The 112,588-nt window shown below is 72.4% G+C and carries 106 protein-coding genes, 1 pseudogene and 1 riboswitch (2 of these 108 running past the window's edge); of the genes and pseudogenes, 49 read left to right on the top strand and 58 right to left on the bottom strand.

Annotation, left to right across the window (positions count from 1 at the left end; translation table 11 throughout):
- The 3 genes in view from ACFE7W_RS09355 to ACFE7W_RS09365 are tightly spaced (each overlapping or abutting the next) and all read left to right on the top strand, a layout consistent with a single transcriptional unit that may run on beyond the window.
- On the top strand, window positions 1-833 hold the 3' portion of the coding sequence (locus tag ACFE7W_RS09355; RefSeq protein ID WP_375424493.1) for a pentapeptide repeat-containing protein. Its footprint begins 4 nt before the window's first position; the window shows 833 of its 837 coding nt (coding positions 5-837); its start codon lies off the left edge, out of view; its stop codon occupies window positions 831-833.
- On the top strand, window positions 830-1,636 hold the full coding sequence (locus ACFE7W_RS09360) for an ABC transporter ATP-binding protein (protein WP_375424494.1): 807 nt from the start codon (window positions 830-832) through the stop codon (window positions 1,634-1,636). Before ACFE7W_RS09355 ends, ACFE7W_RS09360 begins: the two co-directional genes overlap by 4 nt.
- Entirely contained in the window at window positions 1,633-2,397 is a 765-nt protein-coding gene (locus tag ACFE7W_RS09365; RefSeq protein ID WP_375424495.1) for an ABC transporter permease, read from the top strand. Before ACFE7W_RS09360 ends, ACFE7W_RS09365 begins: the two co-directional genes overlap by 4 nt.
- On the opposite strand, the gene ACFE7W_RS09370 is transcribed toward ACFE7W_RS09365, so the two are convergent.
- The 3 genes from ACFE7W_RS09370 to hisD are packed head-to-tail and all read right to left on the bottom strand — an operon-like array spanning window position 2,387 to window position 5,257.
- Window positions 2,387-3,157, bottom strand: coding sequence for an HpcH/HpaI aldolase/citrate lyase family protein (locus tag ACFE7W_RS09370; RefSeq protein ID WP_375424496.1), 771 nt, complete (start codon window positions 3,155-3,157; stop codon window positions 2,387-2,389). The two genes, ACFE7W_RS09365 and ACFE7W_RS09370, sit on opposite strands and share 11 nt — an antisense overlap.
- The gene (locus ACFE7W_RS09375; RefSeq protein WP_375424497.1) at window positions 3,157-3,915 is read right to left on the bottom strand and encodes an SDR family NAD(P)-dependent oxidoreductase; all 759 of its coding nucleotides are present in this window, start codon (window positions 3,913-3,915) and stop codon (window positions 3,157-3,159) included. The genes ACFE7W_RS09370 and ACFE7W_RS09375 overlap by 1 nt, the downstream gene beginning before the upstream one ends.
- 10 nt (window positions 3,916-3,925) lie before the next feature.
- Window positions 3,926-5,257, bottom strand: coding sequence for a histidinol dehydrogenase (hisD, locus tag ACFE7W_RS09380; protein ID WP_375424498.1), 1,332 nt, complete (start codon window positions 5,255-5,257; stop codon window positions 3,926-3,928).
- Window positions 5,258-5,405: 148 nt separating this feature from the next.
- Here hisD and ACFE7W_RS09385 point away from each other — a divergent pair, with 148 nt between their 5' ends.
- From ACFE7W_RS09385 to ACFE7W_RS09425, 9 genes are all read left to right on the top strand, one after another.
- Window positions 5,406-6,401, top strand: a complete 996-nt coding sequence (locus tag ACFE7W_RS09385) for a LacI family DNA-binding transcriptional regulator (RefSeq protein ID WP_375424499.1) — start codon at window positions 5,406-5,408, stop codon at window positions 6,399-6,401.
- Window positions 6,402-6,490: 89 nt separating this feature from the next.
- Window positions 6,491-7,150 carry a hypothetical protein gene (locus ACFE7W_RS09390; protein ID WP_375424500.1) on the top strand — a complete coding sequence of 220 codons (660 nt, stop codon included), beginning with the start codon at window positions 6,491-6,493 and terminating at the stop codon, window positions 7,148-7,150.
- A 15-nt stretch (window positions 7,151-7,165) separates the two neighbouring features.
- Window positions 7,166-7,471 (top strand): ester cyclase, encoded by a 306-nt coding sequence (locus tag ACFE7W_RS09395; protein ID WP_375424501.1) that lies wholly within the window; start codon window positions 7,166-7,168, stop codon window positions 7,469-7,471.
- A 36-nt stretch (window positions 7,472-7,507) separates the two neighbouring features.
- A complete protein-coding gene (locus tag ACFE7W_RS09400; RefSeq protein ID WP_375424502.1) occupies window positions 7,508-8,686 on the top strand; it encodes a hypothetical protein in 1,179 nt (392 codons plus the stop codon).
- Between the two features lie 4 nt (window positions 8,687-8,690).
- Window positions 8,691-9,497 carry a nitrilase-related carbon-nitrogen hydrolase gene (locus ACFE7W_RS09405; protein ID WP_375424503.1) on the top strand — a complete coding sequence of 269 codons (807 nt, stop codon included), beginning with the start codon at window positions 8,691-8,693 and terminating at the stop codon, window positions 9,495-9,497.
- Between the two features lie 63 nt (window positions 9,498-9,560).
- Window positions 9,561-9,842, top strand: a complete 282-nt coding sequence (locus ACFE7W_RS09410) for a DUF4287 domain-containing protein (protein ID WP_375424504.1) — start codon at window positions 9,561-9,563, stop codon at window positions 9,840-9,842.
- 78 nt (window positions 9,843-9,920) lie between these two features.
- A complete protein-coding gene (locus ACFE7W_RS09415) occupies window positions 9,921-10,484 on the top strand; it encodes an rRNA adenine N-6-methyltransferase family protein (protein ID WP_375424505.1) in 564 nt (187 codons plus the stop codon).
- Window positions 10,481-11,302 carry a nitrilase-related carbon-nitrogen hydrolase gene (locus tag ACFE7W_RS09420; RefSeq protein WP_375424506.1) on the top strand — a complete coding sequence of 274 codons (822 nt, stop codon included), beginning with the start codon at window positions 10,481-10,483 and terminating at the stop codon, window positions 11,300-11,302. The genes ACFE7W_RS09415 and ACFE7W_RS09420 overlap by 4 nt, the downstream gene beginning before the upstream one ends.
- A gap of 548 nt (window positions 11,303-11,850) precedes the next feature.
- Entirely contained in the window at window positions 11,851-12,249 is a 399-nt protein-coding gene (locus ACFE7W_RS09425) for an endonuclease domain-containing protein (protein ID WP_375424861.1), read from the top strand.
- A 49-nt stretch (window positions 12,250-12,298) separates the two neighbouring features.
- On the opposite strand, the gene ACFE7W_RS09430 is transcribed toward ACFE7W_RS09425, so the two are convergent.
- From ACFE7W_RS09430 to ACFE7W_RS09440, 3 genes are read right to left on the bottom strand one after another with little or no spacing between them, the layout of a single operon-like run.
- Window positions 12,299-14,335, bottom strand: a complete 2,037-nt coding sequence (locus ACFE7W_RS09430; protein ID WP_375424507.1) for an ABC transporter ATP-binding protein — start codon at window positions 14,333-14,335, stop codon at window positions 12,299-12,301.
- A complete protein-coding gene (locus tag ACFE7W_RS09435) occupies window positions 14,332-16,068 on the bottom strand; it encodes an ABC transporter ATP-binding protein (RefSeq protein ID WP_375424508.1) in 1,737 nt (578 codons plus the stop codon). Before ACFE7W_RS09435 ends, ACFE7W_RS09430 begins: the two co-directional genes overlap by 4 nt.
- Window positions 16,062-16,673: a TetR/AcrR family transcriptional regulator gene (locus ACFE7W_RS09440; RefSeq protein ID WP_375424509.1), complete on the bottom strand. Its 612-nt coding sequence runs from the start codon at window positions 16,671-16,673 to the stop codon at window positions 16,062-16,064. Before ACFE7W_RS09440 ends, ACFE7W_RS09435 begins: the two co-directional genes overlap by 7 nt.
- Before the next feature lie 117 nt (window positions 16,674-16,790).
- Here ACFE7W_RS09440 and ACFE7W_RS09445 point away from each other — a divergent pair, with 117 nt between their 5' ends.
- On the top strand, window positions 16,791-17,450 hold the full coding sequence (locus ACFE7W_RS09445) for an HAD-IA family hydrolase (RefSeq protein WP_375424510.1): 660 nt from the start codon (window positions 16,791-16,793) through the stop codon (window positions 17,448-17,450).
- On the opposite strand, the gene ACFE7W_RS09450 is transcribed toward ACFE7W_RS09445, so the two are convergent.
- Window positions 17,447-18,499 (bottom strand): LacI family DNA-binding transcriptional regulator, encoded by a 1,053-nt coding sequence (locus ACFE7W_RS09450; protein ID WP_375424511.1) that lies wholly within the window; start codon window positions 18,497-18,499, stop codon window positions 17,447-17,449. The two genes, ACFE7W_RS09445 and ACFE7W_RS09450, sit on opposite strands and share 4 nt — an antisense overlap.
- Before the next feature lie 311 nt (window positions 18,500-18,810).
- Here ACFE7W_RS09450 and ACFE7W_RS09455 point away from each other — a divergent pair, with 311 nt between their 5' ends.
- From ACFE7W_RS09455 to ACFE7W_RS09470, 4 genes are all read left to right on the top strand, one after another.
- Window positions 18,811-20,202, top strand: coding sequence for an extracellular solute-binding protein (locus ACFE7W_RS09455; RefSeq protein WP_375424512.1), 1,392 nt, complete (start codon window positions 18,811-18,813; stop codon window positions 20,200-20,202).
- A 2-nt stretch (window positions 20,203-20,204) separates the two neighbouring features.
- Window positions 20,205-21,116, top strand: a complete 912-nt coding sequence (locus ACFE7W_RS09460) for a carbohydrate ABC transporter permease (RefSeq protein WP_375424513.1) — start codon at window positions 20,205-20,207, stop codon at window positions 21,114-21,116.
- Window positions 21,113-22,012: a carbohydrate ABC transporter permease gene (locus ACFE7W_RS09465; protein WP_375424514.1), complete on the top strand. Its 900-nt coding sequence runs from the start codon at window positions 21,113-21,115 to the stop codon at window positions 22,010-22,012. Before ACFE7W_RS09460 ends, ACFE7W_RS09465 begins: the two co-directional genes overlap by 4 nt.
- 92 nt (window positions 22,013-22,104) lie before the next feature.
- Window positions 22,105-25,134, top strand: a complete 3,030-nt coding sequence (locus ACFE7W_RS09470) for an alpha-mannosidase (RefSeq protein ID WP_375424515.1) — start codon at window positions 22,105-22,107, stop codon at window positions 25,132-25,134.
- An 81-nt stretch (window positions 25,135-25,215) separates the two neighbouring features.
- Here the strand turns inward: ACFE7W_RS09470 and ACFE7W_RS09475 are convergent, their stop codons facing one another.
- From ACFE7W_RS09475 to ACFE7W_RS09500, 6 genes are all read right to left on the bottom strand, one after another.
- Window positions 25,216-25,395: a DUF5302 domain-containing protein gene (locus tag ACFE7W_RS09475; protein ID WP_375424516.1), complete on the bottom strand. Its 180-nt coding sequence runs from the start codon at window positions 25,393-25,395 to the stop codon at window positions 25,216-25,218.
- Window positions 25,396-25,408: 13 nt separating this feature from the next.
- Complete coding sequence (locus ACFE7W_RS09480) at window positions 25,409-25,960, bottom strand: heavy metal-binding domain-containing protein (protein ID WP_375424517.1); 552 nt, start codon at window positions 25,958-25,960, stop codon at window positions 25,409-25,411.
- A gap of 39 nt (window positions 25,961-25,999) precedes the next feature.
- Window positions 26,000-26,851, bottom strand: a complete 852-nt coding sequence (locus ACFE7W_RS09485; RefSeq protein ID WP_375424518.1) for a transglutaminase N-terminal domain-containing protein — start codon at window positions 26,849-26,851, stop codon at window positions 26,000-26,002.
- Window position 26,852: 1 nt separating this feature from the next.
- Complete coding sequence (locus tag ACFE7W_RS09490) at window positions 26,853-27,779, bottom strand: alpha-E domain-containing protein (protein ID WP_375424519.1); 927 nt, start codon at window positions 27,777-27,779, stop codon at window positions 26,853-26,855.
- On the bottom strand, window positions 27,773-29,380 hold the full coding sequence (locus ACFE7W_RS09495; protein WP_375424520.1) for a circularly permuted type 2 ATP-grasp protein: 1,608 nt from the start codon (window positions 29,378-29,380) through the stop codon (window positions 27,773-27,775). Before ACFE7W_RS09495 ends, ACFE7W_RS09490 begins: the two co-directional genes overlap by 7 nt.
- Before the next feature lie 63 nt (window positions 29,381-29,443).
- Entirely contained in the window at window positions 29,444-29,845 is a 402-nt protein-coding gene (locus tag ACFE7W_RS09500; RefSeq protein WP_375424521.1) for a hypothetical protein, read from the bottom strand.
- Window positions 29,846-29,955: 110 nt separating this feature from the next.
- Between ACFE7W_RS09500 and lysS the strand changes: the two genes are divergently transcribed.
- Window positions 29,956-31,434: a lysine--tRNA ligase gene (gene lysS / locus ACFE7W_RS09505; protein ID WP_375424862.1), complete on the top strand. Its 1,479-nt coding sequence runs from the start codon at window positions 29,956-29,958 to the stop codon at window positions 31,432-31,434.
- 37 nt (window positions 31,435-31,471) lie between these two features.
- Here the strand turns inward: lysS and ACFE7W_RS09510 are convergent, their stop codons facing one another.
- The 3 genes from ACFE7W_RS09510 to ACFE7W_RS09520 form a co-directional block, all read right to left on the bottom strand.
- On the bottom strand, window positions 31,472-32,446 hold the full coding sequence (locus ACFE7W_RS09510; RefSeq protein WP_375424522.1) for a type IV toxin-antitoxin system AbiEi family antitoxin domain-containing protein: 975 nt from the start codon (window positions 32,444-32,446) through the stop codon (window positions 31,472-31,474).
- A gap of 105 nt (window positions 32,447-32,551) precedes the next feature.
- On the bottom strand, window positions 32,552-33,598 hold the full coding sequence (locus ACFE7W_RS09515; protein WP_375424523.1) for a zinc-dependent alcohol dehydrogenase family protein: 1,047 nt from the start codon (window positions 33,596-33,598) through the stop codon (window positions 32,552-32,554).
- Entirely contained in the window at window positions 33,595-35,061 is a 1,467-nt protein-coding gene (locus ACFE7W_RS09520; RefSeq protein WP_375424524.1) for a YibE/F family protein, read from the bottom strand. The genes ACFE7W_RS09515 and ACFE7W_RS09520 overlap by 4 nt, the downstream gene beginning before the upstream one ends.
- 26 nt (window positions 35,062-35,087) lie before the next feature.
- On the opposite strand from ACFE7W_RS09520, the gene ACFE7W_RS09525 reads away from it, so the two are divergent.
- The 3 genes from ACFE7W_RS09525 to ACFE7W_RS09535 are packed head-to-tail and all read left to right on the top strand — an operon-like array spanning window position 35,088 to window position 37,389.
- Complete coding sequence (locus ACFE7W_RS09525) at window positions 35,088-35,957, top strand: DUF3152 domain-containing protein (protein ID WP_375424525.1); 870 nt, start codon at window positions 35,088-35,090, stop codon at window positions 35,955-35,957.
- On the top strand, window positions 35,954-36,430 hold the full coding sequence (locus tag ACFE7W_RS09530) for a GNAT family N-acetyltransferase (RefSeq protein ID WP_375424526.1): 477 nt from the start codon (window positions 35,954-35,956) through the stop codon (window positions 36,428-36,430). Before ACFE7W_RS09525 ends, ACFE7W_RS09530 begins: the two co-directional genes overlap by 4 nt.
- Window positions 36,427-37,389, top strand: coding sequence for a DNA-3-methyladenine glycosylase family protein (locus ACFE7W_RS09535; protein ID WP_375424527.1), 963 nt, complete (start codon window positions 36,427-36,429; stop codon window positions 37,387-37,389). The genes ACFE7W_RS09530 and ACFE7W_RS09535 overlap by 4 nt, the downstream gene beginning before the upstream one ends.
- Window positions 37,390-37,398: 9 nt before the next feature.
- On the opposite strand, the gene ACFE7W_RS09540 is transcribed toward ACFE7W_RS09535, so the two are convergent.
- The 7 genes from ACFE7W_RS09540 to ACFE7W_RS09570 form a co-directional block, all read right to left on the bottom strand.
- Window positions 37,399-38,622: an Nramp family divalent metal transporter gene (locus ACFE7W_RS09540; RefSeq protein ID WP_375424528.1), complete on the bottom strand. Its 1,224-nt coding sequence runs from the start codon at window positions 38,620-38,622 to the stop codon at window positions 37,399-37,401.
- A gap of 166 nt (window positions 38,623-38,788) precedes the next feature.
- The gene (locus tag ACFE7W_RS09545; protein WP_375424529.1) at window positions 38,789-39,703 is read right to left on the bottom strand and encodes a ferritin-like domain-containing protein; all 915 of its coding nucleotides are present in this window, start codon (window positions 39,701-39,703) and stop codon (window positions 38,789-38,791) included.
- Between the two features lie 316 nt (window positions 39,704-40,019).
- A complete protein-coding gene (locus ACFE7W_RS09550) occupies window positions 40,020-41,462 on the bottom strand; it encodes an ATP-binding protein (RefSeq protein ID WP_375424530.1) in 1,443 nt (480 codons plus the stop codon).
- Window positions 41,463-41,511: 49 nt separating this feature from the next.
- The gene (locus ACFE7W_RS09555) at window positions 41,512-42,207 is read right to left on the bottom strand and encodes a response regulator transcription factor (protein WP_375424531.1); all 696 of its coding nucleotides are present in this window, start codon (window positions 42,205-42,207) and stop codon (window positions 41,512-41,514) included.
- Window positions 42,208-42,303: 96 nt separating this feature from the next.
- Window positions 42,304-43,368, bottom strand: coding sequence for a hypothetical protein (locus ACFE7W_RS09560; protein ID WP_375424532.1), 1,065 nt, complete (start codon window positions 43,366-43,368; stop codon window positions 42,304-42,306).
- The gene (locus ACFE7W_RS09565) at window positions 43,358-43,885 is read right to left on the bottom strand and encodes a SigE family RNA polymerase sigma factor (protein WP_375424533.1); all 528 of its coding nucleotides are present in this window, start codon (window positions 43,883-43,885) and stop codon (window positions 43,358-43,360) included. Before ACFE7W_RS09565 ends, ACFE7W_RS09560 begins: the two co-directional genes overlap by 11 nt.
- A 122-nt stretch (window positions 43,886-44,007) precedes the next feature.
- On the bottom strand, window positions 44,008-44,592 hold the full coding sequence (locus ACFE7W_RS09570; RefSeq protein ID WP_375424863.1) for a TetR/AcrR family transcriptional regulator: 585 nt from the start codon (window positions 44,590-44,592) through the stop codon (window positions 44,008-44,010).
- A 189-nt stretch (window positions 44,593-44,781) separates the two neighbouring features.
- Between ACFE7W_RS09570 and ACFE7W_RS09575 the strand changes: the two genes are divergently transcribed.
- On the top strand, window positions 44,782-47,499 hold the full coding sequence (locus ACFE7W_RS09575) for an MMPL family transporter (RefSeq protein WP_375424534.1): 2,718 nt from the start codon (window positions 44,782-44,784) through the stop codon (window positions 47,497-47,499).
- Window positions 47,500-47,532: 33 nt separating this feature from the next.
- Window positions 47,533-49,650 (top strand): YhgE/Pip family protein, encoded by a 2,118-nt coding sequence (locus ACFE7W_RS09580; RefSeq protein ID WP_375424535.1) that lies wholly within the window; start codon window positions 47,533-47,535, stop codon window positions 49,648-49,650.
- 14 nt (window positions 49,651-49,664) lie between these two features.
- Here ACFE7W_RS09580 and ACFE7W_RS09585 read toward each other — a convergent pair whose 3' ends face one another.
- The 3 genes from ACFE7W_RS09585 to ACFE7W_RS09595 are packed head-to-tail and all read right to left on the bottom strand — an operon-like array spanning window position 49,665 to window position 51,315.
- Window positions 49,665-50,198: a low molecular weight protein-tyrosine-phosphatase gene (locus ACFE7W_RS09585; protein ID WP_375424536.1), complete on the bottom strand. Its 534-nt coding sequence runs from the start codon at window positions 50,196-50,198 to the stop codon at window positions 49,665-49,667.
- Complete coding sequence (locus ACFE7W_RS09590; protein ID WP_375424537.1) at window positions 50,179-50,571, bottom strand: phage holin family protein; 393 nt, start codon at window positions 50,569-50,571, stop codon at window positions 50,179-50,181. Before ACFE7W_RS09590 ends, ACFE7W_RS09585 begins: the two co-directional genes overlap by 20 nt.
- Before the next feature lie 33 nt (window positions 50,572-50,604).
- Window positions 50,605-51,315 (bottom strand): VC0807 family protein, encoded by a 711-nt coding sequence (locus tag ACFE7W_RS09595; protein ID WP_375424538.1) that lies wholly within the window; start codon window positions 51,313-51,315, stop codon window positions 50,605-50,607.
- A 38-nt stretch (window positions 51,316-51,353) separates the two neighbouring features.
- Here ACFE7W_RS09595 and ACFE7W_RS09600 point away from each other — a divergent pair, with 38 nt between their 5' ends.
- Window positions 51,354-52,238: a PaaX family transcriptional regulator C-terminal domain-containing protein gene (locus ACFE7W_RS09600; protein ID WP_375424539.1), complete on the top strand. Its 885-nt coding sequence runs from the start codon at window positions 51,354-51,356 to the stop codon at window positions 52,236-52,238.
- 22 nt (window positions 52,239-52,260) lie between these two features.
- Here ACFE7W_RS09600 and ACFE7W_RS09605 read toward each other — a convergent pair whose 3' ends face one another.
- The 4 genes from ACFE7W_RS09605 to ACFE7W_RS09620 all read right to left on the bottom strand — a co-directional run bounded on the left by ACFE7W_RS09605 (window position 52,261) and on the right by ACFE7W_RS09620 (window position 55,511).
- Window positions 52,261-52,743, bottom strand: a complete 483-nt coding sequence (locus ACFE7W_RS09605; protein WP_375424540.1) for a glutathione peroxidase — start codon at window positions 52,741-52,743, stop codon at window positions 52,261-52,263.
- A gap of 167 nt (window positions 52,744-52,910) precedes the next feature.
- The gene (locus tag ACFE7W_RS09610) at window positions 52,911-53,525 is read right to left on the bottom strand and encodes an MBL fold metallo-hydrolase (RefSeq protein WP_375424541.1); all 615 of its coding nucleotides are present in this window, start codon (window positions 53,523-53,525) and stop codon (window positions 52,911-52,913) included.
- Entirely contained in the window at window positions 53,522-54,640 is a 1,119-nt protein-coding gene (locus tag ACFE7W_RS09615) for an S-(hydroxymethyl)mycothiol dehydrogenase (protein WP_375424542.1), read from the bottom strand. The genes ACFE7W_RS09610 and ACFE7W_RS09615 overlap by 4 nt, the downstream gene beginning before the upstream one ends.
- 64 nt (window positions 54,641-54,704) lie before the next feature.
- Window positions 54,705-55,511, bottom strand: a complete 807-nt coding sequence (locus tag ACFE7W_RS09620; RefSeq protein WP_375424543.1) for a class I SAM-dependent methyltransferase — start codon at window positions 55,509-55,511, stop codon at window positions 54,705-54,707.
- 375 nt (window positions 55,512-55,886) lie between these two features.
- Here ACFE7W_RS09620 and ACFE7W_RS09625 point away from each other — a divergent pair, with 375 nt between their 5' ends.
- Both ACFE7W_RS09625 and ACFE7W_RS09630 read left to right on the top strand, forming a co-directional pair.
- Window positions 55,887-57,815: an ABC transporter ATP-binding protein gene (locus ACFE7W_RS09625; protein WP_375424544.1), complete on the top strand. Its 1,929-nt coding sequence runs from the start codon at window positions 55,887-55,889 to the stop codon at window positions 57,813-57,815.
- Window positions 57,812-59,674, top strand: coding sequence for an ABC transporter ATP-binding protein (locus tag ACFE7W_RS09630; protein WP_375424545.1), 1,863 nt, complete (start codon window positions 57,812-57,814; stop codon window positions 59,672-59,674). The genes ACFE7W_RS09625 and ACFE7W_RS09630 overlap by 4 nt, the downstream gene beginning before the upstream one ends.
- Window positions 59,675-59,687: 13 nt before the next feature.
- Here ACFE7W_RS09630 and ACFE7W_RS09635 read toward each other — a convergent pair whose 3' ends face one another.
- Window positions 59,688-60,416, bottom strand: coding sequence for a cobalt-precorrin-6A reductase (locus ACFE7W_RS09635; RefSeq protein WP_375424546.1), 729 nt, complete (start codon window positions 60,414-60,416; stop codon window positions 59,688-59,690).
- Window positions 60,413-61,336: a cobalamin biosynthesis protein gene (locus tag ACFE7W_RS09640; protein WP_375424547.1), complete on the bottom strand. Its 924-nt coding sequence runs from the start codon at window positions 61,334-61,336 to the stop codon at window positions 60,413-60,415. Before ACFE7W_RS09640 ends, ACFE7W_RS09635 begins: the two co-directional genes overlap by 4 nt.
- Before the next feature lie 2 nt (window positions 61,337-61,338).
- Between ACFE7W_RS09640 and cobU the strand changes: the two genes are divergently transcribed.
- Entirely contained in the window at window positions 61,339-61,911 is a 573-nt protein-coding gene (gene cobU / locus ACFE7W_RS09645; protein ID WP_375424548.1) for a bifunctional adenosylcobinamide kinase/adenosylcobinamide-phosphate guanylyltransferase, read from the top strand.
- A 50-nt stretch (window positions 61,912-61,961) separates the two neighbouring features.
- Here the strand turns inward: cobU and ACFE7W_RS09650 are convergent, their stop codons facing one another.
- Genes ACFE7W_RS09650 through ACFE7W_RS09665 form a run of 4 tightly spaced genes read right to left on the bottom strand, consistent with a single transcriptional unit; the run spans window position 61,962 to window position 64,843 of the window.
- Entirely contained in the window at window positions 61,962-62,741 is a 780-nt protein-coding gene (locus ACFE7W_RS09650) for an adenosylcobinamide-GDP ribazoletransferase (RefSeq protein ID WP_375424549.1), read from the bottom strand.
- A gap of 25 nt (window positions 62,742-62,766) precedes the next feature.
- Entirely contained in the window at window positions 62,767-63,801 is a 1,035-nt protein-coding gene (gene cobT / locus ACFE7W_RS09655) for a nicotinate-nucleotide--dimethylbenzimidazole phosphoribosyltransferase (RefSeq protein ID WP_375424550.1), read from the bottom strand.
- A gap of 2 nt (window positions 63,802-63,803) precedes the next feature.
- Entirely contained in the window at window positions 63,804-64,622 is an 819-nt protein-coding gene (locus ACFE7W_RS09660) for a CbtA family protein (protein ID WP_375424551.1), read from the bottom strand.
- On the bottom strand, window positions 64,613-64,843 hold the full coding sequence (locus tag ACFE7W_RS09665; protein ID WP_375424552.1) for a CbtB-domain containing protein: 231 nt from the start codon (window positions 64,841-64,843) through the stop codon (window positions 64,613-64,615). The genes ACFE7W_RS09660 and ACFE7W_RS09665 overlap by 10 nt, the downstream gene beginning before the upstream one ends.
- A 387-nt stretch (window positions 64,844-65,230) precedes the next feature.
- On the opposite strand from ACFE7W_RS09665, the gene ACFE7W_RS09670 reads away from it, so the two are divergent.
- The 6 genes from ACFE7W_RS09670 (at window position 65,231) to ACFE7W_RS09695 (ending at window position 71,082) form a co-directional block, all read left to right on the top strand.
- Complete coding sequence (locus ACFE7W_RS09670; RefSeq protein ID WP_375424553.1) at window positions 65,231-66,649, top strand: endonuclease/exonuclease/phosphatase family protein; 1,419 nt, start codon at window positions 65,231-65,233, stop codon at window positions 66,647-66,649.
- Between the two features lie 318 nt (window positions 66,650-66,967).
- A complete protein-coding gene (locus tag ACFE7W_RS09675; protein WP_375424554.1) occupies window positions 66,968-67,237 on the top strand; it encodes a hypothetical protein in 270 nt (89 codons plus the stop codon).
- Window positions 67,238-67,355: 118 nt separating this feature from the next.
- A complete protein-coding gene (locus ACFE7W_RS09680) occupies window positions 67,356-69,095 on the top strand; it encodes a GAF domain-containing sensor histidine kinase (RefSeq protein WP_375424555.1) in 1,740 nt (579 codons plus the stop codon).
- Complete coding sequence (locus tag ACFE7W_RS09685; RefSeq protein ID WP_375424556.1) at window positions 69,092-69,796, top strand: response regulator; 705 nt, start codon at window positions 69,092-69,094, stop codon at window positions 69,794-69,796. The genes ACFE7W_RS09680 and ACFE7W_RS09685 overlap by 4 nt, the downstream gene beginning before the upstream one ends.
- A 21-nt stretch (window positions 69,797-69,817) precedes the next feature.
- Window positions 69,818-70,516, top strand: a complete 699-nt coding sequence (locus ACFE7W_RS09690) for an ion channel (protein WP_375424557.1) — start codon at window positions 69,818-69,820, stop codon at window positions 70,514-70,516.
- A complete protein-coding gene (locus tag ACFE7W_RS09695; RefSeq protein ID WP_375424558.1) occupies window positions 70,513-71,082 on the top strand; it encodes a histidine phosphatase family protein in 570 nt (189 codons plus the stop codon). Before ACFE7W_RS09690 ends, ACFE7W_RS09695 begins: the two co-directional genes overlap by 4 nt.
- 17 nt (window positions 71,083-71,099) lie before the next feature.
- Here ACFE7W_RS09695 and cobA read toward each other — a convergent pair whose 3' ends face one another.
- The 5 genes and pseudogenes from cobA to ACFE7W_RS09720 form a co-directional block, all read right to left on the bottom strand.
- Window positions 71,100-71,834, bottom strand: coding sequence for a uroporphyrinogen-III C-methyltransferase (cobA, locus tag ACFE7W_RS09700; protein WP_375424864.1), 735 nt, complete (start codon window positions 71,832-71,834; stop codon window positions 71,100-71,102).
- A gap of 39 nt (window positions 71,835-71,873) precedes the next feature.
- A pseudogene (locus ACFE7W_RS09705) lies at window positions 71,874-72,158 on the bottom strand (NAD(P)-dependent oxidoreductase); the annotation flags it as partial.
- A complete protein-coding gene (locus ACFE7W_RS09710) occupies window positions 72,155-74,611 on the bottom strand; it encodes a cobyrinate a,c-diamide synthase (protein WP_375424559.1) in 2,457 nt (818 codons plus the stop codon). The gene ACFE7W_RS09710 and the pseudogene ACFE7W_RS09705, both read right to left, overlap by 4 nt.
- Window positions 74,605-75,219 carry a cob(I)yrinic acid a,c-diamide adenosyltransferase gene (cobO, locus tag ACFE7W_RS09715; RefSeq protein ID WP_375424560.1) on the bottom strand — a complete coding sequence of 205 codons (615 nt, stop codon included), beginning with the start codon at window positions 75,217-75,219 and terminating at the stop codon, window positions 74,605-74,607. The genes ACFE7W_RS09710 and cobO overlap by 7 nt, the downstream gene beginning before the upstream one ends.
- Window positions 75,219-77,246 (bottom strand): VWA domain-containing protein, encoded by a 2,028-nt coding sequence (locus ACFE7W_RS09720; RefSeq protein ID WP_375424561.1) that lies wholly within the window; start codon window positions 77,244-77,246, stop codon window positions 75,219-75,221. Before ACFE7W_RS09720 ends, cobO begins: the two co-directional genes overlap by 1 nt.
- Window positions 77,247-77,316: 70 nt before the next feature.
- Window positions 77,317-77,406, bottom strand: a riboswitch (adenosylcobalamin (AdoCbl) riboswitch).
- A gap of 56 nt (window positions 77,407-77,462) precedes the next feature.
- Here ACFE7W_RS09720 and cbiE point away from each other — a divergent pair.
- Complete coding sequence (gene cbiE / locus ACFE7W_RS09725; RefSeq protein WP_375424562.1) at window positions 77,463-78,659, top strand: precorrin-6y C5,15-methyltransferase (decarboxylating) subunit CbiE; 1,197 nt, start codon at window positions 77,463-77,465, stop codon at window positions 78,657-78,659.
- Window positions 78,656-79,399 carry a precorrin-4 C(11)-methyltransferase gene (cobM, locus tag ACFE7W_RS09730; RefSeq protein WP_375424563.1) on the top strand — a complete coding sequence of 248 codons (744 nt, stop codon included), beginning with the start codon at window positions 78,656-78,658 and terminating at the stop codon, window positions 79,397-79,399. The genes cbiE and cobM overlap by 4 nt, the downstream gene beginning before the upstream one ends.
- 154 nt (window positions 79,400-79,553) lie before the next feature.
- Here cobM and ACFE7W_RS09735 read toward each other — a convergent pair whose 3' ends face one another.
- From ACFE7W_RS09735 to ACFE7W_RS09755, 5 genes are read right to left on the bottom strand one after another with little or no spacing between them, the layout of a single operon-like run.
- Window positions 79,554-79,895: a type II toxin-antitoxin system PemK/MazF family toxin gene (locus tag ACFE7W_RS09735; RefSeq protein ID WP_375424564.1), complete on the bottom strand. Its 342-nt coding sequence runs from the start codon at window positions 79,893-79,895 to the stop codon at window positions 79,554-79,556.
- Window positions 79,892-80,137 (bottom strand): CopG family transcriptional regulator, encoded by a 246-nt coding sequence (locus ACFE7W_RS09740; protein WP_375424565.1) that lies wholly within the window; start codon window positions 80,135-80,137, stop codon window positions 79,892-79,894. Before ACFE7W_RS09740 ends, ACFE7W_RS09735 begins: the two co-directional genes overlap by 4 nt.
- A gap of 29 nt (window positions 80,138-80,166) precedes the next feature.
- Window positions 80,167-81,675 carry a precorrin-2 C(20)-methyltransferase gene (locus ACFE7W_RS09745; RefSeq protein ID WP_375424566.1) on the bottom strand — a complete coding sequence of 503 codons (1,509 nt, stop codon included), beginning with the start codon at window positions 81,673-81,675 and terminating at the stop codon, window positions 80,167-80,169.
- The gene (locus ACFE7W_RS09750; RefSeq protein ID WP_375424567.1) at window positions 81,672-82,325 is read right to left on the bottom strand and encodes a precorrin-8X methylmutase; all 654 of its coding nucleotides are present in this window, start codon (window positions 82,323-82,325) and stop codon (window positions 81,672-81,674) included. The genes ACFE7W_RS09745 and ACFE7W_RS09750 overlap by 4 nt, the downstream gene beginning before the upstream one ends.
- Entirely contained in the window at window positions 82,318-83,421 is a 1,104-nt protein-coding gene (locus tag ACFE7W_RS09755; RefSeq protein ID WP_375424568.1) for a precorrin-3B synthase, read from the bottom strand. The genes ACFE7W_RS09750 and ACFE7W_RS09755 overlap by 8 nt, the downstream gene beginning before the upstream one ends.
- Before the next feature lie 66 nt (window positions 83,422-83,487).
- On the opposite strand from ACFE7W_RS09755, the gene ACFE7W_RS09760 reads away from it, so the two are divergent.
- From ACFE7W_RS09760 to ACFE7W_RS09775, 4 genes are read left to right on the top strand one after another with little or no spacing between them, the layout of a single operon-like run.
- Window positions 83,488-84,324: a PhzF family phenazine biosynthesis protein gene (locus ACFE7W_RS09760; RefSeq protein ID WP_375424569.1), complete on the top strand. Its 837-nt coding sequence runs from the start codon at window positions 83,488-83,490 to the stop codon at window positions 84,322-84,324.
- A gap of 46 nt (window positions 84,325-84,370) precedes the next feature.
- Complete coding sequence (locus ACFE7W_RS09765; RefSeq protein WP_375424570.1) at window positions 84,371-84,865, top strand: pyridoxamine 5'-phosphate oxidase family protein; 495 nt, start codon at window positions 84,371-84,373, stop codon at window positions 84,863-84,865.
- A 46-nt stretch (window positions 84,866-84,911) separates the two neighbouring features.
- The gene (gene cobN, locus ACFE7W_RS09770) at window positions 84,912-88,601 is read left to right on the top strand and encodes a cobaltochelatase subunit CobN (protein WP_375424571.1); all 3,690 of its coding nucleotides are present in this window, start codon (window positions 84,912-84,914) and stop codon (window positions 88,599-88,601) included.
- Window positions 88,598-88,990, top strand: a complete 393-nt coding sequence (locus ACFE7W_RS09775) for a pyridoxamine 5'-phosphate oxidase family protein (RefSeq protein WP_375424572.1) — start codon at window positions 88,598-88,600, stop codon at window positions 88,988-88,990. The genes cobN and ACFE7W_RS09775 overlap by 4 nt, the downstream gene beginning before the upstream one ends.
- A 3-nt stretch (window positions 88,991-88,993) precedes the next feature.
- Here the strand turns inward: ACFE7W_RS09775 and ACFE7W_RS09780 are convergent, their stop codons facing one another.
- The gene (locus ACFE7W_RS09780; RefSeq protein ID WP_375424573.1) at window positions 88,994-89,404 is read right to left on the bottom strand and encodes a VOC family protein; all 411 of its coding nucleotides are present in this window, start codon (window positions 89,402-89,404) and stop codon (window positions 88,994-88,996) included.
- 97 nt (window positions 89,405-89,501) lie between these two features.
- Between ACFE7W_RS09780 and ACFE7W_RS09785 the strand changes: the two genes are divergently transcribed.
- Entirely contained in the window at window positions 89,502-89,984 is a 483-nt protein-coding gene (locus ACFE7W_RS09785; protein WP_375424574.1) for a MarR family winged helix-turn-helix transcriptional regulator, read from the top strand.
- Window positions 89,985-89,986: 2 nt separating this feature from the next.
- On the opposite strand, the gene ACFE7W_RS09790 is transcribed toward ACFE7W_RS09785, so the two are convergent.
- The 7 genes from ACFE7W_RS09790 to ACFE7W_RS09820 all read right to left on the bottom strand — a co-directional run bounded on the left by ACFE7W_RS09790 (window position 89,987) and on the right by ACFE7W_RS09820 (window position 99,449).
- Window positions 89,987-91,816: an FUSC family protein gene (locus tag ACFE7W_RS09790; RefSeq protein ID WP_375424575.1), complete on the bottom strand. Its 1,830-nt coding sequence runs from the start codon at window positions 91,814-91,816 to the stop codon at window positions 89,987-89,989.
- A complete protein-coding gene (locus tag ACFE7W_RS09795; RefSeq protein ID WP_375424576.1) occupies window positions 91,816-93,573 on the bottom strand; it encodes an ATP-binding protein in 1,758 nt (585 codons plus the stop codon). The genes ACFE7W_RS09790 and ACFE7W_RS09795 overlap by 1 nt, the downstream gene beginning before the upstream one ends.
- A 49-nt stretch (window positions 93,574-93,622) precedes the next feature.
- Window positions 93,623-94,417 carry a precorrin-6A synthase (deacetylating) gene (gene cobF / locus ACFE7W_RS09800; RefSeq protein ID WP_375424577.1) on the bottom strand — a complete coding sequence of 265 codons (795 nt, stop codon included), beginning with the start codon at window positions 94,415-94,417 and terminating at the stop codon, window positions 93,623-93,625.
- Window positions 94,414-95,883 (bottom strand): cobyric acid synthase, encoded by a 1,470-nt coding sequence (locus ACFE7W_RS09805; protein WP_375424578.1) that lies wholly within the window; start codon window positions 95,881-95,883, stop codon window positions 94,414-94,416. The genes cobF and ACFE7W_RS09805 overlap by 4 nt, the downstream gene beginning before the upstream one ends.
- Window positions 95,884-95,958: 75 nt before the next feature.
- Window positions 95,959-97,710: a thiamine pyrophosphate-dependent enzyme gene (locus tag ACFE7W_RS09810; protein ID WP_375424579.1), complete on the bottom strand. Its 1,752-nt coding sequence runs from the start codon at window positions 97,708-97,710 to the stop codon at window positions 95,959-95,961.
- On the bottom strand, window positions 97,707-98,450 hold the full coding sequence (locus tag ACFE7W_RS09815; protein WP_375424580.1) for a class I SAM-dependent methyltransferase: 744 nt from the start codon (window positions 98,448-98,450) through the stop codon (window positions 97,707-97,709). The genes ACFE7W_RS09810 and ACFE7W_RS09815 overlap by 4 nt, the downstream gene beginning before the upstream one ends.
- Window positions 98,451-98,459: 9 nt before the next feature.
- Window positions 98,460-99,449 carry a methylenetetrahydrofolate reductase C-terminal domain-containing protein gene (locus ACFE7W_RS09820; RefSeq protein ID WP_375424581.1) on the bottom strand — a complete coding sequence of 330 codons (990 nt, stop codon included), beginning with the start codon at window positions 99,447-99,449 and terminating at the stop codon, window positions 98,460-98,462.
- 20 nt (window positions 99,450-99,469) lie between these two features.
- On the opposite strand from ACFE7W_RS09820, the gene ACFE7W_RS09825 reads away from it, so the two are divergent.
- A complete protein-coding gene (locus ACFE7W_RS09825) occupies window positions 99,470-100,078 on the top strand; it encodes a YdeI family protein (RefSeq protein WP_375424582.1) in 609 nt (202 codons plus the stop codon).
- Here the strand turns inward: ACFE7W_RS09825 and ACFE7W_RS09830 are convergent.
- Window positions 100,075-101,076: a DMT family transporter gene (locus ACFE7W_RS09830; RefSeq protein ID WP_375424583.1), complete on the bottom strand. Its 1,002-nt coding sequence runs from the start codon at window positions 101,074-101,076 to the stop codon at window positions 100,075-100,077. The genes ACFE7W_RS09825 and ACFE7W_RS09830 overlap by 4 nt on opposite strands.
- Window positions 101,077-101,183: 107 nt before the next feature.
- Here ACFE7W_RS09830 and ACFE7W_RS09835 point away from each other — a divergent pair, with 107 nt between their 5' ends.
- From ACFE7W_RS09835 to ACFE7W_RS09845, 3 genes are all read left to right on the top strand, one after another.
- Entirely contained in the window at window positions 101,184-101,732 is a 549-nt protein-coding gene (locus ACFE7W_RS09835) for a CGNR zinc finger domain-containing protein (protein WP_375424584.1), read from the top strand.
- Window positions 101,729-102,907, top strand: a complete 1,179-nt coding sequence (locus ACFE7W_RS09840; RefSeq protein WP_375424585.1) for a pyridoxal phosphate-dependent aminotransferase — start codon at window positions 101,729-101,731, stop codon at window positions 102,905-102,907. The genes ACFE7W_RS09835 and ACFE7W_RS09840 overlap by 4 nt, the downstream gene beginning before the upstream one ends.
- Window positions 102,908-103,042: 135 nt before the next feature.
- Window positions 103,043-103,465 (top strand): PPOX class F420-dependent oxidoreductase, encoded by a 423-nt coding sequence (locus tag ACFE7W_RS09845; protein WP_375424586.1) that lies wholly within the window; start codon window positions 103,043-103,045, stop codon window positions 103,463-103,465.
- On the opposite strand, the gene ACFE7W_RS09850 is transcribed toward ACFE7W_RS09845, so the two are convergent.
- Window positions 103,453-104,313 carry a serine protein kinase RIO gene (locus ACFE7W_RS09850; RefSeq protein ID WP_375424587.1) on the bottom strand — a complete coding sequence of 287 codons (861 nt, stop codon included), beginning with the start codon at window positions 104,311-104,313 and terminating at the stop codon, window positions 103,453-103,455. The two genes, ACFE7W_RS09845 and ACFE7W_RS09850, sit on opposite strands and share 13 nt — an antisense overlap.
- 229 nt (window positions 104,314-104,542) lie before the next feature.
- Here ACFE7W_RS09850 and pdhA point away from each other — a divergent pair, with 229 nt between their 5' ends.
- The 3 genes from pdhA to ACFE7W_RS09865 are packed head-to-tail and all read left to right on the top strand — an operon-like array spanning window position 104,543 to window position 108,108.
- Window positions 104,543-105,667 carry a pyruvate dehydrogenase (acetyl-transferring) E1 component subunit alpha gene (gene pdhA, locus ACFE7W_RS09855; protein WP_375424588.1) on the top strand — a complete coding sequence of 375 codons (1,125 nt, stop codon included), beginning with the start codon at window positions 104,543-104,545 and terminating at the stop codon, window positions 105,665-105,667.
- A complete protein-coding gene (locus ACFE7W_RS09860) occupies window positions 105,664-106,638 on the top strand; it encodes an alpha-ketoacid dehydrogenase subunit beta (protein ID WP_375424589.1) in 975 nt (324 codons plus the stop codon). The genes pdhA and ACFE7W_RS09860 overlap by 4 nt, the downstream gene beginning before the upstream one ends.
- A gap of 12 nt (window positions 106,639-106,650) precedes the next feature.
- The gene (locus tag ACFE7W_RS09865) at window positions 106,651-108,108 is read left to right on the top strand and encodes a dihydrolipoamide acetyltransferase family protein (protein WP_375424590.1); all 1,458 of its coding nucleotides are present in this window, start codon (window positions 106,651-106,653) and stop codon (window positions 108,106-108,108) included.
- Window positions 108,109-108,114: 6 nt separating this feature from the next.
- Here ACFE7W_RS09865 and ACFE7W_RS09870 read toward each other — a convergent pair whose 3' ends face one another.
- A complete protein-coding gene (locus ACFE7W_RS09870) occupies window positions 108,115-109,713 on the bottom strand; it encodes a GAF domain-containing sensor histidine kinase (RefSeq protein ID WP_375424591.1) in 1,599 nt (532 codons plus the stop codon).
- A gap of 216 nt (window positions 109,714-109,929) precedes the next feature.
- Here ACFE7W_RS09870 and ACFE7W_RS09875 point away from each other — a divergent pair, with 216 nt between their 5' ends.
- Window positions 109,930-110,904: an SGNH/GDSL hydrolase family protein gene (locus ACFE7W_RS09875; protein ID WP_375424592.1), complete on the top strand. Its 975-nt coding sequence runs from the start codon at window positions 109,930-109,932 to the stop codon at window positions 110,902-110,904.
- 3 nt (window positions 110,905-110,907) lie between these two features.
- On the opposite strand, the gene ACFE7W_RS09880 is transcribed toward ACFE7W_RS09875, so the two are convergent.
- A complete protein-coding gene (locus ACFE7W_RS09880) occupies window positions 110,908-111,558 on the bottom strand; it encodes an NADPH-dependent F420 reductase (protein WP_375424593.1) in 651 nt (216 codons plus the stop codon).
- Between the two features lie 112 nt (window positions 111,559-111,670).
- Here ACFE7W_RS09880 and ACFE7W_RS09885 point away from each other — a divergent pair, with 112 nt between their 5' ends.
- Window positions 111,671-112,588 carry the 5' portion of a hypothetical protein gene (locus tag ACFE7W_RS09885; RefSeq protein ID WP_375424594.1) on the top strand. 225 nt of this gene lie beyond the right edge of the window, so only the first 918 of its 1,143 coding nucleotides appear in the window; the start codon lies at window positions 111,671-111,673; its stop codon lies beyond the right edge, outside the window.

The raw sequence follows: 112,588 nt of genomic DNA on the forward strand, positions 1-112,588 counted from the left end.
CCGACAGACTGGAGCGTTACGTCGACCGCGTCTTCGCGTCCTACGAGAGCGTGACGAGCGCCCAGGACCTGAAGGCCGACCTGCTCGCGGACCTCCAGGATCGCTTCCGCGACCTCCAGGCCCAGGGCAAGGACGACGAGACCGCGTACCTGGCGACCGTGGACAGCATCGGTGACATCGAGCGGACCGTGCGCGAGGTCGCCAGCCTCGGCCAGTCCCTCGAGCGGCTCGTGCTCAAGGTCCACGACAGCGACCTGAGGGGTGGTGACTTTGCCGGCACCTCGGTCCGCGAGCAGCGCTTCACGGGCAGCGCCTTGCGCGGGGCGAGCTTCGCCGGCGCCGACCTCACGGGCAGCTCGTTCGCCGGCAGTGACGTGTCCGACGCCGTGTTCGACGGCGCGGACGTGACCGGCGTGAGCTTCAAGGGCGTCCACCTGGCGCGCGCCAGCTTCGTCCGGTCCGTCGTGGCCGGCACCGACTTCAGCGAGTCCTCGCTCGCCGGGGTCCGCTTCGTCGACGTCGCGCTCACCGACGTCCGGTTCCGCGGCACCGACGTGAGGCACGTCAGCTTCGAGCGGTGCAGCTTCACCGGGGTGGACTTCTCCGGCTCGGACCTGCGGGCGATGGCGTGGGAGGACGCGACCTTCACCGGCGTCCGCTTCGACGACGCGGCGCTCAATGGGGCCGCCTTCCGTGGGTCGACCCTGCGCGACGTCTCGTTCAGCGCCCCGGTCCGCAAGGTCGTCTTCGACGGAGCCCGGATGGACCGGCGGACCTCCATGCTGCTGCGCGCCCTCGGCGCCGACCTGTCGCGGGTGCAGGAGGAGCGATGACCGCCACGCTCGACGAGGTGGCCATCCGGGTCACCGCCCTGCACAAGTCCTACGCCGAGCACGCCGTGCTGAGCGGCGTCGACCTCGAGGTGGCCCGCGGCAGCATCGTGGCCCTGCTGGGCTCGAACGGCGCCGGCAAGACCACGCTCGTCCGCATCCTGTCCACGCTGCTCAGCGCCGATCGGGGGACCGCGATCGTCAACGGCTTCGACGTCAGCTCCCAGCCCGCGCAGGTCCGGGGCTCGATCAGTCTCACCGGCCAGTTCGCGGCGGTGGACGAGATCCTCACCGGCCGGGAGAACCTCGTGATGATCGGCCGGCTGCGGCGGGTCCCCGAACCCCGCCGGTCGGCCGGGGAGCTGCTGGCACGGTTCGGCCTCATCGAGGCGGCCGACCGCCGGGTGTCGACGTACTCGGGCGGGATGCGCCGGCGGCTGGACCTTGCCATGAGCCTGCTCGGCGACCCGCCGGTCGTGTTCCTGGACGAGCCCTCCACCGGGCTCGACCCCGAGGCCCGGCTCGAGGTGTGGCAGTCGGTCCGCGACCTCGCCCACCGCGGCACCACCGTGCTGCTCACCACCCAGTACCTCGACGAGGCCGAGCACCTCGCCGACCGGATCGCGATCCTGCACCAGGGCCGGATCATCGTCTCGGACACGCTGGCGGGGCTGCGGCGGCTGCTCCCCGCGGCGACCGTCGAGTACGTGGAACGCCAACCCAGCCTGGAGGAGATCTTCCTGGCCCTGGTGGGCCACGACCGAGACACCGGCCAGAAGACCGGGAACCGCGAGGAGACGCGATGAGTGCGCAGGTGCTCGGCGACACCAGGATCATGCTCGGCCGCTCGGTCCGCCACGTCACCCGCAGCGTGGACACGATCATCACGGTCCTGGTCATGCCGATCGCGTTCCTGCTGCTGTTCGTCTTCGTCTTCGGCGGGGCGATCCAGGCGGGCACCGACCGCTACGTCAACTACCTGCTGCCCGGCATCCTGCTCATCGCGATCGCCAGCGGCATCTCCTACACCGCCTACCGGCTCTACCAGGACCTCCAGAACGGCATCTTCGAGCGGTTCCACTCGATGGCGATCGCCCGGTCGTCGGTGCTCTGGGGTCACGTGCTGACCTCCCTGGTGTCCAACGCGATCTCCGTGGTGGCGATCATCGGCGTCGGGCTGGTCGTCGGCTTCCGCTCCTCGGCCGGACCGCTGGCCTGGCTGGCGGTCGCCGGGATCCTGGCCCTGGTCACCCTCGCCCTGACCTGGGTCGCCGTGATCGCCGGCCTGTCCGCGTCCTCCACCGACGGCGCGACGGCCTTCTCCTACCCGATCGTCTTCCTGCCGTTCGTGAGCTCGGCGTTTGTGCCCACCGACACCATGCCGGGTCCGGTGCGGTGGTTCGCGGAGCACCAGCCGGTCACCTCGATCGTGAACTCGATCCGGGCCCTGCTGGACCGCCAGCCGGTCGGCAGCGAGATCGGGGTCGCCCTGGCCTGGTGCGTCGGGATGCTGGTCCTCGGCTACGCGTTCGCCATGGTGGCCTACCGCCGCCGGATCAGGCGCTGACGTCCCGCTCCGCCGCCGACAGGTCGGTGAGGTGGGCCATCACCGTGGCGGTGAGGTTGTAGACCACCAGCTGCGCGCCGGCGGCGAACGAGGCCTGGGCCTGGCCGCGGTCGAGGACGATGTCCATCCGCAGGCAGCCGGTCGCGGCGAGCGTCCGGTGCACGCTGGCCAGGGCGTCAGCGGGGTCGGGGTCGTCGACCGTGCTGGACGCCCGCAGGTCGGCGGTGCCCACCATGATCCCGTCCAGACCGGGCGTGCGGGCGATGGCGTCGGCGGCGGTCACCCCGGCGGGCGACTCGATCATCCCGAAGACCAACGTCTGGTCGGCGGCGGCACGGGCGTGCTCGGCCGGGTCGACCAGGCCGAAGCGTCCGGCCCGGCCGTAGGTGGCGAAGCCCCGCAGCCCGGAGGGCGGGTAGTGGGCCGAGGCCACCAGCGCGGCTGCCTGCTCGGGAGTGTCGATGTGCGGGGCGACGACGCCCTCGGCACCGGCGTCCAGGACGCGCAGCACCAGAGCCGGTTCGTGGCCACCGACCCGGACCAGCACCGGGACGCTGTGCACCTGCGCCAGCACCAGGTGCCGGCGCAGCTCGCCGACGTCGGCCGGCCCGTGCTCGGCGTCCAGCAGCACGAAGTCGAAACCGCTGACTGCGACCATCTCGACGAGCTCCTCGTTGCCCAGCCGCAGCAGGCCGCCGAGCAGCCGTTCGCCGGCGGCCAGCCGAGCCTTGAGGGGTGGACGGGCCGGGGAGCTTCGCATCAGGCCACCATGCCCGCCGAGAGGTCGATGTCGGCCCCGCACAGGCCGGGCATCGCCAACATGGCCACCACGGCGGCACCCACCTCGTCCTCGGTGACCATCCGGCCCAACGCCGCCCGGGAGACGAACGCCTCCTCGGCCGCGGCCTCGGTGACACCGGTGCGCTCGGCTTCCAGCCGGAAGTTCCGTTCCATCCGCGGTCCGGCGACCGGCCCGGGGGAGAGGGTGTTGACGTTGACGCCGGCAGGACCCACCTCGAAGGCCAGCGTCGAGGTCAGCCCGATCACGGCCATCTTGGACGCCACGTACGGGGTCCGCCGGACCAGCGGCCGCTTGCCGGAGACGGACGCGAGGTTGATGACGTCGCCATGGCCGCGCGCCACCATGGCGGGCAGGAACGCCCGGCAGACCAGGAAGACGCCGCGGACGTTGACGTCGAAGACCTCGTTCCACTCCTCGACGCCGATCTCGGTGAGCGGGGCCACCGGCCCGGCCACCCCGGCGTTGTTGACCAGCACGTCGACCTCGACGTCAGCCAGGGCCTCGGCCAGCGCCGCCACGGACGCCGGGTCGGCCACGTCGCAGACCCGCCAACCGGCCCGTTCACCGAGCTCGGCGCAGACCTGCTGCAGCGGCTGGGGCCGGCGGCCGGCCAGGAACACCGACGCACCCTGCGCGTGCAGGGCGCGGGCGATGGCCGCGCCCAGCCCGTTGCCGCCGCCGGTGACCAGGGCGGTCCGGCCGACCAGACCGCTCACGCCTGGCCCGTCACGCCTGGCCGGCGGGCTCGGTCTCAAGGGCGGCGTCGATCCAGTCGAACCGGTCGCCCAGGTGCCGGGCGGCGCGGGCGTCACCGGAGCGGGCGTGGCCCTCGAACAGCTCGACGCGGGAGGCGCGACCGCAGACCCGGCCGAGCTCGCCGCTGGAGTCGGTGTTCCGGATCTCCTGGTACGTCGCCGTCCGCAGGTACTTCCCGACCCAGAGGCCACCGGTGTAGCGCGCGGCACCGAGCGTCGGCAGCACGTGGTTGGTGCCGATCACCTTGTCGCCGTAGGAGACGCAGGTGTTCTCGCCCAGGAAGAGCGCGCCGTAGTGCACCATCTTCTCCAGCGCCTGCCGGGGCTCGGCGGTGAAGATCTGGACGTGCTCGGAGGCGAAGGAGTCCGCGACCGCGTAGGCCTCGTCGAGGTCGTCGGTGACGATCACCTGGCCGTAGTCACGCCAGGCCGGGCCGGCGTAGTCGGCGGTGGGCATCCCGGGCAGGATCCGCTCGACGTGCGCCATCGCCTCGCGGGCCACGCGCTCGCTGTTCGTGACCAGGACGGCGGGCGACTCGGGTCCGTGCTCGGCCTGGGAGAGCAGGTCGACGGCGACGAGGAATGGGTCGGCCTCGTCGTCGGCGACCACCAGGATCTCCGTCGGCCCGGCGAACAGGTCGATCCCGACCTCGCCGAACAGCTGCCGCTTGGCCTCGGCGACGTAGGCGTTGCCGGGGCCGGCGATCAGGTCGACGCGAGCCATCGACTCGGTGCCGACGGCCATCGCGGCCACGGCCTGCACCCCGCCGAGGATCCAGATCTCGTCGGCGCCGGCCAGGTGCATGGCCGCGACGGTGGCGGCGGGGATCTCGCCGCGGATGGGGGGCGTGCAGGCCACGACGCGGGGAACGCCGGCGACCTTGGCGGTGACGATGGTCATGTGCGCGGAGGCCGTCAGCGGGTACTTGCCGCCCGGGATGTACGCGCCCGCGGCCTGCACCGGGACGTGCCGGTGGCCGAGGAAGACCCCGGGCAGCGTCTCGACCTCGACGTCGGTCATGGAGGCGCGCTGCACCTCGGCGAAGTGCCGGACCTGGGACTGGACAAGTGAGATGTCGTCGATCACCTGCTGCGGCAGGGTGGCGATGATCTCCTGGACCCGCTCGGGCGACAGCCGGAAGTCGGCGTCGGTCCAGCGGTCGAAGGTCTCCGCGTACTCGCGGACGGCGACGTCGCCCCGGGTGCGGATGTCGGCGATGATGCCCTGCACCCGCTCGCGGACGTCGTCCTGGCTGGTGTCGGCGAACGACTTCGCCCGTCCGGTCTTCAGCTGGGTGGGCAACTCGTGGCTCCTCGGCTCGACGACGACGGCACCCGGAAGTCCCGCCTACATACGTATGCCAACAGTTAAGCCCGAAGCTGGGTGCCAGGTCAAGGGCGGCCGGACCGGCGGCGGCTATGCTGCCCCCCAGCCGTCGGAAGGAGTGGCCGTGGTGGTCACGAGTCACGACGTCGCGCGCCTGGCCGGGGTCAGCCAGCCGACGGTGTCGCGGGCGCTGCGGGACAACCCGAAGGTCTCCGAGGAGACCAAGCGCCGCGTCCGGGAGGCCGCCTCCGCGCTGGGCTATGTCCCCAGCGAGACCGGCCGGGCGCTCTCCAGCGGCCGCACCCGGCGGATCGGGCTGCTGCTGACCGACCTGGAGAACCAGTTCTACCCCCACATCATCGCCCCGATGCACCGCGAGCTCGAGGCCCTGGACTACCAGCTGGTGCTGCAGACGGAGTCCTCCGACAGCGGCCGGGTGGCCGAACGGCTGCTGGCCCTGGGCCTGGACGGGGTGCTGCTGGCCACCACGACGGTGGACTCGGTGCTGCCGGTCCGGCTACGCGACCGCGGGGTCCCGTTCGTCTACTTCAACCGCGTCGCGGAGTCGGTGGAGGCCGACTCCGCCGAGGTCGACGCCGGGATCGGTCTGAGCCAGCTCGCGGAACGCATCCTCGCTCTGGGCCATCGGCGGGTCGGTGCCGTCTTCGGCCCACGCAACACCAGCACGGCGGAGCAGCGGGAGACCGCGCTGCGCGAGGCGCTCGCCGTCGGTGGGGTGGCCATCGGCGCTGCGCTCAGCTACCGCGGGCCGTTCGACTTCGAGACCGGGTACGCCGGGGCCCGGCACCTGCTGCAGCGCGACGACCCGCCCACCGTCGTGGTCTGCGGCAACGACGTGGTGGCCTACGGCGTGCTGAACGCGGCCCGCGAGCTGGGCCTCGCCGTCCCCGGTGCCGTCTCGGTGGTCGGCTTCGACGACCTGCCGGAGGCGCGCTGGCCGTTGCTGCAGCTGACCACCGTGGCCTTCGACCTGGACGCGATGGCCCGGCGGGCCGCCAGCCTGCTGGTCGACCGGATCGAGGAGCCCGAGGCGCCGTTCACCCACGTCCGCTTCGCCAGCCGGCTCGTCGAGCGCGGCACGCTGGCCACCGCCCCCTGAGGTCTCACTCCGGGGACGGTGGCCTTGAGGTCCATGAATGCATACGCATACACTGCAAGCGCACGCCCGACCCCGAGCCAGGAGGACCCATGCCGTTGGACCCGGTCGCGTACCAGCCGTACGCGGACCCGGACGACTTCATCCGCGAGGTGACCGACCTCATCTGGGTGAACCGTTCGATCGGCTTCATCTACGAGAACTACGAGCCGGACTCGATCGTGCACGGGGCGTACGGCACCTCCGTCGGCGTCGACGAGGTCGTCGCCGGCTCGCTGATGCGGATCGCGGCGGGGCCCGACCGGGTGGGCCAGGCCGACGACGTCGTGTGGGAGGCGCGCGGGGACGACGCCTTCTTGAGCTCGCACCTGATCCGCTCGGTGGACGCCGCGACCGGGGTGGTCAACCGGACCATCGCCAACTGCCTCTACCGGCGCGGCCGGATGGTGGAGGAGTGGGTGATCCGGGACTCCCTAGCCATCGCCCTGCAGCTGGGCCAGGACCCCGACGACGTGGCGCGGCAGAAGGGCTACCTCGGCTTCTCCGGCAGCATGACCGAGGCCCCACCGGCCGATGTGCTGGCCGTGGGCGACTCCGGGCCCCGCCCCGACGACGCCCGGCCGGAGATCAGCCGCGTGCTGGAGATGATCGAGCGCGTGTGGAACGGCCGTGACCTCAGCGTGGTCGAGGAGTACGTCGTCCGCGACCTCACACTGCACACGGTCGGCTACCGCACCCACATCCGCCCCTAGAACTACCGCCGCGCCTTGCTCACCATGCTCCGGCCGTTCCCGACCGGGCACTTCGAGATCCGTGACGTGGCGGCCAACGACAACCCGCGGTACGCCGGCCTCCGGATCGCCGTCACCTGGGTGTTCAAGGGCCTCTACAACGGCGTCGCCGACTTCGGCCCACTGACCGGCACGCCGGTGGAGATCCTCGGCGTCTCGCAGTTCCACGTCCAGGACGGCCGGATCGTCCGCGAGGTCCGGCTCTACGACGAGATCGCCGTCCGCACCCAGATCGCCGTCCAGCGCGGCGACACCCCGTACGACAGCACCAACATCTACTGACGTCCCTCTTCCCGACGTGCTCGAAAGGAACCGCTCATGACCGATCTGGTCGTCCCCTCCACCGAGGTGACCCGACGGACCATCCGGCGCTCGGACTGGGTGGCCGAGAACGCCGCCTTCATCGACTGCCGTACGCCCGGCTCGGACCGCAAGTCCAACTACGCCTTCATCGGCCCGGGCGTCTCCCAGAACGCCAAACAGTTCATCAACCTCAGCGAGCCGCACGGCTACAACGTGGGGGCTGCGGGGATGCCGAACGGCGTCAACAACAACCTGCACCTGCACTTCACCGCCGAGGTGTTCATCAACTTCGGCGGCACCTTCCGGGTCCGCTGGGGCGTGGACGGCCAGCAGGGCGAGTACGTCAGCACCGACGGCGACATCATCTCGGTGCCGGCGTGGATCTTCCGTGGCTTCACCAATGAGGGCCCGGACGAGGGTCTGCTGCTCACCGTGCTCGGCCAGGACGTGACCGGCGGCATCATCTGGGGTCCGTCGGTGCTCAAGGAGGCCGAGTCCTACGGCCTGCACCTGACCGCGGACAACCGGCTGATCGACACCGTCGCGGGCGACGAGCTGCCCACGGACGTGCCGCTGATCAAGCCGATGAAGCAGGCCTCCATCGACGAGCTCACCCCCTACAGCGTCGAGGAGATGCGCGGACGGGTCACCCAGGCGGGGGACCGTCGCTACAGCGCGCGCGCGACGCTGGGGCACGCGCTGCCCGGCGGCGGCGGAGAGCTGGCCCTGGTGATCGGCTACGGGATGAGCGAGGACCGGCGGCAGGTGCCGCGGCTGCACGAGCCGCACAGCTTCAACATGGCCTGGCTGAGGGCGACGCCGGGCGAGGGGCTGCTCCGGCACCGGCACGACGCCACCCAGACGCTGCTCGTCAAGGCGGGCCGCTGGCGGGTCACCCTGAACGCTGGCGCCGAGGAGGAGACCGTCGTCCTCGAAGCCCAGGACATGCTGTCGGTGCTGCCGGGCAGCTGGCGGCGCTTCGAGCTGCTCGAGGCCGGTACCGCTGAGAACGGCGGGGCCGCGGCCGAGCCGGGCACCGGAGAGCTGCTGGTGGTCAACGCCGGCGACGGCCGGATCCGGCTGGAGTGGGCACCCGAGGTCGTGGAGGCGGCGTTCGACGCCGGCTGGATGCTCGACCCGAACGGCTACCTCGCCCCGGTCGCGGTGATGGTCACGGCCACCGAGGACGACTGAGCCGGTGGCGCTGGTCGTGGCCGCCTGCCAGGTCCCGGTCGACATCGACGACGTGGACCGCACGCGGGCGGCGGTCGTGGCCGCGGTGGCCGAGGCGGCTGACCGCGGGGCCCAGCTGGTGGTGCTGCCCGAGCTGACGCTGTGCGGTGCGGTCTTCCGTGACGCCGCCGAGGCGGCCGCTCGGGCCGAGCCGGTGTCCGGGCCGTCGGTCGAGCTGTTCCGCGACCTGTCGCGCCGGCACGGTCTGGTGCTGGTGGCCGGCTTCTGCGAGATGTCCGAGCGCGACCTGCCGTACAACAGCGCGGTGGTGGTGGACGGCGGTGAGGTGCTCGCGGTCTACCGCAAGACCCACCTCTGGAACTCCGAGAAGGTGCACTTCACCCCCGGGGACGCGTTGCCGCCCGTGGTGGCCACCCGGGTCGGGGTCGTGGCCCCGCTGATCTGCTACGACCTGACGTTCCCGGAGGTGGTCCGCAGCGTCGCCCTGCGGGGAGCTCAGCTGGTGGCCTCGCCGGCCAACTGGCCGGCCGCCGACGTGGCGAACACGCGTCCGCCGGAGGTGAGCACGGCGATGTCCAGCGCGGCGACGAACCACCTCGTCGTGGTGGTCGCGGACCGGGTCGGGCCCGAGCGCGGCGTCGGCTGGGTCGGCGGCAGCGTCGTCTGCGACGTGGACGGCTTCCGACTGGCCGGGCCGCAGTGGGGCGCCGCCTGCCTGCTGGTCGCCGAGGTCGACCTCGACGCCGCCCTGAACAAGCAGATCAGCCTCCGCAACCACGTCTTCGACGACCGGCGGACCGACCTCTACTGAGCGGGCGATGAGTTCGGCCCCCGGAGCCGGTCTCAGCTGGCGACACCCACCCCAGGAGGCACCATGTCATTCCAGGCCTACCTCGACTCGCTCGAGGACAAGACGGGGCAGACTCCCGACCAGCTGCTGGCTCTCGCTCACGCGCGCGGCTTCGGCGCGGACACCAAGGCCGGTGAGGTCGTGAGCTGGCTCGCGGACGGCTGGGGGGTCGGTCGTGGCCACGCGATGGCGTTCGTCCACGTGCTGAAGAACGGCGCGACCATCAGCGACCGGCACGTGGGGACGACCGGCACGCACCGCGACGCCTCCACGGCGCTGCGGCTGGACGGTAGGGCCCGCCGCTGAGCCGGCGAAAAGCAGGTGACCGGCCGCCGCCTCCCGGGCTAGTGTTCGCGACCATGATCATGTTCTGGATGGTCGCGCGTGTCCGGGGCCACGCGGCCCGACCGGCGCTGGGGGTGGCACCGGCTGCTGGCTGAACCGGCTGCTCGGCTCGTCGTGGCGGCGCGGGTGCGACCGGGCGACCTTGTCCTGGACCTCGGGGCCGGCGAGGGCGCCCTGACCGAGCCGCTCCGGGCGGCGGGGGCCCGGGTGCTGGCGGTCGAGCTGCACTCCGGCCGGGCAGACCGCCTCCGGTCCCGCTTCGCCGCGGCGGCGGGACGGGAGCCGGGCACCGTCACGGTGGTCGAGGCCGACCTGGCGGACTTCCGCTGGCCGTCCCGGCCGTTCCGGGTGGTGGCCAACCCGCCCTGGTCCCTGGGCGTCCTCCTGCTGCGTTCCCTGACCGCGTCGGACAGCGCTCTGCTCTCGGCACACCTCGTACTGCCGCGGGGTCTGGTGCAGCAGGCGGCCGGAGCTCGACGGCGCGGACTGGGGCCGCAGTACGCCGCGGACGCGCTGCGCCCGTTCCCCCGGGAGGCGTTCGTGCCGCCGCCGCCCGGACCGGCAGGTGTCCTGGAGGTGCGGCGGGCAGGATGGCGGCCATGAGTTCTCCGAGCCTGACGACCGTCGCCGCCTGCCAGCTGACGATCGACGTCGACGACCCCGACGGCAACCGCGCCCGCGTCGTCGCCGCCGTGGAGGTCGCCGCCGCCCGGGGTGCCCGCCTGGTGGTGCTGCCCGAGCTGGTCATCTCGGGCTATGTCTTCGCCGACCTCGCCGAGGCGGTCGAGCGCTCGGAGCCGGTGGACGGGCCGACGGTCACCTTGCTGAGCGACCTCTCGGCCCAGCACGGGATCGTCCTGGTCGGCGGCTTCTGCGAGCGCGGTGAGGGCGAGCGTCCGTACAACAGCCTGGTCGTGGTGGACGGCGGCCGGCTGCTGGCCGTGTACCGCAAGACCCACCTGTGGGGAACGGAGAAGAACGTGTTCGCCGCCGGCGACGCACTGGCGCCGGTGGTGCGGACCAGCGTCGGGGTGGTCGCAGCGATGATCTGCTACGACCTCGAGTTCCCCGAGATGGTCCGCGACGTGGCCCTGCGCGGAGCCCAGATCGTGGTGGCGCCGTCGAACTGGCCGAGCATCCCCACGGTGAGGGGCGAGCGTGCACCCGAGATGGTCAAGGCCCAGGCCGGCGCCGCGGTGAACCGGGTCTTCGTCGTCGTGTGCGACCGGGTCGGGGCCGAGCGCGGCGTGGAATGGATCGGAGGCAGCGTCATCTGCGACGTCGAGGGCTATCCCGTCGCCGGTCCGGCCCAGGGCGACGCGACGACGCTGTTCGCCGAGTTCGACCTGAGCCGGGCCCTGGCCAAGGAGATCGGGCCGTACAACCATGCCTTCGCCGACCGCCGGCCCGACCTCTACTGAATCAGGTGTGGGTCAACAGGTGAGATTCTGCGCCTCGGTCGTTAACATCGGCTCGAATCTACGGGCCCTCCCCAGGTATGAGGGCTTCCGAGAACGACATCCGCCAAATCCTGGACCAGCAGGGCCTGCTGGTGCGACGCCAGCATCCAGAACTGGCCGCAGCGGTCGCCTGGCGGTTGCGCCAGGGCCAGCTGCGGCAGGTCCTACCCGGGGTGTACGCGCCGCCCTCGAGCGCTGAAGATCTTTCTGTACGAATTCAGGCACTGAGTCACGCCGACCCGGACGCGGTCCTGCTCGGAACCGCCGCGGCCCGGGTCTCCTTCTGGCCGAGCATCCGGTGCGAGGTCGTCGAGTGCGCCAGCCGGAGGCAGCACCCGCCCCGCGAAGGCTTCGTCTTCCGCCGTTCTCTGGTCCCGGCCGAGCTGGTTCAGGAACGCGCTGGTCTGCGCTTCACGGCTCCGGCTCTCACCGCACTCGACTTGTGCGACGTGGTCGGCGGCGACGGGATCGACCAGGTGTTGCGCACGGGAAACGCGACCCTGCGCGAGATGTGGCAGGCCTTCGAGCTCACACCGGAGCGGCCGGGCAACCAGCTGCGCCGTGAGCTGCTGGTCGACTCACGCGACGAACCCTGGTCCGCGGCCGAGCGGCGGGGCCACCGGCTGCTGAGAGCCGCCGGGATCGATGGCTGGGAGTCCAACCACCCTGTCGTCATCGACGGCCACCTCTATCGCCTCGACATCGGGTTCCCGAAGCTCAGGCTGGTGATCGAGATCGACGGCCGTCTGCACGAGGACGACCCGGAGATCTTCGAGAACGACCGACGCCGGCAGAACGCCGTGGTGCTCGACGGCTGGACAGTTCTGCGCTTCACGTGGCGGATGCTGGAGGACGAGCCGGACGCGTGCGTGGCGGCGGTGTTGAGGGCGATCGACATGCTCCAGTGAACGCCCTCATTTGCTCACATCAGTCGACCGAGGGCCCATCGGTCCACGCTCAGCCGGAGACCGGGCCGCCGACTGGTGTGAGCAAATGAGGGGCGTTCGCCTCGTCCTCGTCGGTGGGGGCGGCGAACTGGGAGTTGTAGAGGTCGAAGTAGGCGCCGCGGGCCTCGAGCAGGGCGTCGTGGGTGCCCTGCTCCACGATCTGGCCGTCCTGCATCACCAGGATGAGGTCCGCGTCCCGGATCGTGGAGAGCCGGTGGGCGATCACGAAGCTGGTCCGGTCGGTGCGTAGCGCAGCCATGGCGCGCTGCACCAGCACCTCGGTCCGGGTGTCGACCGAGCTGGTGGCTTCGTCCAGGATCAGCAGCGCCGGGTTGGCCAGGAAGGCGCGGGCGATGGTGATCAGCTGCTTCTCACCCGCGCTGATGTTGCTGCCCTCCTCGTCGATCACCGTCTCGTACCCCTCGGGCAGCGCGTGCACGAAGCGGTCCACGTAGGTGGCCGCCGCCGCGACGAGGATCTCCGCCTCGGTCGCGTCCGGCCGGCCGTAGGCGATGTTGTCCCGGATGGTGCCGTGGAAGAGCCAGGTGTCCTGCAGCACCATCCCGATCTTCGACCGCAGCTCGGCGCGGGAGAGGGCGGCCACATCCACCCCGTCGAGGGTGATGCGCCCGCCGTCCAGCTCGTAGAACCGCATGATCAGGTTCACCAGCGTCGTCTTGCCCGCGCCGGTCGGACCGACGATGGCCACGGTGCTGCCCGGCTCGGCCACCAGCGAGAGGTCCGTGATCAGCGGTCGCTCCTCCTCGTAGGAGAACGCGATGTGCTCGAACTCCACCCGTCCCCGGGTGGCGACGGCCGCACCGCCGCGGGCCGCCGGCTCGGCCGACTGCTCCTCGGCGTCCAGCACCTCGAACACGCGCTCGGCCGAGGCGATGCCGGACTGCAGCAGGTTGGCCATCGAGGCCACCTGGGTCAGCGGCTGGGTGAACTGACGGCTGTACTGGATGAACGCCTGGACGTCGCCGAGGTTCAGGGTGCCGCTGGCCACCCGCAGCCCGCCGACCACCGCGATGACCACGTAGTTCAGGTTCCCGATGAACATCATCGACGGCATGATGATGCCGGACACGAACTGGGCGCCGAAGCTGGCGCCGAACAGCCGGGAGTTCCGCTCGGCGAAGACCGCCGAGACCTCGGCCTGCCGGCCGAACACCTTGACCAGGCCGTGGCCGGTGAACGCCTCCTCGATGTGGGAGTTCAGCTCACCGGTGGACTTCCACTGCTGGATGAACAGCTTCTGGGACCGCTTCCCGATCAGCGAGGTGATCAGCACCGACACCGGGATGGTGATCAGGGCGATCAGGGCCAGGGTCGGTGAGACGACGAACATCATCACTCCCACCCCGATCACGGTCAGCAGCGACGTCAGCAGCTGGCTGAGCGTCTGCTGCAGCGACTGCGCGACGTTGTCGATGTCGTTGGTGACCCGGCTGAGCAGCTCGCCGCGGGTCTGCCGGTCGAAGTAGCTGAGCGGCAGCCGGTTGATCTTGGCCTCGACCTCGTTGCGCAGCGCGTAGATCGAGCGTTGCACCGCCCCGTTGAGCAGGTAGCCCTGCAGCCACAGGAACAGGGCCGACACGAGGTACAGCCCGAGCGCGAGCAGCAGCCAGCGACCCAGCTGACCGAAGTCGATGCCCTGGCCCGGCACCACGTCCAGCCGCTGCACCAGGTTGGCGTAGGTGTCGTTGCCCTGGGCCCGCAGCGCTGCCACCGCCTGCTCCTTGGTCGCGCCCGCCGGAAGATTCTTGCCGACCAGCCCGGTGAAGATCACGTCGGTCGCGAAGCCCAGCAGCCGGGGCCCGTAGACGGTGGCCACGATGCCCGCCACAGCCAGCGCGATCACCGCGAGCAGGATCAGCCGCTCGGGCGCGAGGTGGCTGAGCAGCCGGCGCAGCGACGGCCAGAAGTTGGCCGACTTCTCCACCGGTGCTGCTTGGTTCCACGGCCCCCCGCCGCGCCGGGTGGGCGCGTACTGGGGCCGCTCCGGGGCCTTGACCGGCGTCCTGGCCGGGGTGTTGGTGCTCATGCGGCCACCTCCGCGGCGCTCATCTGGGAACTGACGATCTCGGCGTAGGTAGGGCAGTCGGCGAGCAGCTCCTCATGGGTGCCGGTACCCACAATCGCTCCGTGCTCGAGGACGACGATCTGGTCGGCGTCGGCGATGGTGGCGACACGCTGGCCGACGATGATCACGCAGGAGGACGCGGTTTCGCGTCTGAGCGCGGCGCGCAGCCGGGCGTCAGTGGTCACGTCCAGGGCGGAGAAGGAGTCGTCGAAGACATAGATCTCGGGTCGTTTCACCAGGGCGCGCGCGATCGAGAGCCGCTGCCGCTGGCCGCCGGAGACGTTGCTGCCGCTCTGGCTGATGTCGGCCTCCAGCTGGCCCGGCATGGCGCGGACGAAGTCCTCGGCCTGGGCGACCCGCAGTGCGTGCCAGAGCTCGTCGTCCGTCGCGTCCGGCTTGCCGTAGCGCAGGTTGCTCGCCACGGTGCCGGAGAAGAGGAACGGCTTCTGGGGCACCAGGCCGATCCGGCTCCAGAGCAGGTCGGGGTCGAGCTCACGCACCTCGACGCCGTCCACCTCGACGGAGCCGCCCGTGAGGTCGATCAGCCGTGGGATCAATGAGACCAGGGTGGATTTGCCCGCACCGGTGGACCCGATGATCGCGGTCGTCTGGCCGGGTCGGGCCACCAGGTCGATGCCGTGCAGCACGGGGGAGTCTGCCCCGGGGTAGGTGAACTCCGCGTCGCGGAAGGCGACGGTGGCGTGCGCGACCAGCTGGGTCACCGGTCGCTCGGGCAGTACGACGGAGGACTCGGTGCGCAGCACCTCCTGGATGCGCTCGGCACAAACCATGGCCCGCGGCGCGATCATCAGCAGGAAGGTGGCCATCATCACCGACATCAGGATCTGGACGAGGTAGGTGAGGAACGCGGTCAGCGAGCCGATCTGCATCTGACCGGACTCGATCCGCCGCGCCCCGAACCACAGCACCGCGACACTGGACACGTTGAGGATCAGCATCACGATCGGGAAGATCGTGGCCTGCAACCGGCCGACCGAGGTGGCGGTGGCGGTCAGCTCGGCGTTGGCGGTGTCGAAGCGGGCGGTCTCGTACGGCTCGCGGACAAAGGCCCGCACCACCCGGATGCCGGTGATCTGCTCCCGCAGCACGCGGTTGAGGTTGTCGATCCGGGTCTGCATGACCCGGAACAGCGGCCCCATCTTGCGAATCACCGCATAGATCGCGCCCACCAGCAGCGGTACCGAGACCACGACCAGCCAGGACAGGCCCACGTCCTGCCGCATCGCCATCACGATGCCGCCGACCATGGTGATCGGCGCGGCCACGAACACCGTGGCCGACAGCAGCACCAGCATCTGCACCTGCTGGACGTCGTTGGTGTTCCGGGTGATCAGGGAGGGGGCGCCGAACGTGTTCAGCTCGCGGGAGGAGAACGCGAGCACCCGGTCGAAGATCGCCGCACGGACATCGCGGCCGAAGCTCATCGCCGTCCGGGCGCCCAGGTAGGTGGCCACGATGGTGCAGACGATCTGCACCAGGCTCACCCCGAGCATGATCCCGCCGGTGTGCCAGATGAAGCCGGTGTCCCCGGTGGCCACGCCGCGATCGATGATCGAGGCGTTCAGGCTGGGCAGGTAGAGCGCGGCCACCGTGCCCAGCAGCTGCAGCACGACGACCCCGAGCAGGAGCCGACGGTAGGGCGCCAGGTGACGACGCAGCAGGGAGATCAGCACAGCGGCTCCTCGAAGGGCGATGGTGTCGTGCGGGAGACCCCGTGCAGCACCAGGTCGGTGATCTGCTCGGGAGTGCTGACGCGGCCCTCGCTCAGCATCGGGTGGCTGAAGGCGAAGGTCATGGTGCGGAGGGCGGCGGCCACCTCCTCCGGGGAATGGCGCAGCTGGCTGGCGTGCGGCGTCAGCACCGCGACCAGGGCGAGGGTCAGCTGCTCGGTCTGCTCAGCCTGGCGGGCGCGGAAGTGGTCGACCTGCTCGGCGGAGGGCGCGTGCAGCCGGCGGGCGTGGAAGAGGGCGATGACGCGCCGCAGCCGCGCCTGCACGATGGTGACTGCGGCCAGGACCGCCGAGCCGACGTCCAACCAGGGCTCGATGGCCAGCAGCTGGTCACAGGTGTGCCTGACGTCGAAGGACTCCTCCAGGCAGGCGTCGATCAGCGCGTCCTTGCTGGCGAAGACGCGGAAGATCGTGCCCTCGGCCACGCCGGCGGCTTCGGCGATCTGCCGGGTCGAGACGTCGCGCCCGTGCCGTTCCAGCAGCGGCTCGGTCGCGGCCAGCAGGGCGGCTCGTCGTTCGTCGGGCGGCAGTGGGGTAGCGCGGGGCACGGTGCCCAGCGTAGTGAGTGAGCACTCACTCAGCAAGGGCATTTCGGGATGGGGTCGGACGGGCGGCGCCTGTTCGGGGAGGATGGGTCGTCCGGACGGGCACAGGAGGAGCATGCGGTGGGGCTGAACGACTTGGCGGGCGCGGTCTTCGAGGGCGTCCTCTTCGACATGGACGGGACTCTGATCGACTCCACGCCGGCGGTGGTGCGGGCCTGGACCACCTGGATGGGTGAGTTCGGGCTCGATCCCGACCAGGTCGGTCGACACCACGGGATGCCGTCGGCCCAGGTGGTGCGGGCGCTGCTGCCGCAGGAGCGGCAGGCCGAGGCGATCCGGCGGATCGACGAGCTGGAGCTGGCCGACGTGCACGACATCGTGGTGCTGCCGGGTGCGGCCGAGGCCCTGGCCAGCCTGAGCCACGCCAAGAGCGCCATCGCCACCTCGTGCAACGGGCCGCTGGCGCGGGCGCGGATCGCCGCCGCCCAGCTGGTCCCCCCGTCGGTCCTGATCACCGTGGACGACGTGTCCCGTGGGAAGCCCGCCCCCGACCCGTTCCTCGAGGCCGCGCGCCGGCTGGGGGTGGACCCCCGCCGCTGCCTGGTGGTCGAGGACGCGCCCAAGGGCCTGGAGTCCGCGCGCGCAGCCGGCTGCGCCACCCTCGCCGTGGTCACCACCACCGCCCGCGAGGACCTCGACGCCGACGCCGTGGTGGACGACCTGTCCGAGGTCGAGTTCCTGCCCGGGCCCGACGGCATCCGGGTCCGGCTGCGTCCTTAGGACACGGCCAGGGTGCGCGCGGGCCTGCCCATCGGGATCCGCTGCGGGTGGGGCACGGTGGCGGGTGGGCAGCCGCAGGTCTCGCGGACCCGGAACTCCGGCGCGACGCGCTCGGTGACGTAGGGCCGGTAGGGGTCCTTGATCCGGGCCAGCAGCAGCTCGACACTGCGCCTGCCCATCCGGTCGATCTGCTGCCGCATCGCCGTCGGGCCGGGCGTGACGAGGTCGGCCCAGTCGAAGTCGTCGTAGCAGGCCAGGGCCACGTCGTGCGGCGCGGAGAGGCCGAGCTCGCGGAGCGCCCGCAGCACCCCGAAGGTCATCGCGTTGTTGGCGCTGATCAGGGCGGTCGGTGGGTCGTCGGCGGCGAACAGGGCGTGCGAGGCCCGTCGAGCCGGCTCGGTCTGGGAGTCGCCGTGCACCACCAGGGCCGGGTCGGCGTCCAGACCCCGCTCGGCGACGACCCGGCGGTAGCCGGCGATCCGCTCCGCGGTGGTGCTCCAGCCGTCCAGTCCGGCGACGAGGGCGATCCTGCGGTGGCCGTGGTCGGCCAGGTGGGCGGTCAGGGTAGCCATCGCCTCGAGGTTCTCCGGGCCGATCTGGTCGTGCGGCTCGTCGCGCAGCCGGTCCACCAGCACGGTCGCGACCGCGGGGCCGACGGCGTCCGCCGGTGACCCGCTCGAGGCCCAGATCATGCCGTCGATCCGCTGCGACAGGAACTGGGTGAGCACCAGCTGTTCGGTGCCGGCCTCGTCGTGGGTGTCGGCGTAGGTGAGCGTGTAGCCGGCCTGCCGGGCGCTGGTCTCGATCGAGTGCGCGAACTCGGCGAAGTAGTTGTCCCGGCCCAGCATCGACATGGCCAGACCGATCGTGCGGCTGCTCGAGGTGGCCAGCGACCGGGCGACGTGGTTGGGCCGGTAGCCGGTGGCCCGGATGGCCTGCTCCACCCGGGCGCGGGTCCGCGGGTCGACCGCCCGCGTCCGGTTCAGGACGTGGGAGACCGTCGAGGTCGAGACGCCGGCCAGCGCGGCGACCTCCGCCATCGTGGCCATCGATCACCTCTTCGTGTCTCTGGGTCTCCGGTCTCGGGGGCCCTGGTGTCCACCGCATCGACGCGTCCTACGCGCAAACGCTTGCGGGGAGTGTATCGGGCTGTTACGTTCGCGGGGAAGCCATCGCGCAAGCGGTTGCGTCCGCTAGGGGAGAGTGAGCATGGGCGATGTCGCCCGCTGGTCGCCGGTCCCGTCCGGCATGCCCTCCGGGGCCCGGACGGCCGTCTCCTGCGTGAGCGTCCTGCTCCCCCTGCCGAGGGGTCCTCGGCACCAGCGCGTCCTCAGCAGCCACCAGCATTCAAGGGAGAATCATGCGTAGGAGAGAGTTCCTCTGGGCCACGGCCGGTCTCGGTGCCACGGCGGGCCTCGCAGCCTGCGGCAAGAGCGGCAGCGGTACGGCCCCCGGCAGTGGGTCGAGCGCCTCGGCCGGAGCCATCACCGGTGAGGTGAAGGTGACCTACCAGCAGTTCGGCAACTCCAAGATCCAGGCCAACTTCCTGGGCGACATCGCCAAGCAGTTCAGCGCCGCCAACCCGGGGGCGACGGTCAAGCTCCAGCCGATCACCGCGTCGGAGAACGACTACTACACCAAGCTGCAGCTGGCCATGCGTTCCCCGCGGACGGCGCCCGACCTGGCGTACGAGGACACCTTCTTGATCAACTCTGACATCGCCGCCGGCTACCTCAGCCCGCTGGACGACCACATCAGCGGCTGGGCCGACTGGAGCCAGTTCAAGGACACCGCGAAGACCGCGGCCCAGGGTCTGGACGGCAAGACCTACGGCATCCCTGACGGCACCGATGTCCGGGCGATCTGGTTCAACAAGACGCTGCTCAAGCAGGCCGGGCTGTCGGCGGACTGGGCGCCCAAGACGTGGCAGGACATCCTCGACGCGGCGCAGGCCGTCAAGGACAAGGTGCCCGGCGTCATCCCGCTGAACGTCTACGCCGGTACGGGGACCGGCGAGGGTGCCACCATGCAGGGCTTCGAGATGCTGCTCTACGGGACCGACGGCGGCACGCTCTACGACAAGGCCAGCCAGAAGTGGGTGGTCGGGTCGCAGAACTTCGTCGACGCCCTGACCTTCCTGCAGAAGATCTACTCGACCGGGCTGGCCCCGACGCCGCAGCAGGCGCTCAACCCGACCTGGGCGAACACCGTCGGGCAGGACCTGCTGCCCAAGGGCAAGCTGGCCATCGCGGTCGACGGCAGCTGGCTGTCGGGCAACTGGGGTTCTGGCGGAGCGGCCCCCTGGCCCGAGTGGAACAAGGTCATGGGCAACGTCGCGATGCCGACGCAGAACGGCCAGGGCAACGGCAAGGTGACGCTGTCCGGCGGCTGGACCTGGGCCATCCCCAAGAACTCTCAGAACCCGGCCACCGCCTGGGAGCTGATCAAGCTGCTGACGGCCAAGCAGGGCGAGCTGGACTGGGCGATCAAGAACGTCCAGATCCCCGTCCGGACCGACGTGGCCAAGGACCCGACCTACACCAAGGCCAACCCGACCAACGCCTTCTTCTCCGACCTCGTCGAGTCGACGATCTACCGTCCGGCCTACGCCGAGTACGCCAAGATCAGCCTGCTCATCCAGCAGGCCGGTGAGAAGGTGATCACCGGCAGCGCCGATCCCGCCGCGGCCGCGCAGTTCTACACCGACGGCGTCACCAAGATTGTCGGTGCGGACAAGGTCCTGACCAAGTGAGCGTGTCGGCGCCCGCGCGGCTGCCGACCGCACCACCCCGAAGCCGGCACCAGGGCCGCACCCTGGTGCGAGGGGTGCCGCTGGGCCCTGCCGTCCTGCTGCTGGTGGTGTTCCTGGCCGGCCCGATCGCCTACTGCGTCTACGCCGCCTTCACCAACATGGCCCTCACCGGCCAGACCGGCACGCAGTTCATCGGCATCGCCAACTTCACCCGCGCCCTCGGCGACCCGGCGTTCCGTTCCTCGCTGGGCCTGACGTTGATCTTCACCTTCCTCTCCGCGATCATCGGCCAGAACATCCTCGGGATGATCTTGGCCCTGCTCAACCGCTCCAGCTTCCTGCTGGTACGGGCTTTCTGCTCCGCGGTGGTGATCGGGGCGTGGGTGCTGCCCGAGGTCGTGGTGGCCTACCTGTGGCAGGCCGTGCTCGGCGACGGCGGCTCGTGGAACTCGATCACGGGCTTCCTGCACCTGCCGCCCCAGCAGTGGCTCTACGACAACCCGATCCTCGCGGTCTCGATCGCCAACGTCTGGCGGGGTACGGCGTTCTCGATGCTGGTCTACTCCGCCGCCCTCTCGGAGGTTCCGAAGGACATCGAGGAGTCGGCGCTGGTCGACGGGGCGAACGGGCTGCGGATGCTGACCGCCATCACCATCCCGATGGTCCGTCGCAGCATCGGCACCAACCTGATGTTGATCACCCTGCAGACGCTGTCGGTCTTCGGGCTGATCTACACCATGACCAAGGGCGGACCGAGCGACAAGAGCATGACCCTGCCGCTGTTCGCCTACAACCAGGCCTTCATCGCCTCCGACCTCGGCTACGGCACCGCGATCGCGCTGCTGCTGCTGGTGATCGGCGCAGTCTTCTCCCTGATCTACCTGCGCACCCTCAACCGGTCGGAGACGCTGTGACCACCGACACCGCCGCCACCGCTGAGCAGACCGCGACGGCCACCGTCGCCAAGCCGCCGCCGCACCGGCGCAAGCGGCTGTCGGGCCGGATGATCGGCAGCATCGGCCTGTTGATCATCGCCGCTGCGTTCATCGTCCCGTTGCTGTGGGTGCTGTTCGCCGCGTTCAACGGCGATCCCGCCCAAGGCGTCAGCATCACCTGGCCGAAGCCCTTCAGCCTGGGCAACTTCCGCGCGGTGATGAACTCCGAGACCACCTACCGGCCGCTGCTGAACGGCGCGATCCTCTGCATCGGCGGCACGATCATCACCATGGTCTGCGCCACCCTGGCCGCGTACCCGCTGTCGCGCTACCGCTCCCGGCTCAAGCGGCCGTTCATGCTGACGATCCTCTTCGCCACCGGGTTGCCGATCACCGCGATCATGGTCCCGGTGTACGGGCTGTTCGTGCAGCTGGCGCTCGACGACTCGATGGTCGCCACCATGGTCTTCATGGCCACCACGGCCCTGCCCATCTCGATCTGGCTGACCAAGAACTTCATGGACGGCGTCCCGATCGAGCTGGAGGAGGCCGCCTGGACCGACGGCGCCACCCCGCTGCAGGGGCTGCGCCGGATCATCATGCCGCTGATGGCGCCCGGGCTGTCGGTGGTGGGGATCTACACCTTCATCGGCCTCTGGGGGAACTTCTTCGTCCCCTTCATCCTGCTGCTCAGCCCCGAGAAGCAGCCGATGTCGGTGACCATCTACACCTTCTTCGGCCAGTACGGGCAGATCGTCTACGGCCAGCTGGCCGCGTACGCACTGCTCTACTCACTGCCCTCGGTCCTGCTGTACCTGGTGCTCAGCCGACGCCTCGGCGGCGCGTTCGCCTTCGGCGGCGGCGTCAAGGGCTGAGCAACCCGTTCCCTTCCTCACCCAACGACCCCGTTCCCTGAGCCCGTCGAAGGGCTCAGCCGCGACCCAACCTCTTTCAGGAGCGATTCCCCATGCATGACCAGAAGACCCTGCTCGAGAACCGGCTCACGCGCTTCGTCGCCGAGTACGTCGAGCCCGCGCTCTACCGGGCCACCGCCCCGCTCGGCCTCTCGTGGTGGCAGGCGCCGGGGGAGCCGGTGGGCGTCGAGGAGGCGCTGGCGCAGGAGTACGTGCCGGTGCAGGAGGGGATGGCGTGGGGTCGGCCCTGGAGCACCACCTGGATCCACGTCACGGGCGCGGTGCCCGAGGAATGGCAGGCGGTGGCCGACACGAGCGTCGAGCTGGTCGTCGACCTGGGCTTCAATGGCGAGCACTCGGGCTTCCAGGCCGAGGGCCTGGCCTGGACGCCGCGAGGGAGCACGATCAAGGCGATCTCGCCGATGAACAACCACGTGCCGCTGGACGCCACCGCGCCGGTCGACCTGTACGTGGAGGCCGCGGCCAACCCGAACGTCGCGCACACCCGGCACGTCAAGGGGATGGACCTGCAGCAGCCGACCCCCTACGGCGACCCCGACACCGCCGGAGACGAGGAGCTGTACGAGCTGCGGCAGTGCCGGCTGGGTCTACTGGACGGCCAGGTCTGGCGGCTGCTGGGCGAGATCGGCAGCCTCGACGGGCTGATGCGCGAGCTGCCGGAGACGCTGCCCCGGCGCGCGGAGATCCTGCAGGCCCTGCAGCGGATGCTCGACGTCCTCGACCCGGACGACATCGCCGGCACCGCCGCCGCCGCGCGCGCCGAGCTGGTCGACGTGCTCAGCCGGCCCGCGTACGCCAGCGCCCACCACCTGACCGCGGTCGGGCACGCCCACATCGACTCCGCCTGGCTGTGGCCGGTGCGCGAGACCATCCGCAAGTGCGCGCGCACCTTCTCCAACGTCGTCGCGCTCGCCGACGCCGACCCGGACTTCGTCTTCGCCTGCTCCTCGGCCCAGCAGTACGCGTGGGTCAAGGAGTTCTACCCCGAGCTGTTCGAGCGCATCAAGGACTGCGTGACACGGGGCCAGTTCGTGCCCGTCGGCGGGATGTGGGTCGAGGCCGACACCAACATGCCGGGCGGGGAGGCGATGGCGCGCCAGTTCGTCGCGGGCAAGCGCTTCTTCCTGGAGAACTTCGGGGTGGAGACGGAGGAAGCGTGGCTGCCCGACTCGTTCGGCTACTCCGCAGCCATGCCGGGTATCGTCCGCGCGTCCGGGTCGAAGTACTTCCTGACCCAGAAGATGTCGTGGAACCAGACCAACAAGATGCCGCACCACACCTTCTGGTGGGAGGGCATCGACGGCTCCCGGGTCCTGACCCACTTCCCACCGGTCGACACCTACAACTCCGACCTGTCCGGCCGCGAGCTCGCGCTGGCCGAGCACCAGTACCGGGAGAAGGGCCTGGCGACCATGTCGCTGGTGCCCTTCGGCTACGGCGACGGCGGCGGCGGCCCGAACCGGGAGATGGTGGCCACCGCCCACCGGATGGCCTCGGTCGAGGGTTCGCCCACGGTGACCATGCAGTCGCCGCGGGCCTTCTTCGACGCGGCCGCGGCCGAGTACGCGAACCCGCCGGTGTGGACCGGGGAGATGTACCTGGAGCTGCACAGCGGCACCTACACCACCCAGGCCCGCACCAAGCGCGGCAACCGGCGCAGCGAGCACCTGCTGCGCGAGGCCGAGCTGTGGGCGTCCACCGCGGCCGTCCGGCTGGGGGCGGAGTACCCGTACGCCGAGCTGGAGGAGCTGTGGCACCTCGTGCTGCTGCAGCAGTTCCACGACATCCTGCCGGGCAGCGGCATCGCCTGGGTGGCCCACGACGCTGAGCGCAACTACGCCGCGATCGAGCGCCGCGCCGAGGCGCTGATCGCGGCGGCCACGACGGCGCTGGCCGGCGAGGGCGACCGTTACCTGGTCTTCAACGCGGCGCCGCACGGCCGGCGCGGGGTGCCGGCCCTGGGTGCGTCCGAGGTCCGAACGGCCCAGCCGGTGACCCTGGCCCGGGACGGCGGCGACGTCGTGCTGGACAACGGCATCCTCCGGGTGGTGGTCGACGAGCGCGGCCAGATCGGCTCGCTCATCGACGCCGCCTCGGGTCGGGAGGCGATCGCGCCCGACGAGACGGCGCTGCGGCTGCAGCTGCACCGCGACCTGCCGAACAACTGGGACGCCTGGGACGTCGACGTGCACTACCGGCGCAGCCTGACCGAGATCGACGGCGTGGACGCCATCGAGACCGAGGAGGGCGCGGACGCCGCGACCGTGGTGGTGCGCCGCAGCTTCGGCTCCTCCACGGTGTCGCAGCGGATACTCCTGGCCGCGGGCTCGCCGTCGGTCGAGGTGCTCACCGAGCTGGACTGGCACGAGAAGCACAAGCTGCTCAAGCTCGGCTTCCCGCTGGACGTGCACGCCGCTACGGCGAGCGCGGAGACCCAGTTCGGGCACGTGCAGCGGCCGACGCACGCGAACACCTCGTGGGAGTACGCCCGCTACGAGACCTGCGCCCAGCGCTGGATGCACGTGGAGGAGCCGGGCTACGGCGTGGTGGTCAGCAACGACTGCCTCTACGGCCACGACGTGAACCGCACGGCGCGGGCGGACGGCGGCAGCACCACCACGGTCCGGCTGTCCCTGGTCCGGGGGCCGGAGTTCCCCGACCCCGGCGCCGACCAGGGCCGGCACCTGAGCCGGGTGACCATCCGGCCGGCGGCTGCGATCGCCGACGCGGTCGAGGAGGGCTACCGGACCAACCTGCCCGAGCGGGTGGTCACCGGTGCGGCCGACGTCGCGCCGCTGCTCACCGTCTCGAACCCGGCCGTCGTCGTCGAGGCCGTGAAGCTGGCCGAGGACCAGAGCGGCGACGTGGTCGTCCGGCTGTACGAGTCCCGCGGCGGTCGGGCGGCCGGAGAGCTGGTGGCCGGCTTCGACGTCGCCTCGGTGGCGTTCACCGACCTGCTGGAGCGGCCTCTCGGCCACGGGCGCTGTCGCGCAACCGCGACCGGCGCCACCTTGGCCCTGCGCCCGTTCGAGATCCTGACGGTACGGCTGAAGCGGGCCTGAGCCGGCTCGACGAGCTCGGGGCGCGTAGAAACCGCGCCCTGAGCTGGTCGAAGACCTCGCAGAGGTTTCGCTCTCGAACCCCTAGCCGGTCTTGCGGCGGAAGGTGCGCTTGGTCTCGATCCGGCCGTGGGCGTGGCCGGGCTGCTGACCGCCGTCGATGTGGTCCTCGCCCTGCCGGCCCTTCTTGGCGTCGAGGGCCTCGCGGAACTTGCGCTTGGTGTCCTCAGCCGGGTCGGTCGTCTCCGGTTGCTCGTCGCTCATGCCGTCCATACTGTCAGGCCGGTGTCGCGGGCTCGCTCGCGAGCCTGACCGCCGTGCCGTACGCGGCGACCTCGCTCAGGGACTGGGTGATCTCGCTGCAGTCGTAGCGCAGGCCGACGACGGCGTGCGCGCCCGCGGCCACCGCCATCTCGACCAGCCGGGCGACCGCGTCCTGGCGGGACTCGGTCAGCATCGTCACGTAGCCGTCGATCGGGTTGCCCTGGCGCAGGTCGGCGCGCAGCTCACGGGTGCGGACCACCACGCCCAGCACGTCGCCCAGCACCTCGGTGATCTCCTGCCCGACCAGCTTGTCCATGGTGGTCACCGGCAGCGCGTGCTTGACCAGGGTGGGCTTGCGGGCGACCGGCGGCTGCGGCGTCCACTGGCCCGGAGCACCCTGCGGGCCGTATCCCTGCTGCCCGTAGCCCGGCTGGCCGTACCCCGGTTGCGGCTGACCGTACGGCTGCTGCGGCTGACCGTAGGGCTGCTGGCCCGGTCGGGCGGGCTGCCCGTACGGCTGGCCGGGCTGGGCGTAGGGGTTCGGCTGCTGCCCGTAGTTGCTCATGGCGACACGATAGTGCGGCGGAGGGCGCGCGGCAGGGGGTCAGCCGAGCTCGGTCAGCGAGACCGTGACGAACATCGAGGACGCGCCACCGGAGTAGGTCCCCCGCAGTGGCGCGACGTCACCGTAGTCACGGCCGTGGCCCACCCGGACGTAGGAGTCGGTCAGCCGCCGGCCCAGCGTCGGGTCGTACGCCACCCAGGTGCCGCACCACCACTCGATCCAGGAGTGGCTCTCCCCGGTCACGGTCGTGTTGGGCTCGCGCGGGCCCGGGTGCAGGTAGCCCGAGACGTAGCGGGCCGGCAGCCCGATCGAGCGCAGCGCACCCAGAGCGACGTGGCTGAAGTCCTGGCACACGCCCCGGCCGAGGTCCCAGACGTCGGCGGCCGCGCTGGTGACCTCCGTCGAGCCCCGCTCGTAGGTCAGGTGCCGGCCGACCAGCGCGCAGACGTCCAGCCCGGCCAGCCGCGGCGGCTGGGACGCCACCTCGGCGGCCAGCGCGCGCAGCTCGTCCGAGGGTGAGGTCCGGCGGTTGACGGTGAGGTACTCGGCCATCTTGTCGATCACCCCGCGGTCGTGCAGCGCCGCCCAGCCGAGGTCGCTCGGCGCCACCCGGCGGTCGGTGTCCCAGGACAGCTCGTCGCCACGGGTGTCCACCACGGCCTGGGCGTGCACGGTCAGCCGCTCGTGGGGCTCGTGCAGCTCGAAGGTGGTGACCCGGGTGCCCCAGTAGTCGTTGTAGGTGAAGCTCCAGGCCGCCGGCTCGATGCTGACCCGGCTGCTCCAGATGGTCTGGTGCTCGGTCGCCGCCGGGGTCATCCGGGCTTCGTTGTAGGAGGACAGCACCGGGGTGGCGTAGCGGAAACCGGTCGAGTGGTCGATGCTCAGTCGCACGTCAGCGCGTCCCCTCGGTGATCCACGCCGTCGGGTCCTCGGCGGCGAAGTAGTTGTTGGCGACCGCCGCCGTCACCTGGGCGGCGACGTCCTGGACCCAGGTCATCTCCGCGTTCAGGTTCTCCAGCAGCTCGCCGATGTCGGCGTACTCCAGGCGGGCCCGCAGCTGGCCGAGGGCCCGGGCCGGGAACTCCGACTGCCGGGCGGTCTGGCCGCTGGCGGTGGTGAGCCGGCGCAGGCAGTCCGAGGCGGCGGCCAGCCCGTGCATCACCGAGCGTGGGAAGCGGGCGTCCAGGATCAGGAACTGCGCCGCCTCCTGGTCGGTGTGCAGTCCGCGGTAGGTGCGCAGGAAGGCGTCGTGACCGCCGCAGCCGCGCAGCACCGAGGGCCAGTTCGTGCTGCCGGTGGTGAGCGAGGCCGACGCGACCAGCCGGGAGGTCATGTCGACCTGCTCCAGCGAGCGGCCGAGCATCATGAACTCCCAGCCGTCGTCGCGGACCATCGTGCCGCGGGCGATGCCGTTGAACAGCGCGCTCCGTTCCTGGGCCCAGTCGAGGAAGGTGTGGGCCCGGGCCGTCCGGAAGCGACCGGACGGCAGCTGGTGCCAGGTGGTGTTGATGCCCTCCCACAGCGCCAGCGGGATCACCTCGCGGGCCCGCCGGGCGTTGTCCCGGGCCGCGGCCCAGCAGGCGAAGATCGAGGTCGGCTCCTTGGCGTCGTAGCCGAGCACCCGCAACAGGTCCTCGTGCGTGGGGTGCTCGACGTGGCTGACGCTCATCAGCGCGAGCAGGTTGGCGCAGGACTCGACCTCGGACGAGGTGTCCTCCACCAGTAACCGCAGGTGGGTCTGCAGCAGCCGAGAGGTGTCCTCGGCCCGCTCCACGTAGCGGCCGATCCAGAACATCGACTCCGCGATCCGGCTCAGCACGACTGCTCCTGTTGCTGCTGCTCCTCCTGGGCGCGCTGGGCACCCTGGCGGATGGCGGACGGGCTGATCAGCACGCTCGGCCGGCGGCCCAGGGGTGGTGGTGAGGGCGGTCGGGGTGCGACGCGTTCCTCCTCGGCCTCGGGCTCGTCGTCGACCGGTGCCCGGTGCGCCGGCGGGCTCAGCACCCACGTGTCCTTGCTGCCGCCACCCTGGCTGGAGTTGACCACCAGCTCGCCCTCGGGCAGCGCGACCCGGGTCAGCCCCCCCGGCAGCACCCAGACCTCGTCGCCGCTGTTGACCGCGAACGGACGCAGGTCCACGTGCCGGGGCTTCAGCTCGTCGTCGATCAGCGTCGGGACCGTGGACAGCTGGACCACCGGCTGCGCGATCCAGCCCCGCGGGTCCGCCGTCACCCGGGCGCGCAGGGCGTCGAGCTCCTCCTTCGTCGCCTGCGGTCCGATGACGATGCCCTTGCCCCCCGACCCGTCGACGGGCTTGACCACCAGCTCGTCCAGCCGGTCGAGGACCTCCTGCCTCGCCGTGTCGTCCTCGAGCCGCCAGGTGTCCACGTTGGCGATGATCGGCGCCTCGGCGAGGTAGTAGCGGATCAGGTCGGGCACGTAGGTGTAGATCAGCTTGTCGTCCGCCACACCGTTGCCGATCGCGTTGGCCAGCACCACGCCCCCGGTCCGGACGGCGTTGACCAGGCCGGGGACGCCGAGCATCGAGTCGCTGCGGAAGTGGACCGGGTCGATGAAGTCGTCGTCGATCCGGCGGTAGATGACGTCGACGCGCTGCAGGCCGGCCGTGGTCCGCATGAAGACCTTGCCCCGGCGGCACTCCAGGTCGCGGCCCTCGACCAGCTCGACGCCCATCGTCCGGGCCAGCAGGGTGTGCTCGAAGTACGCCGAGTTGTAGACCCCGGGGGTCAGCACCACCACGGTCGGGTTGTCGGTGGTGGCCGAGCCCGCCTTGCGCAGGGCCGCCAGCAGCCGCTGCGGGTAGCCGGCGACCGGGCGGATCCGTTGGTTGGAGAAGGCGTCGGGCAGGGCGGTGATCATGGCGCTGCGGTTGGTCATCACGTACGAGACGCCGCTGGGCACCCGGACGTTGTCCTCCAGCACCCGGACGTCGCCTTGCGGGGTGCGGATCAGATCGACGCCGGAGACGTGGATCCGGACGCCGTTGCCGGGCTGGATGCCCCAGACGGCGCGGTGGTAGTGGTTGGAGGAGGTGACCAGCTGGCTGGGGATGACCCCGTCGGCGATCACCCGGGCGTCGGAGTAGACGTCGGCCAGAAAGGCCTCGAGGGCGCGGACGCGCTGGGCGACGCCGGCCTCGATCGTCTCCCACTCGGGCGAGGCGATCACCCGGGGCACCAGGTCCAGCGGGAAGGGCCGCTCGACGCCGCCGATGTCGAAGGTGACGCCGGCCTGGACGTAGTTGCGGGCCAGCGACTCCGCGATCTGCTTGAGCTCGGCGGGGGTGGAGCGGTCGAGCGTGGTGTGGATGGCCTTGTACGAGGGTCGGACGTTGCCCTCGGTGTCCATCATCTCGTCGAAGGCCGCGCCGGGGGAGTAGCTCGAGAGGACGTCCGCCATAGTCGGCACCCTACTCAGGCCCGCGTTACCCCCGTGTGACCGCGGTCGGCTGCCCGCCTCGGGTCAGGAGCCCATCGAGGCGCCCACGATCGACAGCACCACGAGCAGCACCACGACGACGAGCATCACCCCCACGAGGACGGCACCCCGTCGCGGCTGCGGGGTGGGGCCGATCCGGCCCGACACGAAGGTGAGCCAGGGCGGGGTGTAGTGCACCACGGCGGTCTGGCCGGGGTAGACGTCCACGTCGGTCTCGGCGGCGCCGTACTCCCACAGGTAGCGGGTGCTGACCCGGACGTGGCGGCGCCCGACCGGCGCGGGGTAGAAGTTCGGGCCCCAGACGGCTTGCGCGGGGTAGCCGTCGATGGCGACTACGGGATTGATCAAACCGATCCCGCCGAACGGCTTGCGGAGGTCCAGCACCAGGCCGGTCTGGGGGGAGGGCTGCTGGGGAAAGGCGGTCACGGGCAGCATGGTGCCAGCCCGAGGGGCCGATCCGGCGCTGATCGGCCGGCCGGGGCGCTGGATAGGCTGTCGCGGTGCCCGACAGCCCCGAGTCCGACGATCCCGAGCAGATCCGCGTCCGCAAGGGGAAGCGGGCGCGCCTGCTGGCCGAGGGCCGCGAACCGTACCCGGTCGGCGTGCCTCGCAGCCACGAGCTGCGCGAGGTGCGGCAGCAGTGGGGGCACCTGGCGACGGGTGAGGAGACCGAGGACGTCGTGGCCGTCACCGGCCGGGTGGTCTTCGTGCGCAACACCGGCAAGCTCTGCTTCGCCACGCTGCAGGAGGGTTTGTCCCCGACGGACAACGGCACCCGGCTGCAGATGATGCTCTCGCTGACCGAGGTGGGGGAGGACGCGCTGGCCGCGTGGAAGGCCGACGTCGACCTCGGCGACTTCGTCTGGGTCCGGGGCCGGGTGATCTCCTCCCGACGGGGTGAGCTGTCCGTGCTGGCCGGTGAGTGGGGGATGGCGGCCAAGGCGCTGCGGCCGATGCCGTCGGGTCTGCACGACCTCAACCGGGAGCTCTCCGACGAGACCCGGGTCCGGCAGCGCTACGCCGACCTCACCGTCCGGGAGGCCGCGCGGCAGATGGTGCGCACCCGCGCGGCGGTCACCCGCAGCATCCGCGAGACGCTGCACCGTGCGGGGTACCTCGAGATCGAGACGCCGGTGCTGCAGCTGGTGCACGGCGGCGCGCAGGCCCGACCCTTCTCGACGCACCTGAACGCGTTCGACACCGACATGACGCTGCGGATCGCGCTGGAGCTGTTCCTCAAGCGCGCGGTGGTGGGCGGGGTGGACCAGGTCTACGAGCTGGGTCGGATCTTCCGCAACGAGGGCATCGACTCCACCCACTCGGCCGAGTTCACCATGCTCGAGTTCTACGAGGCCTGGGGCGACCAGCGCACGGTCGCCGCCCTCACCCAGCAGATCATCGTCGACGTCGCCGACCTGCTGGGCTCCCGTCAGGTCGAGACCGCGGCGGGGATGGTCGACCTGGACGGGGAGTGGCCGTGGCTGGGCGTCTACCCCGGGCTGTCCGCCGTGCTCGGCACGGAGGTGACGCCGGCGACGTCGGCCGCCGAGCTGCGGACGGTCGCCGAGCGGCACGGTGTGGCGGTCGAACCCGGCTGGGACGCGGAGAAGCTGGTGATCGAGCTGTTCGGTGAGCTGGTCGAGCCCACGCTGCTGCAGCCCACGTTCGTCTGCGACTACCCCCCGCGCGCTCAGCCGCTGGCGCGGCCGCACCGTAGCGACCCGCACCTGATCGAGGCCTGGGACCTGATCATCGGCGGGATGGAGCGCGGCACCGGCTTCTCCGAGCTCGTCGACCCGGTGATCCAGCGAGAGCGGCTGACCGAGCAGTCGCTGGCCGCCGCCGACGGCGACGCGGAGGCGATGCAGCTGGACGAGGAGTTCCTGGCCGCGCTGGAGTTCGGGGCGCCGCCGATGGGCGGCGTGGGCCTCGGGATCGACCGGCTGGTGATGCTATTCACCGACGTCGGCATCCGCGAGACCATCCTGTTCCCGCTGCTGAAGCCGGCCGACTGAGCCTCCGCCACGGTCTGGGTGAACGAATGCCGCGTAGTCACGGCATCCACTCACCCAGAACCTGAGGCGGCAGTGACCGGCAGTGACGACAGCGTTCGGCCACGCCCCGCCAGCCCCGGTGGTTCAAGACCATGCCGAGCTGGTGGGCGGTGAGACAGGCGCGACCGTTCACGTCGAACCAGCCGTAGCGCAGCGTCTGCTCACCGTTGACGGCCGCAGCGTTGTCGCGCGCCATGTCGCGGAAGCGACCCATGCCCTCGTGACCGAGCCGGCCGTCCAGCTCGACCACCGTGGCGTACTCCTCGTAGACCACGTCGCGCACGTGGTGTGCGGAGGTCGACCTCTGCTGGCGGACCCCCCGCGGCAGGCCGTGCGCCCGCTCGACGTCGCGGAGATAGGCGATCTCCAGGGGCGTCTCGGCACCCTGCGAGACGTCGGTCAGCACCTCCTCGAGCAGCTGCCGGTGACGCATCTTGCTCCGGCCCAGCAGGGCGCGGCGCAGCCGGGGCACGGTGGTTCGGCGGTTCTGCAGCGCCGCGGTCACCCAGCCGAGAGCCTCATCGGTCGTCGAGCAGCTGACCAGGTCGAGCACGGTGTCCTCGACGGTCGTGCGAGGCGGTGAACCAGGTGAGCGGCCTTCCCTGACCCCGGAGCGCTCGCGGCGGAAGACCCAGGGGGCGCGACTTCGCAGCACCCGGCTGTGCGGGACCAGGACCTCGATCTCGCGCGGTTCGGGTCCGAACCGGTGGAGGTGCGCGGCCGCGGTGCCGGCGAGGCGAGCGTCCGGCCCGCCGAGCAGGACCCCGCCCCAGGCCCAGCCCAGCCAGTCGGGCTCACCCTCGCCCACGCGATACAGGCCGCGGTCGAGCCGCTGCCACTGGTCCGAGGCGAGCAGCCGGGCTAGCGGGTGCCGTCCCAGGCCGAGGCCGGCCAGCTGTTCGGCGTTGACGACTCCGGCCTGCAGCCGGCTGAGCTCGATCAGCGAGGGGCTGGGGTTCTGGCGAGGGTGCACCGGTCAACTCTGAGCCCGTCGCGCCCTACCGAGCCGGTATTTCTGGCTCACCTGTGGACAACTCGGCTCTTGGGTGAGTGAGTGCCGCGACTACGCGGTAGCCACTCACCCAGAAGACGCGAGGGCGAGGTCGACAACCGTCATGCCCGCCGTAGCCGCGGACGGGGCGTCCATCGCGGCGAGGGCGGCGGGAACCTCGTCGAGGGAGATGACCCGGCCGACCAGCCGGTCCAGCCGGACCGCCCCGGAGGCGACCAACGCGAGCATCGGCGGGTAGTCGGCGGCGGCCATCCCGTGCGAGCCGTAGAGCTCCAGCTCGCGGCTGACCACGGCGTCCATCGGCAGCGACGTCCCGGCGGGGTCGAGCAGCAGGCCGACCTGGAGGTGGCGGCCACGGCGACGCAGGCTGCGGACGGACGCGGCCGCCGTGCCGGGTGAGCCGTACGCGTCCACCGAGGCGTGGGCGCCGCCGCCCGTGACCTGGTGCACCTCGGCCACGGGGTCGCGTCCCTGGACGGTCGCCTCCGCGCCCAGCTCACGGGCCAGACCGAGCGCTGCCGGGGACAGGTCGACGGCGACGACCCGGGCACCCAGGGCGGCCCCGATGGCCACCGCCGACAGCCCGACGCCACCGCAGCCGTGCACGGCCAGCCACTGTCCGGGTCCCAGCCGGGCGTGCGCGGTCAGCGCGCGGTAGGCGGTGGCGAACCGGCAGCCGAGCGCCGCCGCCGGGACGTCGCCAAGAGCGTCGGGCAGCCGGACCAGGTTCACCTCAGCCGCGTGCAGGGCCACCAGGTCGGCGAAGGATCCGGGTCCGGTGAAGCCCGGCTGGGTCTGGTCGGGGCAGACCTGCGGGTTGCCGGCGGCGCAGACGGCACACCGGCCGCAGCCGTTCACGAACGGGGTGGTCACCCGGTCCCCGACGGCGAAGCCGCGTACCTCAGGCCCCACGGCCGCCACCGTCCCGGCCAGCTCGTGCCCGCCGACGTGGGGCAGCACGACCGGGTCGTGGCCGCGCCAGGCGTGCCAGTCCGAACGGCAGACCCCGGTGGCCGCCACGGCCACCAGCACCCCGTCGGCCGGACACGCCGGTTCCGGCACCTGCCGGACCTCCGGCGCTGCACCGACGGCGTCGTAGACCAGAGCCCTCATCGCGGCCGAGGTCCTGTTCCCTTCTCGTCGGGTTCCCGCAGGTCGGAGAAGCCGAAGTCGTCCTCGGTCTTCGGGCGACGCCAGCGGCGCCGGCTCTCCGCCGTCTCGGCGGCGGGAGCGGCCGCTTCCAAAGGCTGGTCCCCCGACGCGTCCGGCTCGCCCTCGGGCCCGGGCTCACCCTCTGGCTCGGGTCGGGGCTCGGGTCGCGGTCGGCCCCCGGTGTTGCTGGCCCGGACGACGGCGACGCCGATCGCGGTGGTCAGGGGGACGGCCAGCACCAGGCCAATCGAGCCGACCAGCGTCCGCACGATCTCACCGGCGAACTGCTCGGTCTGCAGCACCTGCAGCAGCGGCCGGTCGTAGACCGCGATCAGCAGCAGCACCGAGAGCGAGGCGCCGGCGGTGGCGAAGGCGATGGTGTAGACGGTAGAGGCGATGTGGTCGCGGCCGATCCGCATCGCGCGGGTGAAGAGCCGGCGGCCGGCGCGCGGCCCCGACCGGTCGCCGCTGTCGGCCAGCTCCCAGACCGCCGACGCCTGGGTGATCGTGACGTCGTTCAGCACGCCGAGCCCGGCGACGATGATGCCGCACATCACCACCGACGTGAGGTGCAGGTTGGGCGCGGCCGCGGACAGCACGTAGTCGTCCTCGGCGGCGACGCCGGTCAGGTGGGCCCACCGCGTGGCGCCCCAGCCCAGCAGGGCGATCAGGACCAGGCCGAAGAGCGTGCCCACCAGGGCCGTGGTGGTCCGGGCGCTGAAGCCGTGGGCGGCGTAGAGGACGACGAACATGATCGCCGACGAACCGAACAAGCCGACCAGGATCGGGTTCGAGCCGGCCACCAGGGCCGGGAACATGAACTTGACCAGGATGACGCCGGCGAAGCCCAGCCCCAGCAGGGACGCGAAACCGCGCCAGCGCGCGACCGCGACCACCACCGCCGCGAAGACCAGCGCGAGCAGCAGCAACGGGGTGCCGCGAGCGAAGTCGGAGAACTGGTACTGGGCGGGCTGGCCGTCGGCCGGCGGCACCCGGATCAGCTTCACCTCCTGGCCCACCTTCGTGCCCGAGTTGAACAGCGCGTCGGTCAGCGGCACGGTCACCGACAGGCCCTTGTCGTCGCCCTCGGTCAGGGTGGCGGTGATGTTCGCGCAGCGGGTGTCGGTGACGCCGGGGGTCGAGCCGGACAGGCCGTCGCAGGAGATCTCCGAGATCGCGGTGATTTTCGCGCTCGGATAGCTGACGCCTGCCACGCTGTAGCCGGCGACGTCGGGGTTGACCACCTGGGAGATGTCGCCCGGCCACAGGCTGACCAGCCCGACCACCGTCCAGATGGCCAACGGGATCAGCACCACGACCAGCATCCGCAGGGCCCGGCGGTGCCGGCGCAGCTCGTCGGCGTCCACCACCGCGAGGGCCGACGCGCCGTGGGGGCGCGCCGGTCGGGAATGGGAGTGGGCCACGATCTTCCGCCTAGAGTTTGCTGGTCATGAGTTCTTCGCCGCCGGCCGTCCCCGATCCCGGCTCGAACGGCTCACAATCTAGCCGAGGAGCCCACCGCCGGGTTCCGCCGACGGTGCTGGGCGTCGTCGGTGTCGTGGTCGTCGCGCTGGTCGTTCTGGGGGTGCGGTCGGCCCCGGACGCGGGCGGCGCTGCGGTGACCCCGGCTGCCGGCACGGTCTCGGCCCGTCCGGGCGCCCCCGCGGCCTCACCCTCGACCGTGGCCCAGCCGGGCCTGGGCGCCGCACCCAGACCCGAGGCGAAGCGGACGGACGCGCAGCGCGCCACCGGGCTGCGGGCGGACGGCACCGCGGCGAAGGTGCCTGCTCACGGCTCGGGCCACTTCACTGCCGCGCACCGGAGCCACCCCACCTCGGCCACGCGGGGCCGGCTGATCCGCTTCGACGTCTCCGTGGAGTACGGGCTGGCCGTCGACGCCGACCAGGCGGCGCTGCTGATCGCCCGGGTGCTGGACGACGACCGGAGCTGGCGCGGCCTGGGCACCGGACGCTTCACCCTCGTGCCCGCCGGCCAGACCGCCGACGTGCACGCCTTCCTGGCCACCCCGGGCACGACCGACCAGCTCTGCGCGCCGCTGCTGACCCGGGGCAAGGTCTCCTGCCAGAACGGGTCGCGGGTGGTCCTCAACGCGGAGCGCTGGGTGAACGGGGCCGCGGCGTTCGGCGACGATACGACCGGCTACCGGCGCTACCTGGTCAACCACGAGTTCGGGCACGCGCTGGGCCACGGCCACGTCGGCTGCCCCGGACGCGGTGAGCTCGCGCCGGTGATGATGCAGCAGACGAAGGGTCTGCGGGGCTGCCGGCCGAACTCCTGGCCGACGAGGACCGGGGGGTGAGTACGGTCGTCCTGCGGCCCTGGCCCTGGGACGCGGCCCGGGCGCTGCTCGCAGGGCGGCCCGTCCGGGCGAACGACTGGCACGAGGAGTATCCGACGCCTGACACTGTGGACGCCTTGGCGATGGTGCTGGCTGCGTACGAGGTCGACGGTCCGTTGACCGGCGCGCCGCCCTGGTGGGTCTTCCAGGTGCGCGACGCCGGCCAGGTGGTCGGCGACGCCGGCTTCCACGGTCCGCCCGCCGCCGATGGTCCGGTGGAGGTGGAGATCGGCTACGGCGTCGTGCCGGCGGTCCGCGGACGCGGGATCGCCACCGCCGCCTGCGGGCAGCTGCTCGAGCTGGCCTGGCACCTCGGTGCCGACACCGTGCTCGCGGGCGCCGACGCGGACAACCTCGCCTCCCGACGGGTGCTGCAGCGTGCGGGCTTCGGCGAGCGTCCGGACGGGATGTTCACGATCGGCCGGCCGGGATGAGCGCTCCCGCCGGCCTGACCCGGCAGCTCCGGCTGGACCGGCCGGCGATGCTGCGCACCGTCTTCGCCCTGCACCGCCGCGGCGCCGGCGACCCGACCCACCGCCGGATCGGCGACATCTACCTGCGGGCCACCCGGACCCCGGCGGGCCCGGCGCTGACCAAGGTCGTCGCCGTGGGTGCCGACGTCTCGGCCCGGGCCTGGGGCGAGGGGGCGGCGTGGGCGCTGGACCAGCTGCCGCGGCTGCTCGGCGAGGTCGACGACATCGCCGACTTCGCTCCGCGGCCCGAGCACACGCTGCTCGTCGAGGCGACCAGGCGCCACGGCCACTACCGGGTGGGACGGACCGAGGCGGTCTATGAGGCGCTGGCCCCGGCGTGCATCGAGCAGGTGGTGACCGGCGTCGAGGCGTTCCGGGCCTGGCGGCTGCTGGTCACCGAGTTCGGCGAGCCGGCCCCGGGCCCGACCGACGACCCGTCCTCGGCGGCGTACGGGATGCGGCTCCCGCCGACCCCCGAGGCCTGGGCGCGGGTACCCAGCTGGACCTTCCTCGCCGCCGGCGTCGAGCAGCGGCGCAGCCGGACGCTGGTCAGTACGGCCAAGCGTGCCACCGCCCTCGAGCGGACCCTGGCCGGTTCCCACGAGGACGCCGACCGCGCCCTGCGCAGCCTGCCCGGGGTGGGTGCGTGGACCTCCGCGGAGGTGCGGCAGCGCGCGCACGGTGACCCGGACGCCTGGAGCGTCGGGGACTACCACGTGGGTAAGAACATCAGCTACGCCCTCACCGGGGAGGTGCTCGACGACGACGCGTGTACCGAGCTGCTCGAGCCCTACCGCGGCCACCGGTTCCGGGTGCAGACCCTGCTCGCGATGATGGGCGACGCCGCCCGCCGTCCCCGCCACGGCCCCCGGATGACGCTGCCCACCCACACCCCGTACGCCACCCGCGGCCACTCCTGACCAGTCGGCTCAGCGGGCGAGCAGGACGACCAGCACGACGTTCAGGGCCACGATGACGGCGGCGACCGCCCAGGTGAGTGCCAGCGTGGCCGGCCGGGTCGGGACCAGGGCCATCAACCGACGGTCGGAGGCGATCCGGACCAGCGGCACCAGGGCGAAAGGGATGCCGAAGCTCAGCACCACCTGGGAGAGGATCAACAGCCGGGTCGGGTCGAGACCGGCGCCGAGCAGCGCCAGCGCGGGCACGGTGGTGGCGAGCCGTCGCCACAGCAGCGGGATCCGGCGGTGCAGCAGGCCGTCCATGATCACCGCCCCGGCGTAGCCGCCCACGGACGTGGAGGCCAGTCCCGAGGCCAGCAGCGCGAGGGCGAAGCAGATCGCGACGGCGGGCCCCAGCTGCGCCCCGAGTGCGGCGTGCACGGCTGGGAGCCCGTCCAGCGAGAGGCCGAAGAGCGCACTGCCCGAGAGCAGCAGCATGCCGATGTTGACGCTGCCGGCGACCAGCATGGCCAGCACCACGTCGGCCTTGACCGAGCCCAGCACCGACCGGGCGTTGCCGGGGGTGGCGCGGCCGTGCCGGTCCCGGACCAGAGCGGAGTGCAGGTAGACCGCGTGCGGCATCACGGTGGCGCCGAGCATGCCCACGGCGAGCAGCGCGCTTTCGGTGCCGGCGAGCCGGGGCACCAGTCCGGCCGCCGCCGCGCCGGGGTCCGGCGGGGCGACGACGAGGCCGGCGAGGAAGCCGACCGTGACGATGGCGAGCAGCCCGACGATCACCCGCTCGAAGCTGACCTGACCGTGGCGCTGGACGTAGAGCAGAGCGGTGGAGACGACGGCGGTGATGACGGCCCCCAGCATCAGCGGCAGTCCGAAGAGCAGCTGCAGGGCCAGCGCGCCGCCGACGATCTCGGCGATGTCGGTGGCCACCGCCACCAGCTCGGCCTGACCCCAGTAGGCCAGCCGGACGCGGCGCGACGTCCGCTGCCCGACCAGGGACGGCAGCGACTCGCCCGTGAGCCAGCCGACCTTGGCCGACAGGTACTGGATCAGCCCGGCCATCAGCGTGGCCCCTACGAGCACCCACAGCAGCAGGTAGCGGTAGGAGGCCCCGGCGGCGGTGTTGGTGGCGACGTTGCCCGGGTCGACGTAGGCGACGGCGGCGACGAAGGCCGGTCCGAGCAGCCGCGTCCGCTGGAGCAGGGCCGGCCGGCTGGGCGCGGTCAGCAGAGCCATGGCCGTGCCTCCCGCCTCGTCGCGCTCATCGGTCGCCTCTCGTCTCTGGTCCCCGGGTCATCTTGTCACCGGCCGGTGACGGTTCGGGTGGATAGGGAACCGGCCGGGAGGCTGCAGCCTCCCGGCCGGACCGGTCCTACGGTGGTGCGGTCCTACGGGGTGGAGATCAGCTGGTCGGGCCAGCGCTGGTGTTCACCTCGCCGTTGACACCGTTCGGGTAGAACCCGCCCTTGGTCACCGACTTGGGGTTGAGGTACACGATGTTCAAGACGGCGCCCGGCGTACGGCTGTACGCGATGCTGTTGCGGTCCGTCGGGACGAGGTTGCCCCGCCTCTTGTTGCCGATGCCCTGGTCGTCGTTCGACGGCCCGTCCAGGCTGTCGCGCGCGTTCGAGAGCTTCTGCACCTGAGCCTGCAGCCCCTTGGCGTACAGCGAGGTGCGGACGATGCCGGCGTGGTACGCCTCCACCGCCAAGATCCCCGCCGCGGCCTCCAGGTAGTCGGGGTTGTCGATCAGCGGCGCCGCCCCCTTGTACGCGGTGACGCCGACGTCCTCGAAGAGGAAGGCGGCGAGCAGGAAGTTGTTCTCGTTGGCGAACGGGTCGAACGTCTGGCTGGCGCTGATCAGACCGGCGGCCCGGGCGGCAGCGGTGAAGCTGTCCCGGAGGTCGATCCTCGGACGAGAGACCGCAGCCGAGCTCAGCGCCGTACGCAGGAACGTGACGTGGTTGAGCTCGTCCTCGGCGATCTCACGGGCGTACTGCGAGATCGCCTTGCTCTTGAAGTGGACCTTGCGACCGCCGGTCACCTTGCCGCGGGTGCCCTTGCCCTCGGTGAGGCTGGTCGGGATGCCCCAGCCGTAGTAGGCGTGCAGGTAGAACTCCGCCTCGAGGTACTCCAGGTTGAGCGCGAAGTTCAGGATCGCGCTGTCGCTGGGTCCCCCGGCGCGGGGTGCGGCGGTGGCCTTCTGGCTGACCACTCCGCTGAGGGCCGTCGCGCCGACGACCCCGAGGCCGGCCAGACCGGCGTTGCGGAGGAAGACCCGACGGTCCGCCTCGTTCTCTGCACTGCGGTTGATCATGTCAACCACAACTTTCTTTCCGAACATGCTGCTCCTCGTCATGAGGGTGATGCTCCGGGGACCCGCCACCAGCAGCGCCCTCGGTGTGCGGAGCACACAAGGAGGGCAGGAGAGCACGTCAGGACGGCCACCAAACGTCGTCGTCCTGGCATGAACCGCTGATCGCGCGGAGAGCCGCGGGAAAGGGCTGACGCGGGTACCACGGCCCCCCGATTCCTCGCACTCCACGACTCGTTCGGAGCGGGAGCGGGGGCCGGATGGGCCGTACCTTGAGAAACCTTGAGAACGACCACAGGGTCGCTTGGGGAACGGCCGCTCAGGTCGGCAGCGACGGCTCGAGGTGGCGGGCCGGCTCAGGCCCGTACAGCTGAGCCAGCCCCTCCGGCGTGGTGGCGCCCGGGAGCTGGATGGTGAACTCGGCGCCGCCCTGGGCGGACCGGCTGGCCCGCACCCACCCGCCGTGCCGGGTCACCGCCTGGGCCACGATCGACAGTCCCAGACCTGTCCCGGGGGTGTTGCGGGCGGTCTCGGCCCGGAAGAAGCGGTCGAACACGTGCGGCAGGTCGGCGTCGGCGATGCCCGGTCCCTGGTCGGCCACCCGCAGCCGGCCGCCCTCGAGCTGCACCCGGACGGTGCCCCCCGGCGGGCTCCACTTGACGGCGTTGTCGAGCAGGTTGGTGACGGCGCGTTCCAGGGTCTCGGCCTCCCCGACCAGCCAGAACGGGTTCAGCTCGACGTCGAAGGTGATGCCCGGTCCTCGTCGGCGGACCCGCTGCAGCGCCGACGTGATCACGGTCCGGAAGTCGATCGGCTCGGGTGAGGGGGCTACCGCGTCCTCGCGCGCCAGCTGCACGAGGTCGCCGACGAGGGAGCCGAACTCGGCCAGCTGGGCGTTCACGTCGGCCAGGATCTCGACCCGGTCCGCCTGCTTGAGCATCCCGGTGGACGCGTCCACGGACAGCAGCTCGAGGTTGGTCCGCATGCTCGTCAGCGGTGTCCGGAGCTCGTGCCCGGCGTCGGCGATCAGCTGGCGGGACCGATCGCGCGAGGTGCGCAGTGAGGTCAGCATCCGGTTGAACGCGTCCGCGAGCAGGGCCAGGTCGCCGCTGGCACTGATCACGATCGGCTCCAGGTCGTCGGTCTCGGTGACGTGCTCGACGGCCGCTGAGAGGGCCCGCACGGGCCGCAGGCTGGACCGGGCGATGGTGGCGCCGGCGAAGGCCGCCAGCAGGATCCCCGAGCCGCCGAAGATCACCAGGATCAGCCCGACCGAGCCGAGGGTGTCGTTGGTGGGAGCGAGCGGCCGGCCCAGCACCAGGGCGTAGTTGCCCAGCTGGGTCATCGGGACCGAGACGATCCGGTACTGCTCGCCCTCGACCGAGGCGCCGTTGCGAGCGGAGGCGCCCCGCTGCAGCTTGGCGATCGCCAGCTCGCGGGACCCGATCACCAGGTGGTCGCGCTCGTCGGGGACGTAGAAGATCGTGCCGTCGGAGCGGATGGCGGCCACGCTCACGTCACCGGCCCGCAGCGCCCGTTCGGTCAGGCCGCCGAGGTTGCGGATGTCGGTGGCCACGGGTACCGCGAGGGTGCTGGCGACGCCGATCAGCTCGTCGTCCAACGCCCGGTAGAGCGAGACCCGGAGCGTGATGTAGGCGGCGACACCAGTGGCCGCGACCGCGAGGGCGACGGCCACCGTGGTGAGCAGGAAGACCCGGCGCTGCAGCGGGAAGCCGCGGAGCCAGGCCCTCAGCCGCTCCACCGCTCACCGCTCCCTGAGCCCGCTCCTGCTCCCTGAGCCTGTCGAAGGGTCACGGCGGGGTCTCGCGCAGCACGTAGCCGACGCCACGCACGGTGTGGATCAGCCGCGGCTCGTCGCCGACCTCGGTCTTGCGCCGCAGGTAGCCGATGTAGACCTCGAGCGAGTTCGCGGTGGTGGGGAAGTCGAACCCCCATACCTCGTTCAGCAGCCAGCTCCGTTCGAGCACCCGGCGCGGGTGGTGCAGGAAAGCCTCGAGCAGCGCGAACTCGGTCCGGGTCAGGCTGATTGAACGGGTGCCGCGCAGCACCTCCCGGGTCTGGGTGTTCAGCACGAGGTCGGCGAAGGACAGGCTGGAGGTCGAGGGGTCCGTCGACTCGGCCACGGTCCCGGCACGCCTGACCAGAGCCCGCAACCGGGCCAGCAGCTCGTCCAGCGCGAACGGCTTGACCATGTAGTCGTCACTGCCCGCGTCAAGGCCGTCCACCCGGTCTCCGACCGCGTCCCGCGCCGTCAGCACGAGGATCGGCACGTCGTTGCCCGCGGAGCGGAGCATCCGGGTGGTCTCCAGGCCGTCGAGCCGGGGCATCATCACGTCCATGATCACCGCGTCCGGACGGACCGCCGCCAGCCGGGCCAGCGCCTGCACACCGTCCTCGGCGGTGCTCACCTCGTACCCGCTGTACTCCAACGACCGCTTGAGGGAGTCCCGGACGGCTTGGTCGTCGTCGACGACGAGGATGTGCATGGCGCCCAGCGTAACGGCGAGGGCGCGTCGGACCCGCACACGAAGTAGCCAGTCGTGGTCGTTCGGGCTCCTCGACCGGGGCTGGCTACTTCGTGGTCAGCGGGGCAGCGCCACGTTGGCGTCGGGCCAGCGGCTCGGGTCGTCGAGGTGCTTGGTCACCCTCAGGTGCGAGGCGACCTCCAGCAGCAGCTCGCGACGGCCGGCCGGCCACAGGGACACGTTCAGATCGGCGGGCTCACCGCGGTCGGTCACGATGCAGGCGGCGTACCCGCGGTCGTCCATGCAGAGGCTGCCCTCGGTGGCGCTCAGCACCGCCGGCCTCCCGTCGAGGGTGGTCGTCTCCTGGCCGGGGATGCCGGGCTTCACCTCGGTGGTGCCGGGGTTCACGCTGATGTACATCGGGGGCAGGTTCGCGGACTTGTCCGTCGGGTAGAGGGAGATGCCCTGACCCGGATGCCCGACGTCGTCGGCGTCCACCACGTCGTGGATCGCGTAGCCGGCCGGCAGGGCGTCCAGCTGGAACGGCAGCCGGAGGGGAGTCGGCTCGAAGACCACCCGCCGCGCGAAGTCGAGCTCGACCCGCTGCGTCGTGGTGGCGCTCCAGGGCTTCGCCTCCTGGTCGGCCGGGCCACAGCTGACCGAGGCGAAGCTGTTGTCCGCGTAGGCCCACTCCACCCGTCCGCTCTGCTCGTCACGCGCGTTCCCGAAGGTCCCGACGTGGCCGTTGACGTCGAGTGCGACGAGGCGGCTCGTGAAGATCGTGGCCCTCCGACCGGCAGCCAGCACCTCCACGGTGCACTGCGCGTCCGCCGTCGCGGCGGTTGTCGAGGAGCGGTAGCTCGACGACTCGGAGCCGGCCGACACGGCACGCTGCTGCACCTCCCAGCCGGCCGGCAGGTCCACCCGGTGGATCAGGTTCCAGTTGCCCGGCACCCGGCCGACAGGTACGGCAGTCTGGCGCCGGAAGAGGCCGGGCCCGGCGACGGCCACGACCAGCAGGACCGCGGCCAGCGCCACGACCAGGACGCGCCGTCGGTGGCGCCGGGCCGTCGACGCGGGCGTCGGCAGGCTGGCCAGGAGCCGGGGCAGAGCGGCCTCGGGCGTCCGGGCGGTGGCGGCGAGGTCGGTCATCGCCTCGCGCAGCAGGGCTTCAGTACGCACGGGAGTCCTCGGTCTCGTTCGGGATGCGGGCGGGCGGCGCCATCTGGACGCGGAGCCGGGCCAAGCCCGAGCTGGCGTGGCTGCGGACGGTGCTGGCTCCGCAGCCGAGGACCTCGGCGATCTCGGGATCGGTGAGTCCTTCGAAGTAGCGCAGCACGAGCACCGTCTGCTGGCGGCGGGGCAGTCGAGCCAGCTCGGCGACGAGCTCGGCCCGGTCGGCGTGGGTGTCGGCGAAGTCCGGCCCGCTGACCGGAGGCTCGCGCAGCTCGGCCTGGGGCACCAGCCGGGACCACTTGCGGCGCCAGGAGAGGTGCTCGTTGACGATCATCCGCCGCAGGTAGGCCTGCGGGTGGTCGAGGTCGCGGATCCGGCCCCACCGGGCGTGGGCCTTGACCACGACGTCCTGGAGCACCTCCTCGGCCGGGTCGGGCCCGCCGCAGAGCACCGTGGCGAACCGCAGCAGCCCGGGCAGCAGGGCTCCGAGCTCCTGCTCGAAGGCTTCTCGGTCGACCGTCATCTGTCCCGTCCTGTGTCCTTCACAGGAAGTGAACGCTCCTCAGCGGCGATCTGTTGAGTCCCCGGTCAAGCCAACGGGTCGCGGGAGCACGTACAGCGGTCGGCCGAGTTGATGCAGCCGCATCACGGAGCCGTCGGTCGGGTGATCGCCAGCACCATCCGCCGCAGCGTCGGTGCGGTGGCCGCGTCGACGAAGAGCGAGGAGATCCGGCCGCTGTCATGGGCGGCGGTCAGCAGGTCGATCGCCTCGTCGAACGGAACGGTGAACTCCAGCCCCGCGGCGTCGAGGGCGTCGGTGATCGGCCCCCGCAGCTGTTCGGTGCAGGCCTGGACGAACGCGGCGTACGGGGCGCGGAGGGCCGGCACCCGGGCGGCGTGCAGCATCAGCTCCTGGTGCACCAGCACGGCCTCCCGGCTGAGCCGGTCACCGTCGCGTTGCGGGCCGAGGGCGTCGAAGCGGCTGAGCGCGATCGAGACCAGCTCTTCGGGCGGCGCTCCCGGGGCCGAGGAGGCCAGGGCGTCCAGCGCACCTTCGGCGGCGGCGTACTGGGCGGCCATCCCGGCCTCGATCAGGGCCAGGACGAGCGCGTCCTTGTCGGCGAAGTTGGAGTAGAAGGCGCCGCGGGTGAAGCCGGCGGACTCGCAGATCTCCTCCACGCTCGCGCCGTTGACGCCCCGCTCGGCGAAGACGGTGGTGGCCGCGGACATCAGCCGTTCCCGCGTCTGGGCCCGCCGTGCACTCAACCGCGCCGGCTCCCGCCCTGAGCTCTCGCGTTGGTCGAGCACCGGGGTCTCGTTGGGGGTCACGCTGCTCTCCTGTGCTGGGATACGTCCGTGTATCGCGATACAGTACTGTATCCGGCGGGGATCGTCCCCGGGTGACAGCTGAGGAGTTCCGTGTCCTCGTTCCTCTACGGCCTGGGCCGCACGGCGTACCGGCGGCGGCTGGCGGTGCTGCTGGCCTGGCTCAGTGCGCTCGTCGTGCTCGGCGGCCTGGCGCTGGCCGTCAGCGGCTCGTTCGACGAGAAGTTCAGCGTGCCCGGCACCGAGTCGCAGACCGCGCTGGACTCTCTCGACCGGACGTTTCCCCAGGCCGGCGGGACCACCGCCCAGGTGGTGGTGGTGACCCCGACCGGGGAGAGCGTCCGCGGTGCGGCGGCGCGGGACGCGATCACCGCCAGCGTCAAGCGGTTCGACCGGATCGCCCAGGTCGACGACGCGACCTCGCCGTTCGACAAGTACGCGAAGGGCGTGATCTCCCCCGACAAGCGCGCGGCGATCATCTCCGTCCGCTTCTCGGTCGCCTCGGTAGCGATCACCCCGGACACCTACGCCGCCCTCGACGCCGAGACGTTGGCCCTGCAGGCCTCCATCCCCGGCTCCCAGGCCTCCGTCGGCGGCGACGCGTACAACGGCACGTCGACGGGGGTCAGCCTGGTCGAGGGCCTGGGCGTGGTGATCGCCCTGGTCGTGCTGTTCTTCACCCTCGGGTCGCTGCGGGCCGCCGGCCTGCCGCTGATCACCGCACTGCTCGGCGTCGCCCTCACCATGGTGCTGATCTTCGGCGCCACGGGGATCACCACCGTCTCCTCGACCACCCCGCTGCTCGCCCTGATGCTCGGGCTGGCGGTCGGCATCGACTACGCCCTGTTCATCACCTCGAGGCACCGCGACCAGCTCCGCGACGGGATGGCGCCCGAGGAGTCGGTCGCCCGCGCCGTCGCGACGTCCGGCTCGGCGGTGGTCTTCGCGGGAATGACCGTGATGATCGCCCTCTGCGGCCTGGCCGTCGCCCGGATCCCGTTCCTGACCACCATGGGCGTCGCGGCGGCCGTCGGCGTGGCCATCGCGGTGCTGATCGCGCTCACCCTGCTGCCGGCGCTGCTCGGGTTCGCCGGCGAGCGGCTGCGGCCGAAGCCCCGACGTGTCCGAACCGTCCCGGCGGCGGCTGTGGCGCAGGTCGCGGGCCGCAAGCCCCGGCTGGGCCTGGCGCGACGCTGGGTCCGCCTGGTCACCAAGGTGCCGGTGGTCACCGTGCTGATCGTGGTCGCCGGGCTCGGCGTGATGACCTGGCCGGCGCAGGACCTGCAGATCGCGCTGCCCACCAACGGCACCGCCGACCCCGGCACCCCGGCCCGGGTGACTTACGACCTGGTCGCCGACCACTTCGGCCCCGGCTACAACGGGCCGCTGATCGTCTCGGCCAACATCGTCGGCTCCAACGACCCGCTCGGGGTGATGGACGACATGGCCGCCGAGCTGCGGCGCGTACCCGGCGTGGCGAGCGTGCCCCTGGCCACCCCGAACGAGGACGCCGACACCGGCATCATCCAGGTCATCCCGACCACCGCGCCCGACGCCCCGGAGACCAAGGACCTGGTCCGCGCGATCCGCGCGCTGGAACCGCATTTCGCCGACGAGTACGGCGTGCCGACCTCGGTCACGGGCTTCACGGCCGTGGCCATCGACATCTCCGACCGCCTCGGTGCGGCGCTGGTGCCCTTCGGCATCCTCGTCGTCGGGCTGTCGCTGGTGCTGCTGGCGATGGTGTTCCGCTCGGTGGCGGTGCCCCTCAAGGCGACCATCGGCTACCTGCTCAGCGTCGGGGCGGCGTTCGGCGCCACTGCGGCGGTCTTCGAGTGGGGGTGGTTCGGGTCGCTGTTCAACGTCGCGCAGACCGCACCGGTGATCAGCTTCCTGCCCATCCTGTTGATGGGCATCCTCTTCGGCCTGGCCATGGACTACGAGGTGTTCCTGGTCTCGCGGATCCGCGAGGACTTCGTCCACCACGGCGATCCGCACGGCGCGATCGAGGACGGGTTCGTCGCCTCGTCGCGAGTGGTGGTCGCCGCCGCGCTGATCATGCTCGGCGTCTTCGCCGCGTTCGTCCCCGAGGGTGAGGGGCCGATCAAGACCATCGGGTTCGGCCTCGCCGTCGGCGTGTTCGTGGACGCGTTCGTGGTCCGGATGACCCTGGTGCCTGCCGTGCTCGCGCTGCTCGGCCGCTCGGCCTGGTGGCTGCCGCGCTGGCTCGACCGCCGGCTGCCCTCGTTCGACGTGGAGGGGGAGGGGCTGGCCCACCGGACCTCGCTGGCCGGGTGGCCCCACCCCGACGACCCCCACGTGGTCTACGCCGGGCTCCAGGTCGGGGCGGAGCCGACCGCGCTGGCGGTGCTGCCGGGTGAGGTGGTCGTGGTCGACGGGCCGCCGCGCAGCGGCAAGACCGCCCTGCTGCTCACCCTCGGTGGCCGAATGCGGCTGCAGAGCGGCCAGGTGAAGGTCGCCGGCCGGGTGCTGCCGGAGCAGGCGTCAGAGGTACGCCGGCTGGTCGGCTACCTCGACTGCGCCCAGACCCCCGAGCTGCGGCGCGAGCTGGCCGCGGCGCTCCGCTCCCGACCGGCGCTGGTGCTGGTCGACCACGCCGACCTGGTCACCGGGCACGACGACCGGGCGGCCCTGGCCAGCCTGCTGGACGACCTCGCGGTCGGCACCAGCGCCACCGCCGTCGTCCTCGCCGTCCGCGACCGGGACGCCGTGGCCGACCTGCTGCCCGCCTGCTCCTCGACCCTGACCCGCGGCCGGACGGCTGACGCCGTGCCGGTCACCTCCGCCTGATCCTGCTGCTCAAGCCTCCTGGAGATCGTCCTCATGCCTAGCCTCGAACGCGCCGTCGGAACCCGGCGGGTCGGCACCCTCTCACTCGTCGGTCTCGTGCTGCTGCCGCTGCTCGTCGCCGGCGGGTTCCTCTGGGCCACCTGGAACTCCACCACCCGGCTGGACCGGGTGCAGGCTGCCGTGGTGAACCTGGACCAGCCGGTCAAGGTGAAGGGGCAGACGGTCCCGCTGGGTCGCCAGCTCGCCGGCGGTCTGGTCGCCGGGAACGCCGACCAGAACTTCGACTGGGTACTGACCGACGCCGACGACGCCTCCTCGGGGCTGAAGTCCGGCGCCTACGCGGCCGTGGTGACGATCCCCACGACCTTCTCGGCCCGGGCGACCTCGTTCTCCAAGACCGACCCGGCCGACATCCGGGCCGCCACCATCGCCGTCCAGACCTCCGAGGTGGCCGGCATCGCCGACCCGGTCGTCGGCCAGGCGATCACCGCGGCCGCCACCAAGACCCTCAACACCTCGCTGACCAGGTCGTACCTGCAGAACATCTACCTGGGCTTCAACCAGCTGGGCAAGCAGTTCGGTACGGTCGCCGACGCCTCGGCCAAGCTCAGCGACGGCACCAGCAAGATCGCCGACGGCCTGGACGGGGTCGACTCCGGCACCGAGAAGCTCGCCACCGGTCTCGACCAACTCGGCTCCGGCGCCGACCAGCTGGCCACGGGCACCGACAATCTGGCCACCGGCACCACGAAGCTCGCCGACGGTCTCGACCAGCTCGCCGACGGCGCAGCCAAGGTGCCGCCGGGGGCGCGCAAGCTTGCCAAGGGCAGCCAGCAGGCGGCCGACGGGGCTGACGAGCTCGCGAAGGGGACCAAAGGCATCGCCGGCGGCCTGGCGACGTACCAGAAGGCTCTGCGCAAGCAGGCCGCGCAGCTGGCGAAGGTCCCGGCGCCGGCCAGCGGGGGTCAGCCGGCATGTCCGACGACCGAGCCGGCTCTCACCGAGGCGCAGTGTGCGGTCGTGCTGCAGACGCTCGGCGCCGTCGCGCAGCAGGCAGGCCAGGCGGCGGGCGCCTACGCCGGCGCCCAAGGTGCCGCCAAGGCTCTGGACGGCGCGGCCGCAGGGCTCAGCACCAAGGACCCGAAGACCGGTCAGAGCCTGCTCAGCGGTGCTCAGGCCCTGGCCGGAGGCCAGGCGAAGGCGGCGAAGGGCCTGCAGCAGCTCGCCGACGGCACCGACAGCCTGGCGGACGGGCTGAAGCCGTTGGCCAAGGGGATTCGTTCCAGCGCCGACGGGACCGCCAAGCTCGCCTCGGGCGCCGAGGACCTGAGCACGGCCACGTCCCAGTTCGCCACCGGGACGAAGCAGTCGGCGGCCGGGGCGGGCAAGCTCGCGGACGGCACCGACCAGCTCGCGACCGCGACGCACCAGCTTGCCGACGGCTCGCAGAAGCTGTCCGACGGTCTCGCCAAGGGCGCCAAGGCCGTACCCACCTACGACAAGACCACCCGGCAGAAGCTCTCCTCGGTGGTCACCTCGCCCGTGTCGTCGAAGGCGGCGACCTCGGTCTTCTCCAACGTCACCACGACCACCTTCCTGGCCGTGCTCGCCCTCTGGCTGGGGGCGCTGGCCAGCTACCTGGTGCTGCGCGCCGTCTCGTCGCGGGTGCTGTCCTCGATGCGGTCCTCGTGGCGGCTGTCGGCGGAGGCGCTGCTGCCGGGTGCCCTGGTCGGGGCGGTGCAGGCGGTCGCGCTGGCCGTCGTGCTGCAGCTGCTGCTCGACCTGCCCGCGGGCCGGGCGGTGGCGCTGGGTGCGATCGCACTGCTGACGGCGTTGACCTTCGTGGCGCTCAACCACGCGCTGGTCGCCTGGTTCGGTGGCGTGGGCCGGTTCGTGTCGGTCGCGTTGGTGGTGGTCGGGGCCGCGGGCGCGGTCACCTCCGCCGTCCCGGCAAGCTTCGACGCGGTCCGTCCCTTCCTGCCCATGACGCCGGCCCTGGACGGGTTCCGGGCCATCGCCAGCGGCGGCACCGGAGCCAACGGCGACGCTGCCCTGCTCGGTGCCTGGCTGGTGCTGGGTCTGGTCGCCGGGGTTCTGGCCGTCGCCCGGCGCCGGGTGGTCGCCCCCCTGGTCAGCCCGCTGCCGGCCTGAGTTTCACCAACTTGTCAGAACTGGGTTGCCCCAGAGGACAACTGAGTTCTGACAAGTCGGAGTAGACCGGGCATGGCGGCCTCGACGGTGGCGAGGGTGTCCTCGAAGCCGGCCGCCGTGCCGTACCAGGGGTCGGGTACGCCGGAGCCCGGTTCCGCGTCCGGGTCGTAGTCGGTCAGCAGGCTCAGGTTGGTGGCCCCCGGAGCCATGGCCAGCATCCGCCGGACGTGGATGTCCTCCATCGCGACCACCAGGTCGGCCGTCTCGATCTCCGCCGCGTCGATCTGGTGGGCCCGGTGGGCCTCGCTCCGGTAGCCGTGGGCCCGCAGCACGGCGGCGGCCCGGCGGTCCATCGGCTGGCCCAGCTCCTCGGTGCTGGTCGCGGCGCTGGAGAAGGCGACCCCGGTCAGGCCCGCGTCCGCCGCCTGGCGCTCGGCCACCCGTTCCGCGATCGGGGAGCGGCAGATGTTGCCCCAGCAGACGAAGACGACGCGGGCGGGGGCAGTGCCGCCCTCGGTGCCGCCAGGATCACGCACGGCGGCGGTCACCGCGCCGGTCCGGGACGAACGCGTTCAGGAAGAAGCTGACGATCGAGACGATCAACGCCCCGAAGACGGCGGTCCCGAAGCCGTCGACGTACCAGCCGAGGTCGACCTGGGTGGAGATCCACGAGGTCAGCAGCAGCATCAGGGCGTTGATGACCAGCAGGAAGAGGCCGAGGGTCAGCAGGACCAGCGGCAGGCTCACCAGGGAGAAGATCGGCTTCACGATGGCGTTCACGACGCCGAAGATCAGGGCGACCACCAGCAGGGTGACGAGCTTGCCCCGGGTCGTCGGCTCGGTGAGGCGGATGCCGCTCAGCAGGAACGTGGCCACGGCCAGCGCCGCGGCGTTGGCGAGGAGCCGGAGGATCAGTCGCATGCCTCCAGCGTTCCACGCGCGGTCGCGAAGGGGCTACGCCGCGGCTGCTTCTGCCTGGGCCTCGGCCGCGGCCTGGCGTGCCGCGCCCGCCTTGCGTTGCCGGTTGCCGTAGGAGATGGTCCAGAAGATCAGCCCGGCCAGCACGACCCAGGGCAGGACCTGGTTGACGGCGTACGCCGCCTGGTAGCTGATGAGGTAGGCGCAGCCCACCTTGATCGCCGCCTCGGCGAGGTAGGCGATTCCCCAGGTGTTGTTGATCAGGTACTGGGTGTGCCGGAATGTCGGGTAGCGGTCCCACAGGTCGTACCACTCCTGCACGCCCTCGCGGCTGCCGTCGGTGCCGAACTTTAGCCCGTAGGCGAACATCAGGGGCTTGCGGAACAGCGGCAACGCCGAGACCAGGGTGACCAGTCCGAAACCGCCGGTCAGCACCGCGTCCTTGAGCAGCAGCACCCTCAGGTCCTGACTGCCGATCAGGGTCACCAGCGCCGAGATCAGCAGCGTGACCAGGACGATGACGGAGACGCCGCCGAGCTTGCGGGTGCGGACCCAGTTGATCACCATGCCCAGCACCGGCGCGACGCCGGCGACCAGGTACGCGAGGCCGGGTTGGACGCCGCGACCCGTCAGCACCTCGAAGATTACGATCGACAGGCCGATGTCGATGAGCCCTGTCAGCAGCAGGCTGATCACCATCGAGCGGGCCGCGAACCGCCGGGTGTCCGGCGCGGAGGATGTAGCCACGGGCAGTACATTACAGATCTGCACGTTTCGGGAAAGGATTGACACTGATTCGTCCACCCCGTGAGCCGGTAGTCGCCCAGTCACCCTCCGGCGGGACGGTCGGCTACCTCTTCGGCCTGCTCGAGGCGGCGGCGGTCCCCGGCACCGTCCTGGTGCCGCTGCTGACCGAGCTCGGCATGTCGGCGCCGGCCGTGAGGACCATGCTGTCCCGGATGGTCGGCGCCGGGAACCTGGCGAGCGAGCGGGTCGGGCGGATCGCGGTCTACCGGCTCGCGGGCCCCTACGCCGCCCGGTTCCACCGGTTCCGCGGAGGCGAGAGCCGACCGCGCTGGGAGGGGCGTTTCCAGCTCGTGCTCTACACCATCCCGGAGGCCCGGCGGCAGCACCGCGACGAGCTGCGGGAGCGGGCGTTTAGGGCCGGCTTCGGCGCCGCCCGGCCGGGGGTGCTGATCGGGGTAAGTGATCCGCGCGAGTGGTGCGGACCGTGGCTGAGCGCCGAGGACTCCTCGGTCGAGCTCGGTGAGCTCGCCTGCACCCTGGCGACGGCACGCCGGTTGGCCGAGCGGGCGTGGCACCTCATCGCCGAGCAACCGACCCTGACGGGCTTCCTCGCCGACCTCACCGAGCTCGAGCACCGGCTGGCCGCCGAAGGCCGACCCGACCGCGAGGCCTTCCGGCAGCAGGCCGGGCTGTGGGAGCGGTGGGCGGCCATCGTGGTGCAGATCCCGCTGCTGCCACCCGAGCTGGTGCCCGACCCGTGGCCGGTGCCGGAGCTGAAGCGGGCCGTGGACGCCATCACCGCCCAGCTGCAGCCCGGAGCCCTCGCCTACGCCCACGCCCTGGTCGCTCGGGCCAAGGGCGCCGAGCTGTTCGAGTCGCTGCCCGACGCACGTTGGAGCCGGCCCGCCGGCCGTGCGACCTGAGCGTCACCACCGACGCCTCACGTCAGGCGGCCAGCGCGGCCTCGATGTCGCCGGCGATCTTGTCGGGGGTGGTGGTGGGGGCGTAGCGCTTCAGCACGGTGCCGTCCCGACCGACGAGGAACTTGGTGAAGTTCCACTTGATCGCATCGCCGAGGATGCCGCCCTTCTCCTCCCGCAGCCAGTGGTAGAGCGGGTGCGCCCCGTCGCCGTTGACCTCGATCTTGGCGAACATCGGGAAGCTGACGCCGTAGTTCAGTGAGCAGAAGTCGCTGATCTCCGCTTCGTCGCCGGGCTCCTGGTGGCCGAACTGGTCGCACGGGAAGCCGAGCACCACCAGACCCTGCCCGTGGTACTGCCCGTACAGCGTCTCCAACCCCTGGTACTGCGGGGTCAGCCCGCACCTCGAGGCGGTGTTGACCACCAGCACCACCTGACCGGCGTACTGGGCGAGAGGCTGGTCGTCGCCGGTGATGGCGCGGGCGGAGAAGTCCGAGAGCGTGGGCATGCACCCAGCCTAGGAGGTGAGGAGGGACGGGAACCGAGCCGCGTCGACGATCACGCGCTCGGACCAGGTTGCCTCCCGAAGGTGACGTTGCCTCCGCTCGAGCGGAGGCAACGTCACCCTCAGGCGGCAAGAGCGCGCCCTTGGACGGGGACGCGCCCAGCCCGGGCTCAGCCGGCGAGGATCCCGGCGCGCTCGTCGGCCAGCGTGGTGTCGTCCCCGTGCCCGGTCTTGACGATGGTGGTGCCGGGCAGCGCCAGCAGCTGGTCGGTGATCGAGAGCAGCAGCAGGTTGCGGTCGCTGAAGCTGCGCCCGGTCGCGCCGGGACCGCCGCAGAACAAGGTGTCGCCGGTGAAGACGACGCCGAGGTCGGGGGCGTAGAAGCAGACGGCACCCGGCGCGTGTCCGGGGGTGTGCAGCACCTGCAGCGTGGTGCCGGCCACCTCGATCTGCTGGCCCTCAGCCAGGTCGCCGTCGGGCACCAGGTCGCCGTGGGTCAGGCGCCAGAGCGGCAGGTCGGCCGGGTGCAGCAGGACGGGGGCGCCGACCGCCTCGGCCAGCGCGGGCGCCACCCGGACGTGGTCGTCGTGCGCGTGGGTGCACAGGACCGCCCTGACCGTCCGGCCCGCGACCAGCTCGAGGATCGGGGCGATGTCGTGGGGGGCGTCGATGACCACGCACTCGTCGCCGTCACCGACCACCCAGACGTTGTTGTCGACGTCGAAGGTCTCCCCGTCCAGGCTGAAGGTGCCGGAGACGACGGCGTGGTCGATCCGGGCGGTCATGCCGACGCGGCCGGGGTCGCCGCCGCCTCGGGGAACAGCACGACGCTGCGCAGCACGCCGCCGCCGGCCATCTTGTCGAAGGCCGCCTCGATGTCGCCGATCCCGATCTCCTCGGTGACGAACGCGTCCAGCGGGAGCCGGCCCTGCAGGTACAGGTCGATCAGCATCGGGAAGTCGCGCTCGGGCAGGCAGTCGCCGTACCAGCTGGACTTCAGCGAGCCGCCACGGCCGAAGACGTCGAGCAGCGGCAGCTCGAGCCTCATCTGCGGGGTGGGCACCCCGACCAGGACGACCGTGCCGGCGAGGTCGCGACCGTAGAACGCCTGGGTGTAGGTCTCGGGGCGGCCGACGGCGTCGATCACCACGTCGGCCCCGAAGCCGCCGGTCAGGGCCTGGATGCCCTCGACTGCGTCGGTGTCACGCGAGTTGATGGTGTCGGTGGCGCCCAGCTGCTGCGCGGTCGCGAGCTTCCGGTCGTCCACGTCGACAGCGATGATCTTGGACGCGCCGGCGAGTCGGGCGCCGGCGACGGCCGCGGCTCCGACCCCGCCGCAGCCGATGACGGCCACCGAGTCGCCACGGCTCACGTGGCCGGTGTTGATCGCCGCGCCGAGACCGGCCATGACGCCGCAGCCGAGCAGCCCGGCGGCGGCGGGTCGCGCTGCCGGGTCGACCTTGGTGCACTGCCCGGCCGCGACCAGCGTCTTGTCGGCGAAGGCGCCGATGCCCAGCGCGGGGGAGAGCTCGGTGCCGTCGGTCAGGGTCATCTTCTGGGTGGCGTTGGCGGTGTCGAAGCAGTACCAGGGCCGGCCGCGCCTGCACGCCCGGCACTGTCCGCAGATGGCGCGCCAGTTGAGGACGACGTAGTCACCGGGAGCCACGTCGGTGACGCCCTCGCCGACCGCCTCGACGATCCCGGCCGCCTCGTGGCCGAGCAGGTAGGGATAGTCGTCCCCGATGCCGCCCTCGCGGTAGTGCAGATCGGTGTGGCAGACGCCGCAGGCCTGGACCGCCACCACGGCCTCACCGGGACCCGGGTCGGGTACCACCACGGTCACCAGCTCGACGGGAGCGCCCTTGCTCCGGGCGATGATCCCCTGCACCTCTTGCGGCATCCGTGCTCCCTCGTTGCTCGGCCGTTCCCGGCGGTCCGCAAGATCCTAACGGGCCGGTCGACGGTCAGTCCCGGCCGCGGATCCCCAAGGCTCGGGCCCGTCGCAGCGCCCTGCGGACCAGCGGAGCGGCTCGGCGGCCGGCGCGCACCGCCTCGGTCCGCAGCAGCGAGCGCCGGCTCAGCAGCACGTCGGTGTCGGGCCGTCGCTCCCAGCCCGGACGGCCGCCGTCGAGCCGCCGGGGTTTGTCGACCCGCGCCTTCTCGAAGACCACGATGCTGTCGTAGAAGTGCATGGACGTGGTGCTGCGGGTGAACCGGTCGACCGCGAACCGGGGCTCACGGCTGTGGAAGGCGTTCAGCTGGTCGGTGAGCGGCTTGGCGTACTCCATGAACGTTCCCGGCCGCTGGTAGCCGCCGTCGTAGGAGGGCCAGTAGCTGGTGTGCAGGTCCTCGATCAGGAAGACCCCGCCGGGCTTGACCTTGGGGTAGAAGATCTCGAAGGTGGCGATCTGCTGCTCGGGTCGGTGGCCCCCGTCCTCGATCAGCACGTCGATCGGACCGATCTCGGCGGCGATCTCGGCCAGGAAGGCCCGGTCGGACTGGTCGCCGACGAAGACCTTGAACCACGGCGTCTCCCAGCGTTTGCACTCCGGGGTGATGTCGATGCCGTAGATCATGACGTCGGCCCCGAAGTACTCCCGCCACATCTGGGCCGAGCCGCCCATGTGCACGCCGAACTCGACCACCACGATCTTGCGTCCCCGGAACTTGCTCAGGTGACGGTGGTAGACGTCGTAGTAGTGCTCGTACTTGCGGATCTGACGGCCGCGGGTGGTCTCGACGAACCGCCGCAACGGGTTGCTGCTGGGCAAGGGAACCTTTCGGGGCACGAGTGACTGACCGGAGCGGCGGGTCTGGGCCCGTCCGGGTGGCTGGGAGTCTAGGACCACGGCCGGCGGGGGACCGTCACGCGTGGGGCTCCCGAGGGGCCGCGTCGCCGTGCCGGGGCGGCGGTCGGGACCCCGTCCGACCGCAGCCCCGGGAATACCGGTTGACCTTCGGACGCTCTTGGAGTCGCATAGTAGGACTGTGTACTTGATCGGTTCAGCAGGCCGGTCCACCTGAGACCGGGGAACCGGGCTCGGCGCAGTAGGCCCGCCGTCGCGGATTTCTGTCAGACCGTCGCCGTAGCGTCAGCGGCGATGGTCGCCCGGGCGGCTCGTCCGTCTCCAACCCGAGGACTCCCCATGCCAGCCGAAGGAACGGTCACCGCCGTCGACCAGCCGACCGGACGTACCCGCACGGCCGAAGCCGCCCCGGTGCGGACCGCCCTGGACCGTCCGGCCGCGATCGCGCCGCCGTCCCCGCCGCGGGTGGGCCGCGACGGTCAGCCGCGACCGCGCCGGGCCAGCGCGAACCTGTGGCGGCTGCGCTACTACCTGCTGCCCTTCCGGGCCCGTTTCGTCGCGACGGCGGTCTTCGCCGCCGTCGGCACGGGGGCGACGATCGTCGTCCCGCTGGTCACCAAAGCCGTCATCGACGGCCCGATCGCCACGTCGGACCGGGCCGGCCTGTACGCGCTGGGCCTGCTCGCGATCACGCTCGGCATCGTCGAGGCCGCCCTGACCTTCCTGCGCCGCTGGGTCGTCTCGCGGGCCACCAACGGGGTCGAGTTCGCGATCCGCGCCGACATGTACGCCAAGCTCCAGACCCTGCCGATGGGCTTCCACGACCGCTGGCAGTCGGGTCAGCTGCTGTCGCGGATCATGAGCGACCTGGCCACGATCCGGCGCTTCCTCGGCTTCGGACTGCTCTTCATCCTCACCAACATCGCTCAGATCGCGGTCACCACCGCGATCCTGTTGCACATGTACTGGCCGCTGGGGCTGGTGGTCCTGGCCTCGACGGTGCCGATCACCGCCCTCTGCCTGCGCAACGAGCGGGCCTACACCCGGCTGTCGCGCCGCGTCCAGGACCAGACCGGTGACGTCGCGTCCGCGGTCGAGGAGGGGGCCTACGGCCTGCGCGCCATCAAGGCGTTCGGCCGCGGCCGGCACGTCTACCGCACGTTCGACGCCCGCAGCATCGCGCTGTACGAGACCTCGGTGGATCGGGTGCAGCTGAGCGCCCGCTTCTGGACCGTGCTCGCGGTGATCCCCAACCTCACCCTGATCGTCGTGCTCGGCCTCGGCGCGGTCGCGGCGGGCCAGGGCCGGCTCACGTTGGGTACGCTCGTCGCCTTCATCACCTTGATGCTGTCGCTGGTCTGGCCGGTGTCGGCGCTCGGCTTCCTGCTGGCGCAGGCGCAGGAGGCGATGACCGGCTCGGACCGGATCGCGGAGATCTTCGACTCCGAGAACGAGATCGCCGACGGCGAGCTGCGGCTGGACCAGGTGGCGGGTCGGCTGACCTTCGACGGCGCCGGCTTCCGGTTCGCCGACAGCGACACCGACGTCCTGCACGACCTGCACCTCGACATCGCACCCGGGGAGACCGTGGCCCTGGTCGGGGCGACCGGCTCGGGCAAGAGCGTGCTCACCTCGCTCGTGCCGCGGCTCTACGACGTGACCGCCGGGGCCATCCGGATCGACGGCACCGACATCCGCGACCTGCAGCTCAGCCAGCTGCGCCGGATCGTGGCCATCGCCTTCGAGGACCCGACGCTGTTCTCGATGTCGGCCCGGGAGAACCTCACCCTCGGCCGGCCGGACGCCAGCGACGCCGATGTGGAGGAGGCGATCGACGTCGCCCAGGCCCACTTCGTGCACGAGCTGCCCTGGGGGCTCGCGACCCGGATCGGCGAGCAGGGCATGAGCCTGTCCGGCGGTCAGCGACAGCGGCTCGCCCTCGCCCGCGCGGTGCTGGCCAAGCCGTCCGTCCTCGTGCTGGACGACACCCTCTCGGCGCTGGACATCCACACCGAGGCCCTGGTCGAGGAGGCGCTGCAGCGCGTGCTCGTCGGCGTGACCGGGATCGTGGTCGCCCACCGCGCCTCCACGGTGCTGCTGGCTGACCGGGTGGCGATGCTCCGCGGCGGCACGATCACCCACGTCGGCACCCACGCCGAGCTGCTGGCCGAGGTGCCGGAGTACCGGGCCCTGCTGTCGGCGGAGTACGACCTGGAGCTCGAGGACGAGCTTGCGAGTCCGACCATCCAGCTGGAGGGGGCCCGATGAGCGCCACGACCACGACGGGCACCTCGGTCTCGGCCGACCCCGCGATCGAGGAGTGGCGCGGGGTCGCGGCCGAGGGCGACGAAGGGATCACCGAGCGCGGCACCGTCTTCCTGCGCCGGCGCAGCCGGGCCCTGCTCGGGGACCTGCTGCGGCCGTACCGGCGCTGGATCTGGGTGCTGATCGCGGCGGTCGTGCTCGAGAACGTGGCCCGGCTGAGCATCCCGTGGCTCGTGCAGCGCGGGATCGACCTCGGGGTGCCGCCGCTGCTGGCCGGCGGCAGCGGGCGCTTCCTGTACGAGACCGTGGCGGCGATGGGGCTGGCCGTCGTCCTGCAGGCCGCCAGCCGTGTCTTCTTCCTGCGCAACTCCGGCACGGTCGGCCAGAAGGTGCTGCTGGAGCTGCGGCGGCGGCTCTTCCGGCACTTCCAGGAGCTGGACGTCCGGTTCCACGACCGCTACACCACCGGCCGGGTGGTCTCCCGGCTGACCAGTGACGTCGACGCGATCATGGAGCTGCTGGCCAACGGCTTCGACAGCCTGATCACCGCGGTGCTGACCATGGTCGGGGTCGGGGTGCTGCTTCTGGTGCTCGACCTGAAGCTGGGAGCGGTCTGCCTGCTCTGCTTCCCGGTGCTGATGCTGCTGGTGCGCTGGTTCTCGCGCGCCTCGTCGCGGACCTACCGGCGGGTGCGCGAGACGTCGGCGCTGACCATCGTGCAGTTCATCGAGACGATGACCGGGATCAAGGCCGTCCAGGCCTACCGGCGCGAGCACCGCAACTCCGAGATCTTCACCGACGTCGCCGGCCGCTACCGCGAGGCGAACGTCGAGTCTTTCCGGCTGGTCGCGATCTTCATGCCGTCGATCAAGCTGATCGGGAACCTGACCATCGGCGTGGTCCTGGTCTACGGCGGCTACCTGGTGATCTCGGGTGAGATGACCGTCGGCGTGCTGGCGGCGTTCCTGCTCTACCTGCGGATGTTCTTCGAGCCGATGCAGGACATCAGCCAGTTCTACAACACGTTCCAGTCCGCCTCGTCGGCGCTGGAGAAGCTGTCCGGCGTGCTCGAGGAACAGCCGTCGGTCGTCCAGCCGAGCTCGCCGACCCCGCTGCCCACCGCCCGGGGCGCGCTCCACCTGGAGCACGTGCACTTCGCCTACACGCCGGAGCGGCCGGTGCTGCCCGACCTGGAGCTGCGCATCCCCGAGGGCCAGACGGTCGCGCTGGTGGGGACGACCGGCGCCGGCAAGACGACGATCGCGAAGCTGATGGCGCGGTTCTACGACCCGGCCGCGGGCCGGGTGACCCTCGACGGGGTGGACCTGCGTGACCTGGCCGACGACGACCTGCGTCGGGCGGTGGTGATGGTCACCCAGGAGAACTTCATGTTCGACGGGACGGTCGCTGACAACATCGCCTTCGGCAAGCCGGGGGCCAGCCGGGCCGAGATCGAGAGCGCGGCCCGGGCTGTCGGCGTGCACGACTTCATCGCCACGTTGCCCCAGGGCTACGACACCGACGTGGCCAAGCGCGGCTCCCGGCTCTCGGCCGGTCAGCGGCAGCTGATCACGTTCGCCCGCGCGTTCCTCGCCGACCCGGCGGTGCTGATCCTCGACGAGGCGACCTCCAGCCTCGACGTGCCCAGTGAGCGGCTGGTGCAGCGGGCGCTGCAGACCATCCTCGCCTCCCGGACGGCGGTGATCATCGCCCACCGGCTGAGCACGGTCGAGATCGCCGACCGGGTGCTGGTGCTCGAGCACGGCCGGATCATCGAGGACGGGTCGCCACGCGAGCTGATGGCCGACCACGACGGTCGGTACGCCGCTCTGCACCAGGCCTGGGAGTCCTCCCTGGCCTAGGTGTCGTGCCTGGTCACCGGCGGAGCCAGCGGACGGCCTCGGCCACGGTCGTCACCAGAGCTACGCCCGGAGGTGGGGGTGGACGTTCGATCACCACCACCGGCAGGCCCAGGTCCGCGGCGGCGTCGAGCTTGGCCGCGGTCAGCGGACCGCCGGAGTCCTTGGTCAGCAGCCAGTCCACCCGGTGCGCGGCCATCAGCGTGCGTTCGGCCACCCGCTCGTACGGTCCGCGGGCCAGCAGCACCGTCCAGCGGACGGGCAGCGCGTGGTCCGGGGGGTCGACCACCCGGACCAGCACGTCCCGGTCCGCCCAGGGCGAGAAGTCGGGCAGCGACTGCCGCCCGGTGGTCAGGAACGGTCGGCGCGCGCAGCCGGCGGCGGCCCGCGCCGCCGAGGCGTCCGGCGCCCAGGTCCAGCGACCGGCGTCGGGGTGCCCGCGCCAGCCGGGCCGCTGCAGCCGGACCAGCGGGGTGCCGGTGAGCTCGGCGGCCCGGGCGGCCGAGGCCGAGATCCGCGCCGCGAACGGGTGGGTGGCGTCGACCACGGCGGCCACCTGCCGCTCGTCCAGGTAGCGGGCCAGTCCCCCGGGTCCGCCGAAGCCGCCGACGCGGACCTCACCTGCCGGCAGGGCCGGCCGCGAGACCCGGCCGGCCAGCGAGCTGACCACCGCGGCGCCGTCGGCGTCCAGCAGGCGGGCCAGCTCACGCGCCTCCCCGGTACCGCCCAGGACCAGGACGGTCACCGCCGGGCCGCCACGGCGGCGGCGAGGGCCGCTGCGACGCCGACCAGCAGGCTCAGCCGGGCGGCGGGAGCGATGTCGGAGGCGGCGACCGGACGGCTGCCTCCGAGGGTCCCGCGGTTCTCGGCCACGCCCTCGTAGACGTTGGTCCCGCCCAGCCGGATCCCCAGCACCCCGGCGAAGGACGCCTCGACCACCCCGGCGTTCGGGCTCGGGTGCCGCGCCGCGTCCCGCCGCCAGGCGCGCCAGCCGGCCGCCGCCGAGCCGCCGACCAGCGGCGCGACCGCCAGGGTCAGCAGGGCGCAGATCCGGGCCGGCAGCCAGTTCGCCACGTCGTCGAGCCGCGCGGCCGCCCACCCGAAGCGGAGGTACCGCGGCGACCGGTGGCCGACCATCGCGTCCAGGGTGTTGACCGCCCGGTACGCCAGCAGCCCGGGCACTCCGGCCACCGCACCCCAGAACAGCGGCGCGACCACCGCGTCCGAGGTGTTCTCGGCCACCGACTCGACGCAGGCCCGGGCGATCCCGGCGGCGTCCAGCTGCGACGGGTCCCGACCGACCAGGTTGCGGAGCTGGATGCGCGCCGCGGCCAGGTCGTCGCGGCCGAGCTGGCCGGCGACGGTGCCCGCCTCCCGCTGCAGCGACCGGCCGCCGAGCACCGTCCAGGTCGCGGCCGCGGTGACCAGCAGCCCCCCACCGGGCCGGTTCCGGACGGTCCGGCCGAGTCCGACGCCGAGGCCCGCCGCGGACCCGACCAGCACGCCGACGTGCAGGACACCCCGAGTGCGCGAGTCGCCGTACGTCCAGCCCTCGAGCCGCGCGGCGAGCCGGCCGAAGCCGGCCACCGGGTGTCCTCGGCGCGGATCCCCGAGCAGCTGGTCGGCGAGGAAGCCCAGCGCCAGCCCGGCCGCTAGGCTCCTCACTGATGTCCCTTCAGCACGAGCCTGGCGCAGCGAAGGTCCTGGTCACCGGCGGGGTGCGGTCGGGCAAGTCCCGGTACGCCGAGGCGCTGCTGGCCGGCCGGGACGACGTCCGCTACGTCGCGCCGGGCCAGCGGGCCGACCCGGCCACCGACCCCGAGTGGGCCGCCCGCGTCGCCGCCCACCAGGCCAGCCGGCCGGCCGCGTGGCAGACCGCGGAGACGATCGACCTCGGCGGGGCCATCAGGACGGCCGGGGCCGCGGTGCTGGTCGACTGCCTCGGTACCTGGGTAGCGGGGGTGGTGGACGCGCTCGACACCTGGGACGAGCCGCTGCGCGAGTGGCGGAGCCGTTTCGACGAGCATCTCGACGCCCTGCTCGACGCGTGGCGCGCGCACCCCGGAACGCTGGTGGCGGTGACCAACGAGGTGGGCTGGGGGCTGGTCTCCGAGCACCGGTCGGGCCGGGTCTTCACCGACCTGCTGGGCCGGGTCAACCAGGCTGTCGCGGCCGAGTGCGACGACGTCGTCCTGGTCGTCGCCGGCCGCGCCCTGCACCTGCCGGCGCCGGGCCGCTGATCGCGCCGGCCCTCGGCGAAGCCCCGGACCCGGTCGGCTCGGCAGGCCGGTCACCAGCGGGTCACCGCCCCCAGCAGCATCACGGTCAGCGCCAGCTCCACGCAGGCGCCCATCACGTCCCCGGTCACCCCGCCCAGCCGGTGCACGCACCACGCCACCAGCGTTGAGACGGCGATGAGGGCGACGAAGGCCACCAGGACGCCGTCGAGGACACCGGTGCTCAGCAAGGACCAGACCAGCGCCAGGGCGCCCCCGACGACCAGCCAGGTCGCGACGGCCCAGCGGACCGGCACCGACCCGGCCACCGCGGCGCCGAGCCCCTCCGGCCGCGCGGCCCGCACCCCCTGCACGCACACCACCGAGAGCGCGGCCCGCGAGCAGCAGACCAGCACCGCCACCGCCACCGCCGACTTCCACCCGCCGTCCAGGCTGCCGATCACCCCCGCCTGCACGCCGAGCACCAGCACCAGCGCCACCACGCCCATCGGCCCGACGTCACCGCGGCGCATCACCTCGAGTGCCCGCTCGCGGTTCCAGCCCGAGCCGAGGCCGTCGACGGTGTCGGCGAGCCCGTCGAGGTGCAGCGCCCGGGTGCCCAGGGCCAGCGTGGCCACCGTGACCAGGCCCGCCACCGCTCGTGGCCAGTCCAGCCCATCGGCCAGCCAGCTCACCGCTCCGGCCAGCAGGGCCAGCGGCACGACGGCCAGCGGGCCCAGCAGCATCGCCCACCGGGCCACGGACCGGTCGACCCGGTCGATGTGCCCGGTCGGCAGCACCGTCAGGGTGCCGACGGCCAGCCGCAGCCCCGTCCGCGCCGTCGCCAGGCTCACCGCGTGCCTCGGGTCGCCGGGGCGCTCAGGGAGCCAGGTCCGACAGCAGCGCCATCCCGTCCAGCAGCAGCGCCGCGGAGCGGACCAGCGGCAGGGCGGTGAGCGCGCCGGAGCCTTCGCCCAGCCGGAGCCCCAGGTCGAGCAGCGGTTCGAGGCCGAGCTTGTCCAGGGCCAGCCGCTGGGCGGGTTCGGTCGAGCGGTGCCCGGCGGCGCACCAGGCGACCACGCCGGGCTCGAGGTCCTCGGCCACGCACAGCTCGGCGACCGGCACGATGCCGTCGAGCAGGACCGGCACCCCCGCGCGGGCCGCGGCGACCAGGAACCCGGCGCCCGCAGCCAGGTCGGCCGAGCCCAGTGCCGCGAGCCGCTGTCGGGGGTCGGCCGCGCGGCGGCCCGTACGCCGCAGCGCCTGCGCCACCACCTCGGTCTTGTGCGCCAGCCGAACGTCGTCCACCCCGGTGCCCCGGCCGACGACCTGCTCGGCGTCGGCGCCCAGGCTGGCCGCGACCAGCGCGGCGGCGGGCGTGGTGTTGCCGATGCCCATGTCCCCGACGACCAGCAGGTCGGCCCCGGCCGCGATCTCAGCCTCGGCGATCGCCGTCCCCGCCGCGATCGCGGCGTCGGTCTCGGCCCCGGTCAGGGCGTCCTCACGGTCGATCGAGCCGGACGAGCGCCGGACCTTGTACGCCCCGACGGCCGTCCCGAGGTCGGACAGGTCCGCGTCCACGCCGAGGTCCAGCACGCGCAGGGCGACGTCGTGCTGACGGGCGAGCACGCTGGCCCCGGCCACGCCGGCGACAAAGGCGCGCACCATGGCGGCCGTGACCTCACGCGGGTACGCGGACACACCGTCCCGTGACTCCCCGGCGGTGACTCCGTGGTCGCCGGCCAGGACCACCGCCCGGACGGCGGACGGGGGCCGGGGCGGGCACACGCCCTGACAGGCGGCGAGCCAGGCGGCGAGGTCCTCGAGCCGGCCGAGGGCGCCCGTGGGTTTCGCCAGGGCGGCCAGCCGCTGCTCGGCCGCGTGCCGGGCCGTCGCCGAAGGTGCGGTCAGCATGCTCAGCGGCGGGCCTCGGCGAGGGTGCGGCGCTCGACCGGCGTCGACCGGGCGGTCAGCCGGTGGGCGAGCTCGGACAGGGTCACGCCGAGCACGGACCACAGGGTCAGCTCGGTCAGGAAGCTGGCCCTGCGAAAGCTGTAGAGCACCGACGCGGGAAAGTCCTCCGGCACCTCGTCGTAGCGCGGCAGCAGGCCCGAGGCCACGAGCGTGACCAGAATGAAGCCGGCGACGCAGGCCAACCCGGAGTACCAGGCCCCCCACCGTGCCGCCAGCCGCCGGCCGACCAGCAGTGCGGTCACTCCCGCGACGACCGCGATCGCGACCATCGTGAAGTACAGACCCGTGCGGTAGCCGATGGTGTCGCTGTGACCGACGGCCGGCGGGTTCGGCGGGTAGGTCAGGAAGGGCAGCACGTAGACCGTGGCGAAGCCGACGCCGGTGACCAGCAGGGTGGTGGCCCGGACGCGCAGCCGGCCGAAACGGCCGAGCGCGAGCGCGCTGACCACCCCGAGGAGTCCGCCGAGCGTGACACCGGCGACCGACGTGGCGGTCAGGAGCCCGACCGTGGACTGCAGGGAGCGGGGGACGACCGTTCCGGTCTCCTCCGCGGGCTCCTCACCGGAGCCGGTGGCCGCCGGCTCGTCGGCGTGGACGTGTCCGCTGCCCCCGGACTCCTCGATCGCGATCGAGGTCCGCACCGACGGCTCGCCGACGGCGTAGGCCACACCGAAGGCGAGGATGCCGGCGACCAGGCCTGCGAGCAGGCCGCGGAGCAGGAAGTGGCGCGCGGAGATCACCGTGGCCGCGCTCAGTGGCACGGGAAGCCGAGGAGGTGTCGCCCGTCGTGCACCCACTCGTGCACGGCGTTGCCGGCGATCAGGGACGTCGCGCCCTCCTCCGCCGAGACGAAGTACCAGCAGACCAGCATCAGCAGCGCGGCGAGGAGCAGCCAGGGCAGCACCTGCCGAACGGGGAATGGGGCGATCGTCGCCCCGGGTCCGGCGACGATCGCGGGCAGGGCGGTAGTGGCGTCGGTCATGGTTCCTCCTGGGGTTACGGCGACCCGCATCTGACTTCCCGGAGGCAGGGTCTGGCTCGAGTGGCATCCGGGCCGGCGGAGCAGTCTCCGCCTGTCCGGTCCGCTCCTACAGTGGCGCGACCGCGTCGGGGTTAGACCGACTTCCTGGTCCCTCAGGGTGCTCGAACTGTAGCCCCCGGCCCCGGGGCCAGCAAGGCGACCCCTCGCAGACCCCGGACTAAGGGCCCGGCCCACGGCCCTGCCGATGGTCCCGCCGGGGGTGCCCGAATGACCCGCGCCATTCCGTTCTTTCTCCTCTGAGCCGAATGCCCGGCCGTTGACAGGATTTGTCGTGCGAGGTCCTCGGGGGGAAATCGACTCGCGCCGTACATGTCCCGAGGAGCTGTCATGCGAGTCTCAACCGCAGCCTTTGCCCTTTCCGCGATCACCGTCGCGAGCTCGCTGCTCGCGACGCCGGCGGTGGCCGCTCCCTCCTCGCTCTCTTCTGCTGCGGTCGCCAGCTCGACCGCCTCCTCCTCGCGGCCCACGCAGTTCATCAAGGTCTCCGCCGAGTCCTCCCCCGGCAACGCCACCTTCCACTGGTCCCACGACGGCCGCAACACCACCGGCTACGTCCTGGAGACGGCCCTCACCCCGTTCAGCAAGAGCAGCAGCAGCAGCCTGCCGACCAAGGGTCGCCACGACCGCGTCTGGGCCATCCCCGCCTCGGCCCGCTCCTTCACCCTGTCGGGTGACCAGCTGGCCGCCGCCGGTGCCCCGGCCGGCTCCGGCAACTACCTCTACTACCGCCTCTACGCCCGCAACGCCAACGGCAAGGGCGTCGCCGCCGAACGGGCCTTTCCCAACCTCGGCGCGGTGATGCCCGAGACCGCGAAGGTCTCGGGCACCGGCATCCGGATCGCGAGCTTCAACGTCCGCACGGCCCGCGCCACCTCCGACAGCCGTCCGTGGCTCACCCGCCGCACCGACGTGGCCGCGGAGATCATCGACCGCGCTCCGAAGGTCGTCGCCCTTCAGGAGCTCGGGCCGGGTCGGGCGGACGGCAAGACCGGCACCACGAACGGCGCCATGCGGCAGACGACCAGCCTGCTGGACTCGCTGCAGAAGCAGGGCGCCGGCAACTACCGCCTGGTCCGCAGCACGCCCTACGTCGAGCCGGGGAAGGCCACGGCCACCCAGGGCATGCGGCTGCTCTACGACTCCGACCGGGTCTCCCTGGTGAGCGACTGCAGCGAGAAGACGGGCAAGCGCAACTACTCCAGCGACTGCAGCTTCGACCTGCCGCTGCTGCCCGGTGACAGCGCCGGCCTCCGGCGCCACGCGGCCTACGCGGAGTTCCGTGACCTGAGCAGCGGCAAGCGCTTCTACGTCGTCTCCGCCCACTTCGACGTCCGGCACTCCAAGAACGCCGCGAAGGAGAAGTCCTACACGAAGCTGCGGGCCCAGCAGATGCAGACGATCGTCGACAAGATGGCCGCCGTCAACACCGGCGACCTGCCCCTGGTCGTGGCCGGCGACACGAACTCCTGGCAGACCGTCTCGGCCGGCAACGGGCCCCACGACACCCTGGTCGACAACGGCTTCTCCGACACCGCCGCCGCCCCCACCGCGCTCAACCTCCAGTACTCCACGTTCAACGGTTTCGCCACCACCCAGCACCTCTACAAGCAGGGCTTCGGCTCCCGTCTCGACGTGATCATGACCAAGGGCTTCGCCGGCGCCACCCGGTTCGAGAACGTGACCAAGGGGACCGACCGCTCCCGGGCTTCCGACCACAACATGATCGTCGCCGACACCGTCCTCTAGACCGCTCGACCGAGGCCGCCCCGCGGCCTCCCGCGAAGCCCCTGCCATGCAGAGGAGTAGGGGGATCATGAAGCCCGGCGCCGCGAAAGCGGGGCCGGGCTTCATGCCGTCCGACGGTCACCGGCAGCCGGGTCGGACATCATCGCCCACCGGAGCCGAGAATGTCTCGGATTGGTCACCTGGATATCGGAAACATCACGATAACTGAGGTGATCCGAGGCCATTCTGGAGCAGTCCCTGAGTATTCGGGACTTTAGTCCCCCGACGTCAGGACTAAAAGGCCTACGAGGCGCCAGGGCGCAGGCGTTCAATTGATCCATGAGCCAGAACACGGTGCTGGACAGCCAGGGTGCTTTTCCCCCCGAGTACACCAGCCGCGCCGTCCCCCCCGAGCTGTCCGTCGTCCCGGTCGGGCCGGCCGCCCCGGCCGTCGACCCCGTCCGGTCCCTGGCGGAGTCGTGGCACCGCCAGTCGGCGTCGGACTGGTCCGTGCCGGTGCAACGCCCCTTCGACGCGCAGTACTGGGCGTGCTGGCTGGTCGCTGTGGTCTTCCCGGTGCTGGTCGGCTACCTGCTGCTCGCCCGCTGAGCGGCACCAGACCGGGGTCACGGCAGACGTGGACCACTTCTCGGGCTGAGCCATCATGACGGCGACCACGCCGGCGTATCGCTGGCTTTACCTCCCCTCAGCCCCTAGCCTGGGCGCGGTGATCCCCCCGAATCGCGACCCGGCTGCGACCCCGGAGCCGCCGCCCGGCGATCCGGTGCCGGCGATGCCGGTCGAGGAGCTGATGGGCCAGCTGGCCCAGCGCGCAGCGGAGATCATCACGGCCCAGCAGCGGCTGCGGGGGCTGCTTGCGGCGAACCGGTCCATCGTGGCCGAGCTCTCCCTCACCAGGGCCTGCCAGCGCATCGTCGAGGCGGCCCGCGAGACCGCCGGGGCACGCTACGCGGCCATGGGCGTGCTCGGCCCGGACGGCGGCCTGGACACGCTGGTGCACAGCGGGATGGACGACGACACGGTCAACGCGATCGAGAGCTTCCCCGTCGGTCGCGGGCTGCTCGGTCACCTCGAGGGCTACCCGCAGCCTGTCCGGGTGGCCGACGTCGGAGCCGACGCCCGGGCTCACGGGTTCCCGGAGGGGCACCCGCGGATGCGGTCCTTCCTCGGGGTGCCGGTCCAGGCGGGCGGGGCCGACTACGGACACCTGTACCTGGCCGAGCCCCTGCACGGCGGGGAGTTCAGCGAGCAGGACGAGCAGCTGGTGGCCGCGCTGGCCGCCACCGCCGGCATCGCCGTCGAGAACGCCCGCCTCTACGAGGAGTCGCGACGTCGGCAGGAGTGGCTGCTGGCCTCCAGCGAGATCAGCCAACGGCTGATGGGCCTGGGCGAGCGTCAGGGCGAGGACGAGGTCTGGCGGTTGATCACGGCCACCGTCCGCCAGCTCGCCGACGCCGACGTGGTGTCGCTGATCATGCCGGTCGGGGACGACGAGCGGGAGCTGGAGGTGACTGTGTGCTCCGGCACCGGCCACGAGCAGCTGGAAGGTCTGCGTTACCTCCGGGCGGGCAGCGTCGCCGGGGCGGTGATGCAGGACGGGCACCGGGTGGTGCTCGTCTCGGGCGAGCACGGGGAGATCCGGGACCTGCGCGATGTCGAGCAGACGTCGGGGCCTGCCATGGTGCTGCCGCTGCGGGGCGAGCTCGGCTCCCGCGGGGTACTGGCCATCGGTCGCCGGCCGGGATCCCTGCCCTTCACCTCGGCCGACGTCGACATGGCCGAGGACTTCGCGGGCCAGGCGGCCATCGCGACCGAGCTGGCCTCCGCACGCTCGGCGCAGCAGCGGTTGGTCGCGCTCGAGGACCGGGAACGGATCGCCCGCGACCTGCACGACCACGTGATCCAGCGGCTCTTCGCCACCGGGCTCACCCTGCAGAGCACCGCCGGAACGACCGCCAGCACGGTGGTGCGCGACCGGCTGATCCAGACCGTCGAGGAGCTGGACGAGACGATCCGGCAGATCCGCACCTCGATCTTCGCGCTCAAGTACTCCAGGCCGACCGTGAGCTCCGTCCGGGCCACGGTGCTGACCGCCGTCGACGACGTCGCGGCGGCCCTGGGGTTCCGCCCCGAGACACACCTGGTCGGGCCGATCGACACGCTCGCCGACGAGAGCCTGGTGACCGACGTCTCGGCCGTCCTGCACGAGGCCCTGGCCAACGTCGTCCGGCACGCTCGGGCCTCCAGCGCCTCCGTCACCGTGAGCGCCGCCGGCGGCCGGCTGACCGTCCTCGTCCTCGACGACGGCCGGGGGATGGGCCGGGACGTGCGCCTCAGCGGACTGGCGCAGCTGCGGGACCGGGCCGAGCAGCACGAGGGGGCGATGACTCTCGACGAACCCGAGGGGGGAGGGACGCGGCTGACATGGTCGGTACCGCTGACATGAGGGGCGCCGCTGACCTGACCGGGACGGGGCCGGATGCCCGGACGATGGGCGTCTTCATCGTGGACGAGGAGGAGCTGGTCCGCCGTGGCCTGGTCGACCTCCTCACCAGTTACGAGGACATCGCCGTGGTGGGCACCGCCGGCTCGGCGGGGGAGGCGCTGGCCCAGATCGCCGACGCCAGGCCGCAGCTGGTGCTGCTGGACGCACGGCTGCCCGAGGGGGCCGGCATCTCCGCCTGCCGGGCGCTGCGGGCCGCCGACCCCGACCTGCGCTGCCTGGTGCTGACCTCGTTCGACGACGACGAGGCGCTGCTGGCTGCGGTGCTCGCCGGCGCCGCCGGCTACCTGGTCAAGCAGATCGTCGGCTCCAGCCTGGTCGACGGGGTCCGGCGGGTGGCGCAGGGGGAGTCCCTGCTCGACGTGGCCGCGATCGAGGCGCTGCTGGAGCGGCTCCGGGTGGCGTCCGAGGGCGATGCCGGGACCAGTCCGCTGCTGCCCGAGGAGCGGCAGGTGCTGGACCTGGTGGCCCAGGGTCGCACGGACCCGGAGGTGATGGCGGCGCTGTCGCTGCCGGCCGAGACGGTCCAGCAGCTCGTGTCCAGCATCTTCGTCAAGCTCGGACCCCGCGGCCCTGCCGCCAGCCCCCTCCTGGCCGCCGGTCGCCGGGGTCTGGCGCCCCGGCCGGACGGGTCCGGCGGCTGAGCGCTGGGTAGGGTGCCGGGCATGACCGGAGGGGCGCTCGCGGCGCCGGAGGCGGTGCGTCCCGGACGTCTGGTCCAGATCCTGGTCCAGCACCCGTCGGCGGTGCTCTTGGTCGTACAGCTCTGCGGGGTGCTGCTCTACCCGTTCGCGGAGGGCCCCGGCTGGCGCCGTGGCGTGGTCGAGGTGTTCGGCGCCCTCGTGCTGGGGCTCGCCATCTGGTCGGTGCGCAAGTCCCCGACCCCCACCTGGGTGGCGCTGATCCTCGGGGTCGCCGCATCCGCCCTCTCGATCGCGGACGCCCTGCAACCCAGCGTCGGGCTGGAGCTGGCGTCGGCGGTCGTCCACGCCCTGTTCTACTTCTGGGCCGCCGGCAACCTGATGACCTACATGCTGGCCGACTCCGACGTGACCCGCGACGAGCTGTACGCCGTCGGGGCCACGTTCACGCTGGTCGCGTGGGCCTTCGCGTACCTGTTCGTCGGGCTGCAGATCGTGCAGCCCGGTTGCTTCACCGCCGCCGTCGACCCGGAGCAGCCGCGCACCTGGATGGAGCTGCTGTTCCTGAGCTTCACCAACCTGTCGAGCACCGGGCTGTCCGACATCGTCCCGATCAGGGCGTACGCCCGCTCGGTGGTGATGATCGAGCAGCTGGCCGGGCTGGCCTACGTCGCCCTCTTCGTCTCTCGCGTGGTGGGCCTGACGCTGGCCCGGCGCCGGTGACGGCACGCCCGCAGCGGCTGCGGTTCCGGGCCCACGCCCCGACCGCCCGCGCGTCCGCCCTGGTCTTCGGCGACGACGGGCCGCTGAGGTCCCTGCCGCCGGCCGTGGCGACGGGCGGCGCAGCGGCGTCCGGGTGGGCGTGGTGCGGGCCGGAGCCGGCCTGCGGCCAGAGCGCCGAGGCCGAGGGCTGGCGGGTCCTGGTGAGCGATCGGCTTCGTGGGCCGGACGTGGGCCGCTGGACGGGTCTGGGCCTGGCTGAGGTGGCCGCGGCCGACCCCGAGGGTCTGAGCCGCTGGCTCAGCGACCCGGACGCCCGGCCCCACGGCGGCGAGACCCTGACCGAGCTGGTCAGCCGCGTCGGCGACCTGCTGCGGCAGCCGGAACCGAACACCGACGAGCAGCCCGGACTCTGGGTGGTGACCCCGCTGGTCGTCCGGGCCCTGGTGGTGGCCGCGCTGGACGCGCCGGCCGTGGTGATCTTCTCCGTGGACGTGGGCTTCGGTGGCGAGGTCCAGCTCTCCGGCTCGGGGCGGACCTGGCGGCTGCAGAGCCTGAGCCGGGGGTAGGGACCAGCGAGGCAGGGTCAGGGGCGGAATCCCGCGACGGCACCGATCACCGTGACCGCGGGCGGCCGCAGACCGGCCTCGCTGGTCCGGGCGGCGATGTCGGCCACGGCCCCGCGGACGTCCCGCTGGCTGGGCAGGCCGCCGTCGGCGACGGTCATCGCCGGGGTCGCCGGATCGAGCCCGGCGGCCGTCAGCGCCGCGGTGATGGCGGGCAGCGTGGCCACCCCCATCAGCACCACCAGGGTGGTGTTCGTCCGGGCCAGGGCGGCCCAGTCCAGCGTCGACCCCGGATCACCGGGCGGCAGGTGGCCGGACACCACGGTGAAGCCCTGCGTCAGCTGGCGGTGGGTGAGCGGGACGCCGGCCAGCGCGGGCGCCGCCAGCGCCGACGAGACGCCGGGGATGACGCGAACAGGGAGCCCGGCCGCCGCGCAGGCCTGCCACTCCTCACCGCCCCGGCCGAAGACAAAGCTGTCGCCACCCTTGAGCCGGACCACCCGGCGGCCCGTCCGGCCGTGCTCGACCAGCAGCTCGTTGATGCGTTCCTGGGAGGTGAACGCCCCCCGCGGGATCTTCGCGACGTCGATCACCTCGGCGCCGGGACGGACCTGCTGCAGCACGGCCAGTGGCGCGAGCCGGTCGCAGACCACCACATCGGCCGTCCGGACGGCCTCCAGGCCGGCGACCGTGAGCAGCCCTGGGTCGCCCGGTCCGCCACCCACCAGGACCACCTCACCGCCGTCGGCTCTCAGCTGGTTCGTGCCGACGGCGGGTCGGACGGCGGGGACCCCGGCGTGCGCCGCCGCAGCGACCGCGGCGCGGTCGGCGTCGGCGTCGCCGGAGGCGGGGACGACCAGACCGCTGTGGGCGAGGAGGTCCGCCGTCAGCTCCGGCTGCACCCGGAGCAGGCCGCGGTCGACCAGGTCGGTGACGGTGGTGCCGAGCTCGGTGGCCACCACGACGACCTCGGCGTGCGCCTGCAGCAGGGCCGTGACCGGGGCCAGCGCCGCCGGTCCGCCGCCCACGACCACCACCCGTCGACCGGCCAGGTCGAGGTCGGCGACGAAACCGCTCACCGGAGGACCCCGGCGACCGAGCTCAGGGCGTCGAGCAGGCGCCCGGTGGTGTCCTCGTCCCGGACGGCGATCCGGACCCAGTCCGCGCCGAGACCGGGAAAGGTGTCGCCGCGCCGGACGGCGAAGCCGAAGGTGCGCAGAGCCGCCCGGATCCCGCCGGCTGGTCGGTGGCCGCGGACCGGGGTGGTGTCCACCAGCACGAACGGGCCGGCCGGGTCCCCCGCCACCGTGAGGCCGAGCGCGGCCAGTCCGTCGACCAGCACCGTCCTGCGCGCGGCGATCACCTCGGCCTGGTCGGCGGCCAGCTCCAGCGCCTTCGGCGAGACGCAGGCGGTGATGGCGGCCAGGGCGGGCGTGGAGACCGACCACGGCGGCTGCTGGGCGCGCAGCCGGGCCACCAGGTCAGCGTCGCCGACGACGTAGCCGGCCCGGAGCCCCGCCAGCCCCCACGTCTTGGTCAGCGAGCGCAGCACGAGCAGTCCGGTGAGGTCGCCGTCGATCATCGAGGGTGGCGAACCGGCGACCGCGTCGAGGAAGGCCTCGTCCACCACCAGCACCCGCACCGGTCGGCGGAGCCGCTCGAGGACCTCGACGGGGTGCAGCACGCCGGTCGGGTTGGTGGGGTTGCCCACGACCACGAGGTCCGCGTCCCCCGGTACCCGGTCGGGGTCGAGCCGGAACCCGGACGCGGCGTCCAGCAGCACCCGGACGGGGGCGTGGCCGGCGGCGACCAGCGCGGCCTCGGGCTCGGTGAACTGCGGGTGCACGATCACGGGGTGCTTCGTCGGCAAAGCCCGGGCCAGCAGGGTGAACGCCTCGGCCGCCCCGGCCGTCAGCAGCACCTGCTCGACCTCGACGCCGTGGGCCAGGGCGACCGCGACCGTGGCCTCGGTGCTGTCCGGGTACGCGCCGAGCTGGCTGAGAGTCGCGGTGATGACGTCGGCGAGCCAGGGCGGCGGAGCCGGGTGCTGGACGTTGACGGCGAAGTCCACCAGCCCCTCCCCGACCTCGGCGTCACCGTGGTGGTGCAGGTCCTCGCGTCCCGACAGGCTCGGGGCGCGCTGCCCGGTCGCGCGGTCACGGGCGTGGGCGTGCACCGCGTCAGCGAACCGCTGGGCCAGCCGGGGGTGCCCGGCCCAGTGCAGGTGCAGGTAGCTGGCGTGCAGGGTGGGGCGTCCGAGCCCGGCCGGGTCGGCGGAGAAACCGACGGGCTGCCCCTCGACCAGCCAGGCGGACTCCTGGCCGGCGGGCGGCTCGACGTGGGTGCGGTGGAACTCGTGCCCGGTCACCCGGCGCCCGGCCTCGGCGAGCAGGCTGTCGGCGTCAGCCACCACCGTCCGGTAGCCGAGCGTCAGCGTCGGCGTCATGGTGCCTCGGGCGTGCACGGCCCCGACCATCGGTGAGCCGTCGACCTCCTCGCACAGGTAGAGCAGCCCGGCGCACTCGGCCACGGTCGGTGTCCCGGCCTCGATGGCGGCCCGGAGTGCCGTCCGGAGGGAGGCGTTGGCGGCCAGCTCTCCGGCGTGCACCTCGGGGAAGCCGCCGCCGAGGTAGATCCCGGCGGTGCCCTCGGGCAGCGCGGGGTCGGTGAGCGGGTCGAAGACCACCGGTTCGCACCCCGCCGCCCGTAGCAGCTCGTCGGTCTCGGCGTAGCGGAAGGTGAACGCCCGCCCGCCGGCCACGGCCACCACCGGCCGCCGCTCGGACGGGGGACCGACGACCCTGTCGGGAGCCCACGGCTCACCGGTCAGCGCCGGCGCGCCGTGCGCCAGGGCCAGCAGGCCGGACAGGTCGAGGTGCTCGTGCACCTGGTCGGCGAGCGCCTCGATGCTGGCCGCGGCGTCGGCCCGCTCGCGGGCCGGGACCAGCCCGAGATGGCGGGACGGCGCCTCGATGCCGGCGTTCCGCGGCAGCACGCCGAGGACGGGCAGCCCGGTCGCCTCCAGGGCCCGGACGATCTCGTCGCTGTGCCGCAGCGAGCCGGCCTTGTTGAGGACGACGCCGCTCAGCCGCACCTGCGGGTCGAAGGTGTGCAGTCCGTGCACCAGGGCCGCCGCGGTCCGGGAGACCGAGCTGATGTCCAGCACCAGCACGATCGGCGCCCGGAGCAGCCCGGCCACGTGGGCGGTGGAGGCGTACCCGTCCCCGCCGATCTGGCCGTCGAACAGCCCCATCACGCCCTCGACGACGGCCACGTCCGCCGGCCGGGGCGCGGCCATCCCGTGCAGGAACAGCGGCATGATCTGGTCTTCCCGACACAGGTGCGGGTCGAGGTTGCGGCCGGGCCGGCCGGTGGCCATCGCGTGGTAGCCGGGGTCGATGTAGTCGGGCCCGACCTTGAAGCCGGCCACCTCCAGACCCTCCTGGCGCAGGGCCCCCATCAGGCCGGTCGCCACGGTGGTCTTGCCGTGCGAGGAGCCCGGGGCGGCGATGACCAGGCGCGGGGTCACCACTCGATCCCCCGCTGGCCCTTCTGGCCGGACTGGAAGGGGTGCTTGACCATGGTCATCTCCGTGACCAGGGTGGCGGCCTCGAGCAGCCGTGGGTCGGCCCGGCGGCCGGTGATGATGACGTGCTGCGTGCCCGGACGGTTGAGCAGAGTGTCGAGGACGTCCTCGACGTCCACCCACCCCCAGGCCATCGGGTAGGTGAACTCGTCCAGCACGTACAGGCCGTGCGCCTCCCGGGCCAGCCGGCGCTTGATCTCCTGCCAGCCCTCGGCGGCCTCGGCGGCGTGGTCGGCGGTGTCGCCGGCCTTGCGCGACCAGGACCAGCCGGCGCCCATCTTGTGCCACTCGACCGGTCCGCCGCGGCCGGTCTGGTCGTGCAGCTCGGCCAGGGTCTCGAACGCGGTCTGCTCACCGATCCGCCATTTCGCCGACTTGACGAACTGGAACACCCCGACCGACCAGCCCTGGTTCCAGCCCCGCAGCGCCAGCCCGAAGGCGGCCGTGCTCTTGCCCTTGCCGTTGCCGGTGTGCACGATCAGCTGGGGCCGAAGCCGCCGCTGCCGCGTGGTGAGGCCGTCGTCCGGCGCCGCCTCGATGCGTCCCTCGGGCATCAGGCGGCCCGCCTCTCGTGCACGACCGACAGCACGGTGTCGGCCGCGACCTCGCCGACGGGCACGTGCTCGGCGCCGAGGTGCAGGCTGAGCACCCGCGCCAACCCCAGTCCGAAGCCGGTCTCGCAGTCGATGACCACCGAGCTCACCCCTGCGTCCCGGAGCAGTGCCGCGGCCTGCCGGGAGCGGCCGACCGCGTCCGGCCCCGACGTGGCCCGGCCGTCGGTGACCAGCACCAGCAGCGGACGGCGCCTCGGGTCGCGGATGCGTTCCAACCGAAGCGTCTCGGCCGCGCAGAGCAGACCCTCGGCCAGCGGGGTGCGACCGCCGCTGGGCAGCTCGTCCAGCCGCCGGGCGGCGACGTCGACCGAAGAGGTGGGCGGCAGGGCCAGGGTCGCGGCGGCCCCGCGGAAGGTGACCAGTCCGACCTTGTCGCGTCGCTGGTAGGCGTCCAGCAGCAGCGACAGCGCGGCCGTCTTGACCGCCTCCATCCGCCGCCGGGCGGCCATCGACCCGGACGCGTCCACCACCAGCAGCACGAGGTTGGACTCGCGGCCCTCGGTGACGGCGGTCCGCAGGTCGGACCGGACCAGCCGGAGCGCGGCGCCCGACGTCCGGCCGCGGTCGGCCTGGTGCGCCGCCGCGGCCCGGATCGTGGCCGGCAGGTGCAGCGGTCCCGGCGTCCCGGGCGGCGCCGCACCCACCGTCCGGCCGGTGGTGGTGACGGCCCGGCTGCGACGCCCCGCCGTCCCCGCCCCCACCCCGGACGCGGTGAACAGCCGGGTCCGGTACGGCGCGGCCGCCCGGCTCAGCGTGGTCGGAGAGAGACCGGCGCTCCCGCCTGCCGCTGGTTCCGGGGTGGGCTCGGGTGCCCTCTCCGACGTCCGTGCCGGCTCCGGGGCGCCGCCATCCGTCTGCCCCGCGGAGTCCTCCGGGCCCGACGGCTCGTCGGGTGAGGTGCCGGGACCTGGCTCGGGCTCGGGGTCGGGCTCCGGCTCGTCCTCACCGAGGAGCGCGTCGAGGAGGTCCTCGTCGAGGCCGGGGGCGTCGAAGGGGTTGCGTCGGCGGCGGTGCGGCAGGGCCAGCCGCGCGGCGGCGCGGATGTCGGCCTTGGTGACGCTGGTCCGCCCGTGCCAGGCGGCGTGGGCGACAGCGGCGCGTGCGGTGACCAGGTCGGCTCGCATCCCGTCCACCTCGAACGCGGCACAGACCTCGGCGATCAGCAGCAGCAACCGATCGCTCAGCTCGACCTCGGCGACCAGCGCCCGGGCCGTGGCCAGCCGGGCGGCGAAGGCGGTCTCGGCGTCGGCGTACGCGGCGGTGAAGGCGACCGGATCCCGGTCGAAGGCCATCCGACGCCGGACCACCTCGGCGCGCAGGGCCGGGTCGCGGGGGGCGGCGACCTCGGCGGTCAGCCCGAAGCGGTCCAGCAGCTGCGGCCGGAGCTCCCCTTCCTCGGGGTTCATGGTGCCGACCAGGACCATCCGCGAGGCGTGGGCGACCGAGACGCCCTCGCGCTCCACGGTGGAGCGGCCGGTGGCGGCCGCGTCCAGCAGCAGGTCGACCAGGTGGTCGTGCAGCAGGTTGACCTCGTCGACGTAGAGCAGGCCGCGGTGGGCGGCGGCGAGCAGGCCCGGCTCGTAGACCACGTGCCCGGCGCCGAGGGCCTGCTGCAGGTCCAGCGAGCCGATCACCCGGTCCTCGGTGGCGCCGACGGGCAGCTCGACCAGCCTTGCCGGTCGGGAGGCGGCCGCCGCGTCGGCCGGGTGGGGACCGTCGGGGCAGCCCGGGTCGGGGTCGGCGGGGTCGCAGCTGAAGCGGCAGCCTTCGACGACGGCGACCGGAGGCAGCACGCGGGTCAACGCACGGACGGTGGTGGTCTTGGCCGTCCCCTTCTCCCCGCGGACCAGGACGCCGCCCACCTCGGGGGAGACGGTGGTCAGGACCAGGGCGAGCGCCATGTCGTCCGAGCCGACGACGGCGGGGAAGGGGAAGGTCCGCGGCTCAGCCGGGGGGGAGCCAGTCATGGGGTCGGCCCTTCTGCGCGGATGTCCACGTCCGCGCGTGCGAGGAGCCGTCAGCGCGGCTGCGCGGCGGCCGGCGCAGCAGACGGCCTGACTTCCCGGGGACCGGGTCACAGTGGCGGGACCGTTCCGGATTCGCACCGGATTCCTCTGCTGACGCCGGGTCGATGATGTCACAGCCGGTGAGGGTTAGGGTCGTGCGGTGTTGGAGGTGGAGCGGTGATCCAGGTGGTCGGGATCGGTGCGGCCGGCTGGGCCTCCCTGGCGGAGCCCGACCAGCTGCTGGTGCTGGGCGCCCGACGAGTGCTGGGCGGCGCTCGGCACCTCGACCTGCTGCCTGAGGTGCCCGACCAGCGGCGCATCGCCTGGCCGCCGGACCTGCGAAGGGCCCTGCCCGATCTCGTCGCCGGGCACGAGACCGATCCCGTGGTCGTGCTGGCCAGCGGTGACCCGCTGCTCGCCGGCGTCGGGGTGACCCTGATCGAGCTGTTCGGTGCTGACGCCGTCCGGGTGCACCCGCAGGTCTCCTCGGTCGCGCTCGCCGCTGCCCGGATGGGCTGGTCGGCCGACTCCTACGCGGTGGTCCGGCTGCGGGGCGCCGACGTCGACCTGGTGCGGCGCGAGCTCTACGACGGCCGCCGCCTGCTCGTGCTGGCCCGGGACGCCGGGACGCCCGCCGAGGTCGCTGCCCTGCTGGGGGAAGCCGGTTTCGGGGACAGCGTGCTCACGGTGCTCGGCGACCTCGGGTCGCCCTCGGAGAGCCGGCGCGATGTCCCCGCCTCGGCCTGGACGGGGCCGGCGCCCGACCTGCACGTCCTCGCCGTCTCGTGCCTCACGGGGCCCTCGGCGGCGGGCGGGTCCCTGGCTCCGGGCCTGCCCGACACCGCGTTCGACCACGACGGTCAGCTGACCAAGCGCGACGTCCGGGCCTCCGCCCTCGCGCACCTCCAGCCGCGGCCCGGTGAGCTGTTGTGGGACGTGGGAGCGGGGGCCGGCTCGGTGGCGATCGAGTGGCTGCGCAGCCACCCGACCTGCCGCGCGATCGCGGTCGAGCAGCAGCCGCCGCGGGCCAAGCGCATCGCCGCCAACGCTGCCGCCCTCGGGGTGCCCGGGCTGCGGACGGTCCTGGGCTCGGCACCCTCGGCGCTCGAGCGACTGCCCGCACCCGATGCCGTCTTCGTCGGCGGCGGCGCGAGCGAGGAGACGTTGGCGGCGTGCTGGGCGGCGCTCCGACCGGGCGGCCGGCTGGTGGTGCACGCCGTCACCCAGGAGACCGAGATGCTGCTGGCCGCGCGGTGGCGCGACCACGGCGGCGAGCTGACGCGGATCGCCGTCGAGCACCTGGAGGCCATCGGCCGCAGCCACGGCTGGAAGCCGGCCCGCGCGGTCGTCCAGTGGAGCGTGACGAAGCGGTGACGGTGCACTTCATCGGGGCTGGTCCGGGGGCGGCGGACCTGCTGACCGTACGGGCGGTCCGGCTGCTGCAGACCTCACCGGTGTGCGTCTACGCCGGTACCTACCTGGACGCGGAGGTGCTGGCCCACTGTCCGCCGGGAGCGCGGCTGGTCGACAGCCAGCGGCTGGACCTGGACCAGATCACCGCCGAGCTGCAGGCGGCCCACGCCGAGGGGCTGGACGTGGCCCGGCTCTGCTCGGGCGACCCGTCGCTCTACTCGGCCCTGGCCGAGCAGACCCGCCGGCTCGACCGGCTGGGCATCGGTTGGGACGTCACGCCGGGCGTCCCGGCCTACGCCGCTGCCGCGGCGGTCCTCGGCCGCGAGCTGACCGTGCCCGAGGTGGCCCAGTCCGTGGTGCTGACCAGGGTCTCCGCGGCGTCGACGGCGATGCCGCAGACCGAGTCCCTGGGCGCCTTCGCCGCCACCCGGGCCACCCTGGTGCTGCACCTGGCCATCCGCCGGACCCGCGAGCTGTGCTCCTCGCTGGTCGCGGACTACGGCGCCGACTGCCCGGTGGCCGTCGTCGCGAACGCCAGCCAGCCGTCCCAGGTGGTGCTGCGCGGGACCCTCGCCGACATGGCCGACCAGGTCGAGGCCGCCGGCCTGCGCCAGGCGGCGGTGATCATGGTCGGCGAGGCCCTACGGGCCGAGCACTTCGCCGAGTCCCACCTCTACGGGCCCCGGCCGCGGAGATCGTGAAGCGATCTGCCGGGACTACGCAGCACATCGCTTCACGATCGTCTTCTGGACTGCTCGGCTCGCCCCGTCCACGGGCGAGTGTCGTCGCGGCCGAAGGCCACGACCTGCTCGAGAAGTGGGTCAGAGAGGTTTGCTCGACCCACCACGGCTCGCGTCAGAGGTCGAGCGCCAGGCGTAGACCGGCGTCGACGTCGCGTAGGAGGTCGCCGGCGACCAAGCCGACTCGCTCCACGAGCTCGTACTTGTTGACCGTGACCAGCGACGTCACGTTGACGACCGAGTCGCGAGGCAGACCCGTCATCGCTGCTGGGAGGAAGGTGTTTCCCGGTAGGCCGGCACGGTCAGTCCGAGACGTGATCGCGACGACGGCCACCGTCGCGACTGCCGATCGGTTGTACTCCTCAGACGACACGACGAGGACAGGTCGCAGCTTCGCTGGGCGGCTGCCGGTCGGCGAGCCCAGGTCAGCCCAGTAGACATCGCCTCGGCTGATCACCAGTCGTCATCGATGGCCAGCAGGTGCCGCTTGCCGGCCGCCACCACATCGTCGAGATCGTCGTCTGCCCCCACGAGCTCGAGCGCAGCGTTGATCCGAGCCGTGAGGGAAGCAGCGTCGAGCCGTCCCAGATAAGCGACAGCCGCTCGCGTCAGCAGTTCCGAACGGCTGAGACCCAGCTGCTGAGCCCGCTCGGACACGCGTGCGAACGTGTCGTCAGGCATCGAGATCGCGGTCTTCATAGCGCGAGTATAACCGGGTATGACCGGTCTCAAGGGTGGCTGCGCGAGGTCCAGACGCTGCCGGCGGCGGTGAGCCGGGTCTGGCTGGAGCCGATGATCAGCAGGCAGGACATGTCGATCATGGATGGATCAAGATCATCCAGGGTGGTGATGATCAGCTCTTCCGCCGCGCGGCCGACGTGCCTGCCCACCACCACAGGGGTTTGAGGCGTGCGGTGCTCGAGCATGATCATCTTCAGCTGGGCGACCTGCTCCCGCCGGCTGCGCGAGGCGGGGTTGTAGACCGCCAGCACGAGGTCGGCGACGCCGATGGCGTGCAGGCGCCGCTCCACCAGCTCCCACGGCTTGAGCCGGTCGGAGAGGGAGACGACGGCGTAGTCCCCGCCCAGCGGGGCGCCGGCCCGAGCGGCGACCGCCTGCGCCGCCGTCACCCCCGGCAGCACCTCGATGCTGACGTCGGTGTACCGCTCGCCGGCGGCCGCTGCCTCGTACACCGCCGAGGCCATCCCGAAGACGCCGGCGTCCCCGCCCGAGACCACGGCCACGCGCTCGCCGCTCCGGGCCAGATCCAGCGCGAACGACGCCCGGTCGACCTCCACGGTGTTGCCCGACGCGTGGCGCTTCAGGCCGGGACGCTGCGGCACCCGGTCCACGTACGGGCCGTACCCGACCACGTGGTCCACCTCGGCCAGCGCCGCGCTCACCTCGGGGGTGACCCACCCGTCCGGGCCCGGTCCCAGCCCCACGACGAGCAGCCGGCCCGCGGAGCTGGCGACCGGTTCGGGTGCCGAGGCCCGGGCGCGCGAGGCGGCGTCCGCCCGCAGGTCGGGCCCGGGCACCAGGACCATGGAGAAGTACGGCACCGCGTCGGCGTCCACCTCGGCCACCGGCAGCCGACGCTCCCGGCCGGTGCTGGCCCGTTCGACGTACCAGGCGTCGTCCAGCCGGCCGGCCTGGCGGAGCGCCTCGCGCACCCCGGCGAAGGTCCGGCCGAGCTTCATGATCGCCGCGCCGCCGCCCTCAGCCAGCCGGCGGGCCAGCTCGGGTACGGCCATGGTCCCCGGCAGCACGGTGAAGGTGTCCTCGTGCCGGCTGACGGGTCGCGCGAGCGCGGCGGACACCGCGCTGACCGAGGTCACCCCGGGCACGATCTCGCTCGGGTAGTGCTCGGCCAGCCGGTCGTGCAGGTAGGAGTACGAGCTGTAGAACATCGGGTCGCCCTCGGCCAGCACCACCACGGTCCGGCCGGCGTCGAGGTGCTTGCCCAGGCGCTCGGCCGACTCGTCGTAGAAGTCCTCGATGGCGCCGTAGTAGCCCAGCGGGTGCTCGGTCGCCCCGGTCGTCACGGGGTAGATCAACAGCTCCTCGGTCGCGTCGGGGCTGATCAGGTCGGCCACGATCGTCCGCGCGATCGAGCGCCCCTCCGTTCCCGAGTGGTAGGCCACCACGTCGGCGCCCCGGATCAGCCGGGCCGCCTTCAGGGTGACGAGCTCCGGGTCGCCGGGGCCGACGCCCACCCCGTACAGCCGTCCGGTCACGCGATCTCGTCCTCGGCCGCCAGCGCGTTCAGGGCCGAGGCGCAGAGCGCCGACCCGCCGCGACGACCGTGCACCACCAGGTAGGGGATGTCCCACGGGTTCTCGGCCAGGGCCACCTTGGACTCCGCCGAGCCGACGAAACCCACCGGGATGCCGAGGATGGCCGCAGGTCGCGGGCCGCCGTCCGCGATCTGCTCGAGCAGGTGGAACAGCGCCGTCGGAGCGTTGCCGACCGCCACCACCGCGCCCTCCAGCTCGGGCCCCCAGAACGAGACGGCGGCCGCGGACCGGGTGGTCGACCAGGCCTGCGCCCGGGCCGGGACGCGGGGGTCGTCGAGGAGGCAGCGCACGGCGTTGTCGGCGGGCAGCCGCCGCCGGGTCACGCCCGAGGCGATCATGTACGCGTCGGTGAAGATCGGGGCGCCCGCCCGGAGCGCCCCGCGGGCCGCCGGCACCAGCCGCGGGTGCGCCTGCAGGGCCGTCGTGAGGTCCAGGTCCCCGCTGGCGTGGATCATCCGCACCGCGACCGTACGGAGGTCCTCGGCGAGCCCGGTCAGGTCGGCCTTGCCGCGGACCTCGGCGAAGGAGCGGCGGTAGATGTCCGCGGGGTCGCGGACGTAGTCGTAGCGCCGGCGCGGGGGCTCAGGCATGGGTGAGCACCTCGGCCAGCAGCTGGTCACGCGTCGGGGCCACGAGATCCCGGTGCGCACCGACCGGAGCCCCGCAACGCCGTTCACAGCCACTGACGTGGGTGCGCGGCCAGGCTGCCTCGGCCCCGTCGTCCAGAGCCGGATCGACGGCCGAGCGGACCAACGCCTGGGTGTCGACCCGGCCGTGCGCGCACCAGGGAGCACCGACGCAAGCACTGATCGCCGTCCACGGAGAAGCCGACGAGGCCACCAGCCCACTCGCGGCCAGGCCGGCCAGACGGTCGGCGGCGCCGGCGACCACCAGCCCTCGCCAGGGAGTGACCACGACGCGCCCCCCCTCGGCCGCCTCGACCACCGCTCGCCACTGCTCGGGCGCGAGGAAGCCCAGCGGGACGGCCACGCTGGCGTGCGGGCCGACGGCACCGAGCGGCATCAGCTCCGCCTCCGGCAGCGACACCGACTCGAGACCGCCGAGCCCGGCCACCCACCCGGGGAGGTCGCTCACCCGCCACGCCCCGACCGGCTCGGCGGCCGCGGCGAAGTCCAGCGCCAGCCCGACCAGCTCATCGACCGCATCCCGAGCCGGCACCTCCCGACCACGGCCCCCGACCACTATTCGTCCGCGTGAGGGGTCCAGAGCCAGATAGCCGAGGTCCGGCCGCAGCGCGACGGTGTCTCCGCGCCCGTCGTCCAGCCCGAAGAGGAACCGCCCGGAGAGCAGGGCCAGCGCCGGCTCGGCCAGCACCGCCCGGTCCAGCGCCGCGACCATCGACCGCAGGTCGGCCCGTCCACCGGACAGCCCGGTCAGGGGCGAGCAGACGACGTTGCGGACCCGCTCGTGGGTCGGCGAGGGCAGGCTCCCCGCCGCGGTGATCGCGTCCTCGAACGCGGGCGGCAGGGCCGGGGGCAGCCCCCGGACCTGCAGGCTGGCCCTCGAGGTCAGATGCAGGACCCCACTGCCGAACGTGTCCGCCGCTGCGCCGAGCGCGGCCAGGGCTGTGCCGGTGAGCTGGCCGCCGGGGATGCGGATACGCACCATCGCACCGTCGGCCGCCTGGTGCGGCCGGAGCACGCCGGGGCAGCGGTCCACAGTCACGCCCGCCATCGTAAGCAGGAACGACCGCCGGACCGTGCTCACGCCCGGAAGCACTAGATTCCCGACGTGACCCGCCACGACTTCCGACAGCTCGACGTCTTCGGCAGCAGGCCGCTGAGCGGCAACCCGCTCGCCGTGGTCGTGGACGCCGACGACCTCGACGCCGGGCAGCGGCAGGCCTTCGCCCGCTGGACCGGTCTGGCGGAGACCACCTTCCTCTCCGAGCCGACCGACCGGAGCGCCGACTACCAGGTCCACATCCACACGCCCGAGCGTGAGCTGCCGTTCGCCGGTCACCCCACCCTCGGCTCGGCTGTCGCCTGGCTCGACGCCGGCGGCCGGCCGGCCGAGGAGGGACGGGTGGTGCAGCAGTGCGCGGCCGGGCTGGTGCCGGTCCGGGTCGACGGTCCTCGGCTGGCCTTCGCCGCACCGCCGCTGACCCGGTACGAGCCGGTCGAGTCCGAGCTGCTGGACCGGGTCGCGACCGGCTTGGGGCTGACCCGCGAGGACATCCTGGACGCCTCCTGGCTGGTCAACGGCCCGGAGTGGCTCGGTGTCCGGCTCGCCAGCGCCGAGCAGGTGCTCGGGGTGCAGCTCGTCCCGGCTGGGGTTCTCGGCCTGGACATCGGTGTCGTCGGCCCGCATCCGGCGGGCGCCGAGGTCCAGTTCGAGGTGCGGGCGTTCATCCCGGGCGGCGCGGTGCCCGAGGACCCGGTGACCGGCAGCCTGAACGCCGGCCTGGCCCACTGGCTGATGGACACCGGCCGGGCGCCCGACTCCTACGTGGCTGCGCAGGGCACCGCCATCGGTGGGGCCGGTCGGGTCCACGTCGAGCGAGACGCCGAGGCGCTGTGGATCGGCGGCGACGTCGCGCCGGTGGTCAGCGGCACCGTCGACCTCTGAGTCGCGAAACTGAGTCCGGATCGAGGTCCCGGGCAGAACAAGGGTCATGACCAACACGACCTCAGATGCTCCGGGCGCCCAGAAGATCGCCGAGCTGGCCAAGGGCATCACCTTCGCCATGCTCACCACCGTCGACGAGACGGGCGCGTTCGTGAGCCGACCGATGGCCCACCAGGACACCGACTTCGACGGCGAGCTCTGGTACCTGTCCTCGCGCGACTCCCGCAAGGTCGCGCACATCACTGCCGACCCCCACGTGGGGGTGACCCTCAGCTCGCGTGACGTCTGGATCTCGATCAACGGCACGGCTTCGGTCGTCGACGACCGGGCACGGGTCGCCGAGCTCTGGACGACGCAGATGGAGGGCTGGTTCCCCCAGGGGCCCGAGGACCCGTCGGTCGTGGCGGTCAAGGTCGACGCTGACACCGCCGAGTACTGGGACACCCCGGGCGGGCTGGTGGCCTCGGCCCTGAGCCTGGTGAAGGTCAAGACCACCGGCGAGCGGTACAAGGGCAACGACAACGAGGTCGTCGACCTCTGAGGTAGCGGACTGGGCGTTGTCCGTGGGCTCGCCTAGGGTCGAGGCCATGACGCGCATCGCCCTGGTCTCCACCTCCGACACCGACCTGCTGTCGGCCCGGGCCTCCGGCGCGGACTACGTCTACGTCAACCCCAGCAAGTCCGCGCACACGGAGATGGCGGCCGCCTTCGCCGCCGCAGACCTGATCGTCGCCCGCATCCTCGGCTCCGCAGCGTCGCTCTGCTCGGGGTTCGCGCGGATCCGGGGCGAGGGCCAGCCGATGGTGGTCCTCGGCGGCGAGCAGGTGCCGGACGCCTCGCTGATGGAGCTGTCGACGGTGCCCATGGGCACCGCGGCCGACGCCCACGTCTACCTGGCCCAGGGCGGCCCGGAGAACCTGGCGCAGCTGCATGCCTTTCTCTCCGACACGGTCCTGCTCACCGGTGAGGGGTTCGAGCCGCCGGTCGCCCAGCCTATCTGGGGCGAGCTCACCCGCCCGGAGCCGGGGCCGGTGGACGCCGTGCGTCCCCGCGTCGGCATCCTTTTCTACCGAGCCCAGCAGACGGCGGGCAACACCGGCTACGTGCACGCCCTGGCCGACGCGGTCGACGCCGCGGGCGGGGTCGGGCTGCCGATCTTCGCCGCCTCGCTGCGGGAGGCTCCGGACGACCTGCTCAGCCACCTCGGCACGCTCGACGCCCTCGTCACCACGGTCCTGGCGGCCGGCGGCACCCGGCCGGCCACCGCGTCCGCCGGTGAGGACGACGGGGCCTGGGACGTGCAGGCGCTGGCGGCGCTCGACATCCCCATCCTGCAGGGACTCTGCCTCACCACCAGCCGCGCCAGCTGGGCCGAGTCGGACGAGGGGATGAGCCCGCTCGACGTGGCCACGCAGGTGGCGGTGCCCGAGTTCGACGGCCGCATCATCACCGTCCCGTTCTCGTTCAAGGAGACCGACGCGGACGGGCTGCCGACCTACGTGCCCGACCCCGAACGCTGCCGCCGGGTGGCCGAGATCGCGGTCAACCACGGTCGGCTCCGGCACCTTGCGCCGAGCGAGCGGAAGATCGCGCTGGTCCTCGGCGCCTACCCCACCAAGCACGCCCGGATCGGCAACGCGGTCGGCCTGGACACCCCCGTCTCGGTCATCCGGCTGCTCCGGTCGATGCGCGAGGCCGGGTACGACCTCGGTGAGCCGGGCGACATCCCGGGCACCGGCCCACTGGAGCCGGTCGAGGGGGAGTCGGCCGACACCACCGCCGGGAACGCACTGATCCACGCCCTGATCGCGGCCGGCGGCCAGGACCCGGAGTGGCTGACGTCCGGACAGCTCTCGGGTCAGCCCGCCCGCGTTCCCGCGGGGACGTACCGCCGCTGGCTCGCCGACCTGCCGGCCGAGCTCAGCGACTCCGTGACCGCCGCCTGGGGAGAGGCTCCCGGCGAGCTGTTCGTCGACCACAGCCGGGTCGGCCTCGGCGGCGATCCGGACGGCGAGATCGTCGCGGCGACCCTGCAGGCCGGCAACGTGGTGATCCTGGTCCAGCCGCCGCGCGGGTTCGGGGAGAACCCCATCGCGATCTACCACGACCCCGACCTCGCGCCCACCCACCACTACCTCGCCGTCTACGGCTGGATCCAGCACGAGTTCGGCGCCCACGCCGTGGTCCACGTGGGCAAGCACGGCAACCTTGAGTGGCTGCCCGGGAAGAACCTCGGCATGTCCGCGGCCTGCGGCACCGACGCGGCCATCGGCTCGCTGCCCTTGGTCTACCCGTTCCTGGTCAACGACCCCGGCGAGGGCAGCCAGGCCAAGCGCCGTGCGCACGCCACCGTCGTCGACCACCTGATCCCCCCGATGGCCCGAGCCGAGTCCTACGGCGACATCGCGCGGCTCGAGCAGCTGCTGGACGAGTACGGAAACGTCCGCGCCATGGACCCGGCCAAGGCCCCGGCCCTGCAGGGGGAGATCTGGACGCTGATCCAGGCGGCGCAGATGGACGCCGAGCTCGGGCTCAGCGACCGGCCCGACGACGCGGCGTTCGACGACTTCGTGATGCACGTCGACGGCTGGCTGTGCGAGATCAAGGACGTGCAGATCCGCGACGGCCTGCACGTCCTGGGCCAGGCGCCGACCGGCGACGAGCTGGTCAACCTGGTGCTGGCCGTGCTCCGGGCCAACCAGATCTTCGGCGGTCAGGTCAACGGGGTCCCCGGCCTACGGGTGGCGCTCGGCCTCGCCGAGGGTGCGCCGCTGACCGAGGTGGACGCCGTCGAGGAGCAGGCCCGCGCCCTGGTGGTGGCACTGGCTGAGGCCGGCTGGGTGGCGGAGGCCGTCCCGGCGGTGGTGCTCTCGACGCTGGGCGAGGACAACGCTCAGGTGCGGACTGCCCTGACCTTCGCCTGCGAGGAGGTCGTCCCCCGCCTCGCCGCGACGACCGACGAGATCGACGCCACGCTGCACGCCCTCGAGGGGGGCTACGTGCCTGCCGGCCCCTCCGGCTCGCCGCTCCGCGGCCTGGTCAACGTGCTGCCCACCGGCCGCAACTTCTACTCCGTCGACCCGAAGGCCATCCCGTCCCGGCTGGCCTGCCAGACCGGCCAGGCGATGGCCGAGTCGCTGGTCCAGCGGCACCTCGACGACACCGGCACCTACCCGCAGTCGGTGGGCCTGAGCGTCTGGGGCACGTCGGCGATGCGCACCTCCGGCGACGACGTGGCCGAGGTGCTGGCCCTGCTCGGGGTTGTCCCCGTCTGGGACGAGGCCTCGAGAAGGGTCACCGGGCTGGACGTGCTGCCGCTGGCCGAGCTGGGCCGGCCACGGATCGACGTCACCGTCCGCATCTCCGGCTTCTTCCGCGACGCCTTCCCGCACGTGCTGGCCATGCTCGACGACGCGGTCCGGCTGGTCGCCGAGCGCGAGGAGCCCGACGAGCAGAACTACGTCCGCGCCCACGCGCAGGTCGACCTCGCGGTCCACGGCGACGAGCGCCGGGCGACCACGCGGATCTTCGGTTCCAAGCCGGGCTCGTACGGGGCCGGCATCCTGCCGCTGATGGAGGCGGGCAACTGGCGCGACGACGCCGACCTGGCCGAGGTCTACACGGCCTGGGGCGGGTTCGCGTACGGGCGCGACCTCGACGGCGCCCCGGCGCGGGAGGACATGGAGGCCAACTACCGCCGGATCAGCGTCGCGGCCAAGAACATCGACACCCGCGAGCACGACATCGCCGACTCCGACGACTACTTCCAGTACCACGGTGGCATGGTCGCGACCGTCCGCGCGCTGACGGGAACGGCGCCAAAGGCCTACGTGGGCGACTCGACCGTGCCCGACGCGGTCCGCACCCGCAGCCTGGGCGAGGAGACGGCGCGCGTGTTCCGCGCCCGGGTGGTCAACCCGCGCTGGATCCAGGCGATGCAGCGGCACGGCTACAAGGGCGCGTTCGAGCTGGCCGCGACGGTGGACTACCTGTTCGGCTTCGACGCCACCGCCGGCGTGGTGCCGGACTGGATGTACGCCTCGCTGGCCGAGTCCTACGTGCTGGACAAGACCAACCAGGACTTCATGAAGCACGCCAACCCGTGGGCGCTGCGCGGCATCATCGAGAAGCTGGGCGAGGCGGCCGAGCGCGGGCTCTGGGCCGAGCCCGACCCGGAGATCGTCGAGCAGTTGCAGCAGGTCTACCTCGACGTCGAGGGCGACTTGGAAGACGAGCCTGCGAGTCCGACCAGCAAGCTCGAGGACGCCCAGGGATGAGTCTCGACCTGGAAGCCCTCGGCGAGGACGTGCTCACCTTCCTCACCGAGCGGCACCTGGCCACGCTGACCAACGTCCGCGCGGACGGCACCCCGCACGTCGTGCCCGTCGGCTTCACCTACGAGCCGGCCACCCGGCTGGCCCGGGTGATCACCAGCGGCGAGTCGGTCAAGGCGCGGCTGGCCGGTCGCGCCGGCGCGGTCGGCGCCCTCTGCCAGGTCGACCGCGGCCGGTGGCTCACCTTGACCGGTCCGCTGCACGTCCAGCGGGACGCGGCGACCGTGGCCGACGCGGAGCGTCGTTACGCCGGGCGCTACCGGACCCCGCGCGAGAACCCGTTGCGCGTCGTCCTGGTGATGCAGGTCCACCGGATGCTCGGCCGCGGCTGAGCCTCACGGTGCCCGGTGGCAGACCGCCTCGAGGCTGATCCCGTCGGGGTCGAGGACGAACGCGCCGTAGTAGTCGGGCTGGTACTCCGGGTGCTCGGCCGGCGCGACCTGGGAGGTGGCTCCCGCCTCGAGGGCCGCGGCGTAGAAGGCGTCCACGCTCGCCCGGTCTTGTGCGGTGAAGGCGAGATGCATGTTCGTGCCGACCCGCCCCTGCTCGACGAGCCAGAAGAACGGCTTCGGGTGCTGGCCGAAGGCGTGCATCCGCAGCTGGTCGGCCGCGGGGTCGGCCGGGACCTGCAGCAGCGTGACGATGTCCAGCGGCGCGAGGGCCAAAGAGTAGAAGGCCACCGAGCGGTCGAGGTCCGGCACCGCGACGTTCAGGTGGTCGATCAGGGAGCCCGAGTACTCGGGCATGGTGCCCTCCAAAGGGTTAGTGACGAAGTATCTACGTGACGAAGATACCGCAGATGCGAGGATGACGACGACGGATCGGCGAGGCGGAGGAGGAGCGGTGGAGCCGGAGGAGGTGTTCGCGCACCGGGTGCGGTTGCTGGGCGGCCTGCGTACCTTCGGAGCGGGCTACACCGAGCTGACCACCGAGTTCGCGCAGTCGCTCGGACTGCGGTCCACCGACGCGAACGCGATCGTGGAGATCATGTACGCCGAGGACCTGGGCGTCCCCCTGACCCCCGCCCGGCTCGCTGAGCGGATCGGTCTGACCTCGGGAGCGACGGCCCAGCTGCTGAACCGGCTCGAGGACGCGGGCCACGTCACCCGCACCCGCGAGCAGGCCGACCGGCGCAAGGTGACCCTGCGCACCAGTCCCGAGATCGTCAAGCCGGCCGTGGCCTTCTTCGCCACGCTCGGTGAGCACCTCGACGAGCTGGTCCGGCGCCACGACGCTGCCGACCTCGACCTGGTGGCCGCCTTCCTCGACGAGCTGACCGGCACCATGGCCGCCGCGATCGAGCAGAGCCGGGTCCGCCCGAGCTGACCTCAGCGGGCGAGCAGCCGCCGCAGGTCGCCGGCGTCACGGGAGAGGAAGCCGGGGACGGCGTCGAGGCGCCCGGGGGAGCGGCCCTGGCGGGCGGCGTCGCCGAGGACGCGCAGGCTCTCGGCCGGCGGGGCGGCGGGCTCCGGGCCGTGGCGTACCGGAGTGCGCGCGGCGGCCTCCTCCAGTCGCCAGCTCTCGGCCAGCACCCGGTAGGCCAGGCGTTCGACAGCCACCACGACGGGCCAGGCGCGCTCGGACTCGCTGCGTTGCCGGGCGAACCCGTTGACACCGTTCTCGTAGGCCTCGCCGAGCCGGATCACCGCCCGCTGCAGGTCGCGACGCGCCGTCAGCCCCGTCCAGGAGGTGACGGTGGCGGGCGTGAGCTGTTCGCACGCGGTCGCGGCGGCGTAGAGGGTGTCGGAGAGGGCCTGCGGCAGCCATCCGGTGGGCGAGCGCTTGGCCACGGCGGTGAAGACGACGATGGCGACGACGCAGCCGAGCGCGGTGTCCAGCCCGCGGGCCTGCAGCAGCACGGCCGTGTCCGCGGCGGGCCGGCCGGCGACCGCCATCAGCATCGCCGAGCAGGTGATGAGGGCGGCAGCGAGGACGTAGTTGCGCGGCACCAGCAGCTGGGCCACATAGAGGATGACCGCCAGCGCGGCGACCAGCGGCACGCCGGTCAGTCCCAGCCCGAGCAGCAGCGCCACCACGACGAGCCCGAGGAACGTGCCGGCCGTCCGCTCCAGACCGCGCTGCACGGTCGAGCGTTGGTCCGCGCCCTGGCTGAGCACCAGCACGGCCGCGGCGATCGCCCAGTAGGCGTGGGTGAGCCCGACGGTGGTCCCGATGCTCCCGGCGAGCAGGGTGGCGACCGCGACCCGGACCAGCACGAGGAGCGAGCGCGACCCGGGCGCCACGGTGTTGAGCAGCAGGGCGGCGGCGTCGGGCCGGCCCAGCGGCAGCGCGTGCAGCACCGTGGTCTCTCCCGCGCCACCCCGGCGTCGGGCTGCGGCACCCAGCCGCCGAGCGCGGGCCGCCGCCTCACGATCTGGTCGGCGGCTGCGCTGAGCGCCGGCGACGATCAGCTGCAACGTGCGGGTGGTCTCCCGCAGCCGCGCCAGCCCGGACGGGGTGTGCCGGCGGTGCGGCTGCTGGTTGACCAGGACGATCCAGGCTCGGTGCAGGGCCGTGGCGGCGGCGTGCTGCCGGTCGTCGGCATCCTCGGCGTTGGCTCCCTCCACGAAGTGTGCGACCGACTCCGCGGCATCAGCCACCGCGGCCCGTTCTGGCCCGTGGAGGTCCACCAGGGCTCCGGTGAGCTGGACAGCGGTCGCCAGCAAGCCGCCCGAAAGTACCAGCAGGCCGCTCTCCAGCGGCGCGAACCCCTGCTCGTGCAGCGCGGTGCCGCTCGCACAGGTCAGGGCGATCTGGTACGACCCGGGCTGGATACCGAACGCGTTGCACACCCACGTGGCCAGCACGGCGATCACGGTGACGACCGCGATCCCCACCCAGGCCGACCCGCTGGCCGCCGCGCCGAGCGTCACCACCACGGCCTGGGCGAACGCCACCGCCAGCAGCAGCCGGGCCCGGTTCGGGTAAGGGCGGCCGCTGCCGTAGAGGCTGGCGAAGCCGCCGATCCCGGCGAGCAGCCCCGCCGCGAGGTTGCCGGCCAGCACCCCGACCAGCACGGGTCCGGCCACGCTGACCGCCGTCCGCAGCGCGACCGGCCACTGGCGCGAGGTCGACCGGACCCCGAGCATCGCCCGCACGCCGCGCGGCCGCGGGGTGTGCGGCGCGGGCGCGGTGGGCGCGGCGGCCTGCCCAGACATCAGTCGGGCGCCAGGCGGTAGCTCTGCGCCCTGCTGTGCCGCAGGGTCGTTTCCTCGAGCCGTCCGCTCTCGCGCAGGACACGGATCCGCCGCAGAGTGGTCTGGTAGCTCAGACCGAGCTGGGCCGCGATGGCCCGTGAGGTCGTGTACCCAGCCCGTACCGCCTCGAGGACGGCGGCCAGCTCCGTCTCCACCCGGGGCAGGTGCACCTTCGGCTCGGGGACCGGGCCGGGGGTCGAAAAGAGGTCGGCCGGCGCATCGAGGGGGATCAGCTCGTAGCTCGCGTATCGGCGGCCTCCGGACTTGGTTGCGAGCCCTCGACCGACGAGGTCGGCCAGAGCCTGCGTGGCGGTCTGACGCTCGACCCCCCAGAGCCGCAGCATGGCGTTCGTCACGGACCCGTTGACGTGCATCATCGCGAGCGCCAGGTGCTGAGCGTCGTTCAGGCCCACCACACCGAGGGAGCCGATCCAGGCGACGACCGCTGGGTCGAGGAGGGCGTGCTGAGGCACCGTCACGAACACGTGACCCGGCGCGGCGTCGAACTCGGGTGGACTCATCCCGGCGTCCCGCAAAGACCGCAGGACGGTAGGGATCCCCGAGCCCCGGTTCTCGCACACCACCTCACCGGACGTGCCTACGGGTACCTCGGCAAGAAGTCTCGCCAGCAAAGCGTTCCTCGATGAGGTCGCGTTCTCCGTGCCGAGCTGGCTGACATCGACGCTGCCGTAGAGGCCACCTGGGCTCTTGACCACCAGGCGGTCCGGATAGAGCTCGACCTGGACCTGCGTCCCCAGGCTGCCGCCGCTGTAGTCGCGGTGCATGAGCGCGTTGACCACCAGCTCGCGGATGACGTCGACGGGGTAGTCGTAGTGGTCCGTCCGGCCTACCCCTGTGACCAGCGCGGCTCGGCGCATGTTGCGTTCGACGGCGTTGACCGCCTCCTGCACCATCAATGGGATCGGTCCGTCGATGGACTGGTTGTCGAGGAAGCGTCGACCGTCAGGTAGCTGCTCACCGATCGTGCGTCCGGGGACGGCGACGAACGAGATGAAGAGCTGGGGGAAGAACTGCTGCGGATAGATGCCCAAGCAGAGGAGGCCGGCGAGCGTCGGTCGCAGTCCGGCGTCGGTGTCGCGCGCAGCCCCGAGCCTGACCAGTACGCCCTCGTCGTCGAGGCGGGCGAAGGCGCGCTGGCTCCGTGCGCGGACGCGGTTGACGAGAGCGGTGACCAGGTCCGGGTCCAGGTCGGCGAGGCTCGCCTGCGCGACGAGAACCTTGTCGTCCGCGGGATGCCCGCGGTTGGACAACAGCTGCGTCACCTCGTAGCTGTTGAGTCGACGGTCACCGTCACCGCCTCGGATGAAAGAGCCCTGGTAAGGGCCGCGGTCCTTGACGAAGCACGGCTTCAACCGAGGGTCGAGCTCAGGCACGTCGACGCGGACCACCAGGGCATCCTCGAATTCCTCCGTGACGACGGAGGCGCGGATGGGCGGGTCGAGCCGGTCCGCGCAGGAGCCCGCCAAGGCATCGCTGATCCGGGCGGCGTCGAACCCCGGCGCAGGAGCGAATCCGTCGTCCTCGCTGAGGCCGAGGACCAGTGTGCCGCCCCTGCCGTTGGCGAATGCGCTGATGGTCTCCACGGTCGTCTTCGGGAGACCTCCGGCTGCTGCCTTGATCTCGAGGTCGGCATGGTCGGTTCCGAGCCTCCGGGCAAGCGCGACGAGTGCAGCCGTAGCGGCCACCTGTTCTCCCACTCAGAGCCTCTTCTCTATCTCTTTCACTATCTCTCGCACACTGACAGTGTCAGGGTAGTGGAAGTGATAGAGATGGGCCTCTCAGCAGGTAGGTGTCCATCACCCAGCCGCGGTGGGCGCGGAGCCGGAGCCGGGTCGCCCGGATCTCGTCGAGGACCTCGGCGAGCGGACCGGCGACCAGGGCCTCGTCCGGCAGCCCGAGCTGGGCGCCCCAGAAGATGTGCAGGTCGGGGTGGGCCTCGAGCAGCCGGGCGCAGGTCAGGGCGCCGTCGAGCATCACCACGACGTCGCCCAGGCCGGGGTGGTAGTCGGCGACCAGTCGGCGGCCGGTGGTGACGTGGATGGAGCCACCGACGCCGTTGAGCACCAACCGGTGCCGCGCCGCCAGCAGCTGGACGCTGCTGATCCCGGGCACCACCGTCGTCGTCAGCTCGACGCCCTGCTCCGCGACCGACTCGACGATCCGCAGCGTCGAGTCGTAGAACGCCGGGTCGCCCCAGACCAGGAAGCCCACCGTTCCGCCCTCGGGCAGCTCGCGGCGGATCACGTCGGCGTAGCGCTCGGCCCGGGCGTGGTGCCAGTCGCGGACCCCGGCCTCGTACGCGGCCCGGTCCCGTTCGGCGTCGGGCCCGCGCTCGGGATCGGCCACCTCCACCACCCGGTAGCCGGGGTGGGTGATCACCGCGACGCAGAGCTCGGTCCGCAGCGTGCGCAGGTCGGCCGCGGCCGAGCCCTTGTCGGCCACCAGGAAGACGTCCACCCGGTTCAGCGCCGCCACGGCCTCGCCGGTCAGGTGTGCCGCCAGGCCGCTCCCGATCCCGACGACCACGACCTCGACGCTCACCGGTCGATCCCCAGCGTCACGCGGGTACCCGTCAGCAGCAGGTCGAGGTCGACGTGGGCGTCGACGGCGTCGGCCAGCGTCTCGATCATGGCCTCGCGACGGGCCCCGTACGACGGCGCGCCGGGCTCGGGAGTCCAGTTCGAGCCGGCGGTGGACGCGACACCGGCCAGCCAGGCCCGCCGGAAGCCGTCGTTCTCCAGCGAGCCGTGCCACATGGTGCCCCAGACCTCGCCCCGCCGGAACCCGTCGAGGAAGGGCTCCGCGTCGCCGGTGGCCGTGGCGACTCCGTGATGGATCTCGTACGCCTCGACCCGCTGCCCGTCCCAGGCACCGACCGGGCGGCCGAGCACCTTGACGGGGGAGACCTCGACCCGCGTCGGCAGCAGTCCCAGCCCCGGGACCGCCGAAGCCGCGCCGGGCTCGTCCGGGTCGGCGATGGTCTCGGCGAGCATCTGGTACCCCCCGCACACCCCCAGCACCGGCGCCCCACGCCCGGCCCGCTCGGCCACCACCGCCGCGATCCCGGTCGACCGTAGCCAGGCCAGGTCCGAGACGGTGGCCCGGCTGCCGGGCAGCACCGCCAGGTCGGCACCGTCGACCACGTCCGGCTCGGTGGTGACCAGCACGTCCACGCCCGGTTCGGCCGCCAGCGCCTCCACGTCGGTCAGGTTCGAGACCCGCGGCAGCCGCACCACCGCCACCTTCAGCGATCCCGGGTGCGACCCGCACCGCCGCCACACCCCCACCTCGAGGGTGTCCTCGGCGTCCAGCCAGACGCCGGTGAGCCACGGGATCACCCCCGCGAACGGCACCCCCGTCCGCCGCGTCAGCTCCGCCAGACCCGGAGCCAGCACCGACGGGTCGCCCCGGAACTTGTTGACCAGGAACGAGGTCACCACCGCCCGGTCCTCGGGCGCGAGCAACGCGTGAGTCCCGTAGAGGGCGGCGAAGACCCCGCCGCGGTCGATGTCGCCCACCACCACCGCGGGCAGGTCGAAGCGTCGGGCGAGCCCGAGATTGACGTAGTCCCCGGCCCGCAGGTTGATCTCGGCCGGGGAGCCGGCGCCCTCGCAGACCACGAGGTCGAACCGTCCGGCCAGGTCCTCGTACGCCTCGTAGGCGGCCGCCGCCAGGTGGGCGCGGCCCGTCGCGTACTCCCCGGCCTCGAGCGTCCCGGCCGGACGGCCCCGCAGCACGACGTGCGACCGTCGGTCGGAGCCGGGCTTGAGCAGCACGGGGTTCATCGCCGACTCGGGCTGGACCCGGGCGGCCTGGGCCTGCAGGTACTGGGCGCGGCCGATCTCGGCGCCGTCGGCGCAGACAGCGGAGTTGTTGCTCATGTTCTGGGCCTTGAATGGCGCCACCGCCACCCCGCGACGGGCCAGCGCGCGGCACAGCCCGGTCACCACCAGCGATTTGCCGGCGTCGGAGGACGTGCCGGCGACCAGCAGTCCCGAGGCGTTCACCGGCAACACCCTAGGAGACAAGACGCTGCTGCGGAGTGCCGTGAGTACGCGGCAGTCCGCAGCACCGTATCCATATCAGGGGTGCGGGATGTTGCGCAGGTTGCTCCGGGCGATGTCCCAGACCTCCTTGACCCCACCGGTCAGCGCCACCTTGCTCAGTGAGCCGGCGAACCCCTTCACCTCGGCGCCGGTGAGGTGGGTCGGCACCGACAGCGCGTTCGGGTCGGTGACCACGTCGAGCAGGGCGGGGCCGTCGGCGGCGAAGAAGGCGGCCACGGCGTCCGGCAGCTCGACGGGGTCCTCGACGTGCCGGGACCAGAATCCGGCGCCGGCGGCGATGGCCCCGTAGTCGACGGCATCATGGTCAGTCTCGAAGGGCGGGTCGCCGGCGGCCAGCATCTCCAGCCGCACCATGCCCAGGCTCGAGTTGTTGAACACCACCACCTTGACCGGCAGCCGGTGCGTCTTGACCGTGAGCAGCTCGCCGAGCAGCATCGCCAACCCTCCGTCGCCCGACAGCGCGACGACCTGCCGGCCGGGGTAGGCGACCTGGGCGCCGACAGCCATGGGCAACGCGTTGGCCATCGAGCCGTGCACCCAGGAGCCGATCATCCGGCGCTGCCCGTTGGGCGTGAGGTAGCGCGCGGCCCAAGTGCAGTCCATCCCGGTGTCCACGGTGAACACCGCGTCGGCCGCCGCCTCGTGGTCCACCAGCGCCGCGAGGTACTCCGGGTGGATCAGCTGCTTCTCGGCCGGGTCGTGGTCGTAGGTGTGGACGCCGCGCCGCACCAACGTCTGGTGCTGGGTGAGCATGTCGTCGAGGAAGCCGTGCTTGCGTTCGGGCTCGATCAGCGGCAGCAGTGCCTGCAGGGTCAGTCCGACGTCGGCCGCGACACCCTGGACGATCGGGGCGCGGCGGCCGAGGTGCGAGGGGTCCAGATCGACCTGCACGTTGTTGGCCGTGGGCAGGAAGTCGACGTAGGGGAAGTCGGTGCCGAGCATCAGCAGCAGATCGGCCCCGTGCAGCGCCGTGTAGCAGGCTCCGTAGCCGAGCAGTCCGGTCATGCCCACGTCGTAGGGGTTGTCGTAGCCGAAGACGTCCTTACCCCGCAGGCTGTGCCCGACCGGGGCGTGCAGCAGTGCCGCGAGCTGCAGCACCTCCTCCCGTGCCCCGGCCGCGCCGGTGCCGGCGAAGATCGTCACCTTCCGCGCCGCGTTCAGCCGGCCGGCCAGCTCGGTGACGGCCTCGGGTTCGGGGGCCGGCCGGGGCCGGGCCGTGACGAGCGCGTTCGCCCGTACCTCCGACGCCGAACCGGCCTCGAGGATGTCGCCGGGGATGACCAGCACCGCCGCGCCCCCCTTTCCGACCGCGTTCTGCACGGCGACGTGGGTCATCCGCTGGAGCTGTTCGGGCTGGGAGACCAGCTCGCAGTAGTGGCTGGCCGGTCCGAACAGCAGCTCGGGCTTGGTCTCCTGGAAGAAGCCGGTGCCGATGTTGGCCGAGGGGATGTGGCTGGCCAGCACCAGGACGGGGGCGCTGGAACGGTGCGCGTCCATCACGCCCTGGATCAGGTGGGTGTTGCCGGGCCCGCAGCTGCCGGCGCAGACCGCGAGCCGGCCCGTCAGCTGGGCCTCGGCCGAGGCGGCGAACGCGGCGGCCTCCTCGTGGTGGACGTGGATCCAGTCGATGCCGCCCTCGCGGCTGGGGCCGCGGCGCCGGATCGCGTCGCTGAACGCGTTGAGGCTGTCCCCGACGAGTCCGTAGATCCGCTGCACCCCCGCGGCGACCAGGATCTCGACCAGGTCGTCCGCCACCGTCCGGCTCATCCGGCCACGATAAGCGTGCCGCTCAGCGCACCCGTCTGCAGCAGCCGCCCGATGATGCCCGACTGCCGTTCGGCGACCCGCCAGGCGGGGTCGTCGCCGTGCCGACGCTCCAGCTCGGCGTCCACGGCGGCGGCCCGGTCCGCCCAGTGCGGCGGCGCGGCGGCGAAGTCGGCGGCCGACCCGCTGTCGCGGGCCTGCAGTCCCGCGCCGGTCACCAGGGCGGCCAGCCGTGCGGCGGTCGGGAAGTCGTTGCCCACCGGGTGCTCGGGCAACGGACGGTCGGCCACGAAGACCAGCATCCCCAGCCGACCGCTCGGTGCCAGCACCCGGCCGAGCTCGCTCATCAGCTGTGCCTGGTCGGGCACGGTGCAGAGCACACCGAGGCACCAGACGACGTCGAAGGTGTTGGCGGCGAACGGCAGCGGTGACCCCGCCTGCACGACCGGAAGGTCGAAGAGCCGTCGGGCAGCCCGGCAGGCGCCCGCCTCGGGTTCGGTGAGCACGGGACGGACCCCGGTCTCCGCCGCGGCGAAGGCGGCCGGTCCGCCCACCCCGGCCCCGGCATCGAGCATCCGGTCCCCGGGACGGACGGCCAACCGGTCCAGCAGCCAGCGCAGGGCGCCCGGGCTGCCCGAACCCCGGCAGCCCGCCGGCAGGTGGTGGTCGGGGCCGAGGTCCAGGGCGACGTCGGCCGTCCAGGCCGCGACGGTGTCGAACTCCGCCTTCATCTGGCTGCTCACGAGCTGCCCTTACCCGCTGAGCCGCGCCTCTCCCGCGCGGATGCGGAGCCCGATCTCGGCCTGCACGTCTGCCGCGTAGGCCCGACCCCGGGCCGAGGCCATCCCGGACAGGTTGACCCCGACCACACCCGGGACGGCCAGCAGGTTCTCGGCCTCGGACACCGCGGCGGCGATCCCGGCCGCGACGGGGTCGGCGGCGCCGAGCACCGCGGCCACCGCCGCCGGGTCGATCTCCAGGCCGGGGAGCCGGGTCAGCACGGCGGCGGACCGCTCGTCGGTGTAGACCGCGACTGAGGCGATCACCGGCATGGTCAGACCGAGGGCGCGGGCGGCCGTCAGGAAGGCGGCCACGTCGTCGGCGGAGCGGACGTGGTTGAGCACAGCGACGGCGGCTCCGGCCTGCTGCTTGCGGACCAGCCGCTGCGGCCGGAGACGTACCGGGGGCGCGGTCGGCGTCTCGGCCACCGCGGCGCTCAGCCCGAGGGAGGCGGCCAGCCCGGCCAGCCGGGTGCCCTCGAGGTCGAAGACCTGGGTGACGTCGGGCCGGACGTCGTAGGCGCGGCCGTCGCCGGTGACGCAGAGGACGGTGGCCAGGCCGTCGTGCCGGATCCCCTGCAGCTCGGTCTCCAGCACCACGCGGTTACGGTCGCGGCAGGCCAGCGTGACCCAGGGCCGGCCGCCCGCGTCGGCGATCAGCCGGGCCAGCATGGACGGCGGGAAGTCCGGTCGGTCCTGGTGGTCCCCGACCAGCAGCGCGTCGCAGCTGGGGGCGAGCCGGCGGGCGGTCGCCTCGAGGGCGGCGGCGTCGGCGGCGGGCGCGCTGAGGTCGGTCAGCACCATCGGCAGTGTCGGTGGTGGGACGGCGGGGACGGCCGGCACGGCCGTCACCTCGTCGACGTCGACGAAGGCGCAGGGTCGAGGCGCCATCTCACAGCTCAGGTCGGGACGCACACCGCCGCACGGGCCGTGGACCATCCGCTTCGGGCAGCTGGTCGACATCGCCCCAGCCTTCCACGAGGATGCCGGGGCAGGGAGGCGAGATGGCCGAGGGCGTCGAGCAGGTGCACGCGGAGACCCGCGCCGAGTGGCGGGCCTGGCTGGCCGAGCACCACGACCGCGAGCGCGGGGTGAACCTGGTGTCGTGGCGGTCCGCGACCGGGCGACCCTCGGTGGGCTACGAGGACAGCGTCCGCGAGGCGCTCTGCTTCGGCTGGGTGGACAGCACCAGCCGCCGCCTCGACGACGAGCGGACGATGCTCTACTTCGCTCCACGCAAGCCCCGCAGCGGTTGGTCGCGGCCGAACAAGCGTCGGGTGGCCGAGCTGCGGCAGGCCGGACTGATGGCCGAGGCGGGTGAGCGGGCGATCGCGCGGGCGGAGCAGAACGGGACCTGGTCGCTGCTGGACGAGGTCGAGGACCTGGTGGAGCCGGCCGACCTGCTGGTGGCCCTGCGTGCCCATCCGGGCGCCGAGGAGCGGTGGGGCCGCTTCCCGCCCTCGGCCCGCCGGGGGCTGCTCGAGTGGATCGTCCAGGCCAGGACCGCACCCACCCGCGCCAAGCGGGTCGAGGAGACCGCCGCCCGGGCCGCGGTCGGTGAGCGCGCCAACCAGTGGCGCCCGAAGGCCTAGTCCTGGACGGACCGGCCGCGCGGCCGGGCGGACCCGCGTTGGACCACCGCGATGCCGGCCAGGACCAGGACCCCGCCGACCAGCTGGGTGCCGGTGGGCTGCTGGTCGAGCAGCACGATCGCGAAGACCACGGCGAACAGCACCTCCGACAGCGAGACGAAGGACGCCACCGACGTGCCCAGCCGGCGGACGGCGATGATGCCCGTCAGGTAGGCGAACACGGCGCTGACCGTGACCAGGAGCAGCACGGGCAGCCACCACGGGATGCTCGCCCCGGCCAGCGCGGTGCTGCCGGTCCGCGCCGCCAGCGGCAGCACGCCGACGGCCCCGAGGCCAACGATCACCAGGCCGCCGACGCCGAGCCCGACGGTGGTCAGCAGCAGCGGCGGGATGGGCGCCCCGTCCCCGCTGCTCTGGCTGAGCACGAAGTAGCAGCACAGGCAGAGAGCGGCCCCGAGCCCCCAGAGCACCCCGACCGGGTCCAGCGTCGCGCCGCCCCGTGACTTCAGCACGCTGGGCAGATCGAGGACGAAGGCGAGCCCGAGGAGTGAGAGCAGGGCGCCGACGAACACTGACACCGCCGGCCGGCGCCGGCTGCTCGCCCAGGTCCAGAGGATCAGCAGCACCGGGGCGAGGTACTCCAGCAGCAGCGCGACCCCGACCGAGAGCCGCTGGACCGCGCTGAAGTAGCAGAGCTGGGCACCGGCCACCGCGACCATGCCGTAGAGCAACAGCCGCCCCGACTGGCGCATCGATGGCAGGCCGGTCCGGCGCAGGCTGAGCGCGCAGGGGATCACGAGCAACGCGAATGCGCCGGTGATGCGGATCGCGACCACGGCGGCAGGCGTCCAGCCCAGGTCGAGCAGGGACCGCGCCAGAGGTCCGGAGAGCCCGAACGACCCGGCGGAGACCAGCGCGATCGCCAGGCCGGAGGTCACGGTGCGGCCCGGGTGCGGCGTCGTGGCGTCGGACGTGGCGGCCAGCTCCGTGGTGGTCAAGGTGGTGCTCCTGTCGAGGCGCTGCGACTGCTTGCGGCGGGCGAGGTGTCATCACCGAACGACGACTACACTCATGACACTATCCGGGCGTTTCGTCAGGAGTCAACATGCAATTCGCTCATGACACCGAGATCGCGCTGGCCGACGCGGCTGCGCTGGTCAACACCGACGACCCCGACGACGGGGACAGCCTGACCTCCCCCGCGCAGCTCGACGCCTGGCTGGACGAGCACCACATGTCGGGAACCCGACGGGGCACCCGCGCCGAGCTGGACGCCGTCCGGGCCCTGCGCGCCCAGCTGCGCACCCTGTGGTCGGCCGCGGGCCGTGACGAGGTCGCGGCCCGGGTCAACGAGCTGCTCGAGCAGTCCGACGCTCGCCCCTACCTGAGCCGGCACGACGAGTGGGACTGGCACCTGCACGTCACCCGCCCGGACGCCCCGGTGGCCCACCGGCTCGGCGCGGAGGTGGCGATGGCGTTCCTGGACCTGGTCCGGGGCGACGACCTCGGCCGGCTCAAGCACTGCGCCGCCGACGACTGCTCGGCCGTCCTGGTCGACCTGTCCCGCAACTCCTCCAAGCGCTACTGCGACTCCGGCTGCGGTAACCGGGCCAACGTGGCGGCGTACCGGGCTCGGCTCCGGAGCGCCCGGTGACCGTCTCCCGCCGCGGTCAGGTGCCCCCGTTCGCCGTGATGAGCGTCCTGGCCCGGGTGGCCGAGCTGCGGGCCGCCGGCCGCGACGTCGTGTCCCTGTGTGCCGGCGAGCCCTCGGGAGGAGCCCCGTCCGACGTCCGGCGGGCGATGACGGAGCTGATGAGCGGCCCGTCCCCGCTCGGCTACTCCGAGACCGCGGGCATCCGGCCGCTGCGGGAGGCCCTGGCGGAGCACTACCGCCGGTGGTACTCACTCGCGGTGGACCCGGACGCCATCGCCGTGACCACCGGCTCCTCGGGAGCTTTCACCGCAGCCTTCCTGGCCGCCTTCGACGTCGGCGACCGGGTGGCACTGGCCCGACCGGGCTACCCCGCGTACCGCAACGTCCTCACCGCTCTCGGCTGTGAGGTCGTCGACCTCGACGCCGGGCCGGCCGCCCGCTTCTCACCCGACGTGGCGATGCTCGAGCGGGCTCACGCCCGAGCCCCGCTGGCCGGTCTGGTGCTCGCCTCGCCGGCCAACCCCACCGGCACCATGGTCGACGCCGAGCTGCTGGCCGCGATCGGCCGGTGGTGTGCCGCACACGGCGTCCGGCTGGTCAGCGACGAGATCTACCACGGCATCACCGCGGACGGCTCGGTCGGTGGCTGCGCCTGGACGACGGACCGGAGCGCCGTCGTGGTGTCGTCGTTCTCCAAGTTCTGGGGGATGACCGGTTGGCGGCTGGGCTGGTGCCTAGTGCCGGATGATCTGCGCGGCTCCGTCGACGCCCTGGCCGGCAACCTCGCGCTCTGCGCGCCCGTCCCGGCGCAGCACGCGGCCCTCGCCGCCTTCACCGAGCGTTCCTACGCCGAGGCGTCGGCCGCGGTCGAGAGCTACGCCGACGCTCGCCGGCTGGTGCTGGAGGCGATCCCGGACCTCGGCTGGGGTGCGGTCGCCCCCGCCGACGGCGCCTTCTACGTCTACGCCGAGCTGGACGAGGCCCTCGCTCCGCAGGCCGACTCGGTCGCCTGGTGCTCGGCCCTGCTGGAGTCCGTTGGGGTGGCCCTCACCCCGGGCACCGACTTCGACCCGGTCCACGGCGGCAGCGCCGTCCGCATCTCCCTGGCCGCCGGCCCCGAGACCGTCGGCGCCGCCCTGGTCCGGATCCACCGCTTCCAGACCGGTTTCCGCTGAGCGGCCCTGAGAAATTCACTCCAGTCGAGCCGCCGGGTCGTTCCTCCCGCCTGAGACCGACCCCGCGGTGGCAACTGGATTGAGATTTCCAGGGCAAGGCAGGCCTGATCGGGCCAGGCCGAGGACACTGGCCACATGCCCACCGAACCCACGCCCGAGGCGCTGACCGTCTTCGAGCGGGAGCCATTCATGTCGCTGACCACCTTCCGTCGCAACGGCGAGGGCGTGCCGACCCCGGTCTGGGTGGTACGGGACGGGGACGCCCTGCTGGTCACCACGGTCGACGGCACCGGCAAGGTGAGGCGGCTGCGCCGCGACGACCGGGTCGAGCTGGTGCCCTGCAGCCGAGGTGGCAAGGTCGCGCCGGACGCGCCACGCTTCACCGGTCGGGCCGAGGTGCTCACCGAGCCCAGCGACGTGCAGCACGTCAGAGACCTGCTTGCCCCCAAGTACGGCCTGCAGTTCCGGCTGGTGACGCTGCTGGAACGGCTGCCCCGGAAGAACCCTCGGGCTCGGGTGGGGCTGCGGGTCACGCCGGACGCGACTCAGAACGCGTAGGTCAGGACGTCGGCGAGCAGCTCACCGCCGTCGACGTCCAGCCCCCGGGCGGCGAACCAGGTGGCCATGTTGGTGCAGTCACGCGTCAGGTACTCCATCCCCTGGGGGTTGGTGATGATGTCGACGGCCTGCGGCAGGTCGATCAGCACCAGTCGCTCTCCGGTGGCCAGCACGTTGAACGGCGACAGGTCCCCGTGCGCCAGCCCGAAGGATGCCATCCCGCGGACGGCGTCGACCAGCTGCTCCCAGTACGTCTCCAGGAGGTCCCGCGGCGGCCGGGTCTGGGCCAGCCGGGGTGCGCCCGAGCCGTCCTCCAGGGCGACCAGCTCCATCAGGATCTCGGTCCCGTCCAGCTGGACCGGATAGGGCACCGGCAGTCCGGCGGACCAGAAGCGGCTCAGGCAGTCGAACTCGGCCGCCGCCCATTGACCGGCCTGGACGGACCGGCCGTGCCGCGTGCCCTTCGCCGTGGCCCGCCGGTCCCGCGTGTTGCGCAGCCGTCGGCCCTCGGTGTAGCCGGCGTCGCGGTGGAAGAGGCGGTGGTCCAGACCGCGGTACCGCTTGGCGGCCAGCACGACCGAGGCGTCGGCGTCGGCGCGCTCGAGCAGGAAGACGTCGGCCTCCTTGCCGGTCTTGAGGATGCCGAGCTCGGTGTCGACGGCGGCGTCGGTGGTGACGAGCCAGTCCGGCCACGGCTCGGGTCCGGCGAGGACGCCGATGTCGTCCCAGGTGGACCAGCGCTGGCCGGGTCGGAGGTCGTCGGTCTCGACGTAGGTGAAGTCGTCAGGAAGCGAGGACTCGGAGAGCGGTGCGGCGTCGTCGGCCGGACCGGGTAGGGGGTGCAGCATGAGGAAGGAGAGCTCCAGGGTGAGAGGGGTGGGTCGCAGGCAACCCGAAGACGTCGTGGAACACGTCGCACCTCCTCTGCTCTGGGCTCGATCGAGCCCGCCGGACCAGCTGCGAACCACCTTGAGCGAGAAGAACTAGGACCCGCAACTTGTTTTCTCAACGCCCGGACCTCGGCGGTACGTTGAGCCGGATCCTGAGCCCGACGAAGGGCCAGCGGAGGAGGAGATCGTGAGCGGGAGCCTGGAGCAGGAACGGGTGGAGCAGGAGCTGATCCAGCTGCTGACCCCGGACGGTGAGCGTCGCGAGCACCCCGACTACCGCTTCACCGGCAGCGACGAGGACATCCGCGGCTTCTACCGCGACATGGTCCTCAGCCGTCGGGTGGACGCCGAGGCAACGGCCCTGCAACGCCAGGGTGAGCTGGGCGTCTGGGCGTCCAGCCTCGGCCAGGAGGCCGCGCAGGTCGGCTCCGGCCGGGCGATGGCCCCGCAGGACTTCGCCTTTCCCACCTACCGCGAGCACGGCGTCGCGTGGGTCCGCGGCGTCGACCCGCTGCGGCTGCTGGCGATGTTCCGCGGCGTGGACCACGGGGCCTGGGACATCGAGGAGACCCACTTCGGGCCGTACGCGATCATCATCGGCTCCCAGACCCTGCACGCCACCGGCTACGCCATGGGGATCGAGCGGGACGGCCTGGTCGGCACCGGCGACGCCGACCGCGACACCGCGGTGATCGCCTACTTCGGCGACGGCGCCACCAGCCAGGGCGACGTCAACGAGTCCTTCATCTTCGCCAGCTCCTACAACGCGCCGGTCGTCTTCTTCTGCCAGAACAACCAGTGGGCCATCTCCGAGCCCATCGAGCGCCAGTCCCGGATCCCGCTCTACCGGCGGGCGTCGGGCTTCGGCTTCCCCGGCGTCCGGGTCGACGGCAACGACGTGCTGGCCGTGCGGGCGGTCACGGCGGCGGCCCTGGAACGGGCGCGCTCGGGCAACGGTCCGACCCTCATCGAGGCCTACACCTACCGGATGGGCGCCCACACGACGTCGGACGATCCGAGCAAGTACCGGATGGCCGACGAGCTCGAGCAGTGGCGGCTGAAGGACCCCATCTCCCGGGTGCGGACCTACCTGGAGCGCGGCGGCCTGGCCGATGACGTCTTTTTCGCCGCGATCGAGGCCGAGACGGACACTCTCGCCGCCGAGCTGCGAGCCAGCTGTCTCGCGTTGCCCGAGCCCGCCCTGACCGAGACCTTCGACTGGGTCTACGCCGAGCAGACGCCCTACCTGGCGAGCCAGCAGGCGGGGTACGCGGAGTACGTCTCCACGTTCGAGGAGGAGGGGGTCCGATGACCAAGCTGACCATGGCGAAGGCCCTGAACGCGGGTCTGCGTCGCGCGCTGGAGGCCGACCCCAAGGTCGTCCTCGCCGGTGAGGACATCGGCAAGCTGGGCGGGGTCTTTCGGGTGACCGAGGGGCTGCAGAAGGACTTCGGCGAGGACCGGGTGATCGACTCCCCGCTCGCGGAGTCCGGGATCATCGGCACCGCGGTTGGGATGGCCATTCGCGGCTACCGCCCGGTGTGCGAGATCCAGTTCGACGGCTTCGTCTACCCCGCGTTCGACCAGATCGTCAGCCAGGTGGCCAAGCTGCGCTACCGCACCCGGGGTGCCGTGGCGATGCCCCTGGTCATCCGGATCCCGTTCGGCGGCGGCATCGGCGGGGTCGAGCACCACAGCGAGTCGCCCGAGGCCTACTTTGCCCACACCGCCGGGCTCAAGGTGGTCAGCTGCTCCAACTCCGTCGACGCGTACTGGATGATGCAGCAGGCCATCGCCTCCGACGACCCGGTGATCTTCCTCGAGCCCAAGCGGCGCTACCACGAGAGGGGCGAGGTCGACGAGGGCGCGACCCCGCTGCCCCTGCACGCGGCAGCGGTCCGCCGGTCCGGCCGAGACGCCACCCTGGTCGCGTACGGGCCGATGGTGAAGACCTGCCTCGACGCCGCCGCGGCGGCCGCGGACGAGGGCCGCGACCTCGAGGTGATCGACCTGCGCTCGCTCTCCCCGCTCGACATGGCGGTGGTCGCGGAGTCCGCGCAGCGGACCGGGCGCGTCGTCGTGGTGCACGAGGCGCCGCTGAACCTCGGCCTCGGTGCCGAGCTCGCCGCGCGGATCAGCGAGCAGTGCTTCTACTCCCTCGAGGCTCCCGTACTGCGCGTCGGCGGCTTCGACACCCCGTACCCGCCGAGCAAGGCCGAAGACGGCTACCTGCCCGACCTGGACCGCGTGCTCGACATGGTCGACCGCTCGCTGGCGTACTGAAAGGCGTCCTGAATGGCCGTCCGTGAGTTCAAGCTGCCCGACCCCGGCGAGGGGCTGGTCGAGGCCGACATCGTGACCTGGCGGGTAGCCGTCGGCGACACCGTCAAGGTCAACGACATCCTGCTCGAGATCGAGACGGCCAAGTCCTTGGTCGAGCTGCCCAGCCCGTACGCGGGCACGGTCACCGCCCTGCTGGTGGCCGAGGGCACGACCGCCGACGTCGGGTCGCCGATCATCGCCATTGAGGATGGGGCGATCGACGACGGGGTCGGTGCGCCGGAGCCCGAGCAGGTCGTCGAACCCAGCGACGGCATGTCCGGCGGCGGCGACGGCGGCAAGAGGGTGCCCAACCTCGTCGGCTACGGCCCCAGCACCGGCGCGAGCAGTCGCCGTCCGCGCAAGGGCCGGACGGGCGACCCCGCGCCCCAGCAGGTGCACGACGAGCTCTCCAGCACCTTCGCCACCGACGTCCCCGTCTCGCGCCGCGCCGACGATCGCGAACCCCTGCACGCCGCGGCGAGCACGACCATCTCGGCGCCGGCCGCCCCGCTGCCCGGTCCCGGCTCTACGGCGCCTGAGCCTGCCTTGACCGGCGGTGCCGTGCTGGCCAAGCCGCCCGTCCGCAAGCTGGCCAAGGACCTCGGGATCGACCTCGCCACCCTCACGGGCTCCGGCCCCGGCGGCGTCATCACCCGCGACGACGTGGCCACGGCGTCATCCCCCGAACCGCAGACCACCGAGACCCCCGCGGCGGCGACGAGCGGAGATGTCCGCATCCCCATCCGTGGCGTCCGCAAGGCGACGGCGGAGGCGATGGTCCGGTCGGCGTTCACCGCGCCCCACGTCACCGAGTGGCTGACCTGCGACGTGACCCAGACGATGGAGCTGGTCGAGCGGCTGAAGGTGCGTCGGGAGTTCCGCGAGGTGCGGATCTCGCCGCTGCTCATCGTGGCCAAGGCCGTCTGCCTGGCCCTGGGCCGGACGCCGGAGCTCAACTCGTTCTGGGACGAGCCGGCGGGTGAGATCGTGCAGCTCGACTCGGTCAACCTCGGGATCGCCGCGAACACCCCCCGCGGGCTGGTCGTCCCCAACATCAAGAACGCGCAGACCCTGCCCCTGCTCGAGCTGGCCCAGGCGATCAACGCCCTGGTGCTCACGGCCCGGGAGGGTCGGACGACGTCGGCGGAGATGGCCGGGGGGTCGTTCACCATCACCAACGTCGGCACCTTCGGGGTCGACGCCGGGACGCCGATCCTCAACCCGGGTGAGTCGGGCATCCTCTGTCTCGGCCAGGTCACCCGTCAGCCGTGGGTCGTCGGTACCGGCGGGGACGAGCGGATCGAGCCGCGCTGGGTCACCACGCTCGCAGTCTCGTTCGACCACCGGCTCGCCGACGGCGCCCAGGGCTCGACGTTCCTCGCCGCCGTGGCGCAGATCCTCACCGACCCGGGGCTGGGCCTGCTGTTCTGACGCCTCCTAGAAGTGGGTCGGCACCGTCCAGGTCAGGCTGGTGCCTTCGCCCTCGGTTGAGTCGAGGGTCATCGAGCCGTCGCGCTGGGCCGCCCGGCGCTCGAGGTTCGCTCGCCCGCTGCGGCGCTTGGACGGTCCCAACCCGATGCCGTCGTCCCGGACCGTGACGCTGAGCTGGTCACCCCGTGCGTCCAGGGTGAGGCTCACCCTGGTCGCGTGCGCGTGCTTGGCGACGTTGGTGAGCGACTCGCGGGCCACCGCCACCACGTCCTCGTCCAGCTCCGGCGTCCCGACGGTGTCGACCGGCCCGAGGAACCGCACGGTCGGCCGGAGGCCGAGCACCGGCTCCAGCTCGGTCACCAGGGCGATCAGCCTGGCCCGGAGCGAGGTCTCCGGATCGACCTCGAACGTCAGGTTGAAGATGGTGGTTCGGATCCGCTGGATGGTCTCGTCCAGGGCTTCCACGCTGTGGGACAGCCGCTCGCGGACCTCGGCGCTGTCGGTGAGGTGCGCCGAGCTCTGCAGCCGTAGGCCGATGGCGAACAGCTGCTGGATGACGTGGTCATGCAGGTCGGCGGCGATCCGCTCCCGTTCCTCGGCCGCTTGCACGCGGTGCCGGAGAGCGTTGGCTTCGCTGAGCTCGAGCGCGATGACAGCGCGGTCGGCGAAGTCCTCGGCCAGCTTGACCTCCGCGGTGGTGAAGGGCGGCTGCTCGGCCGAACGGCTGAGGACGAGAGACCCCCGCACCCCCTCCGCACTCTGCAGCGGGACGGCCATGGTCTCGGCGATCTTGCTGTCCGCCTTGACCGTGGTGTGCAGGCAGTAGAAGTCGTCCGGGGAACCGAGCTGGCCGCGACCGGTCTCCATCACCTGGCCGGCCAGCGAACCGGCGATCGGGTACTCGTCGCCGGTCAGCTCCTCGGCTCCGTGACCGGCGGCGACCAGCACCCGCATCATGCCGGCGGACTCGGGAGAGGGCGCGCACAACGTGACCGTACGGGCGTCGGCGACCTCGGCCGCCCGCCGGGCGATCAGCTGCCAGAGCTCCAGCTCAGAGTCGAAGCCGCGGATCAGCCGGCCGTTGATCTCCACCGAGGCCTCGAGCCACCGGTAGTCCTGACGTCGCTTCTCCTCGGGTCCGGCGACGTCCAGGGCCCGCGCCGTCACCGCCGCGAGACTCCTGGCCAGCTGTCGGCTGAGTGCGCTGATCGGGGTGCCGTCGGCAGGGCCGACCAGCTCCAGGTCGCCGATCGCCCCGGACCGTCCGGTCAGCGGCACCCTGAAGCGGTCGCGGCCCTCAGTCGTGTCGTGGTCACCTCCCTCGGCGGACCCGGCAACCTCCCCGACAACAAGCGTTCGGTCGGCGCCACCCTGGGGATCCACGATGCGGGCGGTGGCCCTCACGATCGTCTCTTCGGCCAGGAGAGCCCCGAGCAGAGCGTGGAGCCGGTCGTGCACCGTCAGCTCGGGACCCGCGGTCACCACAGCGTCCTCGAGCAGCTGCAGTCGAAGGACGGCGACGCGCTCGGGCACTGCGGACTCGGGCGGCACGTCCACCGGGGTACGTGACCCGTGCCGGTCCACGCCGGCCAGGTATTCGATCACTGGGCTCCAGCCTCAACGAACCCCCGAGGCGGACACGCTCGTCGCCGCACCTGTCGTGTGTCGCGGTGACCCGAACATTCTACGCGAGGCGGCGCTGAAGCGGACAGCTTCCGGGTGCCCGATTCGACTTCAGCCACGACTCTTGCGCCGGTGCGCCCGATCCCACAGAGTGAGCCTGGCCGATGCCCCCCGCGTCGCCAGAAGGAGCAGCCCCCGATGCCCAACGCCCGGTCGGTCCGATCCCTCCTCCTCTGCGCTGTCGCGGCCCTACCGCTGCTCGCGAGCGCGGCGCCGCAGACCGCGGTCGCGGCCCCGACGCCGCCAGCCCGCGCGGTCGCTCTGGGTGACTCGTTCGCCGCGGGGGAGGGCCTGGGCCCCTACCTCCCCGGCTCCGACACCACGACCGACCAGTGCCACCGCTCCGACCGGGCCTATCCGGCCCTGCTCGAGTCCTCGGGGGTCCGCCGGTGGCGGGACGTGCGGTCCGTGGCCTGTTCGGGCGCGACGACCGCCACGCTGCTGGCGGGCTCCGCCGCCGAGCCGTCCCAGCTCCGGGCGCTGTCGGGCCGCACCCAGACGGTCACGCTGACCATCGGCGGCAACGACGTCGGATTCGCCGCCGTCCTCCGCGACTGCGTCTACGCCCCGCCGCCGGCCCCGGCCGGGCTGGTACCCGGCGCGCCGGGCTGCTCGAGCCGCGATGACCGAGCGGTGACGTTGGCGACGGCGCGACTGAACGGTCAGGCCATGCCGCAGCTGCTGCGCAGGATCCACCGCCGCGCCCCGCAGGCGCGGATCTACGTCACCGGCTACCCGCGCCTGTTCGGGCTGTCCTTCCCGGGTCCGGCCGGCTGCCCGGTCGCCTCGCTGCCGCTGGGGGGCCAGCAGGTACCGCTGTTCGTCACCGCGGCCGACGCGAACTGGATCCGCGCCAAGAGCGACCGGCTCAACGCCGCCCTCGAGAGCAGCGTGGCGCGCGCCCGGCACCAGGGGGTCCGGGCCCGCTATGTCGACGTGGCCGGGGCCTTCACCGGCCACAACGTCTGCAGCACCGGCACTCCGTGGGTGAACGGACTGGTCGTCAACCCGACCAACCCGCCCAGTGTCGCGACCGCGAGCTTCCACCCGAACGCTCTGGGGCAGCAGGCCTACGCCGACGCGGTGGCCGGCGCGGCCCGCCCCCGGACCTGAGCGTCAGCCCCCGGCGCCTGCGCGCTTGGCCTTCGTCAGGTTCTCGACCAGCTCGGAGGTGTTCTGGCGCACCACGTAGGCGGGCTGGTCGCGCTCGACCCGCCAGCTGTCCGCGAGCGGACCGACGTTGACGGTATCGAAGCCGAGCTCGTCGTAGAGCCGCTGGACCAGCTCGGCCGCTTCCTCGAAGTCACTGGAGGTGGCCAGGGCGCGGCGCTCGGGCGAGCCCGAGGGGAATCCGTCCGTCGTGATGTCCTTGGCCATGATGTGGTTGAACCCCTTGGCCACCTTGCTGGTGGGCAGGTGCCGCTGCAGCATCCCGGACACGGTGTCCAGGCCGTTGTCCAGGGCCGGGATGTGGCCGTCGCGCTCGAAGTAGTAGTTGTTGGTGTCGATCACGATCTTGCCCGCCAGCGGCTCGACCGGGACCTGCTCGTAGTTCTTCAGCGGCACGGTGACGACGACGAAGTCGCCCGCGGCCGCGGCCTCCTCCGTGGTCGCCGCGCGGGCCTTCGGGCCGAGGTCGGCGACGAGGTCGGCCAGGGTCTCCGGGCCGCGGGAGTTGCTGATCACGACGTCGTACCCCACGCCGATGGCCGCGCGGGCGACCTGGCTGCCGATGTGTCCTGCTCCGATGATTCCGATGGTGGTCATGTCGGAGGTAACAATCCGTATCGACCCGGGGATTCCCAGCCGCCGCGCTCTTGTGCCGCCGGGACAGCCAGGTGATGCTGAGGCCACGAGCCCGGGGGCGGGAGGAGCGCAGATGACGCGTCGGAGTAGCTCACCTCAGGCGAGCCGGCCCTGGCGGCTTCCGGTGGTCGGCCTGCTGGCCCTGGCCGTGTCCGGCGTCATGAGCCTCCCGGCCGCCGCGGCGGCCCCGCCGCTCGGTTACCAGGCCATTCCCCTGGTACCGGTCACCGGGCAGGCGTTCGAGGCCAGCCGGACGGGCAACCCGATCACCTCCACCGGTCGCGTGGCCGGCACCGCTCGGCCGACGCCGGAGTCAGACGTCCACGCGGCAGCCGTGTTCTACCTGGGAAACCACACGATCCGCGTGCTGCACCCGCCGGGCAGCAGCGGCTCGTCGGCCGTGGACGTCAACAACCTCGGGCAGGTCGCCGGCAGTGCCGAGTATCCCGGTCGGCCGCGGCAGGCCTTCGTCTGGACCTCGAGGACCGGGACCTACCGCGTGCTCCCGCTACCGCCGGGTGCCAGCAGCGCCTACCCCTACGCCCTGAACGACCACGGCGCGGTCGTCGGGTACTACACGGACGCCGACAACCACTATCGGGCCTTCGTGTCCGACCCAGCCGTCGACGACGGCCGGATACGCAACCTCGGCACGATCGGCACCGACGACTACGCCGTCGGCACCGGGATCAACAACGCCGGCGACGTGATCGGGTACACGTTCTCGCTCACCCGTCAGGGCACCCGAGGGTTCCTGTGGCAGTCGCGAACGGGCGCCATGACTTCCCTGGGCCGACCGGCAGGCACCAACACCATGGTGCCGAACGACATCAACGACTCGGGCGTCATCGTCGGGTCCGCTGCCTACGTGCCGCCGGTCGACCGGGAGCAGGACTACCGGCCCGGACGGGGCTGGGTCCTGAGCCCGGTGACCGGGCAGTTCCGCGAGCTGCCCGCCGCGAACAGCGCCGATCCGGCCGCCGAGGGCACC

It is taken from the genome of uncultured Friedmanniella sp. (assembly GCF_964244285.1).
GTDB lineage: Bacteria > Actinomycetota > Actinomycetes > Propionibacteriales > Propionibacteriaceae > Microlunatus.

What these genes read in the sequence shown, in the direction of transcription:
- ACFE7W_RS09825 (WP_375424582.1), top strand. Translation starts at nt 99,470, where the DNA reads ATGCCGGGGCAGGGAGGCGAGATGGCCGAGGGCGTCGAGCAGGTGCAC.
- ACFE7W_RS09540 (WP_375424528.1), bottom strand. Translation starts at nt 38,622, where the DNA reads ATGGCTCTGCTGACCGCGCCCAGCCGGCCGGCCCTGCTCCAGCGGACG.
- ACFE7W_RS09810 (WP_375424579.1), bottom strand. Translation starts at nt 97,710, where the DNA reads ATGAGCCGGACGGTGGCGGACGACCTGGTCGAGATCCTGGTCGCCGCG.
- ACFE7W_RS09610 (WP_375424541.1), bottom strand. Translation starts at nt 53,525, where the DNA reads ATGACCGCCCGGATCGACCACGCCGTCGTCTCCGGCACCTTCAGCCTG.
- ACFE7W_RS09865 (WP_375424590.1), top strand. Translation starts at nt 106,651, where the DNA reads ATGGCCGTCCGTGAGTTCAAGCTGCCCGACCCCGGCGAGGGGCTGGTC.
- ACFE7W_RS09670 (WP_375424553.1), top strand. Translation starts at nt 65,231, where the DNA reads ATGCGAGTCTCAACCGCAGCCTTTGCCCTTTCCGCGATCACCGTCGCG.
- ACFE7W_RS09455 (WP_375424512.1), top strand. Translation starts at nt 18,811, where the DNA reads ATGCGTAGGAGAGAGTTCCTCTGGGCCACGGCCGGTCTCGGTGCCACG.
- ACFE7W_RS09845 (WP_375424586.1), top strand. Translation starts at nt 103,043, where the DNA reads ATGCCCACCGAACCCACGCCCGAGGCGCTGACCGTCTTCGAGCGGGAG.
- ACFE7W_RS09780 (WP_375424573.1), bottom strand. Translation starts at nt 89,404, where the DNA reads ATGCCCGAGTACTCGGGCTCCCTGATCGACCACCTGAACGTCGCGGTG.
- ACFE7W_RS09425 (WP_375424861.1), top strand. Translation starts at nt 11,851, where the DNA reads ATGTGGCAGGCCTTCGAGCTCACACCGGAGCGGCCGGGCAACCAGCTG.
- ACFE7W_RS09605 (WP_375424540.1), bottom strand. Translation starts at nt 52,743, where the DNA reads ATGCCCACGCTCTCGGACTTCTCCGCCCGCGCCATCACCGGCGACGAC.
- ACFE7W_RS09750 (WP_375424567.1), bottom strand. Translation starts at nt 82,325, where the DNA reads ATGCCTGAGCCCCCGCGCCGGCGCTACGACTACGTCCGCGACCCCGCG.
- ACFE7W_RS09775 (WP_375424572.1), top strand. Translation starts at nt 88,598, where the DNA reads ATGAGTCTCGACCTGGAAGCCCTCGGCGAGGACGTGCTCACCTTCCTC.
- ACFE7W_RS09875 (WP_375424592.1), top strand. Translation starts at nt 109,930, where the DNA reads ATGCCCAACGCCCGGTCGGTCCGATCCCTCCTCCTCTGCGCTGTCGCG.
- ACFE7W_RS09495 (WP_375424520.1), bottom strand. Translation starts at nt 29,380, where the DNA reads ATGGCGGACGTCCTCTCGAGCTACTCCCCCGGCGCGGCCTTCGACGAG.
- ACFE7W_RS09630 (WP_375424545.1), top strand. Translation starts at nt 57,812, where the DNA reads ATGAGCGCCACGACCACGACGGGCACCTCGGTCTCGGCCGACCCCGCG.
- ACFE7W_RS09790 (WP_375424575.1), bottom strand. Translation starts at nt 91,816, where the DNA reads ATGTCTGGGCAGGCCGCCGCGCCCACCGCGCCCGCGCCGCACACCCCG.
- ACFE7W_RS09590 (WP_375424537.1), bottom strand. Translation starts at nt 50,571, where the DNA reads ATGCGACTGATCCTCCGGCTCCTCGCCAACGCCGCGGCGCTGGCCGTG.
- ACFE7W_RS09450 (WP_375424511.1), bottom strand. Translation starts at nt 18,499, where the DNA reads ATGGCCACGATGGCGGAGGTCGCCGCGCTGGCCGGCGTCTCGACCTCG.
- ACFE7W_RS09820 (WP_375424581.1), bottom strand. Translation starts at nt 99,449, where the DNA reads ATGTCGACCAGCTGCCCGAAGCGGATGGTCCACGGCCCGTGCGGCGGT.
- cobU (WP_375424548.1), top strand. Translation starts at nt 61,339, where the DNA reads ATGTCCCTTCAGCACGAGCCTGGCGCAGCGAAGGTCCTGGTCACCGGC.
- ACFE7W_RS09720 (WP_375424561.1), bottom strand. Translation starts at nt 77,246, where the DNA reads ATGACTGGCTCCCCCCCGGCTGAGCCGCGGACCTTCCCCTTCCCCGCC.
- ACFE7W_RS09685 (WP_375424556.1), top strand. Translation starts at nt 69,092, where the DNA reads ATGAGGGGCGCCGCTGACCTGACCGGGACGGGGCCGGATGCCCGGACG.
- ACFE7W_RS09420 (WP_375424506.1), top strand. Translation starts at nt 10,481, where the DNA reads ATGAGTTCTCCGAGCCTGACGACCGTCGCCGCCTGCCAGCTGACGATC.
- ACFE7W_RS09570 (WP_375424863.1), bottom strand. Translation starts at nt 44,592, where the DNA reads ATGTCCGCGGCCACCACCGTCTTCGCCGAGCGGGGCGTCAACGGCGCG.
- ACFE7W_RS09410 (WP_375424504.1), top strand. Translation starts at nt 9,561, where the DNA reads ATGTCATTCCAGGCCTACCTCGACTCGCTCGAGGACAAGACGGGGCAG.
- ACFE7W_RS09535 (WP_375424527.1), top strand. Translation starts at nt 36,427, where the DNA reads ATGAGCGCTCCCGCCGGCCTGACCCGGCAGCTCCGGCTGGACCGGCCG.
- ACFE7W_RS09470 (WP_375424515.1), top strand. Translation starts at nt 22,105, where the DNA reads ATGCATGACCAGAAGACCCTGCTCGAGAACCGGCTCACGCGCTTCGTC.
- ACFE7W_RS09475 (WP_375424516.1), bottom strand. Translation starts at nt 25,395, where the DNA reads ATGAGCGACGAGCAACCGGAGACGACCGACCCGGCTGAGGACACCAAG.
- ACFE7W_RS09765 (WP_375424570.1), top strand. Translation starts at nt 84,371, where the DNA reads ATGACCAACACGACCTCAGATGCTCCGGGCGCCCAGAAGATCGCCGAG.
- ACFE7W_RS09580 (WP_375424535.1), top strand. Translation starts at nt 47,533, where the DNA reads ATGCCTAGCCTCGAACGCGCCGTCGGAACCCGGCGGGTCGGCACCCTC.
- ACFE7W_RS09665 (WP_375424552.1), bottom strand. Translation starts at nt 64,843, where the DNA reads ATGACCGACGCCACTACCGCCCTGCCCGCGATCGTCGCCGGACCCGGG.
- ACFE7W_RS09480 (WP_375424517.1), bottom strand. Translation starts at nt 25,960, where the DNA reads ATGAGCAACTACGGGCAGCAGCCGAACCCCTACGCCCAGCCCGGCCAG.
- ACFE7W_RS09400 (WP_375424502.1), top strand. Translation starts at nt 7,508, where the DNA reads ATGACCGATCTGGTCGTCCCCTCCACCGAGGTGACCCGACGGACCATC.
- ACFE7W_RS09675 (WP_375424554.1), top strand. Translation starts at nt 66,968, where the DNA reads ATGAGCCAGAACACGGTGCTGGACAGCCAGGGTGCTTTTCCCCCCGAG.
- ACFE7W_RS09525 (WP_375424525.1), top strand. Translation starts at nt 35,088, where the DNA reads ATGAGTTCTTCGCCGCCGGCCGTCCCCGATCCCGGCTCGAACGGCTCA.
- cobN (WP_375424571.1), top strand. Translation starts at nt 84,912, where the DNA reads ATGACGCGCATCGCCCTGGTCTCCACCTCCGACACCGACCTGCTGTCG.
- ACFE7W_RS09690 (WP_375424557.1), top strand. Translation starts at nt 69,818, where the DNA reads ATGACCGGAGGGGCGCTCGCGGCGCCGGAGGCGGTGCGTCCCGGACGT.
- ACFE7W_RS09565 (WP_375424533.1), bottom strand. Translation starts at nt 43,885, where the DNA reads ATGACGGTCGACCGAGAAGCCTTCGAGCAGGAGCTCGGAGCCCTGCTG.
- ACFE7W_RS09740 (WP_375424565.1), bottom strand. Translation starts at nt 80,137, where the DNA reads ATGAAGACCGCGATCTCGATGCCTGACGACACGTTCGCACGCGTGTCC.
- ACFE7W_RS09515 (WP_375424523.1), bottom strand. Translation starts at nt 33,598, where the DNA reads ATGAGGGCTCTGGTCTACGACGCCGTCGGTGCAGCGCCGGAGGTCCGG.
- ACFE7W_RS09555 (WP_375424531.1), bottom strand. Translation starts at nt 42,207, where the DNA reads ATGCACATCCTCGTCGTCGACGACGACCAAGCCGTCCGGGACTCCCTC.
- ACFE7W_RS09880 (WP_375424593.1), bottom strand. Translation starts at nt 111,558, where the DNA reads ATGACCACCATCGGAATCATCGGAGCAGGACACATCGGCAGCCAGGTC.
- ACFE7W_RS09545 (WP_375424529.1), bottom strand. Translation starts at nt 39,703, where the DNA reads ATGATCAACCGCAGTGCAGAGAACGAGGCGGACCGTCGGGTCTTCCTC.
- cobO (WP_375424560.1), bottom strand. Translation starts at nt 75,219, where the DNA reads ATGCCCGAGGGACGCATCGAGGCGGCGCCGGACGACGGCCTCACCACG.
- ACFE7W_RS09390 (WP_375424500.1), top strand. Translation starts at nt 6,491, where the DNA reads ATGCCGTTGGACCCGGTCGCGTACCAGCCGTACGCGGACCCGGACGAC.
- ACFE7W_RS09860 (WP_375424589.1), top strand. Translation starts at nt 105,664, where the DNA reads ATGACCAAGCTGACCATGGCGAAGGCCCTGAACGCGGGTCTGCGTCGC.
- ACFE7W_RS09365 (WP_375424495.1), top strand. Translation starts at nt 1,633, where the DNA reads ATGAGTGCGCAGGTGCTCGGCGACACCAGGATCATGCTCGGCCGCTCG.
- ACFE7W_RS09850 (WP_375424587.1), bottom strand. Translation starts at nt 104,313, where the DNA reads ATGCTGCACCCCCTACCCGGTCCGGCCGACGACGCCGCACCGCTCTCC.
- cobT (WP_375424550.1), bottom strand. Translation starts at nt 63,801, where the DNA reads ATGCTGACCGCACCTTCGGCGACGGCCCGGCACGCGGCCGAGCAGCGG.
- ACFE7W_RS09370 (WP_375424496.1), bottom strand. Translation starts at nt 3,157, where the DNA reads ATGCGAAGCTCCCCGGCCCGTCCACCCCTCAAGGCTCGGCTGGCCGCC.
- ACFE7W_RS09625 (WP_375424544.1), top strand. Translation starts at nt 55,887, where the DNA reads ATGCCAGCCGAAGGAACGGTCACCGCCGTCGACCAGCCGACCGGACGT.
- ACFE7W_RS09615 (WP_375424542.1), bottom strand. Translation starts at nt 54,640, where the DNA reads ATGCCGCAAGAGGTGCAGGGGATCATCGCCCGGAGCAAGGGCGCTCCC.
- ACFE7W_RS09835 (WP_375424584.1), top strand. Translation starts at nt 101,184, where the DNA reads ATGCAATTCGCTCATGACACCGAGATCGCGCTGGCCGACGCGGCTGCG.
- ACFE7W_RS09430 (WP_375424507.1), bottom strand. Translation starts at nt 14,335, where the DNA reads ATGAGCACCAACACCCCGGCCAGGACGCCGGTCAAGGCCCCGGAGCGG.
- ACFE7W_RS09360 (WP_375424494.1), top strand. Translation starts at nt 830, where the DNA reads ATGACCGCCACGCTCGACGAGGTGGCCATCCGGGTCACCGCCCTGCAC.